The organism is Streptomyces sp. NPDC001933 (genome assembly GCF_042890955.1).
In the GTDB taxonomy this organism is placed as follows: domain Bacteria; phylum Actinomycetota; class Actinomycetes; order Streptomycetales; family Streptomycetaceae; genus Streptomyces.
Genome location: NZ_JBIASS010000003.1, coordinates 1 through 115,110 on the forward strand (window position 1 = coordinate 1; position 115,110 = coordinate 115,110).

Consider the following 115,110-nt stretch of genomic DNA (forward strand, 5'->3'; position numbering starts at 1 on the left):
GCGTGGGCGTGGCCCTGGCTGCCGTAGCCGATGACCGCGACCTTACGGCCCTGGATGATGGACAGGTCGGCATCGTCGTCGTAGAACAGCTCGGCCACTGGGTTTCTCCTTGGTGTGCAGGTGTTGCGTCCCACCGTACGGCGGGGTGCGTCTAATACGTTTTCGGGTCTCGCCATACGAGCGGCGAGGCGGCGGGTTCAGGGCCTGTCCGGCGGACAGGCGCTACGCCGTACGGTCGAGGGCGCGCAGCGAACGGTCGGTGATCGAGCGCGCGCCGCGCCCTATGGCGATGGTGCCGGACTGGACCAGCTCCTTGATGCCGTACTGCTCCAGCATCTTGAGCATGGCCTCCAGCTTGTCGGCGCCGCCGGTCGCCTCGATCGTGACGGCCTCCGGGGAGACGTCAACGGTCTTGGCGCGGAACAGCTTGACGATCTCGACGATCTGGGAGCGGGTCTCGTTGTCGGCGCGGACCTTCACCAGGACGAGCTCGCGCTGGATCGCAGCGGCCGGCTCGAGTTCGACGATCTTCAGGACGTTGACCAGCTTGTTGAGCTGCTTGGTCACCTGCTCCAGGGGCAGGTCCTCGACACTCACGACGATGGTGATGCGGGAGATGTCGGGGTGTTCGGTGGTGCCGACCGCGAGCGAGTCGATGTTGAAGCCGCGGCGGGAGAACAGGGCGGTGATCCGGGCGAGGACACCGGGCTTGTTCTCGACCAGGACGGAGAGCGTGTGCTTGGTGGACATGGAGTCGGTCTCTCTCTGTCTCTCAGTCGTCTTCGTTGTCGCCGAAGTCGGGACGGACCCCGCGGGCGGCCATGACCTCGTCGTTGGAGGTGCCGGCGGCGACCATCGGCCACACCATGGCGTCCTCGTGGACGATGAAGTCGATCACGACGGGGCGGTCGTTGATGGAGTTGGCCTCTTCGATGACCTTGTCCAGGTCGGCCGGGTCCTCGCAGCGGATCGCATAGCAGCCCATGGCCTCGGACAGCTTGACGAAGTCCGGGACGCGGGTGCCCTTCGCCGGGACTCCCTCGGTGTCCGCGCCGGAGTGCAGCACGGTGTTGGAGTACCGCTGGTTGTAGAACAGGGTCTGCCACTGGCGGACCATCCCGAGCGCGCCGTTGTTGATGATCGCGACCTTGATCGGGATGTTGTTGAGCGCGCAGGTGGTGAGTTCCTGGTTGGTCATCTGGAAGCAGCCGTCGCCGTCGATCGCCCAGACGGTGCGGTCGGGCATGCCGGCCTTGGCGCCCATCGCGGCCGGGACCGCGTACCCCATCGTTCCGGCGCCGCCGGAGTTCAGCCAGGTGGCGGGCTGCTCGTACTGGATGAAGTGCGAGGCCCACATCTGGTGCTGGCCGACGCCCGCCGCGAAGATCGTGCCCTCGGGGGCGAGCTGTCCGATGCGCTGGATGACCTGCTGCGGCGAGAGGCTGCCGTCCTCGGGCAGGTCGTAGCCGAGCGGGTAGGTGTCGCGCCAGCGGTTGAGGTCCTTCCACCAGGCGGCGTAGTCACCGACATGGCCCTCGGTGTGCTCGGCCTGGACGGCCTGGACCAGGTCGGCCAGGACCTCGCGGGCGTCCCCGACGATCGGGACGTCGGCGACCCGGTTCTTGCCGATCTCCGCGGGGTCGATGTCGGCGTGGACGATCTTGGCGTACGGGGCGAAGCTGTCCAGCTTGCCGGTGACGCGGTCGTCGAAGCGGGCTCCGAGGGCGACGATCAGGTCGGCCTTCTGCAGCGCGGTGACGGCGGTGACCGCACCGTGCATGCCCGGCATTCCGACGTGCAGCGGGTGGCTGTCGGGGAATGCGCCGAGCGCCATCAGTGTGGTGGTGACGGGCGCTCCGGTGAGCTCTGCGAGGACCTTCAGTTCGGCGGTGGCCCCCGCCTTGATGACGCCGCCGCCGACGTACAGCACCGGCCGGCCGGCCTGGGTGATCAGCTTGGCGGCTTCGCGGATCTGCTTGGCGTGCGGCTTGGTGACCGGGCGGTAGCCGGGCAGGTCCTGGGTCGGCGGCCAGCTGAACGTGGTCTGCGCCTGCAGCGCGTCCTTGGCGATGTCGACGAGGACGGGGCCCGGACGGCCGGTGGAGGCGATGTGGAAGGCCTCGGCGATCGTGTGCGGGATGTCCTCGGCCCTGGTGACCAGGAAGTTGTGCTTGGTGACCGGCATGGTGATGCCGCAGATGTCGGCTTCCTGGAAGGCGTCGGTCCCGATCGCCTTGGAGGCCACCTGGCCGGTGATCGCGACCAGCGGGACGGAGTCCATGTGGGCGTCGGCGATCGGGGTGACCAGGTTGGTGGCGCCGGGGCCGGAGGTCGCCATGCAGACGCCGACCTTGCCGGTGGCCTGCGCGTAGCCGGTGGCCGCGTGTCCGGCGCCCTGCTCGTGGCGGACCAGGACGTGACGGACCCGGGTGGAGTCCATCATCGGGTCGTACGCCGGAAGGATGGCGCCGCCGGGAATGCCGAATACCGTGTCGGCCCCCACCTCCTCGAGGGAGCGGATGAGGGACTGCGCGCCCGTGACGTGCTCAACGGTGGCGGAGGACGATCCGCCGTTACGGGCCCGCGGCTGGGGATGGTGGGCCCCGGTGGCCTGCTCGGTCATCGGCATTCTCTTCTCGAAGCTGAGGGTTTCTGCGGGTGTTTTGCAACAATTTGCGTCGTGCCGGTGCAACAAAAAACCCCTCGTGCCGTGAGGCAAGCGAGGGGAGCGCGTCGGTGCGGTCTGCAGAGTGCCATGAGTGGGCTCTGCTTCAGCCGACGCGCTTTCCAAGTACGAGAATTCGGGTGCGCATGGCAATGACCCTCTCTCCGACGCACTCGACGTGTCAAGTGGGTGGGATGGGCGTCTCAGAATGTGAGCCGCTGAGGAGCGGGATCGAGCCACCGGTCAGGACCGGCTGGGCCATGGTGCTGCCGGGCACCGGGAACTCGCCGCGGGCCAGGGCGCGGCGCAGCCGGTACTCGTCGAGCGGCCCGGAGAAGGCCATTCCCTGGCCGTGCGTACAGCCCATGGCGCGCAGCGCGAGGACCTGCTCCGGCACGTCGACCCCGTCGGCCACGGACTGCATGCCGAGGTCGCAGGCGATGCGCAGCAGGCCGCTGGTGATCTTGTGGAGCCGGGCGGACTCCACCACTCCCTCGACGAGGCCGCGGTCCAGTTTCAGTACGTCGATGGGGAGGCGGCGCAGGGCGTTGATCGCGGCGTAGCCGCTGCCGAAGCCGTCGAGCGCGATGCGGACACCGCTGCGGCGCAGGGCCACGAGACGCTGCTCCAGGTCGTCGAAGGAGATCCGGGGGTCGCTGTCGGCGACCTCGATCATCAGGGCGCCGGAGGGCAGGCCGTGCCGGGTCAGCAGCGCCTCGACGGAGCCGAACGGTGTGCCCTTGTCGAGGAGGCGTCGGGCGGAGAGCCGCACGGCGACGGAGACCGGGTGTCCGGCCCTGGCCCGCTCGGCGGCCTGCTCGACGGCCTCTTCGAGGAGCCAGCGGCCGAGCTCGGCGGTGCGCTCGCCGTCCTCGGTGACGCGGAGGAACTCGGCCGGGGTGAACAGGATGCCCTGGGCGGAGCGCCAGCGGGCCTGGGCGGCGACGGCGGCGACCCGGCCGGTGGCGAGGTGCACGACGGGCTGGTGGAGCAGGGCGAACTCACCTTCGCGCAGGGCGGTGCGCAGCCGGGCCGCCAGCTCGGAGCGGCGCACCACGTCGGCCTGCATCTGCGGGGCGTACAGCTCGACCCGGTCCTTGCCGCCCGCCTTGGCGCGGTACATGGCGAGGTCGGCGTTGCGCATGAGATCGCTGGGGGTGATGCCGGGCTCGGCGAAGGCGACCCCGATGGACGCGGCAACCCGGACCTCGCCGGCACCGATGCGGTACGGCTGGGAAAGGGTGAGGCGCAGCCGGTCGGCGATCTCGTGGACCTGGCACTCCCGGGCGGGCTGGTCGCGGGTGCCGTCGCCGAGGATGATCGTCGCGAATTCGTCGCCGCCGAGGCGGGCGGCGGTGTCACCGGCCCGGACGGACTCGTGGAGGCGGCGGGCGGCCTGGATGAGGAGCTCGTCGCCCGCCTGGTGGCCGAGGCGGTCGTTGACCGCCTTGAAGCCGTCGAGGTCGATGAAGAGGACTGCGGTGCCGGAGTCGCCGGAGCGACGGCCGCCGAGGGCCTGGCGGACCCGTTTGGTGAACAGGGCCCGGTTGGGCAGGTCGGTGAGCGGGTCGTGCTCGGCGTTGTGCTGCAACTGGGCCTGGAGCCGGACCCGTTCGGTCACGTCGCGGCTGTTGAGGATCAGCCCGCCCTGGTGGCGGTTGGCCGTGGATTCGACGTTGAGCCAGTCCCCCGTGCCGGATCTGAAGCGGCACTCGATCCGGGTGGTGGGTTCCTCGTACGGCGGGGCGGCGAGGAACCGGCGCACCTCGTGGACCACCCGCCCCAGGTCGTCGGGGTGGATGATCGAGGACAGCTCGGCGCCGACCAGCTCGTCGGCCTCGCGCCCGTACACCCCGGCGGCGGCGGGGCTGACGTAGCGCAGCACTCCGTTCGGCGCGACGATCATGATGACGTCACTGGAGCCCTGCACCAGGGAGCGGAAGTGGTTCTCCTTCTGCGCCAGTTCCTGGGTGAGTGCGATGTTGTCGACGAGCATGATGCCCTGCCGTACGACCAGGGCGAGGACCACCGTGCAGCCGGTGAGGATCACCACGCGATCCACCCGGCGGCCCTCGACGGCGCTGTACAGGATGCCGAGGGTGCAGACGGCGGCGGCGAGATAGGGCGTCAGCGCGGCCAGCGACCCCGCGATGGGGCGGCTGGTGGGCTGCGCGCTCCGGGGCGGGAGGGCGTTGTCCGCGGCCTTGTTGGCGCCCCAGGGCGCGTACGCGAGGAGCAGGGAGCCGGCGAACCAGCCCGCGTCCAGCATCTGGCCGGAGTGGTAGGTCTGGCGCAGCAGCGGCGAGGTGAACAGGGCGTCGGACAGGACCGTCAGGGCGAGTGCGGCGACGGCGGTGTTCACCGCGGAGCGGTTGACGTTGGAGCGCCGGAAGTGCAGCGCCAGCACCATGGAGACCAGCACGATGTCGAGCAGCGGATAGGCCAGCGCCAGCGCCGCCCGTGCCACGCTCGCACCCTCGGCGTCCACCAGATGCGCGGTGTGGGCGAGGGCGAGGCTCCAGGAGAGCGTGAGCAGCGATCCGCCGATCAGCCAGGCGTCCAGCGCGAGACAGACCCAGCCGGCCCTGGTGACGGGGCGCTTCGCGAGGACCAGCAGCCCGACGATGGCGGGCGGCGCGAAGCAGAGGAAGAAGACGTCGGCCAGGGAGGGCGTGGGCACCTGGAGCCCGAGCACCACCTCGTACCAGCCCCAGACCGCGTTGCCCGCGGAGGCCATGAACGAGGAGAGCGCGAACAGCAGCCAGGCGGGCCGGAACCGGCTGGCGCCGGCCCGCGCGTAGCGGAAGCAGGAGACGGCGGCGATCAGCGCCGCCGCACTGAGCCCGAAATCCCCCATGATGAGCGCCAGTTGCCGCGAGCCCCAGCCGAGGGCCGCTCCCACGGCGTATCCGGCCCAGACGGCGCCGAGGAGGATCTGCCAGACCAGCGCGGATGCGCTGCCCACGGCCGGCCTCCGGGTCAGGAGCGCCCCGAGGGCGTCGGCCGGCGCGCTCACCGGGGCGCCCCCGGTGTCGTCGGGTGCGCGCGCACCCGGCGTCCCGCCGGTCCCCGTCGGCTGTCCGGCGGTGTCGGATCATGCACCCATCGGCCGTACATCGCCCGTCGCCCCCTCGCGTGTCGCGTCCTCCCCGGCGCCGTCCCTTCCACGGCGCAGCGCCCCTTTCGGGACGATACACCAGACTCGTCACGCAGGGACATAGTCCCTCTACTCTCCGTGACGACCGGGGGTTCGTCCGGAACGGTGTGCGACGGGAAGCCTCCGCAGCGTGGTCAGCCGATGGTGCGTACCACGTTCTCCACCGGCTCGCCCGCGGCGAACCGATTCAGCTGCCCGGCCAGCAGGCGCTTGGCGCGCGGCAGGAAGGCCGAAGTGCTGCCGCCCACGTGAGGGGTGATCAGAACGTTCGGAGCATGCCAGAGAGGGTGGCCGGCGGGCAGCGGTTCCGGGTCGGTCACGTCGAGGGCGGCACGCAGCCGGCCGGACTGGAGTTCGGCCAGCAGCGAATCGGTGTCGACGACGCCGCCCCGGGCGACGTTCACGAGCAGCGCCCCGTCCCGCATCGCGGCGAGGAACTCCGCGCCGACCAGCCCCTGTGTGGAAGGGTTCAGCGGGGTGGACAGCACGACGACATCGGCCTCGGGCAGCAGCGCGGGCAGGTCGTCGAGCGCGTGTACGGGGCCGCGTGCGGTTGTCCGCGCGGAGCGCGCGACGCGCGTCACCCGCGCACACTCGAAGGGTGCGAGCCGGTCCTCGATGGCGGCGCCGATCGATCCGTACCCCACGATCAGCACGGACTTGTCGGCGAGCGCGGGGTAGAAGCCGGACCGCCACTCCTCCTTGTCCTGGCCGTGGACGAATCCGGGAACACCGCGCAGGGAGGAGAGGATCAGGGCGAGGGTGAGCTCCGCGGTGGACGCCTCGTGGACCCCCTTGGCGTTGCACAGCATCGCCCCCGTCGGCAGCAGGCCGAGCCCCGGCTCGACGTGGTCGATGCCCGCGGAGAGCGTCTGCACGACCCGGACGCCCGCCATGCCGCCGAGCGGCCGGACCGCGACCTCGGAGCCCTTCATGTACGGCACCACGTAGAAGGCGCAGTCGGCGGGGTCGGCGGGGTAGTCCGGCCCGCCGTCCCAGAAGCGGTAGTTGAGCCCCTCGGGGAGCCCTTCGATCTCGTCGGCCGGGAACGGCATCCATACGTCGGGCGTCTTCGTCACGTCGGGAGCATTCGTGGAAGTCATGGTCAGGAGGCTAATTGGCGGAGGCCGTGCGAGGGGCGGCGGGCGGCAGAGGTTACTTTGGGGTGCGGTGCGGTCCCGTGGACGGCGGGGCGTGGGCCCGGTTCGACGGCGGGGCCTGGGGAGGATCGGGGAGTTGGAGCGCAGGAGTCTCGGTGCGGCGGCGCTCGCCGTGGGGGCGGTCGGTCTCGGCTGCATGCCGATGAGCTGGGCGTACAGCGCCTCGCAGCAGCGCGGTGACCGTGCGTTGCGCACGGTGCACGCCGCGCTCGACGCGGGTGTCCAACTGCTCGACACGGCCGACATGTACGGCCCGTTCACCAATGAGCTGCTGGTGGGGCGGGCGCTGAAGGGCCGCAGGTCGGACGCGTTCGTCTCCACCAAGTGCGGGCTGCTGGTGGGCGACCAGCACATCGTGGCCAACGGCCGTCCCGGTTATGTGCGGCGGGCCTGCGACGCCTCGCTGCGCCGGCTCCAGACCGATGTGATCGATCTGTACCAGCTGCACCGGGCCGACCCCGAGGTGCCCGTCGAGGAGACCTGGGGTGCGATGGCGGAGCTGGTGACCGCCGGGAAGGTGCGGGCGCTCGGCCTCTGCGCGGTCGGGGCCCGGGCCTCACGCCGATCGGGGTCGCGGATGTACGACGAAACGATCCGTCAGCTGGACCGGGTGCAGCAGGTCTTCCCGGTGAGCGCGGTGCAGGCAGAGCTCTCGGTCTGGTCGCCTCAGGCGCTGGAGTCGCTGCTCCCGTGGTGTTCGGCGCGGGGTGTGGGGCTGCTGGCGGCGATGCCGCTGGGGAACGGTTATCTGACCGGCACGCTGACACCCGGGCAGGGTTTCGAGCCGGACGATCTGCGCGCCCGGCATCCCCGGTTCACGGCGGAGATGATGGCGGCGAACCAGCCGGTGGTCGCCGGGCTGCGGCGGATCGCCGAGCGGCACGGGGCGAGTGTCGCGCAGGTGGCGCTGGCCTGGGTGCTGCGGCAGGGGCCGCATGTGGTGCCGGTGCCGGGGACCAAGCGGGAGCGGTGGGCGGTGGAGAACGCGGGGGCCGCCGGACTGACCCTGACCGCGCGGGACCTGGCGGAGATCGCCGCCCTGCCCGGTGCTCAGGGGTCGTGGGACTGAGAACGACCGGCACTCGGGGGCTTCGGGAACCCCGGGGCGGGGCCGCGGTGTAAGAACAGTAGTCAGGTGGCCGTCGAAGGGATCGGTGCTGTGCGCGGTGTTCTGTTCGGATCTGTACGAGGGCCCGCCGGGCCGCGGGGGCGGGGCCTGCGCCGCGGGACGGTGGCCGTGCTGGCGGCCGGCTCGCTGGCGCTGAGCGCGGGGTGCTCCTCGGGCGGCGGCTCCGGCAGCATGGCGGGCGTCGACGGGACGCCACCGGTCGCCCGTTCCTCCTCCGCCGCCCCGAAGCCGTCGGCCCCGAAGCCGTCCGCCTCGCCGTCCCTGCCGCCCGTCAAGGGCTCGGTGAAGGTGGTGTCGACGCTCACCGGGGGCCTGGAGTCGCCCTGGGGACTGGCCGAGCTGCCCGGCGGCGATCTGCTGGTCTCCTCCCGCGACAAGGGCACGATCACCCGGATCGACGCGAAGACCGGCGAGAAGACCCTGCTGGGCGAGGTGCCCGGGGTGTCGCCCGGCGGTGAGGGCGGGCTGCTGGGGATCGCGGTCTCCCCCACGTACGGCTCGGACCACATGGTGTACGCGTATTTCACGACCGAGTCCGACAACCGCATCGCCCGCATGCAGTACGACGAGAAGGGCACGACGCCCGGCCGGCTGCTGGGTGCGCCGGACACGATCCTGCGCGGCATCCCCAAGGGGGCGATCCACAACGGCGGGCGGATCGCCTTCGGCCCGGACCACATGCTGTACGCGGGCACCGGGGAGACGGGCGACGACGGCCTCGCGCAGGACAAGAAGTCGCTGGCCGGCAAGATCCTGCGGATGACCCCGGACGGGCAACCGCTGCACGGCAACCCGGAGGCCGACTCCGTGGTGTATTCGTACGGGCACCGCAATGTGCAGGGGCTGGCCTGGGACGGGCAGGGACAGCTGTGGGCGTCCGAATTCGGCCAGGACACCTGGGACGAGCTGAACCGGATCGAGCCGGGTGGGAACTACGGCTGGCCGGAGGCCGAGGGCAAGGCGGGAAAGAGGGGTTTCATCGACCCCGTGGCACAGTGGAAGACGTCCGAGGCCTCCCCGAGCGGGATCGCCTTCGTCAACGGTTCGATCTGGATGGCCGGCCTGCGCGGCAAGCGGCTCTGGCGGATCCCGCTGTCCGGCAGCGATGGAAAGAAACCTCTGGCGGCCCCGCAGTCGTTCCTGGAGGGTAAGTACGGCCGTCTGCGTACCGTGCTCGCCGCGGGCGGCGACAAGCTCTGGCTCGTCACGAGCAATACGGACACCCGTGGCACCCCGAAGCCGGGAGACGACAGGATCCTGGTGCTGACGGTGCGGTAAGCGGCTACAGCAGGTGAAAGGGCGTGCGGCCGGTGTTCAACTTCTTCGAGGAACTTTTCGCGCCCGGCCGCAAGCACACCTCCGACGAGCAGAAGCGGCTGGAGCTGACCCGGGTGGATCTCGGCGTCGGCGACCCGGGGCGCGGTCCGATAGACCTGGCCTCCGGGAAGGTCGTCGTCAGGGCGCCCGGTGCGGATGCGGGTACGGGCGCGGATTCGGGTACGGGCGCGGACGCGGGTGCAGGCGCGGACGCGGGTACAGGCGCGGACGCGGACGGCCCGGACACGGACGGCTCGGACACGTAGTCATGAGCGGGGCCCGTCAGGTGTCGCTCCGGGCCGGGTACAGGCGGAGCCGGTGGGCGAGTGCGGCCGCCTCGCCTCGGCTGGAGACGCCGAGCTTGGCGAGAATGCTGGAGACATGCACGCTCGCGGTCTTGGGCGATATGTAGAGCTGCTCGGCGATCCTGCGGTTCGTGTGGCCCTCGGCGACCAGCCGGTGCACGTCCTGTTCGCGTCTTGTCAGCCCGAAGGACTCCACCGCGGCGGCGGCCGCCTCGCGCAGGCGGTCCTCGGCGCGCTCCGGATCCACCGCGTCGTCGCCGGTGCCGTCCGGGCCGGCAACGGTGCCGGGGACGGTGACAGCGGCCGGGATCTCGGGTGCGGTGCCGTGGTCCGGGGCGGTGAGGGCGATACGGGCGCGGCCGGCCAGCAGCTCGATGGTCGCGGTGAGCGGGCGGGCGCCGAGCCGCACGGCGGTGCGGTGGGCCTCGCGCAGCAGGGTGGTGACGGTGGACCGGTCGCCGGCCGCGATCAGGAGGGCCTCGGCCCAGCGGTGCTGGATCCGGGCCAGCTCGTACGGGCGGTGCAGCGGCGCGAAGGCGGCGGCCGCGCGGGACCAGTGGCCGGGGGTGTCGGTCCCCTCGGCCCTGGCCAGCTCGGCGTCGACGAGGAGGCCGTGGGCGGCCCAGACGGGGACGAGCATCGGCAGCTGCTTCAGGTGGGCACGGATGGCGGCCAGGATCGCCGGCCGGCCGGGGTCGGCGGCGGGCAGGCCCCTGGCGTCGGCCTCGGCCGCGGCGGCGACGTGGAGCAGCGGCAGGGCGTACCGCTGGGTGCCGGGCGGGAATCCCTGCTCCGAACGGGCCTCGAACTCGGCCCGCGCGTCGGCCAGTCGGCCCTGTTGCGCGGCGAGGGCCATGGCGTGGCGCGCGGGGGCGATGAGGTGCTGCGGCTGCGGGTCGCGGGAGCCGAAACAGCGTCGGGTCAGGGCCAGTTGCTCCTCGGCCTCGGCCAGGTCGCCCCGGGCCAGGGCGAGTTCGGTTCGGCACGAGGCCACCAGCCCCTGCGCCTTGCTGGACCGGGCGGCACGTGCCGCGGCGTCGGTGGTGGTCCGGCTCTCGTCCCAGTGCCCCAGGGAGAACAGCGAGGCCGCCCGGTTGCAGCGGACCCACGCCTCCATGTCGGCGATGCCGTGGCTGCGGCTGATCGCGATGCCGTGGTCCGCGGCGGTCACGGCCTCCAGGGAGCGGCCCATGGATTCGAGGGTGGAGGGGAGGTCGATGGCGGCCCGGCTCATGATGCCGACCAGGTGGAGTTCGTCGGCGCGGTCGCGGACGGCGTACATCTCGGCGATGCCCTCGTCGACGCCGCCCGCCTCGGCGGTGAGCCCGCCGCGGGTGAGCCGGGCGTGCAGCTCGGTGTACTCGTCGTCGACGAGCCGGGCGTACTCCACGGCCCGGTCGACGGCGAGCAGCGTCTCGGCGCCGGGGCGGTGCAGGGCGCCCCATCCCGCCACGCTCGTCAGGACGTCGGCGTGGACGACGGACGGGGGCAGTCCGCGGACGAGTTCCTGGGCGTTGGCCAGTTCCTGCCATCCGTCGCCCCGGGTGAGGTCCTGCATGAGCCGGGAGCGCTGGACCCAGAACCAGGCGGCGCGCAGCGGGTCGTGCTCGCCCTCCAGGACGCGCATGGCCTTCTTGGCGATGGCCAGGGCACGTTCGCGTTCCCCGCCGAACCGGGCGGCGACGGTGGCCTCGGCCATGAGGTCGAGATAGCACAGCGGGGTGGCGTCGGGGTCGCTGCTGCAGATGGGGTGGCTCTCGGCGTAGTCGATGGGGCGCAGGGTGTCGCGTACCTCTTCGGGGGCGTCGTCCCACAGCTCCATCGCCCGTTCCAGCAGCCGGAGTTGTTCGGCGAACGCGTAGCGGCGACGGGCTTCGACCGAGGCCTTCAGCACGGCGGGCAGGGCCTTGGCGGTTTCGTGTGCGCCGTACCAGTAGCTGGCGAGCCGGGTGGCGTGCTCCCCGGCGCGGACGAGGGCCGGGTCGGCCTCCAGGGCCTCGGCGTAGCGCCGGTTGAGCCGGGAGCGCTCGCCGGGGAGCAGGTCGTCGCTGACGGCCTCACGGACCAGGGAGTGCCGGAAGCGGTAGCCGTTGCCCTCCGGGGTGGTGAGCAGCAGGTTGGCGCCGACGGCCGCCCGCAGTGCCTCGATGAGGTCGTCCTCGGTGAGCCGGGCGACCGCGGCCAGCAGCTCGTACTCGACGGCTGAACCGCCCTCGGCGACGATCCGGGCGATGTTCCGGGCGTTCTCCGGGAGCGCTTCGACGCGTACGAGCAGGAGGTCGCGCAGTGAGTCGGAGAGCCGGGAGTGGTCACCGCTCTCCAGGCTGCGGGCGAGTTCCTCGACGAAGAAGGCGTTGCCGTCGGAGCGTTCGAAGATCTCGTCGACGAGGGCGTCCTCGGGGGTGGCGGCGAGGATGCCGGTGAGCTGGCGGCGCACCTCGGCGCGGTTGAAGCGGGCGAGTTCGATCCGGCGGACGGTGCGCAGCCGGTCCAGTTCGGCGAGGAGGGGGCGCAGCGGGTGGCGGCGGTGGATGTCGTCGGAGCGGTAGGTGCCGATCACGACGAGGCGGCCGTTGCGCACGGTGCGGAAGAGGTAGGCGAGGAGGTGGCGGGTGGAGGCGTCGGCCCAGTGCAGGTCTTCGAGTACGAGGACGACGGCTCGTTCGGCGGAGATGCGTTCCAGGAGCCGGGCGGTGAGCTCGAAGAGGCGGGCGGTGCTGTGTTCGTCGGTGGCGTCCCGGTCGGCCTCGCCGAGTTCGGGCAGCAGCCGGGCCAGTTCGCCCTCCTGCCCGGCGCAGGCGGCGGCGACCTCGGCGGGCAGGGTGCGGCGCAGGGCCCTCAGCGCGGTGGAGAACGGGGCGTAGGGCAGGCCGTCGGCACCGATCTCGACGCAGCCGCCGACGGCGACGACCGCGTCACGGCGCACCGCCGCCGCGAGGAACTCCTCGACCAGCCGGGTCTTGCCGACCCCCGCCTCGCCGCCGATGAGCAGCGCCTGCGGTCCGCCCGGACCGCCGGCCCCGTCCGGGCCCCCGGCGCCCTGCGCGCGGGCGAGCGCGTCGACGAGTGAGGCGAACTCGCCCTCACGGCCGACGAACACGGGACTGACGGACCTGGTCTCCACGCCGCCGAGCATCGCACACGGGTCCGGCCTCACGTGGCGTGGACGAGTCGATTCCGGTCGGTACTCACCGGCCTCCCGGCCTCCCCGCGCCCGGAGTGCCGGGCGGCCCTGCGGGCGTCCCGGCGGGCGCGAACGGCCTCCCGGACGAGCCGGTCCCGCTCGGCCCGGTGGCGCAGTTCGGCGGCGCGCAGCTCGTGGAGCCGGTACGTTTCCATGTGCTTCTCCCTGAGGACGACGGCCCGTCCGGGCCGGGGGCGGCAGTGGTTCTCTGCCGTCCCCCGACTGTCGTCTCCCAGAGGGTGTCGCCGCATCGGGCAGGATCCGCATCTTCGCGGGGCGCCGTGCCCTGTCCGGGTGCGGGCGCCGCCGTATGCGGGCCGGGGTCCCTCGGGCGGATGCCCTACGAGGTGGCCGTCGGGCCGGGTCCGTGGAGGTCACCCGCTCCCTGCGCGCCCGTGTCCGGCGGCCGTCGTGGTCACTGGGCGGCGGTCGCGGTCGGCAGCGCCACGATGAGGTCGAAGTACATGGCGGCGGAGAGCAGCAGGCCGAGGGCACCGAGCACGATGCCGGCGGTCGCCACGGCGCGGACCCAGCCGGGCTGCGGGTGCGCGGAGGGTGCGCCGAAGGCCGGGCGGACCAGGGCGAAGACTCCGACCAGCAGGGCGAGCAGGGCGAAGAGCCCGTTGACCAGGGCGGTGGTGTGCCAGGCGTCGCCGTAGATCTCGGAGATCTGCTGGGCGGCGGTGCCACCGTTGGCGGACTTGATCTGGCCGATCAGGGTCTCGCGCTCGGCAGCGACCTTGCCGGTCCAGGACCCGGTGAGTGCGACGACACCGAGACCGGCCGCGACCACGGAGGCGGCGGCCGAGCCGAGGCCGGAGGGCTCCTTGCCGGAGTCGTCGTCGAGCTCGTCGAGGTCCAGGTCGTCCGGGTCCAGGTCGTCCGAGGCGTCCTCGGACGCGGCCTTCTCGGTCGGGATCTCCTCGGCGTCGGATGCTTCTGCTGCTGCGGTTGCTTCAGGATCGGCGGGAACAGTGGGGCTCGTGGTGGTCCTGGGGTTCATGTCGCGCACGCTAGGCGGCCCGTATGAGAACCCCCTTAACGTCCGCCCGAAGCGCCGCCGCCACGGGAGGGCCCCGGCGGGCGCTCGCCCGCCGGGGCCGTTGCCGGGGCCGTCGCCGTCCAGATCAGCCCGCCGCGTCGAAGGAGTCCTGGAGGCGGGGTACGTAGTCGGCGAACGCGGCCGCCCAGCAGCCGTAGTTGTGGCCGCCGTCGCAGGTGGGAGCGAGCGCCGACCCGTTGCCGTAGTCGACCAGGCGGCTGGGCAGACCGAGCGTGTCCATGCGGGACTTGACGTTCCTGGCGGCGATCGCGGTGAAGTGGTCGATCACGTCGTTGTCACCGGTGTAGAGCGTGACGTCGGTGTCGGCGAGCTTGGCCAGGTTGACCGGGGCGGCGGGGTCGACCGCCTTCCAGATCCGGTCCGCGTTCAGGACCGGGTAAGGGGAGCCGAAGATCGCGTCGCTGTCGACCATGGGCCCGTAGCCGGTGCACTGGCCGGTCCCGGACGGGGTGGAGGTGCTCACGGCGCACCAGGCGCCCGTGATGTTGAGTTCCGTGGCCAGGACCGCCGCGCGGACCTCCGCCATGCCGAAGTCGATGCCGCCGGACAGGGAGGCGACGTGACCGAAGAGGTCGGGCCGGGCCTCGCCGTAGTGCATGGCGCCGAACCCGCCCATCGAGAGGCCGACGACGGCCCGATGTCCCCTGTCGGCGATGGTGCGCAGGTTGGCGTCGATGAAGGGGACGACCTGCTTCAGGTGGAAGGTCTCCCAGTTCGCCGCGCCCTCGGCGGTGTTCTGCATGAGCCAGTCGGCGTACCAGCCCTTGCGTCCGCCGTCCGGCACGACGGTGATCATCGAGTCCGAGCGCAGCGCCGGGACGGCCGCGGCGTCGTCCGGGCTTCCGGGCCCGCCGTGCAGGAAGTACGCCACCGGCCAGCGCTTGTCCGGGTCGGCCCGATAGCCGCTGGGCAGGAAGATGCGGATCTTGTGCTTCCCGGCCACCTGCGGGGTGGTCACGGTGATGGTGAAGTCGGTGGCCGAGTGCACCTCGGTGCCCCCGGCGACCTGGGTCAGGCCGAACCCGTCGGTCAGCACCGGCGGGGCGGCGCCGTCGGCGTGGGCGAGCGGGGCGGTGAGGGTCGCGGTCATGGTCAGCGCGGCGGCGGCCACGGCCGTTCGCGCCCGGGTCCGCCAGGTGGTCCGTGGTGTTCTCATCGGGTGTCCTCTCCGAGAGCGGGCGGCTCTCGCCGTGGGGGAAGGTCCCGGCCTGGGGGCCGGGACCTTCCGGTCGTGGTTCTCAGAGCGCGCAGAACGCGTCGGTCATGGCCTTGCCCGTATGGGCCTGTCCCGGCGTACCGCCGAGAAGATGGAACTCGTTGTTCGCGTGCGCCACCTGCTCGGTGCCGTCCTCGCTGCTCAGCCACTCGCTGAAGTAGCCGAGCACCGCGCCGTTGTGTCCCCAGGCCGACTTCCCGCAGGACAGCTGCATGCGCTCGATGCCCAGCCCGTAGCCGACATCGGCGGTCACGGGAACGGTGGTCTTGAGCTCGGCCATCTGCGCGGGCTCAAGGAGTTTTCCGGTCATCAGCGCCCGGGAGAACGTGGCCAGGTCGTCCATGGTCGACACCATGGCCCCGGCGCTCCCGAAGACCTGCACGTTGGAGGCCGTCGCGTCGCTGATGAAGATCGTCCGGATCGCGTAGCCGTGGAGGTGGTTGCCGTAGAGCGCGGGGTCGGATGTGGGGAAGCTGGTGTCGCGCAGGCCGAGCGGTTCGATGATGCGCCGCTGGATCTGCGTGGCCGCGTCCTCGCCGGTGACGGCCTTGATCACCATGCCCGCGAGCACGTAGTTGGTGTTGGAGTAGTCGAACTTCTCGCCCGGCTCGGTCGTCGGCGCGCGCATGGCGAGGGCGACGTTGACCAGGTTCTGCGGCGGGAAGACCTCCCTCGGGTTGGTGTTGAGGAAGTACGGCCCGTTGATCTGTATGGTTTTGAAGTAGTCGGGCAGGCCCGAGGTGTGGTTGAGCAGCTGACGGATCGTGATCTTCGAGCCGTCGTAGCCGTTGGCGGCGACCGCCCCCGGCAGCCACTTGGCGACGGTGTCGTCCAGCGAGAGCTTCTTCTCGCCCTCCAGCTGGAGCAGCACGGTGGAGGTGAACGCCTTGGTGTTGCTGCCGATCCGGAACTTCGCCTTCGGGTCTGCGGGCACCTTGGTCGCGCGGTCACCGACACCCGCGTGCACGTACTGGGTGGTGTCACCCTTCCGCACCATGCCGATCACGCCCGGGTATCCGTCGGCGATCCCCTGCTGGGCACCGGCCTGCAGGATGTCGGCCGGGGTCTGGGCGGCGGTCGAGGACTCGGCAGCCGTTGAGCCGGTGGCCGGGGCGGCGGCGGTCGCCGTGCCGGCACCGGTCATCAGCAGGCAGGCCGCGGTGGCCACCGGCAGCAGCCAGCGCCGATGCCCACGCACCCGCGAGGAGCGTCGGGCCCCGCCGTCGGTGGGCCGGTTCGCCGGGCCGGTCTCGATGCCTGCTCCGGAATCGTCGCGCATGCTCATTTTCTTTCCTGTCCCTTTCGGTCGGTCGGTCATTCCGGCTGTCTGGTGGGGTTCGGCCGCGCCTCAGCGCCGGCACGCGGCCGCGATGATCAGCAAAAGGACGAGAATTCCCGCCAATTGGAGGCAGGCGAGGCCGCCGAGGCGGTTGCCCTGCGGATTTCTCCGATTGGTCTCCACATGGCCACCGGCGAGAATTCCCGGGTGCTGCTTGGTGTAGTGCTCCAGTTGGCGTTGTGCGCCCTCGGACTCGGCGAGCCACGGCGTCTTGAATCCGCATTCGCCGCACCAGAATCGGTAGACCATGTCAACTCCTCATGAGTCGTTGCAGGAGAAAGTCATGAGAGGCGATCAGGTCCGATGCCGGTGCCGGTCCGGCCCCATGGACGCCATCTGCTTCCCGGATGCCCGGCGAGGTGCGCCGCCCCGTGTCGGCGCACCGGCCGGACACCACTGATCGTGCTGTTCACGCCATTCCGCGAACAGGACAGGCGACCGGCCATATATGACCGGTCGTCACCGGTAGGGTCGTCGCGACCGCGCCCGGTGGTGGAGGGATGTCGAAGTGGCGGATCAGCTCGGCACTTTGCTGCGTCGGCTGCGTAACCGGTCGGGGCTGACGCAGGAGCAGCTGGAGGCACGGTCCGGAGTGAGCGTGCGTACGATCCGCAGACTGGAGAACGGCAGATCCAGCGATCACCGGCTGGGTACGGTGAACCTGCTGGCGGACGCGCTGGAGGCCGGGCCCGAGGACCGTCAGCGGCTCGCCGCCACGCTCGCGAGGTCGAAGGCCGAGCCGGCCGGCGAAGCCTCGCCGGTACCCGTACCGGATTCCGCACCCGTACCCGCATCCCTGCCTGCACAGAATTCCGTGCAGAATCCCGGACAGAATTCAGGGCGGATCCCCGGACAGAATCCCGGACACAACCCCGTACCAAAAGTCCGCCCCAGCCCCACCGCTTCACCCGTTCACGGCGAACTCGTCACCGCCGCCGCCGAATTGGCCCGGGAAATCCGGCGCCGCTGGCAGCGCGAGGAGGAACACCGCCGGGTGCACGACCCCTTTCCGCTTCCGGTGCGCTGGCAGGACGCCCCCGAATCACTGACCGACCATTCGGAGAACATCCAGCGTCTGCCGCCGGGAGCGACGCCGGACCGAATGGACCTGAGCGGCGATCTGGGCAGCGTGGCCGAGGTCTACCGGCGGATCGGGTCCGGGCGGCTCGTGGTGCTCGGCCGGGCCGGATCCGGCAAGTCGGTCCTGACGATCAGGTTCGTCCTGGACCAGCTGGAGGCCCGGGAGCCGCACGACAGGGTGCCGGTGGTCTTCAGCATCGGCTCCTGGGACCCCACGGCCGTCGCGCTGCGGGACTGGCTGATCGACCGGCTGGTGCGCGACCACCCGCATCTCACCCGCCGGGCCCCCGACGGGTCGACGCTGGCGGCCGCCCTGGTCGACGCGGATCTCGTACTGCCGGTCCTGGACGGGTTCGACGAGATCGCGGAGGGTCTGCGGAGTACGGCCCTGGAGGTGCTCAACGCCACCTCGCTCCCGCTCGTCCTGACCAGTCGACGCGGCGAGTTCGCCGAGGCCGTCCAGGAGGCCGGTGCCCCGCTGGTCTGGGCCGCCGGTCTCGAACTGACCGATCTCACCCTCGAGGACCTCTCCGACTACCTGCCCCGGACGGCCCGGCCGGTCCCCCGCGACGACGGCGGGACCACGCCGGTCTGGACCCCCGTACTGGACCGGCTGCGCGCCCGGGAGGGCGGGGCGGTCGGCCCCCTGGCCAGGGTCCTGAGCACCCCGCTCATGGTCATCCTGGCGCGGACGATGTACAGCGAGGCGCCCGACAGGAATCCGGCGGAGCTGCTGGACACCGAGCGTTTCCCCGACGAGAACTCCCTCGAAGAACATCTGCTGGCGGGCTTCGTGCCGACGGTCTACCGGCGCCGGGTCGCCGAGCGCAGCGCCTCCGGCCACCGGGAGCGGCAGCGCGATCCGGAGCGCGCCGAGCGCTGGCTCGGCTTTCTCGCCCACCATCTGGCCCGGCTCGACGGCGACCAGCAGGACCTCGCGTGGTGGCGGATCGGTGATTCGCTGCGGCTGTCCACGCGGCTGCTGTCGGTGGTGGTGTCCTCGGCACTCTGCGTCACGCTCGCCGTGTGGTTCGTCAACCTGATCAACGTACCGTTCCCGGTCGGCGAGGCCCTCATGTCGAGCTGTTCGATGGGGGCGGCCGCCGGTCTCGCCTACGGGTGTGTCCACGCGATCCTGGTCCGGTTCGGCACCACGGCCTTCGAACCCGCCCATGTGCGGCTGCGGCTGCCCGGCGGGGGCACCGGCGTCGGCCGCAGACCGGTGCGCACGTTCGTCGCCCGGTTCGGCGCCGTACTGCCGGGCGGATTCGTGATGGGCGTCGGATGCGCCTCCGCCCTCGCCCTCCAGCGCTGGCTGTACTACGGGATCCCGCTCGCGAACGAGCTGGTGATCAAGGGCACCCTCATCAATATGCTGGTGCTCGGCCTGATCTTCGGCGCGGGCGCCGGGCTCGTCTTCGGGATCGTGGCCATGCTCGAAGCGCCGCTGGACGTCGCCTCCGCGGCCACCCCGGCCGGCCTGCTGGCCTCGAACCGCGCGACGGTGCTCCGGCAGGTTCTCGTACTGGTACCGATGCTCACCCTGGCCATCTCGGTCGGCGGGCACCTGATCACCGGCCTGCTCGACGGAATCCTCGGACCGCTGGTCTGGGACGTGACGGGCGGGCTCGTCATCGGTGCCATCGGCGGCATCGGCGGCACGTGCTCGTACGCGCTCTCGTTCACCGCCTGGGGGCGGTGGCTGGTCCTGTCGCGGGTCTGGCTGCCCCTGACCGGCAAGCTGCCCCGGGACACGGTGGCCTTCCTGGACGACGCCTACCGCCGGGGCGTCCTGCGCCAGACCGGCGCGGTGTACCAGTTCCGCCACATCCGGCTCCAGCACCACCTCGCCCGTTCGTACCGCGAGCACCAGAGCAAGTACGCACCGGCCCGGTTCGGTCCCGGGGCATGAGTGCCGGCACGGCCGGCGCTCAGTCCTTCCGCGCCCGCCACTCCGGGGCCAGTACCGACCAGACCTCCGAGTCGTGCCGCACCCCGCGGTACAGGTAGTTCTCGCGCAGCACCCCGTCGCGCGTCATGCCGAGCCGCTTCGCCACGGCGATGCTGGCGGTGTTCGCGGCGGAGGCGTCCCACTCCACGCGGTGCATGCCGCGCTCGTACACCGCCCAGTCGATCAGCTTCCGGCACGCCCGGGTGATCAGGCCGCGTCCCTGGCCCGCCGGCTCCAGCCAGCAGCCGATCTCGCAGTTCCCCGACTCCGCGTCGAAGATCCGGAACAGGACGCCGCCGACGAGCGTGCCCTCCAGCCAGATGCCGTAGATCCGCCCCGTGTCCGCCGCCAGCTTCTCCGCGTACCGCCGCAGCAGCTCCCGCGCCGAGTCCAGATCGGTGGCGAAGGAGGCGAAGGGGATCCACGGATCGATGAGCTCGCGGGCCCGGTCCATGTGGTCCAGGAACTCCTGGGCCTGCCAGATCTCCAGCGGACGCAGTTCCGCTCCGTCGTCACCCAGGGATACCGCGAACATCATGCTCCTTCTCGAACCGCTTCCACCGCTTGCGCGGGCTGCGCCACCTCGGACAGTTGCGCCGCCTGCGGGATCTTCGCATGCGGGAGGCCGTGCTCGGGAGGCTCGATGCTGATCCGGGGCAGCAGCCGGTCCAGTCGGCGCGGCAGCCACCAGTTCGCCCCGCCCAGCATGTGCATCAGCGCGGGGACCAGCAGTGTGCGCAGGACGAAGGCGTCCAGCAGGACGGCGGCGGCGAGCGCGATCCCGAACATGGCGATGACCCGGTCCCCGCTGAGGACGAACGCCAGGAAGACCGAAATCATGATCACGGCCGCGGAGTTGATCACCCGGCCGGTCTCGGCGAGGCCCACCCGGACGGCCCGCCGGTTGTCCCGCGTCTCCAGCCACTCCTCGTACATCCGCCCCACCAGGAACACCTGGTAGTCCATGGACAGCCCGAAGAGCACGGACACCATGATCACCGGCAGGAACGGTTCGATGGGCCCCGAGCTGCCGAGCCCCAGCAGCTCGCTCCCCCAGCCCCACTGGAAGATCGCCACGACGACCCCGAACGAGGAGGCGACTGCGGCCACGTTCATCACGGCGGCCTTCAGCGGAATGCCGATCGACCGGAAGGCCAGCAGCAGGAGCAGGCAGCCGAACCCTATGACCACGCCGACGAAGAGCGGGAGTTTGCCGATGATGATCCGGGCGAAGTCGTCGTAGCTGGCGGTCACTCCCCCGACATGGGCCTGGAGCGAGGTGTTCGACTCGGCCTTCGGCAGGACGTCCGTACGCAGCCGGTCGACGAGCGCGCTGGTCTCCTCGGACTGCGGCGACGACTTCGGTACGACGGTGACGAAGGCCGTGTCGCCGCTGTTGTTGTACGTGACCGGGCCGACCGAGGCCACGCCCTCGGTGGACCGCAGCGTGGCGGGCAGCCCGTCCATCGCGAGCCGGTCGTCCGCGCCGTCCAACTGCGCGGCGATGGTCAGCGGCCCGTTGACGCCGGGGCCGAATCCGTCGGCCAGCAGGTCGTACGCCTGACGGGTGGTCGACGAGGCGGGGTTGTTGCCCTGGTCGGAGGTGCCCAGATGGAGGGAGAAGGTGGGCAGCGCGAGGACCAGCATCACCACGGCGGCGCACGCCCCGAGCAGCTTGGGGTGGCGTTCGACGAAGGCGGACCAGCGGGCGGCGAAGCCCGTGGGCAGTTCGGGTTGCGGGCCGTGCTCGGCGAGCCGTGCGCGCTCGCGCCGGCTCAGGGCCCGCATCCCGATGAAGGACAGCAGGGCGGGGAGCAGGGTGACGGAGGCGGCCACGGTCAGCACGACGGTGAGCGAGGCGGCGATCGCCACACCGTTGAGGAAGCCGAGCCGCAGGATCAGCATGCCGAGCAGTGCGATGCAGACGGTCGCCCCGGCGAAGACGACGGCGCGGCCGGTCGTCGCGACGGCGGTCTGCGCGGCCTCGGTGACCGACAGGCCACTGCGCAGTCCTCTGCGGTGTCTGGTGACGATGAACAGCGCGTAGTCGATGCCCACGCCGAGCCCGATCAGCATGCCCAGCATGGGTGCGAAGTCGGCGACGGTCATCAGATGGCCCAGCAGTACGGTGCCCGCGTAGGCGGTGCCGACGGATACCAGTGCGGTGGCGATGGGCAGCATGCTGGCGGCGAGCGAGCCGAAGGCGAGGAAGAGGACGACCGCCGCGACGACGACCCCGATGGCCTCGCTGAGATGGACGGAGGGCGCTTCGGTGAGGGCGACGGCGGGGCCGCCCAGCTCCACCTGGAGGTGGGCGGTGGCGGCCGCCTTCGCGGTGTCGACGACGGCCCTGGCCTGCGGCACCGGGATGTCCTCGACCTGCTGGTCGAAGGTGACCGTGGCGTAGGCGGTGTGTCCGTCGGCGCTGATCTGCGCGGTGCCGGAGCCTCCGTACGGGCCGGTGACCGCGCCGACCCCGGGCAGTTCCTCTACCGCGTGCAGGGTCCGGGTCATCGTCTGCCGGACGTCGTCGGCCCGCACGGTGGAGTCGGAGGTGTGCCAGACGATGGTGTCGGTGTCACCGCCGAGGTCCGTGAAGCCGTTCCTGAGGAGCTCGGTGGCCCGGCCGGACTCCGTGCCGGGCACCTCGTAGTCGTTGGAGTACGCGGAGCCCGCGAAGCCCGCCGCGGTGGCGGCCCCGCCGAGGGCGAGCAGCCAGATGAGGACGGCGACGAGACGGTGCCTGATGCACCAGCGGGCGATGGCAGCCAACGGACGTGCTCCCTGCTGGTTCGTGGTTCTTCGGCAGCACAAAACATGCATGAGCCGCAAAGAACGCATGACCTGAGAACCGTCACTCTGGCAGCCGAAAGTGATCCTTTGTCCCTTTCGTGGCCTTACTCACAATGGCCGCAGAGCTTGCCGTATCCCCCGGTCGCAGCGGCCTCCGGCCACCTCACTCGGCCAGTCGTTCCTCCTCCGCCTCCAGTTCTTCCTCGAACTGCTCCTCGATCTCCGCGATGCCCTTCGTCACGACCTCCGCCATATGGACGGGGCAGGTCAGCACCTCGTTCCTGAAGCCCTGGCCGGAGTCCGGGCCAGGGGCGGGGCCAGGGGCGGGGCCTGCGTCGGGGGCGTAGAGGTGCGCGATGCGTGCCAAGCGGTCGGACGTGCGCTCATGGCCGGGCGCATGACCGTCCGCGTGGTCGCATGCACCGCCGGGCAGGGTGGCGGCAGTGGTACGGAGGATGCCGAGGATCTCGCGGGCGATTCCGTACGACAGCTCCAGGGAATCGGCCGCCGTGCCCATCAGGAGCAGCAGGACGGTCCGGTCGAGCGCGGGTCCGTCCGGGCCGAGCCGCTCGTACCGCCGGGCCGCCCAGAGCGCCGCCTCCTCGGAGGCCGTCTCGTCCTTGAACGGGACATGCCGCTCGCTCAGCAGGTCGATGTCGAGCCGGCCGTCGGGGCGCAGATACACCGGGTCCAGATGTGCCGTCTCCCGGGTGCCGAAGAGTCTGTCGACCGCTTCGCGCAGATGGTCGCGGGCCTCGACGGCGAGGGCGCGCAGGAAGGTGGTGCAGGTCCATGCCTCCAGCGAGGCCCCGTATCCGTCCTCGTGTTCCTCGCGCAGGACGCTCCGGCCGCCGGGGCTCTGCAGATGGATGCCCTCGGAGGCCTGCTCGTCGCTGCCGGAGCGCAGTGCCGGGTGCTCGCCGTCCTCGTGCGCGCAGGCCTCGTCCGGCAGCAGCGGCAGTACGGACTCCAGGCCCTCGATCATGTCGTCGAGCAGCGACCGCTGTCTGATCCGGCCCGACCCCGCGTACCAGCAGTTCGCATGGGCGACGACGACATAGCCGGCGAGAGCGGCCCGGGAGAGGTCGCCGGGCGGTCCGGCGTGGATGTCCAGGTCCCAGAACGGATCACCGTTCGGATAGTCGTTGAGCACACTGCCCAGGCTGCGGATGTATCTCTGGTGGCTTTCGGGGACGATCTCGGGGATGCCGTCCGTGCTTCCCGGCAGGATCACATCGGCGGCCGTCCGCGCCCATCCGGCGGCATTGCGGGGGCAGGCCTCGGCCTCGTCCCACTCATCGAGCGGAATCTCGACGTCCGGCGCGTCGAGCAGCCCGTCCGCGTCCGTGTCCCACTCCTCCAGGCTGTCGGTGTACGGATGGGCCGCGTGCCCGCACCCGCCGGCCTGAAGACACTGCTCGTCCATGGCTTCGGCGGCGGCGCCGAGCGCGTCCACCACGGCCCGCTCGACGTCGGCGCCGCGTCGCCCGAGGACGTACGGCGCCATGTTCACCAGACCGAAGGTCAGCAGGACCGCCTGCTCGCCGTCCGGCTCGGCGGCGAGCAGGCGGGCACACTCCAGGACGACGGGGTCCGCCTCCTCGGGAGCGGCGCCCGCCGTGACTCCGGCCCATTTCTCGATCAGTTCAGTCATGATCAAGGAAACGCGGGCCGCGCCGCGGTGGTTCCGGTGGGCGCCGAACTCCCGTGCGAAGGACCTCCCGTGCGGGTCAGCCCGAGACGCTCGCCCGGCCGTTCTCGATGTGCCCCATCAGCCGGCGGCGGAACGCGTCGTCCCCGTCGACGGTGACGTCCAGGTCGTACCAGCCGTGCGCGTCGGCCGCCGAGTGGACCACCTTGCGGCTGCGCCCCGGCTTGACCTTGATGGTCCGGGTCCAGTCCCGCAGGTCCGCCTCGTCGACATAGCCCAGCGGCCGCACCGTGAAGGTGAGCGTCGTCCGGCCCGTGTTGCGCAGGGTGAGATGCAGGTCGCGCTCATGGGCGTCGACCCGCGACGCCACCTCGGCCCCGGCCGCGGCACCGTCCTTCGCCGGCCCTGCGAACTCCCGGCGGAAGCCGTTCGGCCCCGTCACCGTGAACCGGTAGGCCGCACCGGTGACCGGCACCGTCCACTGCGCCGTGCCCTTCACGTCCCGGTGCTGCGGCACGGGGAACTCACCGGCGTACGGATACAGCGCGAAGTGCGCCGAGGAGCGCCCCGTGTTGCTGAGGGCCACCCGCACCGCGCCGTCCGCCACCGTCGCCTGCGCGTCCGGCTGGTACGGCAGCGCGCGGGCCGGGCGGGCGCCCGGCTCCTGCACGGGCATGTGCTGCACGGCCGGCGGCTTCGGCGACCAGCGGCCGCTGAACGGCGGGATGGCGCCCGGCTGCTCCACCTCGGGACGGCGGCGGGCGCGGGAGAAGTCGAAGGCCGAGGTCAGGTCGCCGGTGACGGTGCGCCGCCAGTCGCTGATGTTCGGCTCCGCCACCCCGGTCCAGCGCTCCAGGAAGCGGACGACGGAGGTGTGGTCGAAGACCTCGGAGCAGACGTAGCCGCCGATGGTCCACGGCGAGACGACGAGCATCGGCACGCGCATGCCGAGACCGGTGGGCTTGCCCTCCCACTGCTCCTCGGTCACCTCGGGCGGGGCGACCGGCGGCGGCACGTGGTCGAAGAAGCCGTCGTTCTCGTCGTAGTTGATGAAGACCGCGGTGTGCCGCCACACGTCGGGGTGCTTGCCCAGCGCGTCCAGGACCTTGTAGACGATCGTCGCGCTGTGGATCGGCGAGGAGACGCTCGGGTGCTCGGAGTCGACGGCCGAGGGCACCAGGTAGGAGACCTCGGGCAGGGTGCCCGCCGCCACGTCCTTGGCGAACTCGTCGGCCAGCGTTCCGGTCTCCACCCGGCGCAGCGCCCGCTCGAAGAGGCTGCGTTCGGTCTTGTCGAGGGTGGCGACGCCCTCCTCCAGCAGGCCGAACAGCCGCTCGCGCTCCGTGGCGTCGGCGCCCCGCACCGCGGCGTAGAACGACTCCATGAAGGTGTGCCCGCCGGTCTTCGCGAGCGCCTTGCGGGCCACCGCCTTGAAGGTGGCGAAGAACTCGATCTGGTTGTCGGTGAAGTTCTCCCACTCGGTGTACGTGCGCCAGCTGCGTCCGGCCTTCTCCAGCCGCTCCGCGTACGTGCCCCAGTCGTAGCCGGGGTGGGTGCCCTCGTTGTACGCGTCGTTGCCGACGGCCCGCTTGCCGTTCGGCTCGTTGCCCGTCTTCCCGCTCCACAGGTGGTTGCGGTTGGGGCTGGTCGAGGAGTGGATGGAGGAGTGGTAGGCGTCGCAGACCGTGAAGGTGTCGGCCAGTTCGTAGTGCAGCGGGATGTCGCGGCGGTCGTAGTACGCCATGGTGGCGGCCGTCTTCGCGCTCACCCAGCCGTTCATCCACCCGCCGGCCCACGCCTTGCCGCCGCCGCTCCAGGAGTGGTCGAGCGCGCCGATGTACTGGAGGTCCTTCTTCTGCGTCTCGGCGGCGTCGCGCACCGGGAACGGCAGCACGGAGGTGCCGAGCGCCGCGGGCTGCTCGAAGACCGGCTTGCCCGAGGGGAGCTCGACGGCGTTGCGGTCACCGAAGCCGCGTACGCCCCGGAGCGTCCCGAAGTAGTGGTCGAAGGAACGGTTCTCCTGCATCAGGATCACCACGTGCTTGATGGCTCCGAGCCCGTCCCGGCCACCGGACCCCGCCGAGTGTGCCGGCTGCGCGGCGATCGCGGCCTGCAGCGAAGGCGGCAGCAGCGACCCCGCCGCCGCGGCGCCGAGCGCGCCACCGCCGAGCGCGAAGAGCCGTCGCCGTGAAATGTCCGTGGTCAAGTTGAGCCTCCCGAGTCAGGTCGTACAGCCGGGAAGCTAATCAAGCCGGATGGCGCGCGGAAGGACTCCGGACGGCTCCGTGGTGAACGTCCAAGAGGTCGCGCGGGAAAGTCCAACCACGACCGGCCTCGCCCTCGCCGATGCTCAAGAAGTGAGCCCGAAGGGGGCGGCGCACCCATGAATGGTGTGCGCCGCCCCCTTCGGGGCGTACTGCGAAACCGCCCGGCCTAACACAACGGCCGGGCCCTACGGGGTCAGCCCTCGACGCCGAGCTTCTCCAGGATCAGCTCGCGGACCCGGGCCGCGTCAGCCTGGCCACGGGTGGCCTTCATGACCGCGCCGACGAGCGCGCCCGCCGCCGCGACCTTGCCGCCGCGGATCTTGTCCGCGATCGCCGCGTTGGCCGCGATGGCCTCGTCCACGGCCGTGGACAGCGCGCCCTCGTCGGAGACGACCTTCAGGCCGCGCTTCTCGACGACGGCGTCCGGGTCGCCCTCGCCCGCGAGGACGCCCTCGATGACCTGGCGGGCCAGCTTGTCGTTGAGGTCGCCCGAGGTGACGAGCTCGGCCACCCTGGCGACCTGCACCGGGGTGATCGGCAGCTCGTCGAGGCCGCGGCCGGTCTCGTTGGCGTTACGGGCCAGCTCGCCCATCCACCACTTGCGGGCCTGGTCCGAGGGGGCGCCCGCGTCGGTCGTGGCGACGATCAGGTCGACCGCGCCCGCATTGAGGATGGACTGCATGTCGTGCTCGGAGACACCCCACTCCTCCTTGAGCCGCGCCCGGCGCAGCCGGGGCAGCTCGGGGAGACCCTTGCGCAGCTCCTCGACCCACTCGCGGGCCGGGGCGACCGGCACCAGGTCCGGCTCGGGGAAGTAGCGGTAGTCCTCGGCGTTGTCCTTGATGCGGCCGGCCGTGGTGGAGCCGTCCTCCTCGTGGAAGTGCCGGGTCTCCTGCACGATCGTGCCGCCGGAGGACAGCACGGCCGCGTGGCGCTGGATCTCGAAACGGGCGGCACGCTCGACGGAACGCAGCGAGTTCACGTTCTTCGTCTCGGAACGCGTACCGAAGGTCTCGGTGCCGTTCGGGCGCAGCGACAGGTTGACGTCGCAGCGCATCTGGCCCATCTCCATGCGGGCCTCCGAGACGCCGAGCGCCTTGATGAGCTCGCGGAGCTCGGCGACGTACGCCTTGGCGACCTCGGGGGCACGGGCGCCCGCGCCCTCGATCGGCTTGGTGACGATCTCGATGAGCGGGATGCCGGCCCGGTTGTAGTCGAGCAGGGAGTGGGACGCGCCTTGGATACGGCCGGTGGCACCGCCGACGTGGGTCGACTTGCCGGTGTCCTCCTCCATGTGGGCGCGCTCGATCTGCACCCGGAAGATCTCCCCGTCCTCCAGCTGGACGTCCAGATAGCCGTTGTAGGCGATCGGCTCGTCGTACTGGGAGGTCTGGAAGTTCTTCGGCATGTCCGGATAGAAGTAGTTCTTCCGGGCGAAGCGGCACCACTCGGCGATCTCGCAGTTCAGCGCGAGGCCGATCTTGATGGCGGACTCGACGCCGATCTCGTTGACGACCGGCAGGGCGCCGGGCAGGCCGAGGCAGACCGGGCAGGTCTGGGAGTTGGCGTCCTGCTTGAGCTCGGTGGAGCAGCCGCAGAACATCTTGGTCTTGGTGCCGAGCTCGACATGGACCTCCAGGCCCATGACGGGGTCGTAGGACGCGAGCGCGTCCTCGTACGACACCAGGTCGGTGACAGTCACGGTGAAACTTCCCTCTCAGCCCAGCAGTACGTCGTCATCGCCGAGGCGCTTGAGCTCGCGCAGCAGCAGGGCGACACCCGTGGCGATGGCGGCGGCGGAGACAACGGCGTCGATCAGTCGGAGCGTGTCGTGCTCGTGGCGTGCCTTCTTGGCCTGCTTGAGCACGCTGACGGCCCCGAAGGCGGTGGTGCCGATGGACAGGTACGTACCGGTCTTGGACTTCTTGAAGCCCTTGGCCTTGGTCAGTGCGCTCACAACGACGGAGCCTCCTCCAGCAGCGGGTGTCCCCACTTTTCCACGAAGGCGGCCTCGACGGCGGCGCCGACCTTGTAGAGACGGTCGTCCTTCATGGCGGGGGCGATGATCTGCAGCCCGACCGGCAGGCCGTCCTCGGGTGCCAGGCCGCAGGGCAGCGACATGGCGGAGTTGCCCGCGAGGTTGGTCGGGATGGTGCACAGGTCCGCGAGGTACATCGCCATCGGGTCGTCGGCACGCTCGCCGATCGGGAAGGCGGTGGTGGGCGTCGTCGGGGAGACGATGACGTCCACCTGCTCGAAGGCCTTCTCGAAGTCCTGCGTGATGAGGGTGCGGACCTTCTGCGCCGAGCCGTAGTACGCGTCGTAGTAGCCCGAGCTGAGGGCGTACGTGCCGAGGATGACGCGGCGCTTGACCTCGTCGCCGAAGCCGGCCTCGCGGGTGAGCGCGGTGACGTCCTCGGCGGACCTCGTGCCGTCGTCGCCGACGCGCAGCCCGTAACGCATGGCGTCGAAGCGGGCCAGGTTGGAGGAGCACTCGGACGGCGCGATCAGGTAGTACGCCGACAGGGCCAGGTCGAAGGACGGGCAGTCCAGCTCGACGATCGTGGCGCCGAGCGACTTGAGCAGCTCGACCGACTCGTTGAAGCGCTGGACGACACCGGCCTGGTAGCCCTCACCGGCGAACTGCTTCACGACACCGACGCGCATGCCCTGTACGGAGCCGTTGCGCGCGGCCTCGACGACCGGCGGGACCGGGGCGTCGATGGACGTGGAGTCCATCGGGTCGTGCCCGCCGATGACCTCGTGCAGCAGGGCCGCGTCCAGGACGGTACGGGCGCAGGGCCCGCCCTGGTCCAGGGAGCTGGAGAAGGCCACCATGCCGTAGCGGGAGACGCCGCCGTAGGTGGGCTTGACGCCGACGGTGCCGGTGACGGCGGCGGGCTGGCGGATGGAGCCGCCGGTGTCCGTGCCGATGGCGAGCGGGGCCTCGTACGAGGCGAGCGCGGCGGACGAGCCGCCGCCGGAGCCGCCCGGGATGCGGGTGAGGTCCCACGGGTTGCCGGTCGGGCCGTAGGCGCTGTTCTCGGTGGAGGACCCCATGGCGAACTCGTCCATGTTGGTCTTGCCGAGGATGACGACGTCGGCGGCCTTCAGCTTCCGCGTGAGGGTCGCGTCGTACGGCGGGATCCAGCCTTCGAGGATCTTGGAGCCGACGGTGGTCGGCATGTCCTGCGTGGTGAAGATGTCCTTCAGCGCGAGCGGGACACCGGCCAGCGGGCCGAGCTTCTCGCCGGCCGCCTTCTTGGCGTCGACGGCGCGGGCCTGCGCGAGCGCGCCCTCGCGGTCGATGTGCAGGAAGGCGTGGACCTTCTCGTCGACCGCGTCGATCCGGGCCAGGTGGGCCTCGGTGACCTCGACGGCCGTGAGCTCGCCGGAGGCGATCTTCGCGGCGATCTCGGCGGCGGTGAGCTTGATGATGGTGCTGTGGTCCGTCATGGCTGTTAGTCCTCCCCCAGGATCTGCGGCACCTTGAAACGCTGCTGCTCCTGGGCCGGGGCGCCGGAGAGCGCCTGCTCGGGGGTGAGCGACGGACGGACCTCGTCCGCGCGCATGACGTTGGTCAGCGGCAGCGGGTGGGAGGTCGGCGGTACGTCTTGGTCGGCGACCTCGGAGACGCGGGCGACCGCGCCGATGATGTCGTCGAGCTGACCGGCGAAGTGATCGAGCTCTTCGCCCTTCAGCTCCAGACGCGCCAGCCGGGCGAGGTGGGCGACCTCCTCGCGCGTGATGCCAGGCATGCAGCGATCCTCAGGGGTTGGTGTGTGGTTTTGGCCCAATCCTATGGGGTCGCCCGCCACCACTCCCGCCACCCGGGCGAACATCCTGGTCGGGCGAGGATTTCCGGTCCGCGCACCGCCTCCGGCCCTGCTTGGTGCCCGAGGAGGGAGGGGCCGCCGCAGGCCCGGGCCACCCCGGGCTCAGGTCGTCGCGGGCCGGGGATTGACCGCCCGGCCCGGTGGCCGCTGCTCCAGCTCCGGGGGTGTGCCGGCGGCGGCCGCTGCTGCCGCCGCCGCTGCCGCCAGCTCGGCGGGCCGCCGCCAGCCGTGCTCGCCGCGCGCCCGCAGCCAGGCCGTGGTCTCCTGCGGCGGCATCGCCGCGGCGACCAGCCAGCCCTGCACCGCGTCGCAGCGCAGATCCCGCAGCCGCTCCCAGGTCTCGTCGTCCTCGACCCCCTCCGCGACGACCAGCAGGCCCAGCGAGTGGGCCAGGTCGATCGTGCAGCGGACGATCTCCGCGTCCTCGTTGTCCACGGCCAGCCGGGCGACGAACGAGCGGTCGATCTTCAGCTCGCTGACCGGCAGCCGGCGCAGATGGACGAGCGAGGAGTACCCCGTACCAAAGTCGTCGAGGGACATCTTCACGCCGTGCCCGGTCAGCCCGGCGAGCGTGTCGGCGGCGCGCTGCGGGTCCTCCAGCAGCACGTGTTCCGTTATCTCCAGTTGCAGCGCCCCGGCCGGGACGCCGTGCCGGGCGAGCCGGGCCGCGACGCCGCCCGCGAACCCGGGGGTGTGGACGTCGCGCGGGGAGACGTTGACCGCGACGGGAACGAACAGGCCCTGCGCCCGCCACCGGGCGACCTGGGCCAGCGCCGTCTCCAGGACGTACTCCGTGAGGTGCGGCATGAGGCCGGACGACTCGGCGATGGCGATGAACTCGTCCGGGGGGACCCTGCCCCGTTCCGGGTGCACCCAGCGCACCAGGGCTTCTAGGCCGGCCACCTGGCCGTCGAAGCGGACCTTCGGCTGGTAGTGGAGCTCGACCTCGCCGGCGTCCAGTGCGCGGCGCAGATCGCCCAGGAGTCCGAGCCGGTCCGGGGTGTTGCTGTCCCGCTTCGACTCGTAGACCTCGACGCCCGTACGGTCCCGCTTCGCCTGGTACATCGCCACGTCCGCGCGCCTGAGCAGCCCTTCGGCGTCCAGCGCGTGGTCCGGGTAGACGGCGACCCCGGCGCTGGCCTCCAGCACCAGGGTCAGCCCGTCGAGGTCCAGCGGGGAGGACAGCTCGGCGACCAGGTGACGGGCGACCCGCTGGGCGCTGGTGGTGGAGTCGGCGGTCGGCAGGAGCACCGCGAACTCGTCGCCGCCCAGCCGCGCGGCCTCCGCGCCCCGGGGCAGCGCGAGCCTGAGACGTTCCGCTATCTGCAACAGCAGCCGGTCCCCCGCCAGATGACCGAGCGTGTCGTTGACCGCGCGGAAGCGGTCGAGGTCTATCAGGACCAGAGCCGATCTCGCGCCGACGGATTCGGCGTCCTCCAGGGCCGTCCAGGTGCGCTCCAGCAGCCACTGCCGGTTGGGCAGTCCGGTCAGCGGGTCGCGCAGCTGCTCCTCGGCCCGCGCGCGGGCGATCCAGAGGGCGGAGTCGAGGGCGATCAGCGGGACGGCGAAGAGCGGCAGGAGCAGAGGGGTGACCATCGCGACGACGCAGATCAGCGGCGCGATGGCGAGCAGGGCGAGGGCTACGAGGCCCTGGCGCAGCAGGGCGGTGCGGGCGATGGTCGGCAGCCCACCGCCCTGGGGTGTCCGGGCGTACCACAGCAGGACCCGGGTGACCAGAAGGTAGGTGGAGGCGGCGAGGAGGACCTCCGGGACGGCGTCGATGCCCCAGTCGAGTGGCTGCCAGGGGGATTCGACGGTATGCACGTCGCCGAAGGCGGCGAGCACCAGGGCGGCCGCGCCGATCCCCAGGATGTCCACCGCGCCGTGCAGCAGCCCCTGCCACCAGCGGTGCCGACGGGCGACGCCGACGAGGACGACGACGACCAGGGAGACCAACCCGGCGGGCACCCAGCCGTAGAGCAGCAGCACGGCCAGGGTGAGGGAGGCCCCGGACCCGGTCCCTCCCCACCATCGGTCGCGGCCGAGCGCGACGAGATGGCCGACGATGACTCCGGTGAGGACGGCGAGGGACCAGCCGGCCTCGCCGTCGGGAAAGAGCGCGTGTCCTTCGCTCACGGTCCGGTAGAAACCGGTCGCGATCTGAACAACGGCGATCATGATGGCAACGGCACCCACTTTTGGCGTGAGGCCGACGAAACCTTGCAGCCGCGACACCGGTGCGGCGCTCTCGGTCGGTTTCATTCCGTCCCTCTCACAGCCGGCGGTGCCGATGTCACCTGATGGTTCCGCTCCACGCCGCCACGACCCGGTTTCCCACCCCGCGGCCGGACACGGCAGGTGCACATCTCAACAGTAGGCCGCGGAAGGCTTCTACGGGCAGCGCTCTGACGCTCTTGCCCGAATGCGGACCGACCGTCCGTCAGCATCTGCTATGCGCCGATCGGGTGAACCGGCCGACGCGGCGAAACCCTTGCCCCGGCCTGCCCCGCTACACCCTTTATCGCCCTCTTGCTCACCGTTCGCCCGCCCCCTTTTCGTACTCCCGTCGCTCCGCCCGGATATCCGCCCCGGCCCCGCCCGATCCCCGCCCCGGACAGGGAACCAGGCAGGGAACCAGGCAGGAATCCCCTACTCCGCCGGTACCTCGGCCGGCACCGCCGCCTCGCGCGCCGCATCCGGACCCTGTTCGAGGAGCACGGCGAAGCCGTCCTCGTCCAGCACCGGCACCTTCAGCTGCATGGCCTTTTCGTACTTCGAACCGGGGTTGTCACCGACGACCACGAAGGAGGTCTTCTTCGAAACGGAACCCGTCACCTTCGCCCCGCGGCTCTGGAGCGCCTCTTTCGCGCCATCCCTGGTGTGGCCGGCCAGCGTGCCGGTGACGACGACGGTGAGCCCTTCGAGCGGGCGCGGCCCCGTGTCCTCCCCCGCCTCCTCGTCGGCCATCCGGACCCCGGCCTCCCGCCACTTGCGCAGGATCTCCCGGTGCCAGTCCTCGGCGAACCACTGCTTCACCGATGCGGCGATGATGGGACCGACCCCGTCGGCGTCGGACAGCTCCTTCTCTGTGGCCTCGTCGATCCGGTCGATGGAACGGAACTGACGGGCCAGCTCCGCGGCGGCGACCGGGCCGACATGGCGGATGGAGAGCCCGGTGAGGATCCGGGCCAGCGGTGCTTCCTTGGCCGCGGCGATGGCGTCGAGCATGGCGAGGGCGTTCTTCTTCGGCTCGCCCTGCTGGTTGGCGAAGACCCAGGCGGTCTTCTCCTCGCCGGTCTTCGGGTCGCGCTTGGGCAGCCCGCTGTCCTGGTCCCGGACATAGGCCCGGATCGGCAGCAGCTGCTCGACGGTCAGCCCGAAGAGATCGCCCTCGTCGCGCAGCGGCGGCTCGGCGGGCTCCAGCGGCTTGGTCAGGGCCGCGGCTGCGACATAGCCGAAGTGGTCGATGTCGAGGCACTTGCGGCCCGCGAGATAGGCGAGGCGCTCGCGCAACTGGGCGGGGCAGGAAAGGGCGTTGGGACAGCGGACGTCGATATCGGCCTCCTTCATGGGCCGCAGCTCCGTACCGCACTCCGGGCACTCGGTGGGCATGACGAACGCCCGCTCGGTGCCGTCACGGAGGTCGACGACCGGGCCGAGGATCTCCGGGATCACGTCGCCCGCCTTGCGGAGCACCACCGTGTCCCCGATGAGGACACCCTTCGCCTTCACCACGTTCTGGTTGTGCAGGGTGGCGAACTCGACCTCGGAGCCCGCCACTTCGACCGGCTCGACCTGGGCGTACGGCGTGACCCGGCCGGTCCGGCCGACCCCGACCCGGATGTTGACCAGCTTGGTGTTGACCTCCTCCGGGGCGTACTTCCAGGCGATCGCCCAGCGCGGGGCGCGCGAGGTGGAGCCGAGCCGGCCCTGGAGCGGGATCTCGTCGAGCTTGACGACGACCCCGTCGATCTCGTGCTCCACGGAGTGCCGGTTCTCACCGAAGTACCTGATGAACTCCCGTACCCCGTCGAGGGAATCCACCACCTTGTTGTACTTGGCGGTGGGCAGGCCCCATTCGCGCAGCAGCTCGTAGGCGTGCGAGAGGCAGTCGATGTCGAAGCCCTCGCGGGCGCCGATGCCGTGCACCACCATGTGCAGCGGGCGGGTGGCGGTGACCTTCGGGTCCTTCTGGCGCAGCGAACCCGCCGCCGCGTTGCGCGGATTGGCGAACGGCTTGTCCTCCGCCTCGACGAGCCGGGCGTTGAGCTCCTCGAAGGCCTCCATCGGGAAGAAGACCTCACCCCGGATCTCGACCAGCGCCGGGATCCGGTCGCCCTTCAGCCGGTGCGGGATCTCGGCGATCGTACGGACGTTGGGGGTGATGTCCTCGCCGGTGCGGCCGTCGCCACGGGTGGCGGCCCGGGTCAGCCGCCCGTGCTCGTAGGTGAGGTTGACCGCCAGGCCGTCGACCTTCGGCTCGCACAGGAAGTGGTGGTCGGTGGTGCCGACCTCCTTGGCGATCCGCTCGCCCCAGGCGGCCAGCTCCAGGTCGTCGAAGGCGTTGTCCAGCGAGAGCATCCGCTCGCGGTGCTCGACGGAGGTGAACTCCGTCCGGTACGGGCCCGCGACCTTCTGCGTCGGCGAATCCGGCGTACGCAGCTGGGGGTACGTCTCCTCCAGCGCCTCCAGCTCGCGCATCAGCCGGTCGAACTCGGCATCGCTGACGACCGGCTGATCGCTCACGTAGTACCGGAAGCGGTGCTCCTCGACTTGCTCGGCGAGGAGCGCGTGCTGCTCCTGGGCCTGTGCGGGCACCGTCGTCTGCTGTTCGCCGGCCATCGTCTCGTCCTCCCGTTACCCGTTGCCCCGTTACTCAGGGTTGTCTGCGAGCGATCTCGCGGCCCGGACGCAGTGGGCGAGCGCGGCGCGCGCGTACGCGGGCGAGGCACCCGCGAGCCCGCACGACGGGGTGACCACCACGGACTCCGCCAGAGTCCCCGGATTCAGCCCCAGCCTGCGCCACAACGTCCTGACACCCATGACGCTACCGCCCGGGTCCGACAATCCGCCCGAGGCCGGGTCGGTGCCCGGCACCACTCCGAGGAAGAGCCGGGTACCGCCCTCCACGGCTTCCCCGATCGCCTCCTCCTCACGCTCGGTGAGCAGTGAGAAATCGAACGAGATGGCGTCGGCCCCGGCCCGGCGCAGCAGCGCGAACGGCACCTCGGGCGCGCAGGTGTGCACGACCGTCGCCGATTCCCCGGCCGCCGCCAGGACATCGCGCAGGGTGCCCTCGACGACCTGGCGGTCCACGGCCCGGTAGGTGCGGTAGCCACTGGCCGTCCGGACCCGCCCGCGCAGCACGGCGGTCAGCGACGGCTCGTCGAGCTGGAGGATCACTTCGGCGCCGGGCACCCTGCGCCGCACCTCGGCGAGGTGGGCGCGCAGCCCCTCCGCCAGCGAGCCCGCCAGGTCACGGCAGGCCCCCGGGTCGCCGAGCGCGGCCTCGCCGCCCCGGCGTTCCAGCGCGGCGGCCAGCGTCCAGGGCCCGACGGCCTGGACCTTGAGCGGCCCCTCGTACCCCTGGGTGAACTCCTCCAGGGCGTCCAGGTCCTCACCGAGCCAGGACCTGGCCCGGCGGGTGTCCCGTCCGGGCCGGTCGCTGATCCGCCAGCCGCTGGGCTCGACGTGCCCGTAAAGGTCGACGAGCAGGCCGATGGTCCGCCCGATCATGTCCGCGCCGGGCCCGCGGGCGGGCAGTTCCGCCAGATACGGCAGACCCTCGCCGCCCGCGAAGGAACCGGTGACGGTCTTCGCCGCCTCCCGTGCGTCTCCCCCGGGCATGGACCCGATCCCGGTGGCCGGGCAACCCCTGAACTCGCTCTTCTCGCTCACACGGGAAGCCTAGGGCGTTGTTGCGGGAGCGGCGCCGCCCGGTCTGCGGGGGTCATCGTCCGGGGCGCACCGTGAGGTCGTTGACCTCGGCGTCGCGCGGCAGGTCGATGGCCATCAGGATCGTGGTGGCCACCGACTCCGGGTCGATCCACCGGGAGGGGTCGTACTCCTTGCCCTCCTGCTGGTGGACCTTGGCCTGCATGGGGCTGGCGGTGCGCCCCGGGTAGACGGAGGTGACCCGGACGCCGTTGGCGTGCTCCTCGTGGCGCAGCGAGTCGGCGAGGGCCTTCAGGCCGTGCTTGCTCGCGGCGTACGCGCTCCACTCGGCGTGCGCGGCGAGGCCGGCGCCCGAGTTCACGAAGAGGACGTGGCCCTGGGCGACGCGCAGCAGGGGCAGGAAGAGCCGGGTCAGCTCGGCGGGCGCGACCAGATTGGCGTTGAGCTGGAAGTGCCACGCCTTGGGCGTGAGGTCCCCGACACCGCCGAGCTCGACCACGCCCGCGATGTGCAGCAGAGAGTCGACCTGCTCCGGCATCGACTGCTGGGCGAGCGCCCACGACAGCCGGTCCGGATTGGAGAGATCGCCGACGAGCGTACGGGCGCCGGGGTGCATCCCGGCCAGCTCCTTGGCACGGCCCGCGTCGCGGGCCAGCAGCACGGCCTCGTCACCGCGCTCCAGCAGACGGCGGGTGACGGCGGCTCCGATGCCGGAGCCGGCACCGGTGATGACATGAGTGGGCATGCGCCCCATGATCGCACCCCGCCGCCCCGTCACCGCAGGCCGGACCACTCCTCCAGGTAGGCCAGCGCGCCCACGCCGTCCTTGGCGAAGAACACCAGGTCGGCCAGCGGGAGGGGCAGGAAGCCCTCGTCCTCCATGCGCTGGAACTGCTGGCGCAGCCCGTCGTAGAAGCCCGCCGTGTTGAGCAGGACGACCGGCTTGTCGTGCTTGCCGTGCTTCTTCAGCTCCAGGATCTCGGTCGCCTCGTCGAGCGTCCCGGTCCCGCCCACCATGATCACGACCGCGTCGGCCTTCTCCAGGAGCAGCGCCTTGCGCTCGGCGAGATCGCGCGCGATCACCATCTCGTCCGCATTGGCCCGCGCCCTGGCCGCCAGGAAGTCCACCGACACCCCCACCAGCCGCCCGCCCGACTCCTGGACCCCGTCGGCGACGACCTTCATCAGCCCGCTCTCCGAGCCTCCCCAGACCAGGGTGTGCCCGCCCTTGCCGAGCAGCTCGGCGAATTCGCGGGCGGGCCGGGTGTAGCGCTCGTCGAGGTCGGCGGCGGAGAGAAATACGCAGATCTTCATGGACCAACCGTAAAGGCCCCCACCGACAGACCCCGGCACCCGGCCGAAAGTCCGGCCGGGGGAAGAATCCCGCCCACGAAACAGCTGACCTATGTATGACTACGTCACCAGGACACCGCATCACGGTCGAGCCCGGGACCGAGCACGTACGTGTGGTCCGCGACGGACAGGTGCTGGCCGAGAGCCGACGCCCGATCGTCCTGCGCGAGACCGGCTGTCCGGTCCGCTACTACCTGCCTCCCGAGGACGTCCGTACGGACCTCCTGACGCCCTCGGACACCCGAACCCACTGCCCGTTCAAGGGAGATGCCTCCTACTGGTCGTTGCCGGACGCCGCGGACCTCGTCTGGGCCTACCCGGACCCGAAGCCCGAAGTCGCCGCGATCAAGGACCACTTCTGCTTCTACGAGGCAGAGACAGTCTCCGACTGATCGTCAAGTACGCCCCTGACCTCGGAGTTGGAAGAACTTCAAAAAACTTCGGCCGGAGCGATGAGTTTCTCCGGGCCCGGCGGTCCACCCTCGCATGGACAAGATTCTCTCCCGCGACGGCACCATGATCGCGTACCGGCACCGGGGTGAAGGGCCGCCGGTGATCCTGGTGGGCGGTTCGCTGGGCACGGCGGCGACAGAGGCGCCGCTGGCGCGGCTGCTCGCGCCGCACTTCCATGTCGTCACGTACGACAGGCGCGGTCGCGGCTCCAGCGGCGACAGCGGCCCGTACGCGGTGGAGCGCGAGATCGAGGACCTGGCCGCGCTCGTCTCCGCGACGGGCGGCCGGGCCTCCGTCTTCGGCATGGGCGCCGGCGGGGCCCTGGCCCTGGAGGCGCAGGCCGCCGGCCTCCCCGTCGACCTGCTGGCCGTCTACGAACCGCCCTACACGCCGGGCGCCTCGGGCCTCCGGTACAAGGCGTGCTGCACCTCGCGCCTGCGCCGGCTGCTGTCCACCGGGGACCGTGCGGGGGCCGTCGAGCTGTTCCTGTCCGTGACGGGCGTGCCGGCCGACATGATCGCCCGCATGCGCCGCGCCCCGCTGTGGAGCGACCTGCTGGCGATGGCCCACACCCTCGCGTACGACGACGCGATCCTCGGCACCGGCGCGATCCCGGCCGCCCGCTTCGCCTCCGTCACGGCCCGCACCCTGGTGATCTGCGGCGGCTCCAGCCCCACCCCCGCCCGCCAGTCCACCCGCACCCTCGCGGAGACCCTCCCCCGCGCCCGCCACCGCACCCTCACCGGCCAGACCCGCGACCTGGCCCCGCAGGCGGTGGCCCCGGTACTGGCGGAGTTCTTCACCAGGTCCGCCCCACTGCGCCAGGCGTCCTGAGCCCACGACCCGCTCCGCGCGGTCCCGCCCGTACGGGGGTCGGACGCGACCGCGCTGGGCGTCCCACGGCATCCGCGGTCAGGCGTTCTTCAGGAGCATGGCGTTGCATACCGTTCCGGTTGCGTGGGTGAGACGCTCGCGATCGTCAGCGGGGCCTGCCGCGGAAGTCGTCGGGCGAAACGATCAAGCAATCAGTTCGGGGCGGGCGCTCACTCCGTGTGGCGGCACCTGGTCCTTCGATGCCCTGAGTGGCATGCCCGTCCAGCCGGTCAGCCGGACGTTGCCGCCGTCGTCGTCTCCCGCCGCACCGTAGTAGCGATGGTCGCCGAGCCGACGACACGGGTGCCGTCGTAGAGGACGACCGCCTGGCCGGGGGCCACGCCGCGTACCGGCTCGGTGAAGGTGACGTTCAGGGTGCCGTCGACGAGTTCGGCGGTGACCTCGGTCTCGCCGCCGTGGGCGCGGAGCTGGGCGGTGTAGGTGCCGGGGGCGGACGGGGCGGTGCCGCACCAGCGGGGCTTGATGGCGGTGAGGGCGGTGACGTCGAGGGACTCCGCCGGGCCGACCGTCACCGTGTTGTTGACCGGGGAGATGTCCAGGACGTAGCGCGGCTTGCCGTCGGGGGCGGGGTGGCCGATGCGCAGGCCCTTGCGCTGGCCGATGGTGAAGCCGAAGGCGCCCTCGTGGGTGCCGACCTTCGTGCCCGACTCGTCGACGATGTCGCCCTCGGCGGTGCCGAGCCGGCTCGCCAGGAAGCCCTGGGTGTCGCCGTCGGCGATGAAGCAGATGTCGTGGCTGTCGGGCTTCTTGGCGACGGCCAGGCCCCGGCGCTCGGCCTCGGCGCGGATCTCGTCCTTGGTGGTGAGGGTGTCGCCGAGCGGGAACATCGCGTGGGCGAGCTGCTTCTCGTCCAGGACGCCGAGGACGTACGACTGGTCCTTGGCCATGTCGGAGGCGCGGTGCAGTTCCCGGCTGCCGTCCTCGTTGAGGACGACGGTGGCGTAGTGGCCCGTGCAGACCGCGTCGAAGCCGAGAGCGAGGGCCTTGTCGAGCAGCGCGGCGAACTTGATCTTCTCGTTGCAGCGCAGACACGGGTTGGGGGTGCGCCCGGCCTCGTACTCGGCAATGAAGTCGTCCACGACATCCTCGCGGAACCGTTCCGCCAGGTCCCAGACGTAGAACGGGATGCCGATCACATCCGCCGCCCGGCGGGCGTCGCGGGAGTCCTCGATCGTGCAACAGCCGCGCGCCCCGGTACGGAAGGACTGCGGGTTCGCGGAGAGGGCGAGGTGCACACCGGTCACGTCGTGGCCCGCCTCGGCGGCGCGGGCCGCTGCGACGGCGGAATCGACACCGCCCGACATGGCGGCGAGAACTCGGAGGGGGCGCTGGGAAGTCTCAGTCATAGCTCCACCAGGGTACGGGGCGCCGGGAACCGAATGCTCGCGGATAAGCGTTGTGGATCACATGGGGACCAAGGGGACACCAGGTGGCGAGAGCTCCGGGGGTGCGAAGTCCGGGCGCGGCATCAGCCGGCGCGGGCTGCTGATCGGCGCCGCGGTCACGGCCGTGGGCACCGCCGCGCTGGCGCGGGAGCAGTTGCAGCACGCCTGGTGGCGGCTGCCGGGCGTGGAGAAGCCCAGGAAGCCCGGCGAGGTGGACTTCGCGCGGGCCCGGTGGATAGCGGCCTCCTCGGCGAACTGGCGGCGGGCCGACCGCCCCGACGACTACACGATCGACCGGGTCGTCATCCATGTCACCCAGGGCAGCTACCAAAGCGCGGTGAAGGTCTTCCAGGACCCGGGACACGGGGCGGCGGCGCACTACGTGGTGCGCAAGGACGGCCATGTGACGCAGATGATCCGTGAGCTGGACGTGGCGTTCCACGCGGGGAACAGGTCGTACAACGAGCGCAGCGTCGGCATAGAGCACGAGGGCTTCGTGGAGCGGCCGCAGGACTTCACGGCGGCGATGTACGGGGCCTCGGCGCGGCTCACGGCCGCGATCTGCGGGCGGTACGGGATACCGGTGGACCGGGAGCACATCATCGGGCACGTGGAAGTGCCGGGCACGGACCACACCGATCCGGGCAAGCACTGGGACTGGGACCGGTATCTGAAGCTGGTCCGGGCGGCGGGCAAACAGTGAGCGCGGGTCCCGTCCGGTCGCCGCCGGACGGGGCAGGTTCCGTAGGACTCAGCTGAGTCCGGCCGTGCGCGCCCGCTCCACCGCCGGGCCGATCGCGCGGGCCACCTCGTCGATGTCCTGTTTGGTGGATGTGTGGCCGAGCGAGAAGCGCAGGGTGCCGCGGGCCAGGTCGGGATCGGTGCCGGTGGCCAGCAGTACGTGGCTGGGCTGGGCGATCCCGGCGGTGCACGCGGAGCCGGTGGAGCATTCGATGCCCTGGGCGTCCAGCAGCAGGAGCAGGGAGTCGCCCTCGCAGCCGGGGAAGGTGAAGTGGGCGTTGGCGGGGAGCCGGCCACCGGGGGCCGGGTCGCCGCCGAGGACGGCGTCGGGCACGGCCGCCAGCACGGCCGCGACCAGTTCGTCGCGGAGCCCGCCGATCTCGCGGGCGAACTCCTCCCGCCCGTCGGCGGCCAGCCGCCCCGCGAGGGCGAAGGAGGCGACGGCCGGCACATCGAGGGTGCCCGAGCGGACGTGCCGCTCCTGGCCGCCGCCGTGGAGCACGGGTACGGGGGTGTATTCGCGGCCGAGCAGCAGCGCGCCGATGCCGAACGGGCCGCCGATCTTGTGCCCGCTGACCGTCATCGCGGCCAGTCCGGACCGGGCGAAGTCGACTTCCAGCTGCCCGAACGCCTGTACCGCGTCCGCGTGCATCGGCACGTCGAACTCGCGGGCCACGGCGGCCAGTTCACGTACCGGCATGATGGTGCCGATCTCGTTGTTGGCCCACATCACGGTGGCCAGCGCGACATCGTCGGGATCACGGAGGACCGCCTCGCGCAGCGCGTCCGGGTGGACGCGTCCGTGCCGGTCGACGGGGAGGTATTCGACGTTCGCGCCCTCGTGTTCGGCGAGCCAGTCGACGGCGTCCAGCACCGCGTGGTGCTCGACGGGGCTGGCCAGCACCCGGGTGCGGCGGGGGTCGGCGTCGCGGCGGGCCCAGTACAGGCCCTTCACGGCGAGGTTGTCGGCCTCGGTGCCGCCGGAGGTGAAGACCACCTCGCTGGGGCGTGCGCCGAGGGCATCGGCGAGGGTCTCTCTCGACTCCTCGACGGTACGGCGGGCCCGGCGCCCGGCGGCGTGCAGTGAGGACGCGTTGCCGGTGACGGCGAGCTGGGCGGTCATCGCCTCGATCGCTTCCGGAAGCATCGGCGTGGTCGCGGCGTGGTCGAGGTAAGCCATGGTGGGCTCGATTCTACGAGCCCGGGGCGGGGCGTACGGCGGGCGCATGGTGCCCCGGCACCCGCGCACGGCCGGGTGCGGTCTTCCTCGGCCCGTTCCCCGGCCCGTCCGGGCAGGGAGGGGGTCGGGCTCCGCGCCCGGTTCAGCCGGCGAAGTTCCGGGCGACGAGGCCGTTGCCAGTGACGAGGAGGGGCCGCTCGGCCCCGGTGATTCCGCCGGTACGCGCGGTGGAGCACACCGTGTCGTTCTGGCGACATGTCGCAAGCACGGCACCGAAAGGGTCTGGTGCGGCGATCAATGGGGGCCCCAGTCTTGAGCCGCACCGCGTGTCCGTTTCCTTGCCTCCTGGAAAGGTTCCGATGCACATACGGCATCGCTCTGCCGCCGTTCTGGCAGCAGGCGTCCTCATCGCCACCCTGTCTCCCACCTCCTCCGGCGCGATCGCCGCCCCGGCACCCGCCTCCGTCGGCGCGAACTCCGCCGGCCGCCCCCAGGCCAGCTCCGTCACGCTCGTGACCGGTGACCGGGTGCGGCTGGAGACCTTTCCCGGCGGCCGGAAGGCCGTCTCCGTCGAGCCGGCCCCGGGCGCTTCGCAGGCCGACTTCAGCCAGCTGGAGATCGACAAGCAGCTGTACGTGCTGCCCCGCGCCGCGCTCCCGTACATCTCCTCCGGCAAGCTGGACCGGCAACTGTTCAACATCACCGCGCTGGTCAAGCAGGGGTACGACGACGCCCACACCTCCGCCATCCCGCTGATCGCCCGCTACACCGGCGGTACGGACCCCAAGTCCAAGGCAGCGCCCACCGGTTCACGCAAGGGTCTGGTCATCAAGAGCCTGCGCGGCGCGGCACTGAAGGCGGACAAGAAGCAGGCAGGGCGTTTCTGGAAGGCCATCGACGACGACGCACTCGCCAGGAGCGGCGCCGAGGGCGGCACGAAGAACGCCCCCAAGAGCTCCTCCTTCAAGAACGCGGCCTTCGAGGGCGGCGTCGAGAAGCTGTGGCTGGACGGGAAGGTCCAGGCGTCCCTCGAACGCAGCACCGCGCAGATCGGTGCGCCCGAGGCGTGGCAGGCCGGTTACGACGGCAAGGGCGCTACCGTCGCCGTCCTGGACACCGGCGTCGACGCCACCCACCCCGACCTGGCCGGGAAACTCGGCGAAGTACGCAACTTCACCGACGGACCCACCGCGAACGACGGCCACGGCCACGGCACCCACGTCGCCTCCACCATCGCCGGCAGCGGCGCCGCCTCGGGCGGCTCGCGCAAGGGCGTGGCACCGGGGGCGAAGCTGCTGATCGGCAAGGTGCTCGACGACAAGGGCACCGGCTCGTACTCCGCCATGATCGGCGGCATGGACTGGGCAGCCCGCTCGGGCGCCGACATCGTCAACATGAGCCTGGGCGGCAGTCCCACCGACGGCACGGACGTACTCAGCCAGGTCCTCAACGGCCTCAGCGAGGAGACCGGCACGCTCTTCGTCGTCGCGGCGGGCAACACGGGTGCCGACTACACGGTGGGCTCCCCGGGCGCCGCGGAGAAGGCACTGACCGTGGGCGCCGTCGACCGCAACGACAAGCTGGCCCCCTTCTCCAGCCGAGGCCCGCGCGTCGGCGACAACGGCGCCAAGCCCGACCTCACCGCCCCCGGCGTCGGCATCGCCGCCGCCCGCGCCGCCGGTACGTCCATGGGCAGCCCGGTGGACGCGGCCTACACCGCCGCTTCGGGTACGTCCATGGCGACGCCGCACGTGGCGGGCGCGGCGGCGATCCTGGCCGGGCGCCACCCCGACTGGAGCGCCCAGCAGCTCAAGGACGCGTTGATGAGCACGACGCGTACCGCCCCCGACCAGACCGCCTACGAGCAGGGCACCGGCCGGGTGGACGTGGCCCGCTCGGTGCGCCAGCAGGTGCGCGCCACCGGCACCACCACCTTCGGCATCCTGGGACCGGACGCGGGCCCGCAGAAGGTGAGCGTCACCTACACCAACGACGGCGACGCGCCCGTAACGCTCACCCTGGACACCACCTTCGACAAGCTCTACGGATCCCCGGCCCCGGCAGACGCCATAGGCGCCCCCCAGCAGGTCACCGTGGACGCCCACGGCACTGCCGACGTGGCCGTGACCCTCGACACGCCCGCGCTGCCGGAGGGCGTCTTCGGCGGACGCCTCACCGCCACCTCGGCCGACGGACAGGCCGTCGCACACACCGTTCTCTCCGCGACGAAGGACCCGGTCACGCACAAGGTCACCGTGCGCGGCATCGACCGCGCCGGGCAGCCGGCGACTGTCTCCCCGCTGATCATGCTGGGTCCCACAGGCCGCTTCGACGTCATTCAGGAGGTACCGGCGGGGCAGAGCCTGACACTGAACCTGCCCGAGGGCATGTACTACCTGCACGGCGTCATCACGCAGCACTCGGAGGACAACGTCACCAACAGCCTGGTGGTCGACCCCCACCTGCGGGTGGGCGGCGCCACGGACCTGGTGCTCGACGCACGCAAGGCGGTCCCCGTGGAGATCCGGACCCCCCAGCGGGCCGAGCAGCGGGGTCCGCTGGTCTTCTCCACCCGCTGGACGAAGGGCGACCGGGAGTTCGTCAGCTACTTCACGAGCGCGCACAGCGGCGGACAGCTCCTCTACGTCACGCCCACCAAGGAGTTCACCGAGGGAACCTTCGAGTTCTCCTCCCGCTGGCAGCTGGCCGCACCGATGCTCGGTGCACGTGCCCTCTCCGCTGCCGCCGCGACCGGTGTCCCCGTCCGCCTGCTCCACAACTCTCCCGCCGTGGAAGGCGTGCGACGCCTGCGGGTGGTGGACGCCGGTCACGGACGCCCCGAGGACTACGAGGCGCTGCGCGCAAGGGGCGTGGACGTCCGAGGAGCGGCGGTGCTCGTGGAACTGGAGGGGGTGGAGTACGACGAGGCGGTGACCTCGGCCGCCCGCGCCGGAGCCGCGGCCGCCGTCACCACCGCCGGCGGCAACAGGTACGCGGCCACGCCCTGGCAGCCGGTGAGCGAGCGGCTTCCGGCGATCGGGCTGTACGCCTCCCACGCCACCGCGCAGCGGCTGCGCGCGCCGCGCACCACGCTGGAGTTGAAGGGGACCCCGGAAAGCCCCTACCTCTACGAGGTCGTACAGCTCTCCGAGAAGCGCGTTCCCGAACACGTGGTCCACAAGGTCGGGCCGGGGAACACGGCCACCGTGGTCTCGCGCTACCCGGACACGGGCGGGGCACGCTACGTCACGGAGAACCGCGAGTCCTGGCGTCCGTGGGAGGAAGCGGCCCTCTCCCTGCGGTCCCGGTACGTCCGTACCGGGCAGGCGCGGACGGAGTACCTGAGCGGTCCCGCCGACACCCGGTGGCTGCACTGGGCCAACCCCCGCAACACCTGGGCGATTCACGCACTGGGGACCGGCATGTTCGGCCCCCTGCGCACCTACCGGCCCGGTGAGCACGCCACGGAGAGCTGGTACGCCCCCGTGGTGCGCCCGGCGATCCCCCGAGGTGCCGAAGGGCTCGCCCACCGCAAGGGCGACCAGCTGACCATAGGGATCCCCGAGTTCACCGACACCGCCTCCGGCCACTACGGCTACGCCCTGCCCCGCAAGGGCGCCGACACCCCCTACCCCGACGAGACCCGCGCCGTACTGCGTCGCGACGGCGAGATCCTCGCCGAAGGCCCCCGGGCGTGGGGCACCTTCCCCGCGGGCGGGGACGACGGCCGCTACCAGTTGGACCTGGACGTGAAGCGCACCAGCCCCGAGGGCACCCTCTCGCGGGCCACCAGCACCCGCTGGTCGTTCACGGCCCCTCGCCCGGCCGAGGGCAAGGAGTCCCTGATTCCCCTCCTCCAGCTCGACTACGACGTGGCCACCGACCTCCAGGGCTCCGCCCCTGACTCCGGGTCCTTCGCCTTCGGAGTGAGCGCCCGCCACCAGGACGGTCTGACGGGCCGTTCCGTGAAGGGCATGGAGGTGTCCGTCTCGTACGACGACGGCGGGCACTGGCGGGCGGCGACGACTTCCGCCCGGGGCGACGGCGCCTACCGTGTCCGGGTCACCCACCCCTCGACTGCCCGCACCAGCGGGTACGTCACGCTGCGGGTCCGCGCCTGGGACGACGCGGGCAACGAGGTGACGCAGGAGATCGAGCGGGCGTACGCGCTGAGGTAGTACGCGGGATCCGGAAGCCGCGACCGCCCCCCGGTCGCGGCTTCCGCACGTCCTGCGACAGCCAGTCCGCACGTCCTACGACAGCCAGTCGCGCCGCGCCGCCTGCCACACCAGCTGTGTACGCGTCTTCGCGCCCGCCCGCTGCATCAGCGCGGTGATCCGGCGCTGCACCGTGCGGTGGCTGACACGCAGTTGGGTGGCGATCGCCTTGTCCGCCACGCCCGCGACGACCAGGGAGAGCAGGTAGCGCTCGTCGTCGGCGAGACTGCCGCCCGGTCCCATGCCGCCGGCGAAGTCGGCCAGCTCGCCCGCCTCCGTGACGTGCAGCGGGGTCCCCGCAGCCCACTGGATGTCGAACAGGGCGACAAGGGCGTCCAGGAGAGTGCTGCTGCGGATGATCGCGGCGGTCGGCTCGCCGCGGGCGCCGGTCGTGCTGCTCGGCATCAGGGGGCAGACGGCGACAGAGCTGTCGACGATGACCATGCGCACGGGGAGTGTGCTGGTGGCGCGGGCCGTTTCACCGGCGCGGATGCCCTGGGCGACGTTGTCGACCATGCCGGGCTGTTCCAGGCAGGCCCGTTCGTAGATCGCCTCGTAGCGGATGCCCTGGGCGAGCAGTTCGAACTCCTCGTCGTTGTCCTGGGCGCGCAGCGCCACGGGATCGGCCTTGCAGAACCACCGCAGGTCGCTGCGGGCCCCGTAGGCGAGTTGGCGCAGCTGCTGACGGATGGCGCCGGCCCCGGTGATCACCTCGACCAGTTGCCCGGCGTCATGGCGTCGGCCGCCCGCCCGGTACTCCTCGGCCAACTGTTCCACTCCACGCCGCGCCCACTCCAGCGCTTCCTGGCCACGCGCCAGCAGGGGCTGCAGCGCCACGTCCGGCGGGACGGGTACGTACCGCATGCCGCCGTCGCCCGGCAGCCGCCCGACCAGGCCTTTGTCATGCAGGGAGGACAGAAGCGACGCCGCCTCGTGTTCCCGGATGTGGAGCCGTTGGACGATCTCGTCCGCGCCCGCGCCTCGTACCTCCACCAAGTGGCGGTAGACCCGCTCCTCCGCCGCCCCGATCCCTGCTATCTCCAGCACGCGCCCTCTCCCTCCCCGCAGCCCGCCCCGAACGCACGCCCACTGTGCCATCCATGATCGAAATCGAACAGGATGCGGGCGGCCCTGCCGGGCGATCAGAGGACGGCACGGTTTCCGCGAGCCCGAGGCGGGGCGTACGGCGGGCGCATGGTGCCCCGGGGCCCGCGCACCGCGGCGGCGGTGTCCGCTCCGCCCGGTTCAGCCGCCGAAGTTCCAGGCGACGACGCCGTTTCCGGTGACGAGGAGGGCGAGGACCACGAGGTCGGCGACGCCGAGCGCAAGCCCGAGCAGGGCGCGGCCGCGGCGGGCGGTGGACCGGACGAGTGCGAGGACCGCCATCACGATGGCGGCCGGGCCGAGCAGGATGTTCATCACCAGCAGACCGACGAGCCCGAGCACGAACGAGGCGACGGCCAGTCCGTCGGCGTCCCGGGTGGGGTGCCGGGCGGGGGCGGCCGGGCCGGGGGTGCCGGCCGGGTCGCAGGAGGCGAGGGGCCGTGCGGCGGTTTCGGAGCGGCGGGCGATCGCGGTGAGGGTCATGGGGGCGGGCTCCTTCGGGTCGGGGTGCGGCGCGGAGGGCGCCGCGGCGGCGGTGCGGCCGGTCACGAGGAGCGGCGACGCGCGCCCGCCCGCTCGCGTACGGCGAAGACCAGCAGCCAGCAGCCGATCAGGGCACCGAGCACGAGGGAGAGCGCGGGCGGGATCTGGGCCACCGCGCCCAGCACGATCCCCAGCAGGAGCAGGGCGACGACGAGGACGATCATGTTCAGCCTTTCCGCAGGCTCTTCACGAGCATTTGAGAGTACGACTGTTCACTGACTTACCAGTCTAGACCCGTCCTCCACTTCCCCACCCCGGAGAACAGTTGTTTACTGAATGGCATGAGTCACACCGTCGGCGTCCGCCAGACCCAGAAGCTGAGAACCCGTCAGGCACTGCTGGATGCCGCACTCGGACTCCTTGAGCACCAGAGCCTCAGCAGCCTCGGGCTGCGCGAGGTGACCCGGGCCGCGGGCGTCACGCCCACCGCCTTCTACCGGCACTTCGACGACACCGCAGCGCTCGGTGTGGCGCTCGTCGAGGAGGCGCTGGGCAGCCTGCACGGGATGATCGGGGCGACGCTCGCCGAGACCGGTGACAGCGAGGAGCGCCTGGACCGCAGCATCGAGCTGATCATGCGCCATGTCGGCGAACAGCCCGCCCACTTCCGTTTCATCGCCCGTGAACAGCACGGCGGCGTCGGCCCGGTCCGCAGGGCCATAGCGGCCCAACTGCGGCAGTTCGCCGAGGAGGTGGCGGCGGCGCTCGCCGAGGAGCCGGAGTCCCGGGGCTGGAGCGAGGAGGACCTGCTGATGCTCGGCGGCCTCTATGTCGACCACATGGTGATCACCGCGTCGGCGCTGCTGGACGCGGGGCCGGAGGGCGAGCGGGAGGTGGCCGGGGTGGCCCGCCGCCGGCTGAGACTGGTCACCCTCGGCAGGCGGCACTGGCTGGACGACGCGGGCGGGGCCGATACCCCTTAGGGCCCCTCGTACGGATCAGGGCGTGCCCGACTGCCCGTACAGCGCCACGACCGCCGCCGCGTGGCGGGCGAGGACGTCCCGCGCCTCGGGCGGCGAGAGCACTTCCACGTTCGGGCCGAAGGAGAGCAGGGAGCGGGCCCACTCGACCGAGTCGACGGCCAGCTCGGCCCGCAGCCACTCCCCGCTCTCCTCGGCGCACGGCTCCCCCGTCAGCGCCCCGGCGTGCAGGCGTACGAACAGGTCGAGCCGGGAACGGTGCACGCGCACCCTCAGCCGTACCCGCCCCGGCCGCTCCTCGACCTGCCTGCGCAGCTCGTCCCACAGGTCCGCCAGCTCCACCCCGGGCCGGCGCACGACCGGTTCGTCCGCGAGGCCGGCCCGCCGCACCCGGTCGGCCCGGAAGAGCCGGGGCACCCCGTCCCGGTCCGCCACCAGGTACCAGACGCCCGCCTTCACGACGAGGCCGTACGGATCGACGGTGTAGGTGCGCGGGGTGCTCGTACCGCTGTGGCGGTAGTCCAGCCGCAGCCGCCGGTCGGCGAAGACGGCCTCGTGCAGTTCGGCCACATCGACGGCCGGCTGCGGGCCGCTCATCCAGCGCACCGGGTCGACCAGGATCCGCCTGCTGGTCAGTTCGGCGGCGGGCCGGTGCGGTGCGGGCAGGGCGGCCATCACCTTGCGCAGCGCGGAGCCGAGCGCCTCGTCGAGGCCGAGCGCGGCATGGGCGCCCTCGGCGGCGAGGACGAAGAGGGCGCGCGCCTCGTCGGCGGTGAGCCCGGTGACATCGGTACGGAACCCGGGCAGCAGCGCGATGCCGCCGTGCCGCCCGCGTTCGGCGTAGACCGGGACGCCGGAGGCGGAGAGCGCCTCGATGTCCCGGTAGATGGTGCGTACGGAGACTTCGAGGCGCTCGGCGAGCTCGGTGGCGGGCACCAGGCCGCGGGTCTGGAGCAGCAGGAGGATCGAGAGCAGCCGGTCGGATTTCACCTCACCAGCTTCTCCCGGCCACTGCCCCTTCCCCGCCGCCGGCCGTCAGGAGCGCGGTGCGCGTGCCAGCTGGCGGGACTGGGCCACCAGTCGGTCCGCGCTGTCCCAGACGTCCGCGTCCTCCTCCAGGAAGCCGCCCGCGAGGTTGCGGGTGGTGATGGAGACGCGCAGCGGGCCGGGGGCGGGGCGGCAGCGGATGTGGGTGGTGAGCTCGATGGTCGGCGTCCAGCCCTTGAGGCCCAGCTCGAACGAGGTGGGCGGCAGCGCGTCGACGGTGAGCAGCAGCGAGAGCGGGTCGGCGTCGCGGCCGTCCGCGAGGCCGAACCAGCCGCGCATCTCGCCCTTGCCGGAGGGTGCGCCGATGGCCCAGCCGACCGTCGCCGGGTCGAGCTTGATGTCGAGCCGCTCGGTGATGGCCGAGCTGCCGGGGATCGGGGCCGGGTTGTCGCTCGGGCCGAAGCAGTGCTCCATCGGCGGGATGGCCGGCGGCTTCGCCGACGTACGGATCTCGTCGGACAGGCCGTCCAGGTCGCCGTAGGTGGCGATGACCCGGATGCGCTCGACCTCGGTGCCGTCCTCCGCGAACTGGAAGAGGGATGCCTGGCCGGTGGAGAGGGTGCGGCCGGTGCGGACGGTCTGGGTCCGGATCACCGCCGGGCCGGGCACGGACGCGGTGAGGTAGTGCGCCGAGACGGAGAAGGGGTCCGGGTGCGGCAGGGCCTGGCCGAGCGCGCGGCCCAGCATGGCCAGCAGGTATCCGCCGTTGACGGCATGGATGATCGTCCATCCGGCGGAGAGTTCGGCGTCGTAGACGCCCTCTTCGCGAAGGGTGACGGCGGTGTCACGGTCGAACTCGCTGTCCCCGATGGTCGCCGGTCCGGTCTGTGCCGACTGTGCCGCCGACTGCTCTGCTGCCTGTGCCATGCGATGCACCGTACACCGATTGTATTACTGAGCGGTAGCTTTTTTTGCCGGAATCGCAGCGCCGCCCCGGGCGGTCGCTCAGCTCTCCTCGGCCGTCGCGGACTTCCGGTTGTAGGCGCGCGGGGCCCGCCAGTGGTAGCGCATCGACAGCAGCCGCAGCACGAAGGCGACGATCACGGCGGTGCCGCTGGTGAACGCGTCGAGCACCCCGAAGCGGATGCACAGGACGGTCGTCGCGGCGCCGACGATGGCTGGGACCGCGTACAGGTCGCGGTCCCAGCGCAGCAGCGAGGGCACCTCGTTGGCCAGTACGTCACGCAGCACACCGCCCCCGACCGCGGTGGCCAGCCCCAGGGCCGCCGACGCGGTGAGGCCGAGGCCGTAGTCGTACGCCTTGACCGTGCCCGTGACGCAGAACAGCCCGAGCCCCGCCGCGTCGAAGACGTTGACGCCCACCTGGATCCGCTCGACGTGCGGGTGCAGGAAGAACACCAGGACGGCGGCGAGGAGCGGGGTGGTGAAGTAGCCGAGATCCGTGAACGCCGCGGGCGGGACCGCCCCGATGACGATGTCACGGAACAGCCCTCCGCCCAGCGCGGTCACCTCGGCGAGCACCGCGATGCCGAAGACATCGAAGTTCTTGCGTACGGCGAGCAGAGCGCCGGAGATCGCGAAGACGAAGATTCCGACGATGTCTAGCGCATGCTGGACGGAGGGCGTGAACAGTTCGTTGAGCACCGGGCAATTGTGCCGGTACTGCTCCCCGGTACTAATCCTTCGTGCTGTCCTCCGGCGTATCGGGCGAGGCGGCGTCGCCGTCCCCCGCCGCCGGCTCGTCCGCCGAGGGCTCGTCCCCCGCCGACTTGCTCACGTCGACGATCTCGATCGCTTCGCGCGCCGCCGCCGTCACCGTCTCGCCGGGCACCTGGTCGGGCGCGTTCTCCGGGTGGTGGCAGGCCACCTGGTGCCCGGTCTTCAGCGCGGCCAGCGGCGGCTCCTGCGTCTTGCAGACCTCCGTCGCCTTCCAGCACCGGGTGTGGAAGCGGCAGCCGCTGGGCGGCGAGATCGGCGAGGGCACGTCGCCCTTGAGCAGGATCCGCTCGCTCTTGGCCGAACGGCGCTTCGGGTCCGGGATCGGGACCGCCGAGAGCAGCGCCTTGGTGTACGGGTGCATCGGCGCCTTGTAGAGCGACTCGCGGTCGGCCAGCTCCACGATCTTGCCGAGGTACATCACCGCGATCCGGTCCGAGACGTGCCGGACCACCGAGAGGTCATGGGCGATGATCACGTACGTGAGGCCCAGCTCGCTCTGGAGGTCGTCGAGCAGGTTCACCACCTGCGCCTGGATCGACACGTCCAGCGCCGACACCGGCTCGTCCGCCACGACCAGCTTGGGGTTGAGCGCCAGGGCGCGGGCGATCCCGATGCGCTGGCGCTGGCCGCCGGAGAACTCGTGCGGATAGCGGTTGTAGTGCTCGGGGTTCAGGCCCACGACCTCCAGCAGCCGCTGCACCTCCTTCTTGACGCCGCCGTCGGGCGTGACGCCCTGCAGCTTGAAGGGGGCGCCCACGATCGTGCCGATCGTGTGCCGCGGGTTCAGCGAGGAGTACGGGTCCTGGAAGATCATCTGCATGTCCCGGCGCATCGGGCGCATGCCGCCCACGCCGAGGTGCGTGATGTCCCTCCCCTCGAACTCGATCTTCCCCGCGGTGGGTTCGAGCAGCCGGGTGATCAGCCGGCCCATCGTCGACTTGCCGCAGCCGGACTCGCCGACGACGCCCAGGGTCTCGCCCGAGCGCACCTCGAAGTCGATCCCGTCGACGGCCTTCACGGCTCCGGCGTTGCGCTGCAGCATCCCCTTCTTGATGGGGAAGTGCTTCTGCAGCCCGGTCACCTTGAGCAGCACCTCGCGGGAGGCCGTGTCACCGGCCGCCGCGCCGCCCCCGGCCGACCTCTGCGCCGGAACGTCCACGCCCTTGTCCTCGCTCGTCACGGCCTTGTCCTCGCTCACAGCTTGGGCGCAATCTCTTCGGTCCAGATACGCTCCCGCTGCTCCGGCGACATGTGGCAGGCTGCCCAGTGCCGGCTGCCGACCTCCTGGAGCTCGGGCCGTACGGTACGGGTGACGTCGTCCTTGGGCACGTCCGCGTACGGGCAGCGCGGGTTGAAGGCACAGCCCGACGGGATGTTGATGAGCGAGGGCGGGGAGCCCTTGACCGGGATGAGCCGGTCGGTCTGGTCACGGTCGAGACGCGGCATCGAACCCAGCAGGCCCCAGGTGTAGGGGTGCCGGGGCTCGTAGAACACCTTCTCGGCCGGTCCGCGCTCCACGCAGCGCCCGCCGTACATCACGAGGATGTCGTCGGCGAGCTCGGCCACCACGCCCAGGTCGTGGGTGATGATGATGACCGCGGAGCCGAACTCCTTCTGCAGGTCCCGGATCAGGTCGAGGATCTGCGCCTGGACGGTGACGTCCAGCGCGGTCGTCGGCTCGTCGGCGATCAGCAGCTCGGGGTTGTTGACCAGCGACATGGCGATCATCGCGCGCTGGCGCATACCGCCGGAGAACTCGTGCGGGTAGCTGTCGACGCGCTTGTCGGGCTGCGGGATGCCGACCCGGTCGAGCATCTCGACGGCACGCTTGCGCGCGGTCTTCTTGTCGACGCTGTGGTGGACCCGGTAGGCCTCCACGATCTGCTTGCCGATCGTGTAGTACGGGTGCAGCGCGGACAGCGGGTCCTGGAAGATCATGGCCATGTCGCGGCCGCGCAGCTTGCGGACCTCGTCGGGGTCGGCGGACAGCAGTTCCTTGCCGTCCAGCCAGATCTCGCCGGAGACCTGGGCCTTGCGCTTGCCGTACTGGCCGGCGGTGTGCAGGCCCATGATGCCGAGCGAGGTGACCGACTTGCCGGAGCCGGACTCGCCGACGATGCCGAGGGTCTTGCCCTTCTCCAGCTGGAAGTTGAGCCCGTCGACGGACTTGACCAGGCCGTCGTCGGTCGGGAAGTGCACCTTGAGGTCGCGCACTTCGAGGAAGGCGGTGGGAGCGGGCGAGCCGGCCGGGGAGGGTTCGCCCAGCGCGGCACCGCTCTTGTGCAGTTCGGTCATCCCAGCCTCACTCGCGGGTCGATGACGGCGTACATGATGTCGACGACGAGGTTGGCGACGGCGATCGCGAGAGCCGCGAACAGGGTGACGCCGAGAATCACCGGCAGGTCCTTGTTGCTGATCGCCTGGACCGCCGCGAGCCCGAGACCGGGCAGGTTGAACGTGGACTCGGTGAGGACGGCGCCACCGAGGAGCACGCCGATGTCGAGGCCGAAGACGGTGAGGATCGGTGTCATCGCGGACCGCAGGGCGTGCCGGGTGATGACGGTGCCCTCGCCCAGGCCCTTGGCGCGGGCGGTGCGGATGTAGTCCTCGCCGAGCACTTCGAGCATGGTGGCTCTGGTGAGGCGGGCGTACATCGCGGCGTTCAGGAAGGCGAGCACGATCCACGGCAGGATCAGCGTCTGGAACCAGGTGCCGATGCCGTCGTCCGTGGAGAGGTTGTCGGCGATCTTCACCCAGCCGAAGTTGTGCACGAACAGGCCCATGGCGACCATGCCGGTGAAGAAGATCGGCAGCGAGACACCGGCGAGCGCGGTGGTCATCGCGGCGCGGTCCCAGATGCTGCCGCGCCGGAGCGCGGACACCACACCGGTGGCAACGCCGCCGAGGAGCCACAGCACGCAGGCACCGGCGGCGAGCGCGCCGGTCACGGGCAGCGCGTCCTTGAGGGTGGTCCAGACGGGGACCTCCGTGCGGAAGGAGTAGCCGAAGCAGGGCGCCGCGCAGTGGGTGACATCGGCACCGTTCGCGTAGTCGCGCCCCATCGGGATGCCCTTGACGAAGTCCCAGAACTGGACGAGAAGGGGGTCGTCGAGACCCAGTTTGATCCGGATGCCCTGGAGCTGCTCGACACCCGTGGCCTTGCCGGCGAAGAGGACTGCGACGTCCTGACCCGCCCACTTGGGCAGCATGAAGAAGATGGTGAACGTCGCGAGCAGTACGACGAGCACCATGATGACTACGGCGAACAGGCGCCGGATGAGATAAGCAAGCACTGTGTGCGGCCCGGCGGTGGCCGGGAACCCCTTGTGGGGGCTCCCGGCCACCGCCCCGGCCCTCACCTGCCCTTCGGACTGGCGGGTTTCGGCGGCGGTGGAACAGTCAACAGGGTTGACTGCGAATGCTGTTGACTACAGCGACTACTTGACGACGCCGAGCGAGACGTAGTCGTAACGGCCGTTGTAGGCGTCGGACATGTAGGCGTTCGTCAGACGGCTGCCGCGCCAGGTGATGTTCTTCTCGTAGATGAAGGGCATCCAGTCGGCCTGGTCGAGGATCCGCTTGTCGAGCTCCTTGTAGATCTCGCCGGCCTTGACCGGGTCGGTCTCCGCGATCGCCCGGTCGAAGATCTTGTCGATCGCCGGGTCGTTCAGCTGCGACTCGTTGTAGTTACCGGTGTCCGCGAGGAACCGGCTGTCCCACAGCGGCTGGCCGAAGCCCTGGCCGGACGGGAAGTCCGGGCCCCAGCCGCTCATCGTCATGCCGTAGCCGCGCTTCTTCACGACGGAAGGCGAGCCGGTGATGCTGGACGCCTCGGCGCCGTCGATCGGGTCGACCTCGATCTTGATGCCGACCTTGCCGAGCTGCTCCTGGAGCGCCTCGGCGGTGTCGACCTCGCCCGGGTTGTTGGTACGGGCGGTGAGCTTGGTGGAGAAGCCGGTCGGGTGACCGCACTGCTTCAGCTCGTCCTTGGCCTTGGCGACGTCCGGCTTGCCCTTGCGAGCGAGGACGCCGTACGGGTCGTAGTCGCTGTGGCCCTTGATGGAGACCGGCAGGGTGCTGTTGGCGATCGCACCACCGGCGATCTCGCCACCGCGGGTCTGCTGGAGACCGGCGAAGTCGGTGGCGTAGAAGACGGCCTTGCGGCAGTGGACGTCGTCCAGCGGCTTCGCGGTGTGGACGAGCGCGACGTAGCGGACGAAGGACGTCTGCATGTTGTCGACGCTGTCCTTGTGCTTCTGGACGGCGGTGACGCGGCCGGACTGGGTCATGCCGGTGCCGTTGAGGTCGACGTCGTAGTCGCCCTCCATCAGCTTCTTGTCGTTCTCCTCCAGGTTGGCGGAGATCGTCACGGTGACCTTGTCCGGGAGCGCGGCGCGCAGCGGGTCGGACGCCTTCTGCCACTTGTCGTTGCGGACGAGCACGATGCTCTTGCCCGGCTTGTACTCCTCGAACTTGTACGGGCCGGAGGAGAACGGGCGCTGGGTGTACTTCGCGCCGGTGTCCTTGTCCGCCTTCACGGGCGAGCCGGACGGCATGGCGAGGAACTGCTCGAAGTCACCGTTGGGCTTGGGCAGCTTGAAGACGATGGTGTTGTCGTCGGGCGTCTCGATCGACTTGAGGCCGAGCTTGTCCGCGGACTTGTCCTTGTAGGGGCCCTTGTACTCGCCCTTGGGGTCCAGCGTCTGCATCAGGTACTGCGGGCCACCGGTGATGGTGTCCGTCGCCCAGATGCGCTCGATGCCGTACTTGACGTCCTTCGAGGTCAGCTTGGAGCCGTCCTCCCAGGTCAGGCCATCACGCAGCTTGTACGTGTAGGTCTTGCCGCCGTCGGTGATCTCACCGGGGCCGGTGGCCAGGTCGCCGACCAGCTTGGTGGAGGCCGCGCCCGGCTTGGTGTCGTACGAGACCAGCTGGCGGGTGTAGAAGCGCATGAAGTCCCAGGCCATGCCGTAGTAGGCACGCTGGGGGTCGGCGGAGTCGAGGTCCTGCTTGCCGACCATCTTCAGCGTTCCACCCTTTTTGGTGGACGGGTTGGCGACCTTGTTGAACGCCGCGTTGAAGCCGGCGCCCTTCGAGCTGCCGCCGCCTTCGCTGTCGCTGTCGCCGCCGCCGCACGCCGTGGTGGTCATCAGCGCCGCGACCACGAGGGCCGCACCAGCGGTGAGCCGTCGTTTCGAGGTAACTGTGGACATTTTCTCGTAACCTCCGAGATCGCGGTCCCAGGCCGTTGCTTGCCGGAGAACCATGGGAAGAGCCACCTGACGATGCGGCAGGGGCAAGTCGTGGGCTATCGGGTCCCCTTGGGGTCCAGGGCGTCGCGCAGCCCGTCCCCGAAGAGGTTGAAGGCCAGCACGGTGATGAAGATCGTCACGCCGGGGAAGACCATGAACATCGGGTCGTGCTCGTACGTCTCCAGGGCGTCCCGCAGCATTCCGCCCCAGGAGGCCGTCGGCGGCCGGACACCGGCGCCGAGGAAGCTGAGGGCCGCCTCGGTGAGGATGTTGGTGGGGATCATCAGCGTCGCGTAGACGGTGATCGGCGCCACCAGGTTGGGCAGCAGCTCGCGGAAGAGGATGTGCGTCCGCCCGCCGCCGAGGCTGCGCGCCGCCTCCACGTACTCGCGCTCGCGCAGCGAGAGGGTCTGCCCGCGGACGATGCGTCCGACGTACGGCCAGCCGAAGAAGCCGATGACGGCGACCAGTACGGCGATGCGGACGCCGCTGCCGGTGAGGCCGAGAAGATCGTCGGGGAGGACCGAGACCAGGGAGATGATGAAGAGGAGCTGCGGGAAGGAGAGCAGCACGTCCATGACGCGGCTGATCACCGCGTCCACCCAGCCGCCGAAGTATCCGGCGATGATCCCGAAGAGGGTGCCGAGGGCGACGGCGACCAGGGCCGCCAGGAAGGCCACGAGCAGCGAGATCCGGGCGCCGTAGACGATCCGGCTGAAGACGTCGCGTCCCTTGTTCGGCTCGACGCCGAACAGGTAGTCGCCGCTCACGCCGCCGAGGCTGCCCATGGGGAGATTGGTCAGCGGGTCGAGCTTGTCCTGGTGGAACTCGTTCGGCGGGTGCCCGAGCAGGCTCACGATCAGCGGCGCGAAGACCGCCACCACGACCAGGACGAGGACAACGATGCCACCCGTCAGAGCGACCTTGTCCTGCTTCAGGCGGTTCCAGGCGATCTGCTTGAGAGACCGTCCCTCGACCTTCTTCACCCCGGAGTCGACTGCGGGACCGCCGGTCGCGACCGGATCCGCTTCCGTGGTCGGCTCGTGCAGTGGTGCCGTCATCGTGGCAAGGACCCCTCTCAACCGGCGGTGGCCGGGCCGAACTGGCCGCTGTGGCGGCGCGATCAGTCAGTCGTACGCAGAGGCGGCAAGACGCCCTTGCTGCGGGAGTCTTCATTGCCGTTACGACTGGTAGCCATACCGACAGACGAATGGATGCCTAACCGTGATGCGCCCTGGGGTGTTCCGTTATCCGGACGGATGTGAACGCCCGCCGAACACAGGTCAGTTGATACGGAAGGGGGCATGCGAGCGGATTAGCGTCGCATTCATCACCAGACATGCCGAGCACGGAAATCTCGGACATGGGCGGCCGGATGAGGCGTCGAGCGGGTGAACGCACGTGCACATTCGGGGAGTTGGTGCCTTACGTTCGCGTTACGGAAATCCGGACCGTACGCGGGCATTCCGGACGACGGGGACGGAGCGGCCCCGGACGGGTCAGTACGCGCCCTGCGGCGGGTAGCCGTAGCCCGCGACGGGGGCCGCCGGGGCGTGCGCCTCGCGGTCGTAGAACGGGCGGGCGTTGGCGCGCAGCCACATCGCCACCGGGTCGTACTCGTCGGACATCGCGACGGTGGAGACGGGCAGCCCCTCCGGGACGGCGGAGACCGACTGCTGCATCATCGCGCGCGCCGCGTCCACCGAGGGCGGGCTCGTGTCGTAGAGGTCGAGGCCGATGGTGAGGTACGGGACACCGAGCGCGGGCTGCACCCAGGCGCGGCGCAGCGAGCGGATCGCCGGGGTGTGGTGGGCGTTCTGCGTGAGCAGGGCGTAGAACTGCGGGATCTCGATGGCCGGCTCGGTGAGCCGGAGCGGGCCGGCGGGCATCCGGTCGAGGCCGGTGGCGATCCGGCGCAGGTCCAGCCAGGGGATGCCGACGCCGCCGCCCGGGGCGTGCGGATTGAGCCAGATGCCCCAGCGGTCGGGGAAGAGCGCGCGGGCGATGTCCCGTCCGCCGACCAGCTCGTGGGCGCGGTTCCAGCCGCTCACCGAGAGCTCCTGGGCGGAGGTCACACAGGGGGCGTAGCCGAGGCCGTCGACCTCCATGTTTCCGTACTGGGCGTCGGGCGAGCCCGCCTGGCCCTGCCAGAGGAGCATCCAGATCCGGCCGTTCGCGAGGGCCTGCAGCAGTGCCTCGTACGCGTCGTAGCGCCCGGGCGTCACTTGGCGCAGCATGTGCTCGACCTGCCCGGCCGCCGCGGTGCCTGACGCACTCACCTGGTCCCGCCCCTCTTCGATCCACTGTGTCGGCCCGCCGCCCCGGGCACACGGGTGCGGCATGATGCCGAGACACCAGCCATGAAACCAGCTTATGCGCCGGTCCTGACACCGACTTGACGCCATGGGTCGAAACGGTGTTCCCCGGACCGGCCCGGGACGCTCTTGTCCGGGACGCTCCTATGCGGCCGCTCGCTGATAGAACGGGCGGATCCGCTCCCGCATCCAGTCTCCGACCGGGTCCTGCGCCACATCGAGCAGTACGAGATTGACCGGCCAGGGAACCTCGACCCGGCCCAGAGCGCGGCCGAGGGCGTCCATCGGGGCATTGCGCCCGGCGCCCTCCCAGGTGGAGAACTCGACGCCGATGAAGAGGACCGGGTCGCCGCCCTCGATGCTGGCCAGCGTCCGGCGGGCGGAGAGCACGACGCCGCTCTCCTCGAACTCACCGGCCGCCGCGGCGAGGAAGTCGACCGGCTCCTCCTTCCAGTCCGGCTCGTACAGCCGGACCCTGCCGCCGCTGGCCGGACCGTCCAGCGGGGTGCGCCCGGCCCGGCAGAGCTCGGCCACGGCGGGCGGCGGCAGCGGCATCCCGACCGCGCCGCCCGGGTTCACGGCTATGCCGAGCTGCGGCGGCAGTCCGCGGGCGAAGTCGCGGGCGGGCGCGACGGTGAAGGACATATGGGTACCGACGCAGGCGAGGAACTGCTGCTCGGAGCTGAAGACGGGGACGTACGCGGCGCCCTCGATCTCCACCGTCGGAAGGTCCAGGGCCGCCGAGTCGGGTCCCCCGCCGTTGGGCAGCGGCACCCAGACCTGGCTGCGGCCGAGCACCTCGACGAGCCGCCCGCCCGCCTCCGGGCTGCCCACCGAGGCCATCAGCACTTCTTCGAGCTCATTGGCCGGCCATCCGCCCTGCGGATGGGACTGGACCTGTGCCGGAACGTCCACTGCTTCCCCTTCTCGCCCAAGCTTTCCGGCAGAAGGTTAACGCCCGGCCCCGCCGCCGCCCCGTCCCCGAGGCGCCGGCCACCGGCCTCAGAGGCTGTCGGGCCGCCCGTCCGTGAACGCGATCCGGCCGAGCCGCCCCGCCGCCTCCCGGTCCAGCAGCACCGCCGAGGCGCAGCCGGGCGGCAGCAGGCCCGCCTCGGTCGCCCGCAGCAGCCTGCCCACCGCTCTGCGGTGCCGGGCGAAGGCGTACCCCGATACACCGCGTCCGCGCTCGCGCTGACCCTCCCTGGCGGTCTGCGGCGTCACGTCGAGCAGGAAGAGGTGCAGGCCCCGGCCCCGGCGCCGGGCGTCACGGGCCAGCCAGCCGCGCACCCACGACTGGGTCCCGCAGTCGTGGACGACGGCGGACTCCCCGGAACGCAGCACCCGCCACAGCCCCCAGTAGTGGGCGACGCGGACGAGCGGGCGGTAGAGCGCGTACGGGACTAAACGGGGCATGACCCCGGCCCAGCGGTCACGGGTGTCCTGGGAGTCGATGGCGTGCGCCGTCGTCACCGCCCGCCGGATGAGCGTCGACTTGCCGCTGCCGGGCAGCCCGGAGACCACCACCACGTCCCCCGCCGCGAAACGCAGGCTGCGCGGACTGCGCCCGGACCGCTCCCGCAGATCGCGCACCACGGGCGCGTGCGCGTCCGTGGCGGCCCTCGCCGGGGCCCCTGCCTGTGCGGGCATCGCGCCGTGCGCGACCCCGGCGGTCGTCGCGTACCGCTGCAATGTCATCACCCTCCCCCTGTCGGCTCACCCCACGTATGCCCCTGAAGTGTAAAGAAAAGGTAATGCGACACAACCGCCCGCGCCGCTGATTTCCCACAGGGGACCGGGGCCCCACTCCGGCCCGATGCGTGCGATGATGACCCGGCCAACTGCATAAAGGCCGCTTGAATCCGCGCGGGAGAGCTCCGGTCACTTCCAGTGCCGGGCGCCGAAGGAGCAAGTTCCTCCCTTGAATCTCTCAGGCCCCGTACCGCGTGGATGAGGCAGATCTGAAAAGCGGGCCGCTTCGCGGCTCCACCCAAGGTGCAAGCCGAACCCCTCCAGGGCTCTCGGCGAACCTCTCAGGTTCCGATGACAGATGGGGAGGGATCGTCCTCGTCGTCATGCCCTGGGAGTCATATCCATGAGCACCGCCCCCCGTCTCACCGCCCTCGATGCCCTGCACCGTTCGCTGGGCGCGACCATGACCGACTTCGCGGGCTGGGACATGCCGCTGCGGTACGCCAGCGAGCGCGACGAGCACAACGCGGTGCGTACGAAGGCCGGCCTCTTCGACCTGTCGCACATGGGCGAGATCACCGTCACCGGCCCCGCGGCCGCGGCCTTCCTGAACTTCGCGCTGGTCGGCAACATCGGCACCGTCGCCGTGGGCCGGGCCCGCTACACGATGATCTGCGCCGAGAACGGCGGCATCCTGGACGACCTGATCGTCTACCGGCTCGGAGAGACCGAGTACATGGTCGTCGCCAACGCGGGCAACGCCCAGATCGTGCTGGACGCGCTGACGGCCCGCGCCGAGGGCTTCGACGCCGAGGTGCGCGACGACCGCGACGCGTACGCGCTGCTCGCCGTCCAGGGCCCGGAGTCCCCCGCCATCCTGGCCTCCGTCACCGACGCCGACCTGGACGGTCTGAAGTACTACGCCGGTCTGCCCGGCACGGTCGCCGGTGTTCCCGCGCTGATCGCCCGCACCGGCTACACCGGCGAGGACGGCTTCGAGCTGTTCGTCGCCCCCGCCCACGCCGAGCAGCTGTGGAAGGCGCTGACCGAGGCGGGCGCCTCCCGCGGCCTGATCCCGTGCGGGCTCTCCTGCCGCGACACGCTGCGCCTGGAGGCGGGCATGCCGCTGTACGGGCACGAGCTGACCACTGAGCTCACCCCGTTCGACGCCGGTCTCGGCCGGGTCGTGAAGTTCGAGAAGGAGGGCGACTTCGTCGGCCGCAAGGCCCTCGAAGCCGCCGCCGAGCGCGCCGAGACCGCCCCGCCGCGCAAGCTGGTCGGGCTGGTCGCCGAGGGCCGCCGGGTGCCGCGCGCCGGTTTTTCCGTGGTCGCCGGCGGCCAGGTCATCGGCGAGGTCACCTCGGGCGCCCCCTCGCCCACCCTGGGCAAGCCGATCGCCATGGCGTACGTCGACGCCGCGTACGCCACGCCCGGCGCCGAGGGCGTCGCCGTGGACATCCGGGGCAGCCACGAGCCGTACGAGGTCGTGGCGCTGCCGTTCTACAAGCGCCAGAAGTGAGTCGGCGCTCCCGCAGAAGTGACGCAGTCGCGTCTCACACCGTAAGACCACCGTTCATCAGCACTCCCCCGCGTACAGGAGAATTCAGGTCATGAGCAACCCCCAGCAGCTGCGTTACAGCAAGGAGCACGAGTGGCTGTCGGCCGTCGAGGACGGTGTGGCCACGATCGGTATCACCGAGTACGCGGCCAACGCGCTCGGCGATGTCGTCTACGCCCAGCTCCCCGCGGTCGGTGACACGGTGACCGCGGGCGAGACCTGCGGTGAGCTGGAGTCGACCAAGTCGGTCAGCGACCTGTACTCCCCGGTGACCGGCGAGGTCACCGAGGCGAACCAGGACGTCGTGGACGACCCGTCGCTGGTGAACTCCGCTCCCTTCGAGGGCGGCTGGCTGTTCAAGGTACGTATGGCGGAGGAGCCGAAGGACCTGCTCTCCGCCGACGAGTACACCGAGTTCTCCGGCAACTGAGACCCAAAGGGACCACCTGATGTCGCTTCTCAACTCCTCCCTCCACGAGCTGGACCCGGACGTCGCCGCCGCTGTCGACGCCGAGCTCCACCGTCAGCAGTCCACCCTCGAAATGATCGCCTCGGAGAACTTCGCTCCGGTCGCGGTCATGGAGGCCCAGGGCTCCGTCCTCACCAACAAGTACGCCGAGGGCTACCCCGGCCGCCGCTACTACGGCGGCTGCGAGCACGTCGACGTCGTCGAGCAGATCGCCATCGACCGCATCAAGGCGCTGTTCGGCGCCGAGGCCGCGAACGTCCAGCCGCACTCCGGTGCGCAGGCCAACGCCGCCGCGATGTTCGCGCTGCTCAAGCCGGGCGACACGATCATGGGCCTGAGCCTGGCCCACGGCGGTCACCTGACCCACGGCATGAAGATCAACTTCTCCGGCAAGCTCTACAACGTGGTCCCGTACCACGTCGACGAGACCGGCGTCGTGGACATGGCCGAGGTCGAGCGTCTGGCCAAGGAGTCCAAGCCGAAGCTGATCGTCGCCGGCTGGTCCGCGTACCCGCGTCAGCTGGACTTCGCCGCCTTCCGCCGCATCGCGGACGAGGTCGGCGCGTACCTGATGGTCGACATGGCGCACTTCGCCGGCCTGGTGGCCGCGGGGCTGCACCCCAACCCGGTGCCGCACGCCCACGTCGTCACGACCACCACGCACAAGACCCTCGGCGGTCCGCGCGGTGGCGTCATCCTGTCGACGCAGGAGCTCGCCAAGAAGATCAACTCTGCGGTCTTCCCCGGCCAGCAGGGCGGCCCGCTGGAGCACGTGATCGCGGCCAAGGCGGTCTCCTTCAAGGTCGCGGCGACCGAGGAGTTCAAGGAGCGCCAGCAGCGCACCCTGGACGGCGCCCGCATCCTCGCCGAGCGCCTGGTCCAGCCGGACGTCACCGAGGTCGGTGTCTCCGTGCTGTCCGGCGGTACGGACGTCCACCTGGTCCTCGTCGACCTGCGCAACTCCGAGCTGGACGGCCAGCAGGCCGAGGACCGGCTCCACGAGCTGGGCATCACGGTCAACCGGAACGCCATCCCGAACGACCCGCGGCCGCCGATGGTCACCTCGGGTCTGCGGATCGGTACGCCGGCCCTGGCGACCCGTGGTTTCCAGGCCGAGGACTTCACCGAGGTCGCGGAGATCATCGCCGCCGCCCTCAAGCCGTCCTACGACGCGGACGCCCTGAAGGCCCGCGTCATCGCGCTGGCCGAGAAGTTCCCGCTGTACCCCGGCCTGAAGTAGTCCGGACAAGTTCTCGTAACACGTTGGGGCGGGGCACCGCGCACACTGAACTGTGAGCGCGGTGCCCCGTCCCATGCCCCGCCCCCGGGCCGCCCGGCCCGCACCGCACCACCCGGCAGACGACGATGTCTACCAACCCCTGAGGAGTCACCGTGGCCATCTCGGTCTTCGACCTGTTCTCGATCGGCATCGGTCCGTCCAGCTCCCATACGGTCGGCCCGATGCGCGCCGCCCGGATGTTCGCGCGCCGGCTGAAGAACGAGGGCCTGATCGCCCACACCGCCTCGATACGCGCCGAGCTGTACGGATCGCTCGGCGCGACGGGTCACGGCCACGGCACCCCCAAGGCCGTCCTGCTCGGCCTGGAGGGCGAGTCGCCGCGCACCGTCGACGTGGAGTCCGCCGACGACCGGGTCGAGCAGATCCGTACCACCGGCCGGATCAACCTCCTCGGCATGCACGAGATCGACTTCGACTTCGACGAGCAGCTGATCCTGCACCGCCGCAAGGCCCTCCCGTACCACGCGAACGGCATGACGGTCTTCGCCTTCGACCGCGAGGGCGAGCTGCTGCTGGAGAAGACGTACTACTCGGTCGGCGGCGGCTTCGTCGTGGACACGGACGCCCTCGGCGGGGATGGGGCGGGCGAGGACCGGATCGTGCTCGACGACACCGTCCTCAAGCACCCCTTCCGCACCGGCGACGAGCTGCTGCGCCTCGCCCACGACACCGGGCTGTCCATCTCCTCGCTGATGCTGGAGAACGAGCGGGCCTGGCGCACCGAGGACGAGATCCGCTCGGGCCTGCTGGACATCTGGCGCGTCATGCAGGCCTGTGTCTCACGCGGCATGTCCCGCGAGGGCATCCTGCCCGGCGGCCTCAAGGTCCGCCGCCGCGCCGCGAACACCGCCCGCCAGCTGCGGGCCGAGGGCGACCCGCAGGCCCACGCGATGGAGTGGATCACCCTCTACGCGATGGCGGTCAACGAGGAGAACGCGGCGGGCGGCCGGGTCGTCACCGCCCCCACCAACGGCGCCGCGGGCATCATCCCGGCCGTCCTGCACTACTACATGAACTTCGCGGCCGGCGGCGCCACCGAGGCCGAGAAGGAGGACAGCGTCGTCCGCTTCCTCCTCGCGGCCGGGGCCATCGGCATGCTCTTCAAGGAGAACGCCTCCATCTCCGGCGCCGAGGTCGGCTGCCAGGGCGAGGTCGGCTCCGCCTGCTCCATGGCCGCGGGCGCCCTCGCCGAGGTCCTGGGCGGCACCCCCGAACAGGTCGAGAACGCCGCCGAGATCGGCATGGAACACAACCTGGGCCTGACCTGCGACCCGGTCGGCGGTCTCGTCCAGATCCCGTGCATCGAGCGCAACGGCATGGCGGCGGTCAAGGCGGTCACGGCGGCGAAGATGGCGCTGCGCGGCGACGGCAGCCACAAGGTCTCCCTCGACAAGGTCATCAAGACCATGAAGGAGACGGGCGCGGACATGAGCGTGAAGTACAAGGAGACGGCGCGGGGCGGGCTCGCGGTGAACATCATCGAGTGCTGAGCGCGTGGACCCACTGCTCGTCCGGGGTGGAGCCGAGCCGTCCGGGGCGGAGCTGAGCGGTCCGCGGCGGAGCTGAGCGGTCCGCGGCGGAGCTGAGCGGTCCGCGGCGGAGCTGAGCCGTCCGGGGCGGAGTCGGGCGGCTTCACCCGCCGGACGGCTCCGGGCGTGCGGGTAGAGTTGCCCGCCGCTCGCTCGCGGGCGTCGCAGGTGACGCCCCGGCCTCCTGTGCCTCGCCGCACGCCCCGCACGACAGGTTTCCCGCTCTTGTCCTCCTCCGTACCGTCCCCGGCCGCGCGGCTGCGCGGCTTCCGCCCTTCCTGGCTGTCCCCGAAGGTGTTCCGCACCGAGCTGCTGGCCGGCCTCGTGGTCGGGCTGGCGCTGATCCCCGAGGCGATCTCCTTCTCGGTGATCGTCGGGGTGGATCCGGCGATCGGGCTGTTCACCTCGTTCACCATGGCGGTGGTCATCTCCGTCGTCGGCGGACGCCCCGCGATGATCTCCGCCGCCACCGGCGCGGTCGCCCTGGTGCTCGCGCCCCTCAACCGTCAGCACGGGTTCGGTTACCTGGTCGCCGCGGTCATCCTGGGCGGTGTGTTCCAGATGGCCCTGGGAGCGCTGGGCGTCGCGAAGCTGCTGCGGTTCGTGCCGCGCAGTGTGATGGTCGGCTTCGTCAACTCCCTCGCCATCCTGGTCTTCATGGCCCAGATCCCCGAGCTGCACGACGTGCCCTGGGCGGTCTACCCGCTGATCGCCGGCGGCCTCCTGCTGCTGGTGTTCTTCCCCAGGGTGACCAGGGCGGTCCCGGCGCCGCTGGTCACCGTCGTCGTCCTCACGGTCATCACGGTCGCCGCCGGGATCGCCGTCCCGACCGTGGGCGACCGGGGTGAGCTGCCCTCCGCGCTGCCGGTGCCCGGCCTGCCCGATGTGCCGTTCACGGTGGACACGCTGACGACCGTGGCGCCCTACGCGCTCGCCATGGCGCTGGTGGGGCTGATGGAGTCCCTGATGACCGCCAAGCTGGTCGACGACATCACCGACACCCGCTCCAGCAAGACCCGCGAGTCCATCGGCCAGGGCATCGCCAACATCGTCACCGGCTTCTTCGGCGGCATGGGCGGCTGCGCCGTGATCGGCCAGACGATGATCAACGTGAAGGTGTCCGGCGCCCGCACCCGGCTGTCGACCTTCCTCGCGGGCACCTTCCTGATGGTCCTGTGCATCGCCCTCGGGCCCGTTGTCTCCCGCATTCCCATGGCCGCGCTCGTCGCCGTCATGGTGATGGTGTCCGTCGCGGCCTTCGACTGGCATTCCGTCGCGCCGAAGACGCTGAGGCGGATGCCGGCCGGGGAGACCCTCGTCATGGTCGTGACCGTGGCCTGCGTGGTCGTCACCCACAACCTGGCCGTCGGCGTCGTGGCCGGCACGGTCATCGCCATGGTGATCTTCGCCAGGCGGGTCGCCCGCCTGGCCGACGTCACGAAGTCCGTCGACCCCGGGGGCGACCGGATCGTCTACTCCGTGACCGGCGAACTCTTCTTCGCCTCCGCCAACGACCTGGTCACCCGGTTCGATTACGTCGCCGACCCCGGCCGGGTCGTCATCGACCTGTCCGCCGCCCACATCTGGGACGCCTCCTCGGTCGCCGCGCTGGACGCCATCACCGCGAAGTACGAGCAGCGCGGCAAGACCGTCGAGATCATCGGCCTGAACGAGCCGAGTGCCGAGATGCACAGGACCCTCAGCGGCGAACTCACCGGCAGCCACTGACCCCGGGTGCCACGGCGCCGGACCGGCCCCGCGGCACAACCCCGTACGAGCGCCTCAGCGCAGGTGCACCGGCAGCGATTCGATGCCATACACGATGGAGAGCTTGCGGAAGGCCAGGTCCTGGGGCGGGACGGCGAGCCGCATCCGGGGAAACCGCCGGGCCAGGGCCGGGTAGGCCGTGCGCAGTTCCATGCGGGCCAGTTCGGCGCCGATGCAGCGGTGGATGCCGTGGCCGAAGGCGAGGTGGCCGCCGCCCGCGGGAGTACGGTGCGGGTCGAAGCGCCCGTCGTCGCCGACGTACCCGGCGTCGCGGTTGGCGGCGCTGAGCGAGCAGAGCACCATGTCGCCCTGCGGAATGACCACCCCGCCTATCTCTGTGTCCCGGCGGGCGAACCGGGGAAAGGCGATCTGCACCGCCGAGAGATAACGCAGCACCTCCTCGACGAAGGGGGCGGTCATGGCGTCGTCGTGACGTATTCGCTCCAGGACGTCCGGGTTCTGCAGCAGCACCAGGGAGCCCAGGGCGATGGTGCTGGCGGTCGTCTCGAACCCGCCGGTGAGCACGCCGTCGGCCAGACCCGCGAGTTCCTCGTCGTCGACGTTGTCGCCGTGCTCACGCACGATCATGCCGAGCAGCCCGTCGCCCGGCTTCTCGCGCTGCGCCTTGACGACGTCCCTGAAGTACGCCAGCGACTCCGACATCGCGCCGAAGGGCGCGGTCGTGCCGGCGAAGAGGTCGAAGCGGTCCATGGCGAGCTGCTGGAAGTCGTCGCGGTCCTCGTACGGCACGCCGAGCAGTTCGCAGATGGTGAGGGAGGGGATCGGCAGCGCGAACTCCTGCACCAGGTCGACGGGGCCCGTGGCGGCCTCCATCGCGTCGAGGCGCTCCTCGACGATGGCGTCGATCCTGGGACCCAGCCGCCGCAGCCGGCGCATCGTGAACTCCGGGGTCAGGATGCGGCGCAGGCGGGTGTGGACCGGCGGATCGTTGAACCCGAGCCCGCCGGGGCTCTGTTCGGCGGCCACTCCGGCGTTCGTCGCGAGGTGGGCGAAGTCGGTGCTGAATCCGTCGGCCGAGCCGAGGACGGCCTTCGACTCCTCGTAACCGCTCACCACCCAGGCGTCCATGCCGAACGGCAACGAGACCTTGTGCACCGGCCGCTTCGCCCGGGTCCTGGCCAGTTTGTCCACCGGGTCGAGGCCGTCCCTGCGCATCATCATCAGCAGGTCGTCGGGCAACAGCCTGACCGTGGATGCCCCGATCCCGTACTTCTGGATCCTGGACAGGTAGCTGCGCCCGATCCGGGCGGTGATACGAGAGCGGAACGTCGTAGTCAATCTGCACTCCATGAGTCGTCGCGCGGTCCGCACACACGGTGCGGACGTGAAACAGCTGTGCAGCAGGCGCGGATGTGGATCGTGGCCGGCGGCGACACGGCTTGTGCCAAACGGCATTCTGTCTCAGAGCGTGAGCAAGCGGCGCCCCCGCGGCGTCGGATCCAGTCCGCGGAGGCCGAAGAGCTGCGGCCTGTGATCATGCGCACGCCGCGCCGGGGCCAGTGTTCCGTGTGCGGCTCTCCTGGCCCGCGCCGGGCCACCGGTGGTTCTGTCACAGCCTCTCAACAGCACCACAGGCCCCAATTGCCTCCGCGCCGGGAGAGTTGATAGGCATGGTCGGTAGATTTGTTTGCTCGGGCTCGACAGGGGGATTGAATGAAGTTCGACATGGGGGCGCAGGTTCTGACGAGCCTGTCGTCGAAGTCGCGTGGGTCGAGTGATGATCTGGGCACGTTGATCCGTCAGCTGGTTCAGGCGGCGGCGCCGTTGGAGGGGAAGTTCCACGGTGCGGGGCGTGTGGCGTTCGATTCGTTCAAGAATCGTTCGGACGAGATCACGGCGGCGTTGAACGGTTCGCTTTCGGCTCTTCTCGGTGGTCAGTCGGGGATGGAGCAGGCGTTCGGTTCGGGTGATCAGGAGCAGGGTGACAACGCGCGGCAGCAGATGTCCGCGGCGAATTTCGATGCGGCGCGCTTCGGCGGCCGGTGACTTACGGGGGTTGGGTTTCTGATGGCTGGTGACAGTGACCGTCGTGCTTATGACACGGGTGCGTCCTCGGACGCGCAGGGCAACATCCAGGTGGTGATCGCGCGGCTGGAGGAAGTGATCGCGGCGCGGGACGGCCAGGTCAAGGCGGCGATGGCGGACTTCGCGGCCGATGGTGTGGCGGACGAGTACCACGGCAAGGAACTGCGGTGGAACCGTTCGTCGCAGGAGGTCAAGAACATCATCCAGCTGCTGAAGACGACGCTGGAGCAGAACGACGGCACCGCGCAGCACACGATCACGCGCGCGAAGGCAGCGGTCGACAACATCGGCTGACTCGGCCGGGATACCTGCCTGGGGGCGGGTTCGGGGTCGGTTCGGTAACGGGGAGCACGAGGTAGGGCATGACCGGCTGGGATCTGAAGCCGCAGGGTATTCAGGGTGTGCTGAAGACGACGGGTGAGGTCGCGTCGAAGATTCAGACGCACGCGACGTCGTACGGGGATCACCTGACGTCGGCGGCTTCGAGCGCGGGCACGATCACTGCCGAGGGCGGTGGTGGTGGTGAGGGCGGGGAGCAGGCCGTGGGTGGTCTGGTCGCGCTGGCGTTGTCGCAGTTCGCCGAGCACACGACCCCTGATCTGAAGTTCATCGCGGCGCGGGCTGGGAAGTCCCTGACCGGTGCGGTGGATGCCACGACCGCGTATCTGAACGGTGATTTGGACATGGCTGCCGAGGCGCAGCGCAAGGCGCTCGGTGCGGTGGACATGGATCCGGAGAAGCCGGGGGTGCAGTCGCGGTGATCAAGCCCGAGGCGATTCCGCAGTACACGGGTGATCTGGGTCAGCTGGAGAAGGATCACGCGAGTCTGACGAAGGACGCGGGTCATATCCGGGACACGGGTTCGTCCGTCCATACCCATTTCCAGGCGTTGTCCGCTTATTACAAGGCTCCGGAGGCGGAGCAGTTGTTCGCGTCGACGAAGCCGGTGCAGGACCGGGCGGACGGTTTCGCGGACGATCTGGAGAAGGTCGCCTCCTCGTTGTCGGACTACGCGACGGAGATCCGTCCGCTGGTCACGAAACTCGCGCAGCTCAAGACGGACGCGACGGCGTTCGTGAACGAGAACAAGGACGACGACGAGTGGGAGTACGACGGGGACAAGGTCGAGGAGCACAACAAGCTCCGCGATGACATCACCGCGACGGTCGCCGCGTTCTGGGCCGCCGAGCGGACCTGTCACAACAAGATCACCGCCCTGTTCGGCGGGACGCAGATGGTCGCGGGGGACGGGTCCGAGCGCAAGGACCAGTACGGGTTCAACGCGGACGACCTGAAGAACGCGAAGCTTCCCTGGGGCGACCCGGTCGAGGAGAAGCACCACTGGTACGAAGTCGGGCACTGGGTCAAGTCGTTCGTGTGGGACGGGCTGATCGTCGACGGGATCTGGGGCACCATCAAGGGCCTTGGCACCCTCGTCGGGTTCGGTGGCTGGGACGCGATGGGACAGGCATGGAAGGGCCTGGCCCAGCTCGCGACCGGCCTCGTCATCAGCGCCGTCCCCGGCGCCGGAACACTGTTCTGGACCCTGCCCGACGACAAGCTCCCCTCCTGGCTGCGTGACTCACGGACCGCGATGAAGGAGACCGGCAAGGCCCTCGTCGCATGGGACGAATGGGGCAAGAACCCCGGCCGGGCGGCCGGCGCGGTCACGTTCAACGTCCTGACGACCGTGTTCACCGGAGGCGCCGGCGGCGCCGCCGCGGGAGCCGGCAAGGCCGGAGCCGTCGCGAAGGCACTGTCCGTCGCGGGCAAGGCCGGCAAGGTCATCGACCCCATGACCTACATCGCCAAGGGCGCCGGCACCGGCCTCTCCAAGATCGGCGACATCACCAAGGGCCTCAAGGGCATCGGCAACATCGAGATCCCCAAACTGCCCGACGGCACCGTGCAGTTGCCCGACGGTCGCTTCCTGGAGCCCAACGGCAACCTGGTCGCCCCGAACGGCGTGGTCGAGACGACCCCGATCCCGCACGAAACGGTCCCCCACACGTCGGGCCTGCCGTCGTCCTGGCAGATTCAGCAGCCGGTCCCGGCGGGAGTCCACGCGGGAAGCGGCTTCCCCGACATGGCGCCGCACACCCCCGGCGGCGGCTTCGACAATGTGCCGTACGGTCCGGGCAGCCATGTGCCGGGCGGGGTACCCGACCACGTACCGAGCGGATCGTTCGGCCCCGCCCCGGCACACTTCGACCCGGCGAGCCACGTCCCGGGCGGAGCCCCCGGCCACGTCCCGGGCAACGTCGGCGGTCACGTTCCCACCGACCACTTCCCCACGGGCGCGGGACACGACATCCCCGGCGGCAATCCGCACACCCCTGACGCCCCGCACACCCCGGGCCACGACGGACCGGGCACGCACGGGCACGACGGTTCGCACGGTGGCGGCCACGACAACTCGCACAGCGGGCACGCCGACGACGCGTCCGCGCACGCCGACGACGCGGCGCACGCCGGTGACCACGGCGGCAACGGCAGCCATGTCGACCCGCACGGCGCCACCGACGACCTCACGCATGGCGCCGACGACGCGACGACGGCCGGCCATCACGGTGGGGACGGGGTGGGGAACGGCGGTCCGGGTGACGGTTTCAAGTACACCCCGCACATCTCCGCCGACGACTTCGACGACCTCACGACGGCCGAGAAGCACCGGGTCGCCGCGGCCGAACTCACCGAGGGCACGGTCCCGTTCGCCGACGACACGGCGGCGATCAAGTACGGCCGGGACTACTGGAACGACTACGTGGACGATCTGGACCCGTCCGCGAAGCAGGCTCTCTGGGACTACACCGGTGAGACGTTCCCGTCGTACCACGACATGAACGGTCATCTGCGCGGCACTCCGGGATTCGGTCCGGAGCCGGCGGTGCTGCACGACATCGCCGAGATGGACAGGGTCATGTCGACGCGTCCCGTGCCCGACGACATCATGGTCGTCCGGGGTACGGGGCTGGGCCACCTCAAGCTGGACTCCCCGCTCGACATGCTGGGCAAGACGTACCCGGACAAGGGGTACACCTCGACCTCCCTCGGCAACCACCCGGTGCCCGGCTTCGCCGGCAAGGAGGCGATCCTGCACCTCCGTGTGCCGAAGGGGACGCCTGCTCTGTGGCTGGAGAAGGTCTCCAAGTTCGATGTGACGGAGCGTGAGCTGCTCCTGGCCCGCGGTTCCGAATTCAAGGTGACCCGCGTCTTTATGGAGAATGGCCAGGTACAGGTCTACGGCGAAGTCCTGCCGTCGAACAAGGGAGTGGTGCACGAATGAGCAACGAGCAGCGGTCCAATCCGCGACTGAACGAGGACCTGTTGTTCAACGAGGCGCCCGGAGGGCCGCCGCGCTACAGCTCCCGGTCCAACAAGCCCGTCCAGTACCTGACGGTGGCGGACAGGGACGGCGAGGCGATCGGCTACGTATGGGCGAACGACGAGGACGACGCCGCCGGGTGGCTGGTCCGTGAGGCGGGCGGCGACGAGGCGTTCAACAAGGGTGCGAGGTGGGCCCGTAGGCTCCATGACGCGAAGGCCCGGGGTATCGCCCCGACGGCCGCCCTGACGGAGATGATCAAGGAATCGGACCCTTCGAAGAGCAGCCATGTCGTACCCGGCTCCCTGGCCGAGGCGCCGAACGCCGATGCCGTCAGGAGCCTCGCCGCCGCGAGCTGACCATGACCTACGCCCCCGACGCACCGCGCTACCGCGCCGAGACCGACAGGCCGGTCCACCACCTCACCGTCGCCGACTCCCGCGGCGAGGCCATGGGCTACCTGTGGGCCAACGACGAGGACGACGCGGCCGGATGGTGCCTGCGGCCGGCCGGGGACCGGGCCGGGTTCGACGAAGGGCTCGAATGGTCCGCGAGGCTCAGCACCGCCAAGGCGCGCGGGCTCGCGCCCACGGCGGCGCTCGCCGAGCTGGCCCGCGGTTCGGACCCGAGGTGCGTCAGCCATGTGGTCCCGGGCTCCCTGGCCGCGGCCCCGTCCCTGGCCGCGCTCACGGAGCTGGCCCGGGTCGTCACCGAGGCCGACGACCGGCGTCTGCTGGCTCAGCTCGACCGCCGGAACGCCGACGCGTGGCGTGAGCTGAGCCAGGCGCTCGCCGCGCTCACGGACGAGGACCGCGACGTGCGGTGGACCGAGGGCGGGAAGCAGCCCGACGGCACCTGGCGGATGAGGTATCCGATCCACGGCGAGCGGCTCGAACGTCTGGTGCGCGCGCTGCCCGCCGTCGGCGCGGTGACGCCCGCGTACCTGTGGCGGGACAACCCGCCGCCGGCCGTGCCCGCCGACGGGCGGATGGGCCCGGCCGACGCGGTGCGCGCGGCCACGGCCGTGGTGCGCGGGGAACGATTCTGCGACGGGACGATCGCCGAGGCGGCGAGGAACGGCCTTCTCGACGCCGTGGCCGAGTCGTTGTGCGTCTGGTACGAGGCCGAAGCCGGCGGCCCGCACGGCGTTCCCTGACGAATACGGAACACTGGTTCGCCGTGCTCGCTCGTGGTGCGACCTGGGCTGTACTGCCCGCTCGCCCATGCCTTATGTTGCACGGGTGAATTGGGGGATTCCCGTACGGTGCCCGCCGGCCGGTTCGGAATATGCCGCTCCCCCGGAGCGCGCGGGAGTGACCCGGTCCCGGCCGCCGGTCCGCGCGATGACGGGCGATGACACGGCGACCATGACCTACGCAACGTACGACTGAGGCAACGGACGACAAGACGAATGGCACGGGATTACGACAGCCAGCTTCTGGAGTCGGTGGCGGTACGCCGGCGCAGGATGCGTGACGCACTGCTGTTCGGTGCGCAGCGGGCGCGGCGCACGGCGGACGAGCGGCTCGGAAAGGTGTTCGCGGGGATCGCCATTGCCGCCGTGCTGTGCGCGGGATGCGTGGGGTGGTCCTTTGTCCAGAACATGCTGGAGAAGCAGAAGGCCGAACAGCAGAAGCAGCAGCGCCAGGAACAGCAGTACCAGCAGCCGGCGAAGACGGCGCAACCGGAGAAATCCGGGGATTCCGGGGATTCGGCGAAGAATCCCCAATAGCTCGGCAACTCCGGCGAATTCAGAAAGAGTTCCCCGCAAAGGGGACCGAGAAGGCGCCAGTAGCATGGGCACGCCAAGCTGCCCGATTCCTCAAAACGTCGCGATGATAGGTTCCCGTAAAGTGGTGAGCACAGCAACGACTTCCCGAGCGCAGCTCAGCCGGGTGACTCTGGTCGGTGAGCGACGCCGGGCCGATATCGTCCTGCCGTCCGACACACCGATCGGGCAGCTGCTGCCGGACATTCTGCAGTTGCTGGACGACCGGGCGGCGGCACGCCCGATGACACGGCAGTTGATCACCTCGGACGGCTCCGCGCTCCCGCACGACAGCACGCTGTCCTCGGCGGGGATCGCGGACGGTGCGGTGCTCCGGCTGGTCCGGGCCCATTCCGCGCCCCCTGCCCCGGTCGTGCACGACGTCACCGATCTGGTGGCCGACGATCTCGATCTGCAGACCTGGCGCTGGCGTCCCGCCGCCCGTCGTACGAGTGCGGGCGTGGCCTCGGTGGCCTTCGCGGTGGTCGCCGCACTGATGGCCCGTCGTGAGTTCGCCCTGGACGCGCTGACCGCCGCCCTGGCGGCCACCACGCTCGTCCTGCTGGCGGCCGGTGCGATCGTCGCGAAGATCGGGCAGGGCAACCGGGGTCTGGCGACCGCGCTCCTGCTCGCCTCCGGCAGCCTCGGCATCCTCACCGCCTGGACCGGTGCGGACGCCTACGACTGGTCGGGGACCGCGCGGCTCGCCGCCGTCGCCGCAGCGCTGGTCCTGACGCTGGTGCTCCTCGGCTACTTCTCCCCGCTCGGCCGCGGCGGGCTCATCGGCGCCGTCGCCACCACCGTGATCGCCGCGGTGTGGGAGGCCGTCGCCGCCGTCCAGGACGACCTGGCCCGGCTCGGCGCGGTGATGGCCGTCTTCTCCGTCGTACTGCTCGGACTGCTCCCCCGGCTCGCGCTGGCGGCCTCCGGCCTCACCGCGCTCGACGACCGCCGCTCCGGCGGCACCTCCGTCAGCCGCCACCAGGTGGGCAACGCGCTGGCGGCCACCCATCGCGGCCTCGCCCTGGCGACGGTGGTCACCGCGGTCTCCGCGGCGGCCGGTGGCTGGCTGCTCACCATGGCCGACGAGCCGTCCGTGTGGACCGTGACGCTGCCCTCGCTGGTGGCCCTCGTGCTGCTCTCCCGGGCGCGGGCCTTCCCGCTGGTCGCCGAGGTAGTCGCGCTCTTCGCCGCCGCCGCGGTCCTGGTCGTGCGCCTGGTCATGCTGTGGATGCAGCACGCCGGGGGCGCCGGACCGCTCGCCCTGCTGGTCGTGGCCGCGGTGCTGCCGCTGCTCGTCCTGGCGGTGCAACCGCCCGAGCACGTGCAGGTCCGGCTGCGGCGCACGGCCGATCTGGTCGAATCCATCGGTGTGGTGGGGCTCTTCCCGCTGGCCGTCGGTGTGTTCGGCGTGTACGGACAGCTGCTCAACAAGTTCTGAGTCGACGCGCAGGTGCTCCGGGCGGGGCAGCAGGGCGAAAGAGAAGGGCAGACATGCCGAACGAAGACAACTGGCAGGGCGATGTGCTGCGCGCCATGAGGGGCGGCGCCGCCCAGGAGGGCGTGCAGGGCCCCGGCGGTCAGGGGCACGGTGCGCCCGCGCAGGGTCAGGGCGGTCAGCCGCACGGTGCCGCCGCGCCGGGCCCCGGCGTTCCCGCGCAGAACGCCCACGCCCACGGGACGCCCCCGCAGCAGCAGTACGTCGGCCACCAGCAAGGGCAGCCGGCACCGGCCCACCAGCCTCAGCACCAGCAACTCCAGCAGCACCCCGGTCACCAGGGACACCAGGCGGTGGCCGCCCACCCCGTCGCGCAGCCGCAGCAACAGCAACAGCAGGCTCAGCCCCAGGCCCAGCCCGCGTACACCCCGGGCACCCGGCCCCAGCACACCCCCGACTCCCGGCCCGTGGTGGACCGGGAGCTGGCCGCCGTCGGGCGCAAGGCGCGGCGCGGTGAGCCGTTCGCCGCGCGGGCCGCGCGCGCCCTGCGGGTGAGCGTGTCCTCGTCGGCGGCGCGCGAGGTCGCCCGTACCACCGCCACCGCCGAGACGCTCCAGCAGCCCGTGACGACCGGCCGGCAGATCGCCGTCACCTCCATCCGGGGCGGCGCGGGCAAGTCGACCGTCGCCGCGCTGCTCGGCACCACGTACGCGCACTACCGCCAGGACCCGGTACTCCTCGTCGAGGCCGACCCGGCGCTCGGCTCGCTGCCGCTGCGGCTCGGCGCCGATTCGCTGCGCTGGACCACCGGTGACCTGGCGGGCATCATCGAGCCGCAGATGTCGCTGCTGGACATCACCGGCTATCTCGTCCAGCTCCCCGGCAACGCCTGGCTGCTGCCCGGCAGTCAGGGCCAGATCGGCGCGATGCTGGACACCAGGGCGTACGAGCGGGTCATGGTGTCGCTGCGCCGTTACTTCGGCGTCACCGTCGTCGACTGCGAGACGCTGCCCGCCGAGGTCGCCCGGGTCGCGCTCTCCGCCGCCCAGGCCCGGGTGCTGGCCGCCCCCGCCACGCTGGAGGGCATCACCAGCACGTACGCGGTCCTGCAGTGGATGCAGTCGCTGCCCCGGCAGGTGATCGCCGGCACCGTCGTCGTGCTCAGCGAACTGGTGCCGCACTCCGGGCTCGATCTCGACGAGGCGGCACAGAAGCTGAAGGCCACCGGCGCGAGTGTCCAGGTGCTGCCGTACGACCGTCATCTGGCGGCCGGCGGCGCGATCCGTACCGAACTCCTGGCGCACGCGACCCGGGAGGCCGCCACCCGGCTCGCCGCGGACGTGTTCCAGCTGTCCCAGCAGCAGCACTGAACACCGATCGGCAGCACCACCGGTCCCGATGCCGACCTGACCCGACCCCGAGTGACGGACGACGATGAGTACCCGACTGATCCACCGCCCGGCCAGGACCACCCGGCCGCCGGCCGCCTCCGAGGCGCGCACCATCGAGGCCCCGCCGAACCTGCCCGAGGGCAAGTCGGGCAACATCGCGATGTCGCTGTTGCCCGTCGCCGGTGTGATGTCCTCCGTCGTGATGATGACGGTCGTACGCAACAGTCAGTTCGCCGGGCTCGGCGCGATCATCCTCGTCGTCACCGTCATCGGCTCCGTGGCGCTGGTCTTCTCGCAGCGCGGCAAGGCCCAGCGCACCCGCCGTACCCAGCGCGAGGCCTACCTCGCCTATCTGGAGGACCTGCGCGAGGAGCTCTCCGTCGAGGAGCGCCGGCGGGCCGAGCGGGCCGACGTCCTCAATCCGCCGCCGCACGCCCTGTACGACATAGTGCGCGACCCGGCCCGGGTCTGGGAGCGGCGCCGGCTCGACGGCGACTTCCTGCGGGTGCGCGTCGGCACGGGTGAGATGCCGGTACGCGATCTGACGGTCGCCCAGCAGGGTTCGTCCGTCCTCTCGCCGCCCGACACCTTCATGCTCAACGAGGCGTCCGCGCTGATGGACCGCTTCCGTACCGGCACCGAACTCCCGCTCACCGTCCCGCTCGACCGGGTCGGCAACATCAGCGTCATCGGTCCCCGCGAGGACTGTCTGCGCGTCGCGCGCGCCCTGCTCGTCCAGACCGCCGCCACGCACGCCCCCGACGACGTCGCGATGGCGCTCGCCGTGCCCGGTGAGCGGCTGGCCGACTGGGAGTGGGCCAAGTGGATGCCGCACCTGCTCGACACCGAGCAGTTCGACGGACCGGTCGCCGCCCGCCGGATCGCCCCGTCCGCGCCCCAGCTGGCCCGCCAGATCGGCCCGGAGCTGCGCCGCCGCGCCTCGTACGCGGCCGAGGTGCGGCGCGGTCTGTCCGGTAAGGACGCGCTGTCCATGACGTCCCGGCTGCTGGTCGTCACCGACGGGCACGGCGAGGACGCCGTCGACCTGCCGCGCCCGGACGACGCGGTCGGCCTGCGCGAGATGGGCGTCAGCGTGCTGCACCTGCTGGAGCACCGGGTCCAGGAGCCGGGGCACGTCAGCGTACGGATCACCGTCGACGGCGACTCGGTGGTCATCGAGGACCTGCGCGAGCAGGAACCGGTCAGCGCCCACGGCACCGTGGACGAGGTCGGCATCCCGTTCGCCGAGGGCCTGGCCCGGATGCTGGCGCCGATGCGGCTGTCCGCCGAGTCGATGGTGGACGCCCCGCTCTCCGGCCCCGTGGACTTCGCCGAACTGCTCGGCATCGACGACGTGGCACGCCTCGACCTGTCGCGGATGTGGGCGCCGCGCGGCGAACGCGCCTTCCTGCGGGTGCCGATCGGTATCAGCGACTCCCACCAGCCGGTGCTCCTGGACCTCAAGGAGTCCTCCGAGCTGGGCATGGGTCCGCACGGGCTGTGTGTCGGGGCGACCGGTTCCGGCAAGTCGGAGCTGCTGCGCACCCTGGTCCTCGCCCTGGTGGCCACGCATCCGCCGGAGGACCTCGCGCTGGTCCTGGTCGACTACAAGGGCGGTGCGACCTTCGCCCCGTTCGCGGAGCTGCCGCACGTGGCCGGGGTCATCACCAACCTGGAGAACCAGGCGGGCCTCGTCGAGCGGGTGCACGCCTCGCTCGCCGGTGAGGTCAAGCGCCGTCAGCAGGTGCTCAAGGACGCGGGCAATGTCGCCGACATCGGTGACTACGCGGCGCTGCGCGCGGACCGGCGGCCCGATCTGGACCCGCTGCCGCATCTGTTCGTCGTGATCGACGAGTTCGGTGAACTCCTCACCGCGAAGCCGGACTTCATCGACCTGTTCCTGTCCATCGGCCGGATCGGCCGCTCCATCGGTGTGCATCTGCTGCTGTCCAGCCAGCGCATCGAGGGCGGCAAGCTCAAGGGCCTGGACACCTATCTCTCGTACCGGCTCGGTCTGCGTACGTTCTCCGCCGACGAGTCGCGCACGGTCCTGGACACCACCGACGCCTTCCATCTGCCGCCGCTGCCCGGTTTCGGCTATCTCAAGGTCGACACCAGCCATTACGAGCGCTTCAAGGCGAGCTATGTCTCGGGCGCGTACCGGGGGCCGGTGCAGCGTGACGAGGAGCAGGACAGCGGTCCGCTGGCCCTGGAGTACGAGGCGTTCAACACCCTGGCCGAGCCGGAGATTACGGGCGAGGAGCCGAAGGTGCGGCGCCGGGAGACCGGCCCGACCGAGATGGGCGTGATCGTCGACCAGCTGCGGGAGGCGGCCGGTACGGTGCGCCGGATCTGGCTGCCGCCGCTGCCCGGTGCCATCTCCCTGGACAAGGTCGCGGGGCCGCTGGACGTGGGCCCGCGCGGGATGCAGCTGGCCAAGCGGCGCGGCCCGCTCCAGGTGCCGCTCGGGCTGCTCGACGACCCGACCAAGCAGTGGCAGGGCCAGTGGTACCTGGACCTCACGGTGGCGGGCGGTCATGTCGCGGTCATCGGCGGTCCGCAGGCTGGCAAGACGACGCTGCTGCGCACCCTCGCGCTGGCGGTCTCGCTGACCCACACCCCGCAGGAGGTCGGCGTCTACGGCCTCGACCTGGTCGGCGGCGGCCTCCAGGCCGTGTCGGGGCTGCCGCACGTCGGCGGGGTCGCCGGCCGTGCGGACCGGGAGCGCGCGGGGCGCACCGTAGAGGAGGTCCGGGGCATGCTCGCGGTCCGCGAGGAGCTGTTCCGCGAGCACAGCATCGACTCCGTGGAGCAGTTGCGTTCGCTGCACGCGGCGGGCCGGCTGCCGCAGCTGGCCTCGGCCGAGATCGTGCTGATCATCGATGGATTCGGTGCGCTGCGCGACGACTTCGACGAGCTGGACGACGCCGTCGTGGACATCCTCAAGCGCGGTGGCGGATACGGCATCCATGTCGTCGCGGGCATGCTCCGCTGGAACGACGTACGCATCGCCACCCAGTCGAACTTCGGCACCCGGGTCGAGCTGCGGCTCAACGACCCCAGCGAGTCCAGCATCGACCGGAAGCTGGCGCAGACCCTGTCGCCCGACGAGCCGGGCCGCGTCCTCACCGACGGCAAGCTCTTCGCGCAGGTCGCGCTTCCCCGCACGGACGGTGTCGCGGACGTGTCGGACCTGGGCGCGGTCCTGGAGCACACCGCCCGTACGGTCCGGGCCACCTGGAGCGGCGAGGTCGCCCAGCCGGTCCGGATCCTGCCGCACGTCCTGGAGCCGCATCTGCTGCCGGGCCCGGTCGCCGAGCCCAAGCGGGTGCCGATCGGCCTGGACCAGACGGCGCTGGCGCCGGCCGTGCTCGACCTGTTCCACCACGACCAGCACCTGCTGGTCCTGGGCGACAGCGAGTGCGGCAAGACGAACCTGCTGAAGACGGTGGCCGCCGGGCTGATCGAGCGCTACGGCGAGGAGGAACTGGTCTTCGCCGTCATGGACCCGCGGCGCGGTCTGCGCGGCGCGATCCCCGAGGAGTTCCGCGGCGGGTACGCGTACAACGCCAAGATGTGCGCGGGTCTGGCAGCCGGTATCGCCACCGAGCTGGAGAAGCGGCTGCCGGACGACCGGGCGGACACCGAGGACCTGGAGCCCGGCAGCTGGGGCAGCGGTCCGCGGATCGTGATCCTGGTCGACGACTACGACGTGCTGACCACCGCCGGTCAGGCGCCGCTCGACCCGTTCCTGCCGTACATCCCGTCCGCCGTCGACATCGGGCTCCACTTCGTGCTGACCCGACGGGTCGCGGGCGCCTCGCGCGGAATGTACGACCCGCTGATGCTGGGGCTGCGCGAGTCGGGGGCCTCGGCGCTCCTGATGGCGGGCGACCGCAGCGAGGGACAGCTGTTCCCCGGTGTGTACGCGACCCAGCAGCCGCCGGGGCGCGGGGTGTTCATCCGCAGGGGCCGGCAGAACCGTCTGATCCAGACCGTGTACACCGCGGAGTGACCCGCCGGGGCGGTCCCGTTTCCGCGGGCCGCGCCGCCACCGCACATCCGCACCCGGACGAAGAAGGAACGGCCGACCACATGACCAAGGACGTCATCGCCCTCACCCCGCGCATGCCCGACCCGTTGACCGTGCTCGCGGGTCTGCTCGCGGGCGGCCCGGACAAGCTGGTGGGGACGACGGGCGAGGGCGCCGTCGTGCAGCTCTGCGACGACCAGGGCCGGCCGCTCGTCTCCATCGAGGCGCCGCTGCTGGTGCAGGTCGCGGGCGAGGCCGAGCGGCTGCTCGGGGCGACCGCGCCGCCGGTCCCGTTCTGGTGGACGGAGGCCCGCGCCACCACCGGGGTCGAGGAGGCCGAGCTGCTCGCGGGCACCTTCGCGGCCCGGATCGCCACCCTGGCCGGGGGCTCCGCCTGGCCGCCTGAGGCCGCGCGCTCCCTCGCGGTGGTGAAGACCGACGGGGTGAGCGTCGCGCCGACACCCGCCGCCGCGCAGCCCGCCGTGGACGCGCTCACCGACAAGGTGGCCGTCATCATCCAGGACCGTCCGGTGATCGCCATGACGGCCTGGCTCTCGGACGCGTTCCGGGCCGCGGCCAACGCCGAGCTGGGGCTCCAGATCGTCACCTCGCCGGGTGCCACGCTCTCCCCCGCGGTGCGCAACAGCCTCAGCGGCTGGCCCTCGCGCTGGGTGGTGCAGGACGAGAAGGACGGCTACTACGACGGTCTGTCCGGTGCCGTACTGCGCTGGCAGCACGGCATGTTCGCCACCGTCGAGTCGCCCGACGCCACGCCCGAGGACCCGCGCACCCCGGTGGCCGCCGCCTACCAGGAGGTCACCGACACCGGTGACCGCCAGCTGGCGATCTCGTTCCGCACGGTCCACCCGGCGGACGACCGGCTGGTGCTGGGCGGGGCGCTGGAGTCGGTGTGGCAGGAGCTGACGGGACGGCCGCCGGCCGGGTGGGGCACCGCCGAGCCCGCCAACCTGCCGTGGTCGCTGCGCCGGCTGACCGATGTCGCCTTCGAGCGGGCGCCCGAGCCGACCTGGCTCGTGGTGGTCGGCAGCCCGGACCGGCCGGGCCTGGCCACGGTCCGCATCAGCCGTACGAAGGCGGGGGTGGAGGAGGACGTCACGCTGGCGTTCGGTTACGGCCCCGGCGAGGAACCCCCGCTGGACGCGCTGCCCCGGGTGGCGGAGGTGCTCGCCACCCGTCATCACCTCCAGTCGATGCTGGTCCAGCTCCGCAAGGCGCGGCGCGACCTGGCCGTGCCGCCGCGCTTCGAGGGGCCGGGGGTCCCGCTGGCCTTCGTGCTCGGCGCGGAGGAGGTGCGCGAGATGCCCGGCGACCGCGCCCGGCGCACCCCGCTCTCCGAGCCGCCCGTCCAGCTCGGCCCGAGGTCCCGTCCGGCGCTGTACTACCCGCTGCCGGGCGACCCGTCGGACCTGTCCGGCTGGCAGGACTTCGAGCGGCTGATGCGGCATCTGAAGGGCGCCTGAGCGGGTCGGGACAGCGGGCAGAACTGCTCAGCGGGGCGGCGCGGCGGCTCGGCAGGAGGAGCGGCGTGAAATCGCCTGCGCGGATGCCTGCGCGGACGTCCCTGCCGCCGACCGGAGATCACCACAACAAGTCACCGGCTGCTCAGAGATGTTCAATCGTTTCTGACGATCAAGCAGTTTCGGTCACAAATGGCTTCCCTCTTTCGCCCACAGGCGGTTGACTGGGGGTTACACATGGTGATGCCGCCGTCCTGCACCACGGGCGATTGCCACTGCGGGCCCACGGGCCCGGCCCCGATGCCCCGACCCCCGGCGGAGGAGAGTGAGCAGGAATGACTGCCTCGTCTCGCACGGTGAGCCTCTGGCCAGAGTCGGTGGGCGCGGGCGGCCCGTACCCCGATGCGTACCCGGCGCCGACACGTGAGTCCGGCCGGTTACCCGTTCGTATCGCTCATCCGAACCGCTTCGCCGAGGGGCACAAATGAGCCAGATTGCGCTGCCAGCGTTTCATATGCCGTTCCAGAGCACCGGATGCAATCCAGGCATCGAGGAGACCAGGAAGGCAGCGTGGGAATGGGCCGAATCCAATGACCTGGCGCTCTCCCCGGTGGCCCGGAAGAAGATGATCCGGACCAGGCCCGAGCTCTGGATCTCCCTCATCTTCCCGGCCGCGTCGCAGCAGCATCTCGACCTCTTCTGCCAGTGGCTCTTCTGGGCCTTCCTCGTCGACGACGAGTTCGACGACGGGCCCGCCGGACGTGACCCGCGCATGTGCGAGGCGGCGATCGACCGGTTGGTCACCGTGCTCGACGGCGGCCCGCCGCGCGGCGCCATGGAGAGCGCGCTCGTGGGGCTGCGGACGCGGACGTACCGGGACCGGTCGGCGCGCTGGATCCGGCAGTTCCGGCGGGACACGGTCGCCTGGCTGTGGACCTACTACGCCGAGGCCGTGGAGCGGGCCGCCGGGCAGGCGCCGTCCCGGTCCGAATTCGTGAAGCACCGCCGGGATTCGGTGGCCATGCAGCCCTTCCTGGACCTCCATGAGATCACCGCCGGGATCGACCTTCCGGAATCGGCCCGGAGCCTGCCCGCGTACATCGCGCTGCGCAATGCGGTCACCGATCACTCGGGGCTCTGCAACGACATCTGCTCCTTCGAGAAGGAGGCGCTGCTCGGGTACGAACACAACGCGGTGCGCCTCATCCAGCGCGATCGCGGCTGCACGCTCCAGGAGGCCGTCGACGAGGCCGGGGCGCAGCTCGCACAGATCGCGCAGCGGGTGCAGCGGGCCGAGAAGGAGCTGGTCGAGGAGATCGAGGCGGCCGGCATCCAGGGCCCCACCCGGCTCGCGCTGGAGCGATGCGTACGGGACTACCGGGGGCTGGTCCGGGGCGACTTCGACTACCACGCCCGTGCGGAGCGCTACACCCGTCCCGATCTCGTCGAGGTCGACGAACGGGATTCCCTGTCCGAGCACTTCGCGGCCTGACCCACCGCCGATACATGCGGGAGCCGCCGACCGGGGGCCGATATCGGCCTCCGGTCCCGCGCGGCGCCGCTCACGCCCCGGACTGCCCCAAGTCGCTTTCCCCCAGCATCTGTTCGCCGTCTCCGGCCAGCAGCGGAAGCGCCCGCAGGGCCAGCGCCCATCCCAGCCTCACCTCGCCCGACTCCGCCGAGGCGCCGGTGAGTTCGGCGATCCGGCCGATCCGGTTGAGGACCGTGTTGCGGTGGCAGTAGAGCAGCTCGGCCGCCCGCGCCGCCGAGCAGCCGTGGTCGAGCCAGACCCGGAGCGTGCCGAGCAGCACGTCGCGTTCGGCCGCCATGTCCAGTACGCCGCCCAGCCGCGTGGTCACGATGCGTTCGGCGATCTCCGGCCGGCCGACCAGGAGCACCTCCGCGAGCCGGTCGTCGAAGGCCGCCGCCGCACCGCTTCCGGCGGGCAGCGTGCGCAGCGCCTGCTCGGCCAGCCGCAGCGCCCGCCCCGCCCTGGCCAGCCGGCCGAACTCCGGTGACACCCCCGCGGTGGCACCGGTGCGGTGGCGCAGCAGGTCGAGCAGGACACCGCAATCCCCCGAGGCCGCCAGCCGCACGATTCCCGCGTACCGGCCCGACCGGGGCCGCCAGAAGGACCAGATGCCGTGCTCGTCGAGGACGGGTGCCGGGTTGGGCGGCGCGGCCGGGTCCTGGGCGGCGACGACGACGACGTACCGGTCGTGGACCGGCACGCCCAGCGCGGCGGCGGCCGCCGCCGCGACCGCCGGATCCTCGCCGCGCCCGTCGAGCAGGGCCTCGAAGAGGGCGACGCGGCGGGTGTCCTGCCTGCCCTGCATCTCCAGCTGGGTGAGCCGGTACGAGTCGGCCATGACCAGCGAGTAGCGGTCGATGGTCTCCCACACGGCGCCCGCCATGTCCAGCTCGGTGTCCCGGTCGCCCGCGGCCGGCCCCGCGGCGTCCGGGGTCCCGCGCGTCGCCCGCAGATGCTCGGCCATCATCTGCCACATCACCCGGCCACCGCGCCGGTAGGCCTGGAGCACCGTGTCCAGCGGTACGCCCTGCTCCGCGCGCCGCCGCCCCGTCTCGCGCGCCGCGTGCTCGCCGTCGCCCCCGCTGGACGGCAGCCCGCCGAAGTCCTCCAGCGCGCGCAGCAGGTTGTCGCGGCAGATCCCCCACAGGTCGTCCCGGCTGACGGGCGAGCCGGAGGCGTACGTACCGCTGTGCGCGTGGATGTCGTCGACGACCCGCCGGGTCAGTTCGTCGATCCCCGGCAGGAGGGCGGCGGCCAGGGCACGGCGCAGCTCACCGTCGTCGCCGGTACGAGAGGCTGGGGCACGCGGGTTCTGCGCCATGCCCCGAAGATTAACGCCCTCGTTATGCGGATGCCTCGCCAGGTGTCTCTCCGTGTGGCCGCTGCCCAGGTGGGCGGTATGCATGGTGGGCAACTGCACATTGTGCGGAGCCGGGGCCACGGCCGATTCTGAGCGGGAAGAGCCGTGTGAACGCCATGTTTCCTGGAGCGTGTCATGTTTCTCAGCGTCGCCATCGTCCTGCGCGAGTCGGCCCGCAAGCATCCCGACCGCGTGGCCGTGGTCGATTCGGGCACCCGGATCACCTACCGCGAGCTGTGGGACGGCACGCTGCGCTGCGCGGGCGCACTGCGGGCCTCGGGGGTCCGGCCGGGCGACCGGGTCGCGGTGCTGCTGCCCAACTCGGCGGACTTCCTGTACGCGTACTTCGGCGCGCTGGCCGCCGGGGCGACGGTGGTGCCGGTGCACGGGCTGCTGGTAGCCGAGGAGGTGGCGTACGTGCTGCGGCACAGCGGCTCCGTCGTGCTGATCGGCGGCGGTCCGATGTGGCCGGTCGCCGAGGAGGGGGCACGCGCCGCAGGGGTCAGGGCCGTGCAGGGCGTGCCGGTGGGCAGCGAGCCGCTGACCGCAGCGGAGCCGGCGGCCCCGGAGGACACCGCGGTGATTCTCTACACCAGCGGCACGACCGGGCGGCCCAAGGGGGCGCTGCTCACCCACCTCAACATCGTGCTGAACGCCTCCGTGGTCGCCCACGACCTGCTGCGGCTGGACGTCGACGACGTGGTCCTCGGCTGTCTGCCGCTGTTCCACACCTACGGGCAGACCTGTGCGATGAACGCGACGCTGCGGGCCGGGGCGACACTCGTGCTCATGCCGCGCTTCAGCGGCGCGAGTGCGCTGGAGCTGCTGACCGCCGAAGGCGTGAGCATCTTCATGGGCGTACCGACGATGTACCACGCCCTCGTGGAGGCGGCGGCGCTGGACGACGCGACGCACCGTCCCACCCTGCGCGCGGCCGTCTCGGGCGGCGCGGCCCTCCCCGTCGCCGTGCTCGAACGCTTCGAGGAGACCTTCGCGACGCAGGTCCTGGAGGGCTACGGGCTGACCGAGACCTCCCCGGTCGCCACCTTCAACCAGCCGGAGATCGGCCGCCGCCCCGGCACGGTCGGCCACCCGGTGTGGGGCGTGGAGATCGGAGTGGCGGACGCGGCGGTGGAGGAGGCCGTGGTGCTGCTCGCGGACGGCGAGGTCGGCGAGGTCGTGGTGCGCGGCCACAACGTGTTCGCCGGGTATCTCGACGATCCGGCGGCGACGGCCAGGGCGGTGGTCGACGGCTGGTTCCGCACCGGGGATCTCGGGGTCCGGGACGAGGACGGCTTCCTGAGCATCGTCGACCGGAAGAAGGACCTGGTCATCCGGGGCGGCTTCAACATCTATCCGCGTGAGGTCGAGGAGGTGCTGGTCCGCCATCCGGCGGTCTCCGAGGTCGCGGTGATCGGTGTGCCCGACGAGGCGCGCGGCGAGGAGATCTGCGCGGTCGTCGTACTGCGGGCCGGGGCGGAGGCGGTGACGGAGCAGGAGCTGATCGCCTGGTCCAGGGAGCGGCTCGGGCGGCACAAGTACCCGCGCGTCGTGCGGTTCACCGAGGCGCTGCCTCTGGGCCCCACCGGCAAGGTGCTCAAGCGGGCCCTGACGGCGGCCCTTCCCTCCTCCTGACCCCGCCCGCCACGGCGGCGGAGCCGGTCCGGGTCGACGCGGCCCCGGACTGGGTACACATCGGTCACCGGTCCGCGATCGCACCTCAGAAGGGCTGAACCACATGTCTGCCGTACCCACTCCGATACCCGGGACGTCGCCCAGGGTCAGCACGGTCCACGGGGCGGTGCGCGGCACGCTGGAGCAGGGTGTCGCCGTCTTCCGCGGCATCCCGTACGCCGCCGCGCCGGTCGGCGCCCTGCGCTTCGGGGCACCCGTGCCGCCGGAGCCGTGGGAAGGGGTGCGGGACGCGGTGGCGTTCGGGCCGACCGCGCCCAAGCGGCCGTACAACCCGCCGCTGGACCGGCTGCTGCCCGACCCCGACGTACCGGGCGACAACTGCCTCAACCTCAATGTGTGGACGCCGTCCCCGGCCGCCGCCGGGCTGCCCGTCATCGTCTGGATCCACGGCGGTTCGCTGCTGCACGGCTCGTCGGCGGTTCCGCTGTACGACGGGACCGCGTTCGCCCGGGACGGGGTGGTCCTGGTGTCGGTCAACTACCGGCTCGGCGTGGAGGGGTTCGGGGTGTTCCCGGACGCGCCCGCCAACCGGGGGCTGCTCGACCAGATCGCGGCCCTGACCTGGGTTCGGGAGAACATCGCGGCGTTCGGCGGCGATCCGGAGCTGGTCACGGTGTGCGGCGAGTCGGCGGGGGCGATCAGCATCGGCGCCCTGCTGGCCGCCCCTCGGGCCAAGGGCCTGTTCCGGCGGGCCGTGCTGCAGAGCGGCGCGCCGACCGCGCTGCCGCTCGGCGCGGGCGCCCGGCGCACCACGGAGCTGATCGCCAAGCGGCTCGGGGTGGCGGCGACGGCCGGGGCGCTGGCCGCGGTGGATCCGGCCGCGCTGCTGGCCGCGCAGACCGAGGTGACGGCCGGCGGCTCGCCGCTGACCGGCGGGAATTCCTTCCAGATCGTGGTGGACGGCGATCTGTTGCCCCGCGATCCGCTCGAAGCGCTGCTGGACGGCGCCGCGTCCGGTGTCGATCTGCTGCTGGGCTCGAACAGCGAGGAGTACCGGCTCTGGTTCGTCCCCAGCGGTCTGACGGAGCGGCTGTCCGCATTCAAGCTCAGGCTGGCCCTGCTGAAGTTCAAGGTGCCGGGCGCCACGACGCGTACGTACCGGGCGAACCGGCCGGATGCCACGCCGGGTGAGCTGCTCGGGGCGCTCGCCACCGATCTGCTGCTGCGGGTCCCGCTGAACCGGGTGGCCGACGCCTGTGCGGACGGGCCGGGAAGCACCCATGTCTACGAGTTCGGCTGGCCGTCCCCGGTGCTGCGGCTGGGCGCCTGTCATGCGCTGGAGATCGGCTTCGTCTTCGACACGCTGGACAAGCCGGACGCGGTGGCGCTGGCAGGTCCGGACGCCCCGCAGGAGCTGGCCGACGCGATGCACGCGGCCTGGGTGGCGTTCGCCGCGTCCGGCGACCCCGGCTGGCCGGCCTGGGACGCCTCGCGCCCGGTGATGGGCTTCGGCCCCGGCAGGCCCGCCGTGGTGCGGGCCCCGCGCGACGAGGAGCTGCGCGGCTGGGCTCCGTACCGCGAGGGCGCCTGAACGGCGGCCCCCGGCCCGGGAGGCCGGGGGGCCTTCAGGACTCAGTCCTTGTTCTGGGCCGCCCAGAACTCGTCGAACGTGAGCAGCCCGTCGCCGTTGCCGTCGTGCGAGTTGATGACGGCCTGGGCCACCGTCTCGGTGACGTAGGGGTCGCCGAGCTGCGCCATCACGCTCTTGTACTCGACGGCCGAGATCAGCCCGTCGCCGTTCAGATCGAACCGCTCGAATGCCTTGCGCGCCGCGTCTATGTCCGCCACGGTTCCGCCCCTTCGTAATCCCTGATCAATGCCTGGCCAATGCCTGACCGACGGTGTCAGATTAACGGTCGTGACCGATGGCGTTCGCGGCGGCCGGTAGTCGATCATGAGTGGGGGGAGTCCGCCGCCCGGCGGACCACGGACCGGACGGGGAAGCGGGACACCGATGGATGACGCGCTGGCACGGATCCTGGCGGCCTCGGCGCACGGGCGGTTTCCGCCGCCGGACGGTTCGACGACCGTGGTGCGGCAGCCCTCGGCCCGGGACGCCGGGGTGCTGGCGTTCACCGCGCACTCGGTGGTCTTCACCGACGAGGACCCCGACTGGGTGCGGGCCGTGCTGGCCGAAACGCCCGGCGACGAGCTCGCCGCGACGATGAACCCGCACTTCCTGAACGCGCTGCTGGCCCGGACCGGCCGGCACATGAACACCGTCGACCTGCTGACGGTCGCCCCCGCGCTGCCCGGCGAACCGGAGATCGAGCTGCGGGAGATCGAGGACCCGGAACATCCACGGGTGGCGCGGGCGATGCGGTACCGCGACGAGGTGCGGGTCTGGTCCGCCGACGGCGGTGTGGTGATCCTCGGCCGGGGCGTCGCGGGCCGCTGGGAGACCGCGATCGAGGTGGCCGAGGAGGCGCGCGGCCGGCGGCTGGGCAAGCGGCTCGCGCGGGCGGCCCGGCAGCTGGTGCCGGACGCGGTGGTGTGGGCCCAGCAGTCGCCGGGGAACGCCCGCAGTGTGCGGACGTTCCAGGCGGCGGGCTACCGGCCGGTGGGCTCGGAGGCCCTGTTCGTCATGGGGTGACTGTTCGCCGGATCAGCTGCGCCACGGCTTGTAGTGCGGGTTGTCGACGCACTCGTTCATGATCTCGGTCTTGGTCGCCCGGTCGATCGGGCACGCCCCGACGATGTACTCCCGGTCGACGCCGCCGGGGAAGGCGACCTCCACCTGGTCGGCGTACTTGTGGGTGTCGCCGATCGTCCTGTTCACGTCGATGCCGCCGGGAGCGTCGATGTAGTAGTTGAACTCGCTCTTCCACTTCTTGTACAGGTCGTGGTCGTACGTGGTGGAGACGAACGGCGACGGCTGGTTGACCAGGACGTACTTCTCCAGGTCGTACTGGCCGTAGTCGATGTCCCTGGCGTGGAAGCCCTCGTCGAAGATGGTCGCCGGGCCCCGGCCGTCCGCCCGGTAGAGCTGGCGGCAGTCGACCCGCCACGAGGGCTGCGGGGTGATCCGGTCGAGGTCCACCGGGTCGGCGGCGGCGAAGAGGTGGTCGGCGACGGCCGGGCAGCCGCCGGGCTTGAACGCGGCGGCGGGGGCGGCGGCCGGAGCGACCGCGGGGGCGGCCTCCGTGGCGGCGGCCGGGACGAGCACGGCGGAGAGGGAGAGAACGGCGAGTGCGGCCCGGCGCCGCAGACGAGAAGTGATCATCATGATGGTCACTGTCGCGGCGGCATTGCGCCGGGCCATGGAGCGTCACCCGAAGGCGAGCGTGTCAGGCGCGGTGTTGACGCCGGGCCGTCAGCGGAAGACGCCGGTGTGGCCGAGCGAGTAGCGGCCCGGCTGCGGGTAGACGGCGAGTCCGTGCGGGCCGCTGCCCACCGGGATACGGGCCAGCTGCTTGCCGGTGGCGGTGTCGATCGCGTACACCTCGGCGTCGTAACGTCCGCTCAGCCAGAGGACCTTGCCGTCCGCCGAGACCCCGCCCATGTCGGGGCTGCCGCCGCCGGGCAGCCGCCACTTCGTCGCCAGCTTGCGCTTGGCGAAGTCGAAGACGGAGATGGTGCCCTCGCCGCGGTTGGAGATGTACATCTGCTTGGAGTCGCGGCTGACGTAGAGGCCGTGGGTGCCCTTGCCGGTGTGCAGCAGCTTCGGGGTGGTGAACTTCTTCCCGTCCAGCACCCAGATCCCGTCGGCGACCATGTCCGCGATGTAGAACGTCCCGCCGTCCGGCGACAGCTTCACGTCCTGCGGCATCGCGCCGTTCAGCGGCAGCCTCTGCTGCCCGACGACCTTCATCTTCGCGGTGTCGACCTTGAGGAGTTCGCCGGAGAACTCGCAGGAGACGATGAAGTACCGGCCGTCGGCGGTGAAGTCGGCGTGGTTGACGCCCTCGCAGCCCACCGGGACGGCCTTGGCCGTCTTCATGGTGTGGGCGTCGCGGAAGACCAGCTGACGGTCCATCGAGGCCATCACCACGGCGTACTTGCCGTCCGGGGTGAAGTAGAGGTTGTACGGGTCGGAGACCGGCACCGTGGGGCCGGTCTTCCCGGTGGCCGGGTCGATGGCGGTGAGGCTGTCGCCGATGTCGTTGTTGACCCAGAGGGTCTTCAGGTCCCAGGAGGGGACGACGTGCTGCGGCTGGCGGCCGACCTTGATGGTCTTGATGACCTTGTACGTGGCGGGGTCGATCACGGACACGGTGTCGGAGTTGGTGTTGGGGACGTACACCCGCGACGGGAAGTCCTTGACGACCGGGGACAGCTTTCCCCGGTCGGCCGAGTAGACGTCCTTGGCGTCGAGCACCGGGGGCATCCCGGGGAGCCCCGGTGGTGCGGGCGGCGCGACGCGGTCGGCCTCGGTGGGCCGGGCGGCCTCGCTGCCGACGGCCCGGACGTTCGTCTTCTCGGCGGAGGTGCCGCAGCCGGTGAGTACGGCCAGCAGGACGCCCCCGAGCAGGGCCGCGGTGTGCTTGGTGGAGGGAGACATCAGGTCAGCAGCTCCGTGGTCGTCACCGCGCGCAGTCGGCGGCGGTCGATTTCGGTGAGGAGGAGGGGCAGCGCGGCAACCGTGTCCGCGTAGCCGAAGTGCAGGCTCACCACCGATCCGTTGCGGATCTCCCCGGCCACCTTGCGGGTGACGGCCTCGGCGCCGGGAGAGGTGAAGTCGAGGGAGTCCACGTCGTACGAGAGGACGTGCGGGTAGCCCGCCCTGGCGGCCAGCCGCTGGACGAGCAAGGTGGCGTTCCGGGCGCGCGAGGGGCGGAACCAGGTGCCGATGGAGCCGGTGAGCCTGCGCAGCCGCTGGGCGCAGTCGTTGATCTCCGCGTACGCCTCGGCCTCGCCCATCGAGGAGATGTCGGTGTGGTGCTGGGTGTGGTTGCCGAGTTCGTGGCCGCCGTCGAGGATGCGCCGGGCCATGTCGGGGTGTTCGTCGAGCCAGCTGCCGACGGCGAGGACGGTGACCCGGGCGTGGGCCCGTTCGGCCTCGGCGAGCACGGTGCGGGCGATCGCGGGGTCGCCCTGGCCGTGGAAGGTGAGGGCGACGCGGGCGCGGTCGCGGGGGCCGTGGTCGATCTGGACCGGCTGTCCGGGGAAGCGGTGCGGTCCGGGGGCGGGGTTCGGGGACGGGGGCCGGGTGGTCGCGTCGGCCAGGTTCTTCGGGCTCACCGTGTCCGTGACGGTCCCGGCCGGTGTGCCGACGGCATCGCGGTCCGCGCATCCGGCGGCGAGGACACCCACGAGGGCGGCCCCTGCTCCCGCGCGCAGGGCGCCGCGGCGGTGCACCGGAGTGTCGGAGACGTTCATGTGCAGACACAGTAGGGGCGAAATGAGATGGAAATAACACTTAAGACATATGGGCGAACCGAATGAATCACTCACCCAATCCCATAAATATTCACACTTTTACAGGCAAGTGACCCATCACACCTGTGATTCATTCGGAGAATGTCCCTCTATGGGCGGAGATGTATCAATTGCACCTTTGGCGGAGAGGTCGCCCGTCTGCCATAGTCGGTCACACGACCGCATGACCCGAGCCAGGTCGTCACAAGCGGCCGCGAACACACCCCCCATTTCGCGGCCCCCACACAGCAGCCCCCGAAGCGCCTCACCACGGCGGACGGGGGCTGCTGTGGTTTCCGGGCACGGGCGGGCACGGGTACGGACCCGCCGGCCGGGATCAGCGGTCGGAGATCCGCATCTCGAACCAGGTGGTCTTGCCGCGCGGCAGCAGATCCACACCCCAGCGGTCGGAGAGCTTGTCGACGAGGAAGAGGCCCCGCCCGCTGACATCCATCGGCTGAACGGGCATCAGGCAGGGCAGGCCGCGCGAGGGGTCGCGCACCTCGATCCTGATCCAGCCGCGGCGGCGCATCATCCGCAGTCCGAAGACCCGGGCGCCGGTGTGCCGCACCGCGTTGCCGACCAGCTCCGAGACGAGCAGCACGGCATACTCGGCGGTCTGCGGGGAGAGCGCCCACTGACGCAGCACCACGCACGAGGTGAGCCGCCGGGCAGTGGCCGCGGACTCCGGACGGGAAGGTAAGCGGACTTCACCCTCCGCCGGATTCCCGAACAACTCCAGTGCCTTGAACGCCTGTTCGTCCTCCGTGGTCGGCATCCACCGCGCCGCTGTCGCACCGCCGTGCGGTCGCGGCTGTTCCACACCCTCCAGGCCCGCCATGGACACCATCATGGCCGCAAGACGGGCGCGCCGGGGCCGTTCCGAAGGAATCAGCGCCCCGGAACAGGCCGTTCCATGGAGGCGGGTAGGCATATGCCAGTGGCAGAATGCGAGCCGCTACAACCCCTCTGACCTGCACGAACATGCCCTCCGAGCGCGATCCGAGGGCTCATCGCGGTGCTGGGCCTCAAGGTTGTCTTAAGGCCCAGCTAATCCGCCCGCACGGATGAACGCGCGTCAGTCTGTGCCCAACTGGCGTTCGGTCAGAGGAATTTGGCCTTGCCCGGACCCTCTTCGACGAAGCTGCGCATTCCGCGCTCCCGGTCCTCGGTGGCGAACAGTCCGGCGAACCAGTTCCGTTCGATCGTGAGCCCGGTGTCGATGTCCGTCTCCAGGCCGGCGTCGATGGATTCCTTGGCGGCGCGCAGCGCCAGAGCCGGCCCCTTGGCCAGCGCGGCGGCCCAGGCGTGCGCCTGCTCGTACACCTCGGCGGCGGGCACCACCCGGTCCACCAGACCGATCGCCAGGGCCTCTTCGGCCCGCACGTGGCGGCCGGTGAAGATCAGGTCCTTGGCCCGGGAGGGGCCGATCAGCCGGGCCAGACGCTGGGTGCCGCCCGCGCCCGGGATCAGCCCGAGCAGGATCTCGGGCTGGCCGAGCTTGGCATTGTCGCCGGCGATGCGGAAGTCGGCGCAGAGCGCCAGTTCGCAGCCGCCGCCCAGCGCGTAGCCGGTGACGGCGGCGACGACGGGCTTGGGGATCCGGGCCACCGCGGTGAACGAGTCCTGCAGCGCCTTGGACCGTACGACCATCGCCGTATGGTCCATCGCCTGCATCTCCTTGATGTCCGCGCCCGCCGCGAACACCTTCTCGCCGCCGTAGAGGACCACGGCGCGCACGTCGTCGCGGCGGGTCGCCTCCTCGGCGAGTTCACGCAGCCGGTCCTGGGTGGCGACGTCCAGGGCGTTCATGGGCGGGCGGTCCAGCAGGATCGTGCCGACGCCGTCGCGTACTTCGAGGTTTGCGGTCATGGGGGCAGGTTAACCGTCGCTAACGACGGCGGGCCCGGTGCTGTTGGTCACAGCACCGGGCCCGCTCCGTACGGCTTGCGCGGAGAACCACGCGTCGCTTGCGCGGAGGACTACTTGGTCCACTCCGACCAGGACATGTTCCAGCCGTTGAGGCCGTTGTCCGGCTGGATCGTCTTGTCGTGCGAGTTCTTCACGACCACGACGTCACCGATGAGGGAGTTGTCGAAGAACCAGGCCGCCGAGGTCTTCTTGGACCAGGCGCCGCGCACGTCCTGCAGACCGACACAGCCGTGGCTGGTGTTGGTCGAGCCGAAGATGCTGGAGGCGCCCCAGTAGTTGCCGTGGATGAAGGTGCCCGAGGTGGACAGACGCATCGCGTGCGGCACGTCCTTGATGTCGTACTCGCCGCCGAAGCCGACGGTGTCACCGTTCATCCGGGTCACCTTGAGCTTCTCGCTGATGACCATCTGACCGTTGTACGTGGTGGTCGCCGGGGCGCCCGCCGAGATCGGGATGTCCTTGATCTGCTGGTCGTCGCGGACGACCTTCATCCGGTGGGTGTTCGCGTCGACCGTGCTGACCTGCTTGCGGCCGATGGTGAAGGAGATCGTCTTGGCCTGCTTGCCGTAGACACCGGGGCGGCCCTCGACGCCGTCGAGGTTGAGCTTCACGGTCACCTTGGTGCCCGCGGCCCAGTAGTCCTCGGGGCGGAAGTCGAGCCGGTCGTTGCCGAACCAGTGGCCCTCGACCGGGACGGACGGCTCGGCCGTCACCTTGATCGCCTTCTCGACCGCCTCCGGGTCGGTGATGCCGCGGGTGAAGTGGATCGAGACGGGCATCCCGACGCCGACCGTGGAACCGTCCTCCGGGGTGTACTGCCCGATGAAGGTGTTCTGCGGGACCAGCGTGGTGAAGCTGGTGTCCTTCGCCGACTCACGGCCCTTGGAGTCCTTGGCGACCGCGTGGACCTTGTACTTGGTCGCGGCGGCCAGGTGCTGGTCCGGGGCCCAGCTGGCGCCGTCGGCCGCGATCTTCCCCTCGACCTCGGTGCCCTTGGGGTCGGAGACCTTGACCGTGGTCAGCTTCCCCTGGTCTGCCGAGACCTTCAGCACGCCGCTCGTCGCGACGGAGTCCGCGCCGTCCTTCGGCGCGACGGTCACCACGGCCTGCGAGGCCGAGGTGTCCTCGGCCTTCCCCGCGCCGCCGCCCTTGCCGCCGGCGTCGTCTCCCCCGCCGCACGCCGTCACCAGCAACAACAGCGCACCCAGAACCAGAGCCAGCGGTCCGGTGGATCCTCGCCCGCCCCGTACGCCGTTCGCCCCGGCCGATGTCCCCGATATCGGCTGCCCGTTCAATGTGGTCGTCTCCCCTCACACGGCCTGGCCCCGCCAAGGCCCCCGGGAGCCCGAAGGCTCCCTCCCCCGCGCGCTGCACATGCACGCTCAGCGAAAGATAATCACACCGAGCGTGGGGAAATGACCCCCCGGATGTCACCGTTCAGTCCCAAGTTGTCCCGGGGCTCTGCCGGGTGGCGCGGGTGACGGCCGGGCGGGGCGGGCCGACGGGGGTCAGCGGAGGGCGGAACCGGCCTTCCACCCGGCCCAGTCCAGGTTCCAGCCACTGAGCCCGTTGTCCGGCGCGACCTGTTTGTCCTTGGAGTTGACGACCTCGACCACGTCGCCGACGAGCGTCCGGTCGTAGAACCAGCCAGCCGGGGTGTCGCTGCCGCCGCCCTGTACGTCGAGCAGCCCGACACAGCCGTGGCTGACGTTCTGAGAGCCGAAGACGTTCTCGGCCGACCAGTAGTTGCCGTGCAGGAAGGTGCCGGAATCGGTGAGCCGGATGGCGTGCGGGACGTCCTTGATGTCGTACTCGCCGCCGAAGCCGACCGTGCGGCCGTTCATCCGGGTCACTTCGTGCATCTCGCTGACCACCATCTTCCCGTTGTACGTGGTCGTCTTCCCCGCGGCGCCCGCCGTGATCGGAATGGTGGTGACGGCCTCGCCCTCGCGGCGCACCTCCATGGTGTGCGCGGCCGCGTCGACCAGGGACGTCTGGGAGCGGCCGATCTCGAAGACGACCTTCTTGTCCTGGGTGCCGTACACGTGCGGTGCGCCCTCCACGTCGCGCAGCGCCATCTCGACGGTCACCTCGGTGCCCGGCTTCCAGTAGGCGGCGGGGCGGAAGTCGAGCCGGCTCTCGCCGAACCAGTGCCCCGCCACCTCGACCGGCGGAACGGCCGTCACCTTGATGGCCCTCTGGACGGCCGCGCGATTGGTGACCGGCCGGTTGAAGTCGAAGGAGACGATCATCCCGGTGCCGACCGTGGAGCGGTTCTCCGGCTTGAAGTAGCCGATGAATCGGTGCTCGGGCACGGCCGTGGTGAAGGTGGTGTGGCGGGCCGAGCGGTGCCCCGAGCCGTCCACGGCCACCGCGTCCACGCTGTACTTGGCGGCGAGCCTCAGCCGGCCCGCCCCGCTCGCGGGCGCCCAGGACCGGCCGTCGTCCGCGATCCGGCCCGGCACCTTCTGGCGCTGCGCGTCCTCGATCCGGGTCACCGCCACGCTCTTCAGCCGGCCGTCGGAGACCTTCACCCCGACCCGGTCGTCCGGGCCGATGTTCTTCGCCCCGTCCCGCGGGGTGACCTGGATCACGTCCGGTGGCGGGCCCGCCTTCCCGCTGAAGATCGATCCGACGCCGGTGCAGCCGGTCAGTACCGCCAGCACGACGAGCAGCCCTGCCCATGTCGCCGCGGTGGCCGGGTTCGCCACCGCCCTCTTCGCTACGTGGTTCACGCCCGCCCAACGACAGGGGCCGGTCGGGGGAAACGTGAGTGCGGGCGTCCGGGTGGGCAGAAACAGGGGGAGGACCACATTCGGGGAGCCGCGGCCGGGACGCCGTGCGCTCCCTTTCGGTGCCGGTCCCCACGAGCCGCGGGAGGCGAGCAGGTGTCGAGCGCAGCCGAGCAGGAGGCAGTACGGGAGCCGGGTACGGCGGCCGCCCCGGGGCGGCCGCCCGCCGTGTGGCCCGGCGCCCCGACGCCGCTCGGGGCCCGGTTCCGGGTGGGCCCCGACGGGGTCGCGGGCACCAACTTCGCGCTCTGGGCGGGCGGTTCGGAGGGGGTCGAGCTCTGCCTCTTCGACGAGGACGGGGCCGAGCGGCGGCTCGCGCTCACCGAGCTGACCCATGAGATCCGGCACGGCTTCGTACCGGGGGTGCGGCCGGGGCAGCGCTACGGCTACCGGGTGCACGGCCGCTGGGACCCCTGGACCGGGGCCCGCTGGAACCCGGCCAAGCTGCTCCTCGACCCGTACGCACGGGCGGTGGACGGCGCGTTCACCCTTCCGGCCGAGGTGTACGGCCATGTGAGGGACTGGCCGCAGCAGCAGGTCGCCGACACCGTCCGCGACGAACGGGACTCCGCCCCGCACGTCCCCAAGGGCGTCGTGGTCCATGACCATGACGACTGGGCCGAGGACCGCAGGCCCAAGACCCCGTGGGCGGACTCGGTCATCTACGAACTGCACGTACGCGGCTTCACCAAGCTGCACCCCGGGATCCCCGAGGAGCTGCGGGGCACGTACGCCGGCCTCGCCCATCCGGCGGCCGTCGGGCACCTCCAGCGGCTCGGCGTGACGGCGGTGGAGCTGCTGCCGGTGCATCAGTTCGCCCACGAGGACCATCTGCTGAGGCGCGGGCTGCACAACTACTGGGGCTACAACTCCATCGGCTACTTCGCCCCGCACGCCGGCTACTCGGCGAGCGGCACCGCGGGCCAGCAGGTCGGCGAGTTCAAGCGGATGGTGCGGGCGCTGCACGACGCGGGGATCGAGGTGATCCTCGACGTGGTCTACAACCACACGGCGGAGGCGGGCGAGCTCGGTCCGATGCTGTCGCTGCGCGGCATCGACAACCGGGCCTACTACCGCCTCCAGCCCGACGCCCGCAGGTACGCGGACTACACCGGCTGCGGCAACACCCTGCACGTGGTCCAGCCGCAGGTGCTGCGGCTGATCACGGACTCGCTGCGCTACTGGGTGACGGAGATGGGCGTCGACGGCTTCCGCTTCGACCTCGCGGCCGCGCTGGCCCGCTCCATGCACGACGTCGACATGCTCTCGCCGTTCCTCGCGGTGATCGCCCAGGACCCGGTGCTGCGCCGGGTGAAGCTGATCGCCGAGCCGTGGGACGTCGGCAACGGCGGCTACCAGGTGGGCGCCTTCCCGCCGCTGTGGACCGAGTGGAACGACCGCTACCGGGACGCCGTGCGGGACTTCTGGCGCGGCGCCCTGCCCGACGTGCGCGACCTCGGCTACCGGCTGACCGGGTCCAGCGACCTCTACGCGTGGGGCGGCCGGCGCCCGTACGCCTCGGTCAACTTCGTCACCGCGCACGACGGCTTCACCCTGCGCGACCTGGTGAGCTACGAGCAGAAGCACAACGAGGCCAACGGCGAGGGCAACCGGGACGGCACCGACGACAACCGGGCCTGGAACTGCGGCGCCGAGGGCGAGAGCGAGGATGCCGGGATCAACGCGCTGCGCCGCCGCCAGCTGCGCAATCTGCTGACCACGCTGCTGCTGTCGACGGGCGTGCCGATGCTGGTCGCGGGCGACGAGATGGGCCGTACGCAGGGCGGCAACAACAACGCCTACTGCCAGGACAACGAGATCGGCTGGCTGGACTGGTCGCTGCTCGAACAGCCCGGCTGGCGGGCGCTGACCGAGCTGACGGCCCGGGTGCTGCGGCTGCGCCGCACCCATCCGGTGCTGCGCCGCCGGGCCTTCTTCTCCGGGCTGCCGCAGGCGGCGGACGGGCTGCGGGACCTGGCGTGGTTCACGGCGGGGGGTACGGAGATGACGGAGGCGGACTGGTACGCGCCGGCCGCCACGGTCGGCCTCTACCTCTCCGGGCGCGACATCCCCGGCCGGGACGCGCGGGGCGAGCAGATCACGGACGACAGCTTCCTGGCGGTCCTGCACGCCGACCACCGCCCGTGCGGCTTCCGGCTCCCCGGGCCGCCGTGGGCGCGGAGCTACGAGCTGGTCCTGGACACCTCGCGGGAGGACCAGGCCACGGCTCCCGGCACCGTCCACCCGGGCGACGGGACGCTGACCGTGCCGGCCAGGTCGGTGCAGCTGCTGCGCGTCACGGAATGAGCGGAGTGAGCGGGCGCCGGGGTCAGGGTCAGGGTCAGGGGCCGGGTCAGCCGAGGATGCCCCGGTCGTAGCCGATCGCGACGGCGGCGGCCCGGTCCTTGGCGCCCAGCTTGGCGAAGACATGGGTGAGATGGGTCTTCACGGTGGCCTCGCTGATGAACAGCTCGGCGGCGATCTCCCGGTTCGAGGTGCCCTTCGCGACGAGTTCGAGCACCTCGCGCTCGCGGCCCGACAGCGCCTCGCTGCCCGCCGCCGGGGTGCGCACCCGTGAGATGAGCCGGGAGGCGACGGCGGGCGAGAGCACGGTGCGGCCGTCGGCGGCGGCGCGGACGGCGGTGAACAGCTCGTCGCGGGGCGCGTCCTTGAGCAGATAGCCGGTCGCGCCGGCCTCGATCGCGGGCAGGGTGTCGGAGTCGGTGTCGTACGTGGTGAGGACCAGCACCTTGGACCGGGCGCCGCGCCGGGCCAGTTCGGCGATGGCGGCGACTCCGCCGCCGCCCGGCATCCGCAGGTCCATCAGGACGACATCGGGGTCCAGCCGGACCGTCAGCTCGACCCCCTCGACCCCGTTCGACGCCTCCCCGAGGACGTCGAAGTCCGGGGCCGAGTCGAACATGCCGCGCAGACCGTCCCGTACGACGGGGTGGTCGTCGACGACGACGAGGGTGATGACACGTGCGGATTCCTGAGCCATGGCAGGACAACCGTACTGGTCATCGGCCGTGCCGGACCAGGGGCACCCGGGCACTGACCGCCGTGCCCCGGCCCGGCTCCGTCTCCACCTCGACGGTGCCCGCGATGCGTTCGGCGCGGGCCCGCATGCCGCCGAGCCCGAAGCCGCCCGCACCGCCGGCCGGCGGCAGGGCGGCCGGGTCGAAGCCACAGCCGTCGTCCCGTACGTCCAGGGTGAGTTCGTCCCCCATGAACGACAACGTGACTCCGGCCCGGGAGGCCCCGGCGTGGCGGCCGACATTGGCGAGGGCCTCCCCGGCGATCCGCAGGAGGGTGGCGGCTATCTCGTCGTGGACCGGCTCGACGGTGCCGGTGACGGTGAAGTCGGCCCGGATCCCGTGGCGTTCGGACCACTCGGTGACCGTGCGCTTCAACGCGCCCGGCAGGTCGTCGTGTTCCAGCGCGGCAGGGAGCAGGTCGTGGACCGAGCGGCGGGCCTCGCCGAGGCTGTGCCGGGCGAGGGCGGCGGCACGGTCCAGGTGCACCCGGGCCTGCGCCGGGTCGGCGTCGCCGATCGAGGTCACCACCTGGAGCTGGGCGATGATGCCGGCCAGGCCCTGGGCCAGGGTGTCGTGGATCTCGGCGGCGAGCCGGCGGCGCTCGTCCGCGACGCCCGCCTCGCGGGCCTGGACCAGGAGCTGGGCGTGCAGCCCGGCGTTCTCCGCCATGGCCTGTTCGAGCCGGGCGTTGGCCGACTCCAGTTCGGTGATGGTGTCGACCTGGGTGCGGGCGTGGTCGGCCTCCCGGTCGCCGATCCTGGCGAACACCATGGTGAGGGTTCCGTGCAGGCCGAACAGGGCGGCGAAGGCGAACCAGTTCATCAGGGAGGCCGGCGGCAGACCGCTGCCGCACTGCGCGCCCGCCATGATGGCGGCGGTGACCAGCAGCGCGGGGCGGACGGCCCGGCTCGGGAGCAGCCGGCCGGTGTCGAAGTATCCGAGGATCGCGAACACCGAGTAGAAGGGGTTGCACCAGGTCAGCACGAAGGCGAGCGCGGTGCGGGCGACGAAGTAGCACTGAGCCGCCCGCGACCTGGGCGGCCTGGTCGGCCCGACCCGCCCCCACCAGAGCTGGAGGACCAGGGCCACCGGCACCAGCACCGCGGTGGCGTACACGTCCGCGCGGTCCATGATGAGTGGGGCGCTCACGGCCGCGACAACGGTGCTCAGGCCGAGGAACCCGTAGGGCCCGTACCGGAAGAACCGCTCCCACCCCAGCTCGGCACTGGTCACATCGTTCCGGTGTGCCGTCGCCGTGTCCCGCGCCTTCATGGGTGCAGTCTCCCCGTATCCGGCGCGACGGTCACTCCCACCGGAACAGACGGGTCGCGAGGAAGGTCACCAGCGCGGTCCACAGCACCATCACACCGAGCTGGGTCAGACCGGGCCAGCTGCCGGACACCGCCCGGTCCAGCGCCTCGGACGCCGCTCCGAACGGGGTGAACCGGACGATGTTCCGGAGGTTGTCGGGCATGCTCTGCACCGGGATCCAGACGCCGGCGGTGAACATCATCAGGACGTTCACGGCCGAACCGATGCCAGCGGACGCCTTGGTCGTACGGGAGAGGGCGCAGAGCAGTGCGCCGAGGGTCAGCACGCTCGCCGTCGACAGCAGCAGCGCCAGGACGTAGCCGACGGGCTGTCCGGGCAGCGCGACGCCGAAGGCGACCCGGCCGACGGCCATCGCCAGTGCGGCGGAGCCGAGGGCGGCGGCGCCGTGCAGGGCGATCTGCGCCGTGAGCAGCGCGGAGGGGCGTACCGGAGTGGTGGACATCCGGCGCAGGATGCCGCGTTCGCGATAGCCGGTGAGGACGGGCGGCATGGCCTGCAGCCCGGACATGATCATGGCGAGCAGCACCGCCACGGGTACGTACAGATCGATGACGCGCCGGCCTCCGAGCGCGTCGTCGTGGGCCCTGAAGGAGGGGATCAGGCCGAGGATCGTCATGAGCCCGGTCGGGAAGACGAGGATCCAGAACAGGGCGGCGGGTTCGCGGAGGAAGAGCCGGGTCTCGGACCTGAGCACCGCCTTGCGCGCGGATGCCGGTGCGGGTGTCCTGGTGGCCGTGGCCGGGTCCGCCGTGGCTGAGTTCGGCGTGGTCATCTCAGGCCGCCTGTTCTGTGAGGTCGAGGAAGGCGTCGTCGAGCGTCGCCTCCGAGACGCGGAGCCGGTGTGCGGTGATGCTGTGCCGGGCCAGCAGGGAGATCACGGCGTTGACCGTCTCGTCGGTGCCGCTGATGACGATCCGGTCGTCCTCGCGCTCCACGGAGACCGCGCCGGGCAGTTGCTCCAGCTCGGTGTCGGTGAGCGGCCTGGACGGGGTGAAGGAGATGACCGTGGAGCTGGCGGAGCCGCTGATCAGGCCGGAGGGGGTGTCGAGGGCGACGACCTTTCCCTTGTCGATGACGGCGATCCGGTCGCAGAGCAGCCTGGCCTCCTCCATGAAGTGGGTGACCAGCAGGACGGTGACGCCGCTGTCGCGTACGTCCTCGATGAGCTTCCAGGTGTCCCGGCGGGCCCGTGGGTCCAGGCCGGTGGTCAGCTCGTCGAGCACCACCACGCGCGGGTTGCCGACCAGGGCGAGCGCGATGGACAGCCGCTGCTTCTGACCGCCGGACAGCTTGGCGAAGCGGGTGCCGTACACGGTGTGCAGGCCCAGCCGTTCGGCGAGCTCCCGCCAGTCGGCGGGGTCCGGGTAGAAGGCGCTGTACAGCTCCAGCGCCTCTGCCACGGTGAGTTTGGGCTGGAGCTCGCTCTCCTGGAGCTGGGCGCCGAGCAGCCGGGTGAGCCGGTCGTGGTCGGCGACGGGGTCGAGTCCGGCGACGCGGACCGAGCCGGCGTCGGGAACCCGCAGCCCCTCGACGCACTCGACGGTGGTGGTCTTGCCCGCGCCGTTGGGGCCGAGGATCCCGAAGATCTCCCCCTCGTCGACGGCGAAGCTCACTCCGTCGACCACGGTGCGCCCGGCGTACGCCTTCCGCACCCCGTTCACTTCGATGATTGCCATGCCCACGAGCATCGGGCGCGGGGGCCCGGCGCACCATCGTCCATCGCGCTCGAAGGGGCATCAGCCGATCGGTTGATACGGACTACGACCTGCGCTCCCGCAGCCCATGGGCCGTATGTCGGCCGGAAAAGCACATGAGCGATGTCAGGGGTGAAACGTAGTCTCGACTGTGATGCCCGAAGAACATGCAGAGCCCAAGGACCGGTCCACCGTTCAGTCCCTGTTGCGGTTGTGGCCTTATGTGAAGCCGGTACGCAAGCGGCTGTTCGGCGCCGCCCTGGTCGCGATCGTCGCGTCCAGCGTCGGCCTGGTGATCCCCCTCGTCCTGAAGTGGATGGTCGACGGCCCGGTGGCGGACCGCGACCCCGGCGGGGTCTGGCTCGGTGCGCTGTACCTGCTGCTGCTGGGCATCGCCGAGGCCGCGCTGTTCGGGGTGCGGCGATGGATGGTGGCGCGACCGCTGGCAGGGGTCGAGGCGGCGATGCGGGCCGATCTGTACCGGCATCTGCAACGGCTGCCGGTGGCGTTCCACGACCGCTGGCCGTCCGGGCAGTTGCTCTCGCGCGCGACCACGGACCTGATGCTGCTGCGTCAGTTCCTGGCCTTCCCGCTGACCTTCCTGCTGGTCAACGGTGCGACGATCCTGATCGGCATCGTCATTCTGCTGATGCAGCACTGGACGCTGGGGCTGGTGCTGCTCGCTCCGGCGGTGCCCCTGATGGTCATCTGCCTGCTCTTCGAGACGAAGTTCTCACTGGTGGCGCGCCGGGCCCAGGACCAGGTCGGCGATCTGACGACGGTCGTCGAGGAGAGCGTGCTCGGCATCCGCATCATCAAGGGCTTCGGCCGGCACCGCAGCCAGGCCCTCGCCTTCCGTTCGCTCTCGGAGCGGCTGCGCACCACGGAGCTGGGCAAGGCCCGTCTGCTGGCGGGCATCTGGTCCGCCAACACCCTGCTCCCGGAGCTGTCCATCGGTGCGGCGCTGGTGCTCGGCACGGTCCAGGTCGCGGACGGGAACCTCTCGGCGGGCACCCTGGTCGCCTTCCTCTCCACGGCGCTCGCGCTGCGCTGGCCGGTGGAGTCGATCGGCTTCCTGCTGGCGATGAGCCAGGAGTCGGCGACGGCGACCGAGCGGTTCTTCGAGGCGATGGACGTGGCCGAGGAGGCGGACGCGCCGGACGTGGCCGGGCAGGCCGACGCGGACGGAGGGGCGGCGCGGGCCTGCGAATCGTCCCGGGGCGAAATGGTCTTCGAGGGCGTGGAGTTCCGCTACCCCGACGCGGAGCCCGGCTCCGTGCCCGTGCTGTCCCGGATCGATCTGCGGATCCGGCCCGGCGAGACAATGGCCCTGGTCGGGGCCACGGGCTCCGGCAAGACGACGCTCACCGCCCTTGTGCCGCGGCTGCACGAGGCCACCGCGGGGCGGATCACACTGGACGGCACGGACATCGCCACCATGCCCCGGGAGCGGCTGCGCAAGCTGGTGTCGGTGGCGTTCGAGGAGCCGACGCTCTTCTCGGCGAGCGTCGGGGAGAACGTACTGATGGGTGCCGAGGGCGCCGGGGACGAAGAGTTGCGCAGGGCACTGGCCATCGCCCAGGCCGGCTTCGCCCACGAACTGCCCGAAAGCGTCGACACCCAGGTCGGCGAGCAGGGCCTCAGCCTCTCCGGCGGCCAGCGGCAACGGCTCGCGCTGGCCCGCGCGGTGGTCGGCCGGCCGCGCTTCCTGGTCCTGGACGATCCGCTCTCCGCGCTGGACGTGCACACGGAGGCGCTGGTGGAGGCCGCGCTGCGAGAGGTCCTGGCGGAGACGACGGCGATCGTGGTCGCGCACCGGCCGTCCACGGTGATGCTCGCGGACCGGGTGGCGCTGCTCTCGGAAGGCCGGATCGCCGCCGTCGGCACCCATCAGGAACTGCTGCGCAGCAGCGCCGAGTACGCCTGGCTGATGTCGGGCGCCGAGGGCGCCGAGGGCGCCGGTGATACCGAGGGCGCCGGTGGTGCCGAGGGCGCCTTCCCCGACCAGTCCGCCGAGGACGTCCTCGCCGAGAAGGGCACCCGATGACCAGCACGACGCCGGACACAGCCCCCGCCAACAACACAGCGGCCGCGACGGCCACGACGGATGCCCCCGGCCCCCGAGCCGGGTCCCGTGACCGCTTCGACCGCGACGACCTGCCAACCCCGCCCGGCGCGACCGGGACACTGCTGCGGTCGCTGCTGCGGCCGATGAAGGCCCGGGTGGCGCTGATCGCCCTCCTGCTGCTGGTCCAGCAGGCCGCGCTCCAGGCCGGTCCGCTGCTCGTCGCCTACGCCATCGACAGCGGGGTGCCCGCGTTCCGGGACGCGGACTACGGGCCGCTGATCGCGGTGGCCGTCGCCTACGCGCTGTGCTCGGCGGCGGGCGGGGCCACGCAGTACGCGTTCGTGCGGGTCTCCTCCCTGGTCAACCAGGACGCGCTGCTCGATCTGCGCGGCCGGATCTTCCGTCATGCGCAGGCGCTGAGCGTGGACTTCCACGAGCGCTACACGTCGGGCCGGCTCATCTCCCGTTCCACCACGGACGTGGAGTCGCTGCGGGAGCTGCTCAGCGAGGGCCTCCAGGAGCTGATCGCGGTCGTACTGTCCTTCGTCTCCATCTCGCTGATGCTGCTCTGGCTGGACTTCGGCCTGGGATCACTGGCCGTACTCTCCTTCGTCCCGCTGTATCTGCTGGTGCGGCGCTTCCGGCGGCGGGCCGGACTGCTGTACGCCGAGCGGTCCTCGGCGATCGCCGCGGTCATCGTGAAGTTCGCGGAGACGATGAACGGCATCCGTCCCGTCCAGGCGTTCCGCCGCGAGCCGGTCAACGACGGCCACTTCGAGGACCTCAACAACGCGCACCGGTGGACCAACGGCAGCGCGATGCTGGAGATGGGCCGCTATGTCGTCGGCTCCCGGCTGGTCGCCAACACGGCGATCGCCGGAATCGTGCTGTGGGGGGCGTACCGAGTGGCCTCGGGCACCCTGGCGCTCGGGGTGCTGGCCGCGGCCGTGCTCTATCTGCGCCGGCTGTACGACCCGATCGACCGGCTCGGCATGTTCCTCAACTCCTACCAGTCGGCCGCGGCCTCCCTGGAGAAGATCGCGGGCCTGCTGGCCCAGGCCCCGTCCGTCCCCGAGCCGTCGGACCCGCGCGAGCTGCCGGCCCTCACCGGCGAACACCCCGGCCGCGAGGTCGTCTTCGACCAGGTGCGCTTCGCCTACCGCACGGGCGGCGAGGTGCTGCCCCGCTTCGATCTGACGGTCCCGGCCGGGCAGACCGTCGCCGTGGTCGGGTCGACGGGCGCGGGCAAGTCGACGCTGGCCAAGCTGCTGGCCCGGTTCTACGACCCGACGGACGGCCGGGTGCTGCTCGACGGCACGGATCTGCGCGACCTGGCCGTGTCGGAGCTGCGGCGCGGCGTGGTGATGGTGACCCAGGAGGCGTTCCTGTTCTCCGGGACGGTCGCCGAGAACATCGCGATCGGCAGCCCGGACGCGACCCGCGCGGAGATCGAGCAGGCCGCGAAGGCGATCGGCGCGCATGATTTCATCACCGGTCTGCCCGACGGGTACGACACGGACGTACGCAAGCGGGGCGGCCGGATCTCGGCCGGTCAGCGCCAGCTGGTCGGCTTCGCCCGCGCCCTGCTCGCCGACCCGGCGGTGCTGATCCTCGACGAGGCGACCAGCTCCCTCGACATCCCCGGCGAACGGGCGGTGCAGCGGGCCATGGACACGGTGCTGCACGGCCGCACCGCGGTGGTGATCGCCCACCGCCTGTCCACGGTGGAGATCGCGGACCGGGTCCTGGTGATGGAGCACGGCCGCATCGTGGAGGACGGCGCCCCGGCCGAACTCATCGCAGGCGCGGGCCGCTTCGCGGGGCTGCACCGGGCGTGGCGGGAGAGCCTGACGTGACCTGACGCGAGCGGCCTCCGGCCCGGGGTGGGTGGCGGCCGTCCGGAGTCGACCGCTTACGAATCCGGGGTACCGGAGGCCGACAGGGCAATCGCCGCGGCAGGGCACAGGTCGACGGCCCGGCGAACCGAGTCCCGCGTCCCGGCGGGCGGCTCGGGTCGCAGCACGATCGCCTTGCCGTCGTCCTCGCCCTGGTCGAACACCTCGCCGGCGGTGTACACGCACATTCCGGAGCCGACGCAGCGCCCGGTGTCCACGGTGACCCTCATCGCTCAGGCCTCCCAGGTGACCGGGAGGCTCTTCACCCCGTAGATGTCCGCGGTCTCCGGACGCAGGGCCACCTCTTCGGGCGGTACGGCCAGACGCAGCGTGGGAAAGCGGTTGAACAGCGCGGGGAACGCGACCTTCATCTCGACCCGGGCCAGCTGCTGCCCCAGGCACTGGTGGATGCCGTGGCCGAAGGCCAGGTGCCCGCCCTCCTGCCTGCGGAGGTCGAGCACATGGGGATCGGTGAAACGCTCGGGGTCGCGGTTGGCGGTGTTGTACGACAGGATCACCCGCGAGCCGGCCTCGATGGTCCGGCCGCCCACCTCGACGTCCTCCAGCGCCGTCCTCATGAACGTCTTGGCGACACTGAGGTACCGCAACAGTTCCTCCACGGCCCGGTCGGCGAGCGCGGGATCGGCGCGCAGCGCGGCCAGTTGCTCCGGGTTGCGCAGCAGCGCGAAGGTGCCGAGAGCCAGCATGTTCGCGGTGGTGTCGAGCCCGGCCGCCAGCAGGAGCAGGGCCATCCCCTTCAGTTCCTCGTCGGTCAGATCGCTGTCGGTGAGGTCGCTGAGCACGTCGTCGGTGGGGTTCGCGCGCTTGGCGGCCACCAGCTCCGCGAGGTAGGTCTGGGTCCCGGTATATGCCGCGATCATGTCCTCGTCGCTCGTCTCCCCGTCCATGAACGAGTAGACCTGCTCCTGGAACGACCCGCGGTCCTGATAGGGCACCCCCAGCAGTTCACAGATCACGACGGCTGGGATGGGCTTGGCGAACGCCGTCACCAGGTCCGCCGACGGCCCCGCCCCCTCCATGGCATCCAGGTGTTCGGTGGTGATCTGCTCGATGCGCTCGGCAAGCAGTCGCATCCGTCGCACGGTGAACTTGCCCATCAGCGGCTTCCGATAGCGGCTGTGCTGCGGATCGTCCATGAGAAGGAACTCGCCGGGCGGGGCCGGGGGCGCCTCCATGTCTCCGTAGTCGATGGTCGGATGGAGCATGAGCTCCTTGCGTGAGCTGAACCGCTGGTCGGCCAGGACCGCCCTGACCAGGTCGTATCCGGTGATCAGCCAGCCGGGCCTGCCGCCGGGGAAGGTGTAGCGGCTGATGGGGCCGTGCCGGTGGGCATCGACCAGCTCCGCCGGCGGGTCGAAGGGGCAGCCGGGCCGGCGCGCCGCCGACATCGTCGGGACGGTGTGCAGGAATTCACCCATGATCATTCCTCGGCTCGCGATAGTGCGCGTTTGACGATGCTTGAAAGCTACGTTGCATTCAAAATTTCTGTCAATCGATGAAAACCCATTCCCGCAGGTCAACGCAGCTGAATTGATGCAATGACGATGCAGCTTAATGCAATAGCGCGTTGCAATGAATGACGGCGAAAGCAATACTGACGGCATGCCAGGAGAACGGTTGACCCAGCGGGACCGCCAGCGCATCGCGGCCGGAATCGCCGACGGACTCTCCTACGCCGAGATCGCGAGGCGGCTCGACCGGCCGACCTCGACGATCAGCCGGGAGATCGGACGCAACGGCGGCTCCCGCGGCTACCAGCCCCAGCGAGCGCAGCAGGCGACCGGCCGCCGGGCGCGGCGCGGCATACCGACGCCACCGCGCGCGGCCGGACCGTCGGAGAACAGGGCTGGATCGGAGGCCATCGAGATGGCGGTCCGGGCGGGGCTGCCGAGGATGACGGCACGCGTGCACGTCGACCTGCTGCTGTCCGAGGACGGCAGGCGCACCGCGGCCGAACTGACCCGCAGACTGAAGGTCAGCCCCGCCGCCGTCTCCGTGGCCGTCAACTACCTGGTCCAGCACGGCTACGTCCGGCGCGAGCGCGATCCGCAGCGGCGACGTGACGTCTATGCGATCGACGACGAGACCTGGTACCGGTCCATCGTTCTCAATACGCGGCAGACGCTCGAAGCAGCGCAGTCCGCGATGGCCGTGGCGGAGGCCTCCGGGCCCGACAGCGCCGTGGGGCGGCGGATGACCAAGGCGGGGCTGTTCCTGGAGCGGGTGAGCCTGGACATCATGGAGTCGGCCGACCGCTGGCGAAGCCTCCTGACGTGAGGGGGCCCCGGACGGCAGGCCGGGAGGCCGGCACAGCACCCTCGACCTGTCACAGCAGAATCCCGACCGGCTCCCCCGCGCCGGGCGGAAGATGTGGATAGGTTGACGGGTGTGGACACCGAATGGACCTGGGCTCACTACAGCGACGAAAACCCGTTCTCCGCACCGCTGAGCACCGGCGAGGACTACCCCACCGAGGCTGAGGCCAGACAGGCGCTCGCCCGCTACATAGCCGCGCTCGGCTCACCGCACACCGAAGCGGCACTCCAGCAGCTGCGCTCCGCACCGACGGATCAAAATGCCGTCCTGGTCGTCCCGGACGCCGTGTTCACCACACGGTTCGCCGGAATCCCCTACGACGAGGCCCCGAGGCAGAGCCCTGGCGGGCATCCCGCCGGGCCCGAGGGCTCACCGAAGGCAGGCCTCGGCGAGGCCGAAGTGCTCCGCCTGATCAACTCCGGCAAGGCGCGTATCAGGCCCAGGGACGTGCCCGTACCGATGCGGGTCGAGGGCTACCTGATCGGCCTGTGCGGCGCCGCGGGTTTCCTGATGACCGGAACCGGCATCAGGGCATGGGCCCAGCCGGAGAGCAACGTTGCCAGTCCCGTCCTCCTGCTCCCCGGTCTTGTCCTGTTCCTCGGCGCCTTCTGGTGGACGTCGAACTGGCGCCGCCGCGCCGTCGCCCACTTCGCTCGTGCGGGTCGCGCGGAACGGCCATGAGTAAGCCCCACCGTGCTCGGCACGATGGGGCAACCCTGCAGCGGTGCGCGTCGTCCGGGCGGTCAGACGGCGCCGAACTCGTCGGCCTTGACGCCCGCCACGAACGAGGCGAACGAAGCGGCGGAGGCGTTCAGCACCGGGCCGCTCGGGTTCTTCGAGTCGCGGACGGGGACCACGCCGAGCGAGCCGACGAGGTTCGCGGCGACCTCGATGCACTGGCCGCCGTTGCCGCTGTAGGAAGACTTGAACCAGCAGGGGGAATCGGTCGTCACGGAGAACCCCTTCGCAACTGCCCCAACGTGGAAACGGAGTTCGTATCGCGTCCCAGATGCCCCCGAACCAACGCGGCAAACCGGCAACAAGCCTGCAACGACCGACGAAGGCCCCGTCACGTTCCCGCCCCGGGAAGTGGCGGGGCTTTTCGTGTCCGGGATCGGTACGCGCGAAACCGGGCGGTCAGGCGGTGCCGAGCTCGCCTGCCTTGACACCCGCTACGAACGACGCGAACGAAGCGGCGGAGGCGTTCAGCACCGGGCCTCTCGGGTTCTTCGAGTCCCGGACGGGAACCAGGCCGTGGAAGGCAGCCAGGTTTACCGCGACCTCGATGCAATCGCCTCCGTTGGAACTGTACGAGGACTTGCGCCAGCGGGGCTCGTTCGTCACGGATCTTCCCTTTCATGCCTGCTCGATCATCGCCACGGATGCCGCTTGGGACAACGCTTCAGCCTGTAGTTGATGGTAGGCCGTCAGCAGAGGCAGAACAGAAGTGCTCTCGCGATCCACGTGCCCCTGCGCGTGAGACTCCGCGTACGCGACCATGGACCTGTCTGGAAGCGTAAGCAAGTTGACGGGCAGGTTGAACGGTCGGCGTTCCCCTATGCCGAAGGGCGCCACCTGGAGGACGGTGTTGGGGAGCGCTGCGAACTCGACCAGTTTTTGAATCTGGGAGTCCATGACCTCGCGGCCGCCGATCGGGCGGCGGATGCAACTCTCGTCCATCACCACGAGCATCATGGGCGGCCGGGTCCTCGCGAGTGCTACCTGCCGCTGTGCGAGGAACGAGACTCGCTCATCCGCCTGTTCGGACGTGATGGAGCCGCGCCACACGTCCCCGTCCGCTAACGCCCGGGCATACTCCGGAGTTTGCAACAGCCCAGGGATGATCCCGATCTGAAACAACCTGATCTCCACAGCCCGGCCCTCGTACCCGACGTACTCCGGGAAGCCTTCCAGCAGTACGCCAAACCGCATGCCGCGCCACTCGCGCTCGAACGAATCGGCAGTACCGGAAGTGCCGAAAGCAAGGTCGATCTTGCATGAGAAGGGAAGGGTTGGCGGCTTCCGACCAGTTTCCACAGCCGAGATGTGTTGACTGGAATACGCCAGCATTCCGGCCAGATCTTCCTGGCTCCAGCCGCGACTCTCCCGCAACCTGCGCATATGAGCTCCGTAGGCAGCTTCGGGGCTGCTCCCAGGGTCTAACTCCTTGCGGTTGACCATGCCACCACCTAACCCTTCCTTCGATTCTGATTACTTGAAGGGTTCCCCACTCTAGGTCACGCTGATCCCCCTCGGTAGCGGAACCGTTACGGAGAGGAGTGGCCCATGTCCGTGGAGACCGGCCCCCCCGAGCGAGCAGAAGCCCCCGCAAGTCCCCGACACCGGAACCCTGTTGGTCGACACCAACCGTCGTGACCAGGTCGGGGAGTTTCGAGGGCCGGCCGGCCCCTACTGGTCGTTGCGGCCTGTCTGCGGCGGTACGGAGTGGGAGGCGGAACCCGCGAACGTGCGGGCACCGAGCCCCATGGAGCGGTTACGGGCCGAGATCGCGCGGTGCAACGCCCGGAGCGAAGGGCGGATCCTGTGACCGGCGAGGTGAACACCGCCCCCGAACAGGCGAGTTACCGGTGCGAGGCAGTCGCCGAAGGGCTCGTGTGCGGGGCGGACGAAACGGCGCGGTACGTCCTGGGCACCTTCTGGACGATCTCCCCCGTCCTCGCACTGCGCTGGCTCGGCGGACAGGCCCTGTGGATCGTGGGCCGGCTCGATCTCGTCGACCACCTCGCCGAACTCCGCGCCTGGTACGAGGACCGCGAGAGCCAACGCGCCGCCCACGCACACATCAAGGGCGGAGCCCCGCTGCTCGTCGTCGTCCCGGACGAGGACTGCACATACACGGTGTCCGTACGATCCGTGGAACAGGCACACGCAACCACGCTCTGCTGCCGCCCCGGGGAGGGATCACGATCAGAAATCGCCCGCCGCACCCCGTACGACCCCCCGACCGCCGCAGCGCCCTGCGCTACCTGTGGTGGCTGATCGTCTGCCAGCGCCGCCGGATCGCCGCCGGCGCGCTGCTCGGCAGCGCCTGGATGGTGTGTCTGACGCTGCCGCCGTACCTGCTGTCCCGCGCCATCGACGACGGGCTGCAACCGGGGCGTTGGCCCGCCTTGGCAGGCTGGGTCGCGGCCCTGCTGGGCGTGGGAGTGCTGAACGCCTGGCTGGCCATCATGCGGCACCGCACGATGACCAGGGTGCGGCTGGACGCCGCCTTCCGTTCCGTGCGGGCCGTGGTCTCGCAGGCGACCCGGCTGGGCGGGGCGCTGCCGCGCCGGGCCACGGCCGGGGAGGTCGTCACGATCGGGTTCGGCGATGTCGGGGTGATCGCCAGCACCCTGACCATCACCGGCCCCGGTGTCGGCGCGGTCCTCGCCTTCCTCGTCGTGGCCGCGCTGCTGCTTGCCGTGTCACCGCTGCTCGCCGCGGTGGTGCTGCTCGGGGTGCCGCTGCTCGCGGTGCTGGTCGGCCCGCTGCTGGGGCGGTTGCAGGGTGTCGAGGCGACGTACCGGGAACGGCAGGGCGGGCTCGCCGGCCGTTTCGCGGACATGGTCGGGGGCCTGCGCGTCCTCAACGGCATCGGCGGCAAGGAGGTGTACGCCGAGCGCTACCGGCGCGGCTCGCGGGAGCTTCGGGCGGAGGGGTACCGCGTCGGCGCGGTGACCAGCTGGATCCAGGCCCTCGGCGTCGGTCTGCCCACCCTGTTCCTCGCGACCGTGACCTGGCTCGCGGCCCGGATGGCCGCCGAAGGGACCATCACTGTCGGCGAGTTGGTCGCGGTCTACGGGTACGCCGCGGTGCTCGCGGTGCCGGTCGAGTTCTTCGTCGAGGGCGGCTACGACCTCAGCCGCGGACTGGTCGCCGCCCGCCGGGTCATCCGTTTCCTGGACCTGGAGCCCGATTCCACGGGCAGCGGGACGGCAGACGAAGCGGCGGCGGACGGGCCCGGCTCGCCGGCCACGCTCCATGATCCGGCGTCCGGCGTGGAGGTGGCACCCGGGAGGCTGACCGTGCTGGCCGGTGCCCGGCCGTCGGAGTCCGCGGCGGTGGTCGAGCGGCTCGGCCGGTTCACCGGTTCGGCCGCGACCTGGGGCGCGATACGACTCGACGAGATCGACCTGACGCAGGTACGCCGACGGATCCTGGTCGCGGACAACGAGGCCGATCTGTTCGCCGGCCCGCTGCGCGAGGTGATCGGCGGTGCCCGGGACCGGGACGAGGAGTCCATCGGCCGGGCCCTGTACGCGGCCGTGGCGCAGGACATCGTGCGCGGGCTGCCGGACGGACTCGACTCGCCGGTCGACGCGCAGGGCCGCAACCTCTCCGGAGGCCAGCGCCAGCGCGTCCGGCTGGTCCGGGCCCTGCTGGCCGATCCCGAGGTGCTGCTGGCGGTGGAGCCCACCTCGGCGGTCGACGCGCACACCGAGGCGGCCATGGCGACCCGGCTGCGCGCCGCACGCGCCGGCCGCACCACTGTCGTCACCAGCACCTCACCGCTCGTACTGGACCGGGCGGACACCGTGTACTACCTGGTCGACGGTCGCGTCGCGGCCGTCGGCAGCCACCGGGAACTCCTGGACCTGGAGCCCGGCTACCGCCTCCTGGTGTCCCGCGGAACGGACGACGCCCCCGCCGACGAAGGGGACCGAGGAACCGTCCCGCCGACCAGGGAGGCCGTGCGATGACCACCGGATCCGAACCGATGTCCCCGGCCCTGCCCATCGCCGAACCCTCCCGGACACGCCGCGCGGCGCTCCGGCTGATCCGGCTGGACGGCCGTGTCTTCGCCGCCATGATCGGCCTCAACGCACTGGCCGCCGGTGCCGGACTCGTCGGCCCGTGGCTGCTCGGCCGCATCGTCGACGAGGTCGGGGCGGGCGCCGGGGTGGCCGCGGTGGACCGTCTGGCACTCACCATCCTCGTCTTCGCCGTGGCGCAGCTCCTCCTGGTCCGCTGGGCCGGCTACGTAGGACACCGCTTCGGCGAGCGGACACTGGCGCGCATCCGCGAGAAGTTCGCCGACCGGACGCTCGCGCTGCCTGCCCGGGTGGTCGAACGGGCCGGGACGGGCGATCTGCTGACCCGCGGCACCACCGATGTCGCCATGGTCGGCGCCACCCTCCGGGACGCCGGGCCCGAGGTCCTCATCGCCGCGGTCCAGGCGCTGTTCATCCTCG

96 protein-coding genes and 1 riboswitch (1 of these 97 only partly in view) are annotated in these 115,110 nt (G+C 71.1%); of the genes, 37 read left to right on the forward strand and 59 right to left on the reverse strand.

What is annotated here, in order from left to right; translation table 11 throughout:
* The 5 genes from ACFYY7_RS07845 to ACFYY7_RS07865 all read right to left on the reverse strand — a co-directional run.
* A partial coding sequence (locus ACFYY7_RS07845) for a hypothetical protein (RefSeq protein ID WP_318273256.1) occupies positions 1-98 on the reverse strand: 98 nt, incomplete at its 3' end.
* A gap of 124 nt (positions 99-222) precedes the next feature.
* On the reverse strand, positions 223-750 hold the full coding sequence (gene ilvN / locus ACFYY7_RS07850; protein WP_266729519.1) for an acetolactate synthase small subunit: 528 nt from the start codon (positions 748-750) through the stop codon (positions 223-225).
* 22 nt (positions 751-772) lie between these two features.
* Complete coding sequence (locus tag ACFYY7_RS07855) at positions 773-2,629, reverse strand: acetolactate synthase large subunit (protein WP_388658445.1); 1,857 nt, start codon at positions 2,627-2,629, stop codon at positions 773-775.
* A gap of 217 nt (positions 2,630-2,846) precedes the next feature.
* Positions 2,847-5,681, reverse strand: a complete 2,835-nt coding sequence (locus tag ACFYY7_RS07860; protein ID WP_388658448.1) for a putative bifunctional diguanylate cyclase/phosphodiesterase — start codon at positions 5,679-5,681, stop codon at positions 2,847-2,849.
* A gap of 275 nt (positions 5,682-5,956) precedes the next feature.
* Complete coding sequence (locus ACFYY7_RS07865; protein WP_388658451.1) at positions 5,957-6,925, reverse strand: 2-hydroxyacid dehydrogenase; 969 nt, start codon at positions 6,923-6,925, stop codon at positions 5,957-5,959.
* Positions 6,926-7,058: 133 nt separating this feature from the next.
* On the opposite strand from ACFYY7_RS07865, the gene ACFYY7_RS07870 reads away from it, so the two are divergent.
* From ACFYY7_RS07870 to ACFYY7_RS07880, 3 genes are all read left to right on the forward strand, one after another.
* A complete protein-coding gene (locus tag ACFYY7_RS07870; RefSeq protein WP_388658453.1) occupies positions 7,059-8,051 on the forward strand; it encodes an aldo/keto reductase in 993 nt (330 codons plus the stop codon).
* 162 nt (positions 8,052-8,213) lie between these two features.
* Positions 8,214-9,389, forward strand: a complete 1,176-nt coding sequence (locus ACFYY7_RS07875) for a PQQ-dependent sugar dehydrogenase (protein WP_388659739.1) — start codon at positions 8,214-8,216, stop codon at positions 9,387-9,389.
* A 32-nt stretch (positions 9,390-9,421) separates the two neighbouring features.
* Entirely contained in the window at positions 9,422-9,694 is a 273-nt protein-coding gene (locus ACFYY7_RS07880; RefSeq protein ID WP_388659740.1) for a DUF6191 domain-containing protein, read from the forward strand.
* Positions 9,695-9,710: 16 nt separating this feature from the next.
* On the opposite strand, the gene ACFYY7_RS07885 is transcribed toward ACFYY7_RS07880, so the two are convergent.
* The 6 genes from ACFYY7_RS07885 to ACFYY7_RS07910 all read right to left on the reverse strand — a co-directional run bounded on the left by ACFYY7_RS07885 (position 9,711) and on the right by ACFYY7_RS07910 (position 16,784).
* On the reverse strand, positions 9,711-12,869 hold the full coding sequence (locus tag ACFYY7_RS07885; protein WP_388658456.1) for an AAA family ATPase: 3,159 nt from the start codon (positions 12,867-12,869) through the stop codon (positions 9,711-9,713).
* Between the two features lie 17 nt (positions 12,870-12,886).
* Complete coding sequence (locus ACFYY7_RS07890; RefSeq protein WP_388658458.1) at positions 12,887-13,072, reverse strand: hypothetical protein; 186 nt, start codon at positions 13,070-13,072, stop codon at positions 12,887-12,889.
* A gap of 260 nt (positions 13,073-13,332) precedes the next feature.
* The gene (locus tag ACFYY7_RS07895) at positions 13,333-13,920 is read right to left on the reverse strand and encodes a hypothetical protein (RefSeq protein WP_388658460.1); all 588 of its coding nucleotides are present in this window, start codon (positions 13,918-13,920) and stop codon (positions 13,333-13,335) included.
* A gap of 124 nt (positions 13,921-14,044) precedes the next feature.
* On the reverse strand, positions 14,045-15,136 hold the full coding sequence (locus ACFYY7_RS07900) for an alpha/beta hydrolase (protein ID WP_388658462.1): 1,092 nt from the start codon (positions 15,134-15,136) through the stop codon (positions 14,045-14,047).
* Positions 15,137-15,218: 82 nt separating this feature from the next.
* Positions 15,219-16,475: a serine hydrolase domain-containing protein gene (locus ACFYY7_RS07905; protein WP_388658465.1), complete on the reverse strand. Its 1,257-nt coding sequence runs from the start codon at positions 16,473-16,475 to the stop codon at positions 15,219-15,221.
* A 69-nt stretch (positions 16,476-16,544) separates the two neighbouring features.
* Positions 16,545-16,784, reverse strand: a complete 240-nt coding sequence (locus ACFYY7_RS07910; RefSeq protein ID WP_388658467.1) for a hypothetical protein — start codon at positions 16,782-16,784, stop codon at positions 16,545-16,547.
* A gap of 259 nt (positions 16,785-17,043) precedes the next feature.
* On the opposite strand from ACFYY7_RS07910, the gene ACFYY7_RS07915 reads away from it, so the two are divergent.
* Positions 17,044-19,527 (forward strand): helix-turn-helix domain-containing protein, encoded by a 2,484-nt coding sequence (locus tag ACFYY7_RS07915; protein ID WP_388658470.1) that lies wholly within the window; start codon positions 17,044-17,046, stop codon positions 19,525-19,527.
* Between the two features lie 19 nt (positions 19,528-19,546).
* Here the strand turns inward: ACFYY7_RS07915 and ACFYY7_RS07920 are convergent, their stop codons facing one another.
* The 13 genes from ACFYY7_RS07920 to ACFYY7_RS07980 form a co-directional block, all read right to left on the reverse strand.
* Positions 19,547-20,101: a GNAT family N-acetyltransferase gene (locus ACFYY7_RS07920; RefSeq protein ID WP_388658472.1), complete on the reverse strand. Its 555-nt coding sequence runs from the start codon at positions 20,099-20,101 to the stop codon at positions 19,547-19,549.
* Positions 20,101-22,338: an MMPL family transporter gene (locus tag ACFYY7_RS07925; protein ID WP_388658473.1), complete on the reverse strand. Its 2,238-nt coding sequence runs from the start codon at positions 22,336-22,338 to the stop codon at positions 20,101-20,103. Before ACFYY7_RS07925 ends, ACFYY7_RS07920 begins: the two co-directional genes overlap by 1 nt.
* A gap of 184 nt (positions 22,339-22,522) precedes the next feature.
* Positions 22,523-24,013 (reverse strand): hypothetical protein, encoded by a 1,491-nt coding sequence (locus ACFYY7_RS07930; protein ID WP_388658476.1) that lies wholly within the window; start codon positions 24,011-24,013, stop codon positions 22,523-22,525.
* A gap of 76 nt (positions 24,014-24,089) precedes the next feature.
* Positions 24,090-26,216 carry a phosphocholine-specific phospholipase C gene (locus tag ACFYY7_RS07935; RefSeq protein WP_388658479.1) on the reverse strand — a complete coding sequence of 709 codons (2,127 nt, stop codon included), beginning with the start codon at positions 26,214-26,216 and terminating at the stop codon, positions 24,090-24,092.
* A 254-nt stretch (positions 26,217-26,470) separates the two neighbouring features.
* Positions 26,471-27,979, reverse strand: a complete 1,509-nt coding sequence (gatB, locus tag ACFYY7_RS07940; RefSeq protein ID WP_388658482.1) for an Asp-tRNA(Asn)/Glu-tRNA(Gln) amidotransferase subunit GatB — start codon at positions 27,977-27,979, stop codon at positions 26,471-26,473.
* A gap of 15 nt (positions 27,980-27,994) precedes the next feature.
* Complete coding sequence (locus ACFYY7_RS07945) at positions 27,995-28,234, reverse strand: hypothetical protein (RefSeq protein WP_342286689.1); 240 nt, start codon at positions 28,232-28,234, stop codon at positions 27,995-27,997.
* Entirely contained in the window at positions 28,231-29,733 is a 1,503-nt protein-coding gene (gene gatA / locus ACFYY7_RS07950) for an Asp-tRNA(Asn)/Glu-tRNA(Gln) amidotransferase subunit GatA (protein ID WP_383715567.1), read from the reverse strand. Before gatA ends, ACFYY7_RS07945 begins: the two co-directional genes overlap by 4 nt.
* A 5-nt stretch (positions 29,734-29,738) precedes the next feature.
* Positions 29,739-30,035, reverse strand: coding sequence for an Asp-tRNA(Asn)/Glu-tRNA(Gln) amidotransferase subunit GatC (gene gatC / locus ACFYY7_RS07955; protein WP_015036350.1), 297 nt, complete (start codon positions 30,033-30,035; stop codon positions 29,739-29,741).
* Between the two features lie 180 nt (positions 30,036-30,215).
* A complete protein-coding gene (locus ACFYY7_RS07960; RefSeq protein WP_388658486.1) occupies positions 30,216-32,291 on the reverse strand; it encodes a putative bifunctional diguanylate cyclase/phosphodiesterase in 2,076 nt (691 codons plus the stop codon).
* Between the two features lie 471 nt (positions 32,292-32,762).
* Entirely contained in the window at positions 32,763-34,955 is a 2,193-nt protein-coding gene (ligA, locus tag ACFYY7_RS07965; protein WP_388658489.1) for an NAD-dependent DNA ligase LigA, read from the reverse strand.
* 30 nt (positions 34,956-34,985) lie between these two features.
* Positions 34,986-36,011: a methionine synthase gene (locus ACFYY7_RS07970; RefSeq protein WP_351259932.1), complete on the reverse strand. Its 1,026-nt coding sequence runs from the start codon at positions 36,009-36,011 to the stop codon at positions 34,986-34,988.
* A 52-nt stretch (positions 36,012-36,063) separates the two neighbouring features.
* A complete protein-coding gene (locus ACFYY7_RS07975) occupies positions 36,064-36,753 on the reverse strand; it encodes an SDR family oxidoreductase (protein WP_388658492.1) in 690 nt (229 codons plus the stop codon).
* Between the two features lie 29 nt (positions 36,754-36,782).
* Positions 36,783-37,322, reverse strand: a complete 540-nt coding sequence (locus ACFYY7_RS07980; protein ID WP_388658495.1) for a TIGR00730 family Rossman fold protein — start codon at positions 37,320-37,322, stop codon at positions 36,783-36,785.
* Positions 37,323-37,417: 95 nt separating this feature from the next.
* Between ACFYY7_RS07980 and ACFYY7_RS07985 the strand changes: the two genes are divergently transcribed.
* Entirely contained in the window at positions 37,418-37,753 is a 336-nt protein-coding gene (locus ACFYY7_RS07985; RefSeq protein ID WP_388658497.1) for a DUF427 domain-containing protein, read from the forward strand.
* A gap of 94 nt (positions 37,754-37,847) precedes the next feature.
* Positions 37,848-38,648, forward strand: coding sequence for an alpha/beta fold hydrolase (locus ACFYY7_RS07990; protein WP_388658500.1), 801 nt, complete (start codon positions 37,848-37,850; stop codon positions 38,646-38,648).
* 269 nt (positions 38,649-38,917) lie between these two features.
* Here the strand turns inward: ACFYY7_RS07990 and mnmA are convergent, their stop codons facing one another.
* On the reverse strand, positions 38,918-40,054 hold the full coding sequence (gene mnmA / locus ACFYY7_RS07995) for a tRNA 2-thiouridine(34) synthase MnmA (protein WP_388658503.1): 1,137 nt from the start codon (positions 40,052-40,054) through the stop codon (positions 38,918-38,920).
* A gap of 61 nt (positions 40,055-40,115) precedes the next feature.
* Here mnmA and ACFYY7_RS08000 point away from each other — a divergent pair, with 61 nt between their 5' ends.
* The gene (locus tag ACFYY7_RS08000) at positions 40,116-40,796 is read left to right on the forward strand and encodes an N-acetylmuramoyl-L-alanine amidase (RefSeq protein WP_388658506.1); all 681 of its coding nucleotides are present in this window, start codon (positions 40,116-40,118) and stop codon (positions 40,794-40,796) included.
* A gap of 48 nt (positions 40,797-40,844) precedes the next feature.
* Here ACFYY7_RS08000 and ACFYY7_RS08005 read toward each other — a convergent pair whose 3' ends face one another.
* A complete protein-coding gene (locus ACFYY7_RS08005; RefSeq protein ID WP_388658509.1) occupies positions 40,845-42,014 on the reverse strand; it encodes a cysteine desulfurase family protein in 1,170 nt (389 codons plus the stop codon).
* A 359-nt stretch (positions 42,015-42,373) separates the two neighbouring features.
* Between ACFYY7_RS08005 and ACFYY7_RS08010 the strand changes: the two genes are divergently transcribed.
* A complete protein-coding gene (locus tag ACFYY7_RS08010) occupies positions 42,374-46,192 on the forward strand; it encodes a S8 family serine peptidase (RefSeq protein WP_388658512.1) in 3,819 nt (1,272 codons plus the stop codon).
* 75 nt (positions 46,193-46,267) lie between these two features.
* Here the strand turns inward: ACFYY7_RS08010 and ACFYY7_RS08015 are convergent, their stop codons facing one another.
* From ACFYY7_RS08015 to ACFYY7_RS08025, 3 genes are all read right to left on the reverse strand, one after another.
* On the reverse strand, positions 46,268-47,278 hold the full coding sequence (locus tag ACFYY7_RS08015; RefSeq protein WP_388658515.1) for a helix-turn-helix domain-containing protein: 1,011 nt from the start codon (positions 47,276-47,278) through the stop codon (positions 46,268-46,270).
* A gap of 198 nt (positions 47,279-47,476) precedes the next feature.
* Entirely contained in the window at positions 47,477-47,818 is a 342-nt protein-coding gene (locus tag ACFYY7_RS08020) for a DUF4190 domain-containing protein (protein ID WP_388658517.1), read from the reverse strand.
* Between the two features lie 62 nt (positions 47,819-47,880).
* Positions 47,881-48,042, reverse strand: a complete 162-nt coding sequence (locus tag ACFYY7_RS08025; protein ID WP_358941699.1) for a hypothetical protein — start codon at positions 48,040-48,042, stop codon at positions 47,881-47,883.
* A gap of 117 nt (positions 48,043-48,159) precedes the next feature.
* Between ACFYY7_RS08025 and ACFYY7_RS08030 the strand changes: the two genes are divergently transcribed.
* Positions 48,160-48,801, forward strand: coding sequence for a TetR family transcriptional regulator (locus ACFYY7_RS08030; RefSeq protein WP_388658520.1), 642 nt, complete (start codon positions 48,160-48,162; stop codon positions 48,799-48,801).
* A gap of 15 nt (positions 48,802-48,816) precedes the next feature.
* Here ACFYY7_RS08030 and ACFYY7_RS08035 read toward each other — a convergent pair whose 3' ends face one another.
* The 11 genes from ACFYY7_RS08035 to ACFYY7_RS08085 all read right to left on the reverse strand — a co-directional run bounded on the left by ACFYY7_RS08035 (position 48,817) and on the right by ACFYY7_RS08085 (position 60,787).
* The gene (locus ACFYY7_RS08035) at positions 48,817-49,788 is read right to left on the reverse strand and encodes a helix-turn-helix transcriptional regulator (RefSeq protein WP_388658523.1); all 972 of its coding nucleotides are present in this window, start codon (positions 49,786-49,788) and stop codon (positions 48,817-48,819) included.
* 45 nt (positions 49,789-49,833) lie between these two features.
* The gene (locus ACFYY7_RS08040; RefSeq protein WP_388658526.1) at positions 49,834-50,712 is read right to left on the reverse strand and encodes a thioesterase family protein; all 879 of its coding nucleotides are present in this window, start codon (positions 50,710-50,712) and stop codon (positions 49,834-49,836) included.
* A 78-nt stretch (positions 50,713-50,790) separates the two neighbouring features.
* On the reverse strand, positions 50,791-51,450 hold the full coding sequence (locus tag ACFYY7_RS08045) for a trimeric intracellular cation channel family protein (protein WP_388658528.1): 660 nt from the start codon (positions 51,448-51,450) through the stop codon (positions 50,791-50,793).
* A gap of 31 nt (positions 51,451-51,481) precedes the next feature.
* A complete protein-coding gene (locus tag ACFYY7_RS08050; RefSeq protein ID WP_388659742.1) occupies positions 51,482-52,684 on the reverse strand; it encodes an ABC transporter ATP-binding protein in 1,203 nt (400 codons plus the stop codon).
* 35 nt (positions 52,685-52,719) lie between these two features.
* Complete coding sequence (locus tag ACFYY7_RS08055) at positions 52,720-53,820, reverse strand: ABC transporter ATP-binding protein (protein ID WP_376623140.1); 1,101 nt, start codon at positions 53,818-53,820, stop codon at positions 52,720-52,722.
* Positions 53,817-54,818: an ABC transporter permease gene (locus ACFYY7_RS08060; RefSeq protein ID WP_266733542.1), complete on the reverse strand. Its 1,002-nt coding sequence runs from the start codon at positions 54,816-54,818 to the stop codon at positions 53,817-53,819. The genes ACFYY7_RS08055 and ACFYY7_RS08060 overlap by 4 nt, the downstream gene beginning before the upstream one ends.
* 144 nt (positions 54,819-54,962) lie before the next feature.
* The gene (locus ACFYY7_RS08065; RefSeq protein WP_388658531.1) at positions 54,963-56,738 is read right to left on the reverse strand and encodes an ABC transporter substrate-binding protein; all 1,776 of its coding nucleotides are present in this window, start codon (positions 56,736-56,738) and stop codon (positions 54,963-54,965) included.
* A gap of 95 nt (positions 56,739-56,833) precedes the next feature.
* Positions 56,834-57,838 (reverse strand): ABC transporter permease, encoded by a 1,005-nt coding sequence (locus ACFYY7_RS08070; RefSeq protein WP_388658534.1) that lies wholly within the window; start codon positions 57,836-57,838, stop codon positions 56,834-56,836.
* A gap of 438 nt (positions 57,839-58,276) precedes the next feature.
* Positions 58,277-59,056, reverse strand: coding sequence for an enhanced serine sensitivity protein SseB C-terminal domain-containing protein (locus tag ACFYY7_RS08075; protein WP_356086336.1), 780 nt, complete (start codon positions 59,054-59,056; stop codon positions 58,277-58,279).
* Positions 59,057-59,236: 180 nt separating this feature from the next.
* A complete protein-coding gene (locus tag ACFYY7_RS08080; protein WP_388658537.1) occupies positions 59,237-60,007 on the reverse strand; it encodes an enhanced serine sensitivity protein SseB in 771 nt (256 codons plus the stop codon).
* Between the two features lie 87 nt (positions 60,008-60,094).
* Positions 60,095-60,787 carry an AAA family ATPase gene (locus tag ACFYY7_RS08085; RefSeq protein WP_388658540.1) on the reverse strand — a complete coding sequence of 231 codons (693 nt, stop codon included), beginning with the start codon at positions 60,785-60,787 and terminating at the stop codon, positions 60,095-60,097.
* A 159-nt stretch (positions 60,788-60,946) separates the two neighbouring features.
* Positions 60,947-61,044, forward strand: a riboswitch (glycine riboswitch).
* Positions 61,045-61,184: 140 nt separating this feature from the next.
* Here ACFYY7_RS08085 and gcvT point away from each other — a divergent pair.
* From gcvT to ACFYY7_RS08110, 5 genes are all read left to right on the forward strand, one after another.
* Positions 61,185-62,300: a glycine cleavage system aminomethyltransferase GcvT gene (gcvT, locus tag ACFYY7_RS08090; protein WP_388658543.1), complete on the forward strand. Its 1,116-nt coding sequence runs from the start codon at positions 61,185-61,187 to the stop codon at positions 62,298-62,300.
* A 91-nt stretch (positions 62,301-62,391) separates the two neighbouring features.
* Positions 62,392-62,769 (forward strand): glycine cleavage system protein GcvH, encoded by a 378-nt coding sequence (gene gcvH, locus ACFYY7_RS08095; protein WP_388658545.1) that lies wholly within the window; start codon positions 62,392-62,394, stop codon positions 62,767-62,769.
* Between the two features lie 19 nt (positions 62,770-62,788).
* The gene (gene glyA / locus ACFYY7_RS08100) at positions 62,789-64,048 is read left to right on the forward strand and encodes a serine hydroxymethyltransferase (RefSeq protein WP_266729573.1); all 1,260 of its coding nucleotides are present in this window, start codon (positions 62,789-62,791) and stop codon (positions 64,046-64,048) included.
* Between the two features lie 152 nt (positions 64,049-64,200).
* Entirely contained in the window at positions 64,201-65,598 is a 1,398-nt protein-coding gene (locus tag ACFYY7_RS08105; RefSeq protein ID WP_388658548.1) for an L-serine ammonia-lyase, read from the forward strand.
* A gap of 264 nt (positions 65,599-65,862) precedes the next feature.
* Entirely contained in the window at positions 65,863-67,365 is a 1,503-nt protein-coding gene (locus tag ACFYY7_RS08110; protein ID WP_388658551.1) for a SulP family inorganic anion transporter, read from the forward strand.
* 54 nt (positions 67,366-67,419) lie between these two features.
* On the opposite strand, the gene ACFYY7_RS08115 is transcribed toward ACFYY7_RS08110, so the two are convergent.
* On the reverse strand, positions 67,420-68,715 hold the full coding sequence (locus ACFYY7_RS08115; RefSeq protein ID WP_388658554.1) for a cytochrome P450: 1,296 nt from the start codon (positions 68,713-68,715) through the stop codon (positions 67,420-67,422).
* Between the two features lie 363 nt (positions 68,716-69,078).
* Between ACFYY7_RS08115 and ACFYY7_RS08120 the strand changes: the two genes are divergently transcribed.
* The 12 genes from ACFYY7_RS08120 to ACFYY7_RS08175 all read left to right on the forward strand — a co-directional run bounded on the left by ACFYY7_RS08120 (position 69,079) and on the right by ACFYY7_RS08175 (position 84,375).
* On the forward strand, positions 69,079-69,411 hold the full coding sequence (locus ACFYY7_RS08120; RefSeq protein WP_360931796.1) for a hypothetical protein: 333 nt from the start codon (positions 69,079-69,081) through the stop codon (positions 69,409-69,411).
* Between the two features lie 21 nt (positions 69,412-69,432).
* Entirely contained in the window at positions 69,433-69,744 is a 312-nt protein-coding gene (locus ACFYY7_RS08125) for a pore-forming ESAT-6 family protein (protein ID WP_266729579.1), read from the forward strand.
* Between the two features lie 68 nt (positions 69,745-69,812).
* Entirely contained in the window at positions 69,813-70,211 is a 399-nt protein-coding gene (locus tag ACFYY7_RS08130; RefSeq protein WP_388658556.1) for a DUF6507 family protein, read from the forward strand.
* The gene (locus ACFYY7_RS08135) at positions 70,208-72,736 is read left to right on the forward strand and encodes an ADP-ribosyltransferase (RefSeq protein WP_388658558.1); all 2,529 of its coding nucleotides are present in this window, start codon (positions 70,208-70,210) and stop codon (positions 72,734-72,736) included. The genes ACFYY7_RS08130 and ACFYY7_RS08135 overlap by 4 nt, the downstream gene beginning before the upstream one ends.
* Positions 72,733-73,134, forward strand: coding sequence for a hypothetical protein (locus ACFYY7_RS08140; RefSeq protein WP_388658561.1), 402 nt, complete (start codon positions 72,733-72,735; stop codon positions 73,132-73,134). Before ACFYY7_RS08135 ends, ACFYY7_RS08140 begins: the two co-directional genes overlap by 4 nt.
* Before the next feature lie 2 nt (positions 73,135-73,136).
* Positions 73,137-73,931, forward strand: coding sequence for a DUF6508 domain-containing protein (locus ACFYY7_RS08145; protein WP_388658563.1), 795 nt, complete (start codon positions 73,137-73,139; stop codon positions 73,929-73,931).
* Positions 73,932-74,243: 312 nt separating this feature from the next.
* Positions 74,244-74,507, forward strand: a complete 264-nt coding sequence (locus ACFYY7_RS08150; RefSeq protein WP_388658566.1) for a hypothetical protein — start codon at positions 74,244-74,246, stop codon at positions 74,505-74,507.
* Between the two features lie 103 nt (positions 74,508-74,610).
* Complete coding sequence (eccD, locus tag ACFYY7_RS08155; RefSeq protein ID WP_388658569.1) at positions 74,611-75,984, forward strand: type VII secretion integral membrane protein EccD; 1,374 nt, start codon at positions 74,611-74,613, stop codon at positions 75,982-75,984.
* Between the two features lie 53 nt (positions 75,985-76,037).
* Complete coding sequence (locus tag ACFYY7_RS08160) at positions 76,038-77,351, forward strand: MinD/ParA family protein (RefSeq protein WP_388658571.1); 1,314 nt, start codon at positions 76,038-76,040, stop codon at positions 77,349-77,351.
* Positions 77,352-77,415: 64 nt separating this feature from the next.
* Positions 77,416-81,387, forward strand: coding sequence for a type VII secretion protein EccCa (eccCa, locus tag ACFYY7_RS08165; protein WP_388658574.1), 3,972 nt, complete (start codon positions 77,416-77,418; stop codon positions 81,385-81,387).
* Positions 81,388-81,467: 80 nt separating this feature from the next.
* Positions 81,468-82,886, forward strand: coding sequence for a DUF6177 family protein (locus ACFYY7_RS08170; protein ID WP_388658576.1), 1,419 nt, complete (start codon positions 81,468-81,470; stop codon positions 82,884-82,886).
* A 511-nt stretch (positions 82,887-83,397) separates the two neighbouring features.
* On the forward strand, positions 83,398-84,375 hold the full coding sequence (locus ACFYY7_RS08175) for a terpene synthase family protein (protein WP_388659745.1): 978 nt from the start codon (positions 83,398-83,400) through the stop codon (positions 84,373-84,375).
* A gap of 70 nt (positions 84,376-84,445) precedes the next feature.
* Here ACFYY7_RS08175 and ACFYY7_RS08180 read toward each other — a convergent pair whose 3' ends face one another.
* Positions 84,446-85,735 (reverse strand): PucR family transcriptional regulator, encoded by a 1,290-nt coding sequence (locus ACFYY7_RS08180; RefSeq protein WP_388658579.1) that lies wholly within the window; start codon positions 85,733-85,735, stop codon positions 84,446-84,448.
* 174 nt (positions 85,736-85,909) lie between these two features.
* Between ACFYY7_RS08180 and ACFYY7_RS08185 the strand changes: the two genes are divergently transcribed.
* Together ACFYY7_RS08185 and ACFYY7_RS08190 are read left to right on the forward strand one after the other, a co-directional pair.
* Positions 85,910-87,409, forward strand: coding sequence for a long-chain fatty acid--CoA ligase (locus ACFYY7_RS08185; RefSeq protein WP_388658582.1), 1,500 nt, complete (start codon positions 85,910-85,912; stop codon positions 87,407-87,409).
* Positions 87,410-87,512: 103 nt separating this feature from the next.
* On the forward strand, positions 87,513-89,000 hold the full coding sequence (locus tag ACFYY7_RS08190; protein ID WP_388658585.1) for a carboxylesterase/lipase family protein: 1,488 nt from the start codon (positions 87,513-87,515) through the stop codon (positions 88,998-89,000).
* A gap of 41 nt (positions 89,001-89,041) precedes the next feature.
* Here the strand turns inward: ACFYY7_RS08190 and ACFYY7_RS08195 are convergent, their stop codons facing one another.
* Positions 89,042-89,257, reverse strand: coding sequence for an EF-hand domain-containing protein (locus ACFYY7_RS08195; protein WP_388658587.1), 216 nt, complete (start codon positions 89,255-89,257; stop codon positions 89,042-89,044).
* A 166-nt stretch (positions 89,258-89,423) separates the two neighbouring features.
* On the opposite strand from ACFYY7_RS08195, the gene ACFYY7_RS08200 reads away from it, so the two are divergent.
* Positions 89,424-90,062: a GNAT family N-acetyltransferase gene (locus ACFYY7_RS08200; RefSeq protein WP_388658589.1), complete on the forward strand. Its 639-nt coding sequence runs from the start codon at positions 89,424-89,426 to the stop codon at positions 90,060-90,062.
* 12 nt (positions 90,063-90,074) lie between these two features.
* Here the strand turns inward: ACFYY7_RS08200 and ACFYY7_RS08205 are convergent, their stop codons facing one another.
* The 7 genes from ACFYY7_RS08205 to ACFYY7_RS08235 form a co-directional block, all read right to left on the reverse strand.
* On the reverse strand, positions 90,075-90,692 hold the full coding sequence (locus ACFYY7_RS08205; RefSeq protein ID WP_388659748.1) for an ADP-ribosyltransferase: 618 nt from the start codon (positions 90,690-90,692) through the stop codon (positions 90,075-90,077).
* A 90-nt stretch (positions 90,693-90,782) separates the two neighbouring features.
* Positions 90,783-91,970, reverse strand: coding sequence for a hypothetical protein (locus tag ACFYY7_RS08210; protein ID WP_388658592.1), 1,188 nt, complete (start codon positions 91,968-91,970; stop codon positions 90,783-90,785).
* Positions 91,970-92,788, reverse strand: a complete 819-nt coding sequence (locus ACFYY7_RS08215; RefSeq protein WP_388658595.1) for a polysaccharide deacetylase family protein — start codon at positions 92,786-92,788, stop codon at positions 91,970-91,972. Before ACFYY7_RS08215 ends, ACFYY7_RS08210 begins: the two co-directional genes overlap by 1 nt.
* 376 nt (positions 92,789-93,164) lie before the next feature.
* Positions 93,165-93,680, reverse strand: coding sequence for an ATP-binding protein (locus tag ACFYY7_RS08220; protein WP_388658596.1), 516 nt, complete (start codon positions 93,678-93,680; stop codon positions 93,165-93,167).
* A gap of 251 nt (positions 93,681-93,931) precedes the next feature.
* A complete protein-coding gene (locus ACFYY7_RS08225; RefSeq protein ID WP_266729595.1) occupies positions 93,932-94,699 on the reverse strand; it encodes an enoyl-CoA hydratase/isomerase family protein in 768 nt (255 codons plus the stop codon).
* 110 nt (positions 94,700-94,809) lie between these two features.
* Positions 94,810-96,054 (reverse strand): Ig-like domain-containing protein, encoded by a 1,245-nt coding sequence (locus ACFYY7_RS08230; RefSeq protein WP_388658599.1) that lies wholly within the window; start codon positions 96,052-96,054, stop codon positions 94,810-94,812.
* A 213-nt stretch (positions 96,055-96,267) separates the two neighbouring features.
* Positions 96,268-97,494 carry an Ig-like domain-containing protein gene (locus tag ACFYY7_RS08235; protein ID WP_388658602.1) on the reverse strand — a complete coding sequence of 409 codons (1,227 nt, stop codon included), beginning with the start codon at positions 97,492-97,494 and terminating at the stop codon, positions 96,268-96,270.
* A gap of 153 nt (positions 97,495-97,647) precedes the next feature.
* Between ACFYY7_RS08235 and glgX the strand changes: the two genes are divergently transcribed.
* Positions 97,648-99,858 carry a glycogen debranching protein GlgX gene (gene glgX / locus ACFYY7_RS08240; protein ID WP_388658605.1) on the forward strand — a complete coding sequence of 737 codons (2,211 nt, stop codon included), beginning with the start codon at positions 97,648-97,650 and terminating at the stop codon, positions 99,856-99,858.
* A gap of 46 nt (positions 99,859-99,904) precedes the next feature.
* On the opposite strand, the gene ACFYY7_RS08245 is transcribed toward glgX, so the two are convergent.
* Genes ACFYY7_RS08245 through ACFYY7_RS08260 form a run of 4 tightly spaced genes read right to left on the reverse strand, consistent with a single transcriptional unit; the run spans position 99,905 to position 103,597 of the window.
* Positions 99,905-100,552, reverse strand: a complete 648-nt coding sequence (locus ACFYY7_RS08245; protein ID WP_358941471.1) for a response regulator transcription factor — start codon at positions 100,550-100,552, stop codon at positions 99,905-99,907.
* 19 nt (positions 100,553-100,571) lie between these two features.
* Positions 100,572-101,861 (reverse strand): sensor histidine kinase, encoded by a 1,290-nt coding sequence (locus ACFYY7_RS08250; RefSeq protein WP_388658607.1) that lies wholly within the window; start codon positions 101,859-101,861, stop codon positions 100,572-100,574.
* A gap of 31 nt (positions 101,862-101,892) precedes the next feature.
* Complete coding sequence (locus ACFYY7_RS08255; protein ID WP_388658609.1) at positions 101,893-102,693, reverse strand: ABC transporter permease; 801 nt, start codon at positions 102,691-102,693, stop codon at positions 101,893-101,895.
* Position 102,694: 1 nt separating this feature from the next.
* Positions 102,695-103,597: an ABC transporter ATP-binding protein gene (locus ACFYY7_RS08260; RefSeq protein ID WP_388658612.1), complete on the reverse strand. Its 903-nt coding sequence runs from the start codon at positions 103,595-103,597 to the stop codon at positions 102,695-102,697.
* 172 nt (positions 103,598-103,769) lie between these two features.
* Between ACFYY7_RS08260 and ACFYY7_RS08265 the strand changes: the two genes are divergently transcribed.
* Positions 103,770-105,662: an ABC transporter ATP-binding protein gene (locus tag ACFYY7_RS08265; protein ID WP_388658615.1), complete on the forward strand. Its 1,893-nt coding sequence runs from the start codon at positions 103,770-103,772 to the stop codon at positions 105,660-105,662.
* Complete coding sequence (locus tag ACFYY7_RS08270) at positions 105,659-107,539, forward strand: ABC transporter ATP-binding protein (protein ID WP_388658618.1); 1,881 nt, start codon at positions 105,659-105,661, stop codon at positions 107,537-107,539. The genes ACFYY7_RS08265 and ACFYY7_RS08270 overlap by 4 nt, the downstream gene beginning before the upstream one ends.
* Before the next feature lie 56 nt (positions 107,540-107,595).
* Here the strand turns inward: ACFYY7_RS08270 and ACFYY7_RS08275 are convergent, their stop codons facing one another.
* Both ACFYY7_RS08275 and ACFYY7_RS08280 read right to left on the reverse strand, forming a co-directional pair.
* A complete protein-coding gene (locus tag ACFYY7_RS08275) occupies positions 107,596-107,808 on the reverse strand; it encodes a ferredoxin (protein ID WP_388658620.1) in 213 nt (70 codons plus the stop codon).
* A gap of 3 nt (positions 107,809-107,811) precedes the next feature.
* On the reverse strand, positions 107,812-109,017 hold the full coding sequence (locus ACFYY7_RS08280; RefSeq protein ID WP_388658623.1) for a cytochrome P450: 1,206 nt from the start codon (positions 109,015-109,017) through the stop codon (positions 107,812-107,814).
* Between the two features lie 199 nt (positions 109,018-109,216).
* On the opposite strand from ACFYY7_RS08280, the gene ACFYY7_RS08285 reads away from it, so the two are divergent.
* Together ACFYY7_RS08285 and ACFYY7_RS08290 are read left to right on the forward strand one after the other, a co-directional pair.
* A complete protein-coding gene (locus ACFYY7_RS08285; RefSeq protein ID WP_388658627.1) occupies positions 109,217-109,876 on the forward strand; it encodes a MarR family transcriptional regulator in 660 nt (219 codons plus the stop codon).
* A 111-nt stretch (positions 109,877-109,987) separates the two neighbouring features.
* The gene (locus ACFYY7_RS08290; protein ID WP_388658630.1) at positions 109,988-110,596 is read left to right on the forward strand and encodes a hypothetical protein; all 609 of its coding nucleotides are present in this window, start codon (positions 109,988-109,990) and stop codon (positions 110,594-110,596) included.
* 62 nt (positions 110,597-110,658) lie between these two features.
* Here the strand turns inward: ACFYY7_RS08290 and ACFYY7_RS08295 are convergent, their stop codons facing one another.
* From ACFYY7_RS08295 to ACFYY7_RS08305, 3 genes are all read right to left on the reverse strand, one after another.
* Positions 110,659-110,868 (reverse strand): DUF397 domain-containing protein, encoded by a 210-nt coding sequence (locus tag ACFYY7_RS08295; protein WP_388658632.1) that lies wholly within the window; start codon positions 110,866-110,868, stop codon positions 110,659-110,661.
* A gap of 184 nt (positions 110,869-111,052) precedes the next feature.
* Entirely contained in the window at positions 111,053-111,259 is a 207-nt protein-coding gene (locus ACFYY7_RS08300) for a DUF397 domain-containing protein (RefSeq protein ID WP_388658635.1), read from the reverse strand.
* A gap of 12 nt (positions 111,260-111,271) precedes the next feature.
* The gene (locus tag ACFYY7_RS08305) at positions 111,272-112,096 is read right to left on the reverse strand and encodes a Scr1 family TA system antitoxin-like transcriptional regulator (RefSeq protein ID WP_388658638.1); all 825 of its coding nucleotides are present in this window, start codon (positions 112,094-112,096) and stop codon (positions 111,272-111,274) included.
* 363 nt (positions 112,097-112,459) lie between these two features.
* On the opposite strand from ACFYY7_RS08305, the gene ACFYY7_RS08310 reads away from it, so the two are divergent.
* The 3 genes in view from ACFYY7_RS08310 to ACFYY7_RS08320 are tightly spaced (at most 53 nt apart) and all read left to right on the forward strand, a layout consistent with a single transcriptional unit that may run on beyond the window.
* Positions 112,460-112,915 carry a hypothetical protein gene (locus ACFYY7_RS08310; protein ID WP_388658641.1) on the forward strand — a complete coding sequence of 152 codons (456 nt, stop codon included), beginning with the start codon at positions 112,460-112,462 and terminating at the stop codon, positions 112,913-112,915.
* A gap of 53 nt (positions 112,916-112,968) precedes the next feature.
* A complete protein-coding gene (locus tag ACFYY7_RS08315; protein ID WP_388658643.1) occupies positions 112,969-114,618 on the forward strand; it encodes an ABC transporter transmembrane domain-containing protein in 1,650 nt (549 codons plus the stop codon).
* Positions 114,615-115,110 carry the 5' end (the start) of an ABC transporter ATP-binding protein gene (locus ACFYY7_RS08320; RefSeq protein ID WP_388658646.1) on the forward strand. The gene runs 1,277 nt beyond the window's last position, so only the first 496 of its 1,773 coding nucleotides appear in the window; the start codon lies at positions 114,615-114,617; its stop codon lies off the right edge, out of view. Before ACFYY7_RS08315 ends, ACFYY7_RS08320 begins: the two co-directional genes overlap by 4 nt.

What these genes read in the sequence shown, in the direction of transcription:
- ilvN (WP_266729519.1), bottom strand. Translation starts at nt 750, where the DNA reads ATGTCCACCAAGCACACGCTCTCCGTCCTGGTCGAGAACAAGCCCGGT.
- ACFYY7_RS07855 (WP_388658445.1), bottom strand. Translation starts at nt 2,629, where the DNA reads ATGCCGATGACCGAGCAGGCCACCGGGGCCCACCATCCCCAGCCGCGG.
- ACFYY7_RS07865 (WP_388658451.1), bottom strand. Translation starts at nt 6,925, where the DNA reads ATGACTTCCACGAATGCTCCCGACGTGACGAAGACGCCCGACGTATGG.
- ACFYY7_RS07885 (WP_388658456.1), bottom strand. Translation starts at nt 12,869, where the DNA reads ATGCTCGGCGGCGTGGAGACCAGGTCCGTCAGTCCCGTGTTCGTCGGC.
- ACFYY7_RS07890 (WP_388658458.1), bottom strand. Translation starts at nt 13,072, where the DNA reads ATGGAAACGTACCGGCTCCACGAGCTGCGCGCCGCCGAACTGCGCCAC.
- ACFYY7_RS07895 (WP_388658460.1), bottom strand. Translation starts at nt 13,920, where the DNA reads ATGAACCCCAGGACCACCACGAGCCCCACTGTTCCCGCCGATCCTGAA.
- ACFYY7_RS07900 (WP_388658462.1), bottom strand. Translation starts at nt 15,136, where the DNA reads ATGAGAACACCACGGACCACCTGGCGGACCCGGGCGCGAACGGCCGTG.
- ACFYY7_RS07905 (WP_388658465.1), bottom strand. Translation starts at nt 16,475, where the DNA reads ATGCGCGACGATTCCGGAGCAGGCATCGAGACCGGCCCGGCGAACCGG.
- ACFYY7_RS07910 (WP_388658467.1), bottom strand. Translation starts at nt 16,784, where the DNA reads ATGGTCTACCGATTCTGGTGCGGCGAATGCGGATTCAAGACGCCGTGG.
- ACFYY7_RS07920 (WP_388658472.1), bottom strand. Translation starts at nt 20,101, where the DNA reads ATGTTCGCGGTATCCCTGGGTGACGACGGAGCGGAACTGCGTCCGCTG.
- ACFYY7_RS07930 (WP_388658476.1), bottom strand. Translation starts at nt 24,013, where the DNA reads ATGACTGAACTGATCGAGAAATGGGCCGGAGTCACGGCGGGCGCCGCT.
- gatA (WP_383715567.1), bottom strand. Translation starts at nt 29,733, where the DNA reads ATGACGGACCACAGCACCATCATCAAGCTCACCGCCGCCGAGATCGCC.
- gatC (WP_015036350.1), bottom strand. Translation starts at nt 30,035, where the DNA reads ATGCCTGGCATCACGCGCGAGGAGGTCGCCCACCTCGCCCGGCTGGCG.
- ACFYY7_RS07960 (WP_388658486.1), bottom strand. Translation starts at nt 32,291, where the DNA reads ATGATCGCCGTTGTTCAGATCGCGACCGGTTTCTACCGGACCGTGAGC.
- ligA (WP_388658489.1), bottom strand. Translation starts at nt 34,955, where the DNA reads ATGGCCGGCGAACAGCAGACGACGGTGCCCGCACAGGCCCAGGAGCAG.
- ACFYY7_RS07975 (WP_388658492.1), bottom strand. Translation starts at nt 36,753, where the DNA reads ATGCCCACTCATGTCATCACCGGTGCCGGCTCCGGCATCGGAGCCGCC.
- ACFYY7_RS07980 (WP_388658495.1), bottom strand. Translation starts at nt 37,322, where the DNA reads ATGAAGATCTGCGTATTTCTCTCCGCCGCCGACCTCGACGAGCGCTAC.
- ACFYY7_RS07985 (WP_388658497.1), top strand. Translation starts at nt 37,418, where the DNA reads ATGACTACGTCACCAGGACACCGCATCACGGTCGAGCCCGGGACCGAG.
- ACFYY7_RS07990 (WP_388658500.1), top strand. Translation starts at nt 37,848, where the DNA reads ATGGACAAGATTCTCTCCCGCGACGGCACCATGATCGCGTACCGGCAC.
- mnmA (WP_388658503.1), bottom strand. Translation starts at nt 40,054, where the DNA reads ATGACTGAGACTTCCCAGCGCCCCCTCCGAGTTCTCGCCGCCATGTCG.
- ACFYY7_RS08000 (WP_388658506.1), top strand. Translation starts at nt 40,116, where the DNA reads ATGGGGACCAAGGGGACACCAGGTGGCGAGAGCTCCGGGGGTGCGAAG.
- ACFYY7_RS08005 (WP_388658509.1), bottom strand. Translation starts at nt 42,014, where the DNA reads ATGGCTTACCTCGACCACGCCGCGACCACGCCGATGCTTCCGGAAGCG.
- ACFYY7_RS08010 (WP_388658512.1), top strand. Translation starts at nt 42,374, where the DNA reads ATGCACATACGGCATCGCTCTGCCGCCGTTCTGGCAGCAGGCGTCCTC.
- ACFYY7_RS08020 (WP_388658517.1), bottom strand. Translation starts at nt 47,818, where the DNA reads ATGACCCTCACCGCGATCGCCCGCCGCTCCGAAACCGCCGCACGGCCC.
- ACFYY7_RS08025 (WP_358941699.1), bottom strand. Translation starts at nt 48,042, where the DNA reads ATGATCGTCCTCGTCGTCGCCCTGCTCCTGCTGGGGATCGTGCTGGGC.
- ACFYY7_RS08030 (WP_388658520.1), top strand. Translation starts at nt 48,160, where the DNA reads ATGAGTCACACCGTCGGCGTCCGCCAGACCCAGAAGCTGAGAACCCGT.
- ACFYY7_RS08040 (WP_388658526.1), bottom strand. Translation starts at nt 50,712, where the DNA reads ATGGCACAGGCAGCAGAGCAGTCGGCGGCACAGTCGGCACAGACCGGA.
- ACFYY7_RS08055 (WP_376623140.1), bottom strand. Translation starts at nt 53,820, where the DNA reads ATGACCGAACTGCACAAGAGCGGTGCCGCGCTGGGCGAACCCTCCCCG.
- ACFYY7_RS08065 (WP_388658531.1), bottom strand. Translation starts at nt 56,738, where the DNA reads ATGTCCACAGTTACCTCGAAACGACGGCTCACCGCTGGTGCGGCCCTC.
- ACFYY7_RS08070 (WP_388658534.1), bottom strand. Translation starts at nt 57,838, where the DNA reads ATGACGGCACCACTGCACGAGCCGACCACGGAAGCGGATCCGGTCGCG.
- ACFYY7_RS08085 (WP_388658540.1), bottom strand. Translation starts at nt 60,787, where the DNA reads ATGACATTGCAGCGGTACGCGACGACCGCCGGGGTCGCGCACGGCGCG.
- gcvT (WP_388658543.1), top strand. Translation starts at nt 61,185, where the DNA reads ATGAGCACCGCCCCCCGTCTCACCGCCCTCGATGCCCTGCACCGTTCG.
- gcvH (WP_388658545.1), top strand. Translation starts at nt 62,392, where the DNA reads ATGAGCAACCCCCAGCAGCTGCGTTACAGCAAGGAGCACGAGTGGCTG.
- glyA (WP_266729573.1), top strand. Translation starts at nt 62,789, where the DNA reads ATGTCGCTTCTCAACTCCTCCCTCCACGAGCTGGACCCGGACGTCGCC.
- ACFYY7_RS08115 (WP_388658554.1), bottom strand. Translation starts at nt 68,715, where the DNA reads ATGGAGTGCAGATTGACTACGACGTTCCGCTCTCGTATCACCGCCCGG.
- ACFYY7_RS08120 (WP_360931796.1), top strand. Translation starts at nt 69,079, where the DNA reads ATGAAGTTCGACATGGGGGCGCAGGTTCTGACGAGCCTGTCGTCGAAG.
- ACFYY7_RS08125 (WP_266729579.1), top strand. Translation starts at nt 69,433, where the DNA reads ATGGCTGGTGACAGTGACCGTCGTGCTTATGACACGGGTGCGTCCTCG.
- ACFYY7_RS08130 (WP_388658556.1), top strand. Translation starts at nt 69,813, where the DNA reads ATGACCGGCTGGGATCTGAAGCCGCAGGGTATTCAGGGTGTGCTGAAG.
- ACFYY7_RS08140 (WP_388658561.1), top strand. Translation starts at nt 72,733, where the DNA reads ATGAGCAACGAGCAGCGGTCCAATCCGCGACTGAACGAGGACCTGTTG.
- ACFYY7_RS08145 (WP_388658563.1), top strand. Translation starts at nt 73,137, where the DNA reads ATGACCTACGCCCCCGACGCACCGCGCTACCGCGCCGAGACCGACAGG.
- ACFYY7_RS08150 (WP_388658566.1), top strand. Translation starts at nt 74,244, where the DNA reads ATGCGTGACGCACTGCTGTTCGGTGCGCAGCGGGCGCGGCGCACGGCG.
- eccD (WP_388658569.1), top strand. Translation starts at nt 74,611, where the DNA reads ATGATAGGTTCCCGTAAAGTGGTGAGCACAGCAACGACTTCCCGAGCG.
- ACFYY7_RS08160 (WP_388658571.1), top strand. Translation starts at nt 76,038, where the DNA reads ATGCCGAACGAAGACAACTGGCAGGGCGATGTGCTGCGCGCCATGAGG.
- eccCa (WP_388658574.1), top strand. Translation starts at nt 77,416, where the DNA reads ATGAGTACCCGACTGATCCACCGCCCGGCCAGGACCACCCGGCCGCCG.
- ACFYY7_RS08170 (WP_388658576.1), top strand. Translation starts at nt 81,468, where the DNA reads ATGACCAAGGACGTCATCGCCCTCACCCCGCGCATGCCCGACCCGTTG.
- ACFYY7_RS08175 (WP_388659745.1), top strand. Translation starts at nt 83,398, where the DNA reads ATGCCGTTCCAGAGCACCGGATGCAATCCAGGCATCGAGGAGACCAGG.
- ACFYY7_RS08180 (WP_388658579.1), bottom strand. Translation starts at nt 85,735, where the DNA reads ATGGCGCAGAACCCGCGTGCCCCAGCCTCTCGTACCGGCGACGACGGT.
- ACFYY7_RS08185 (WP_388658582.1), top strand. Translation starts at nt 85,910, where the DNA reads ATGTTTCTCAGCGTCGCCATCGTCCTGCGCGAGTCGGCCCGCAAGCAT.
- ACFYY7_RS08190 (WP_388658585.1), top strand. Translation starts at nt 87,513, where the DNA reads ATGTCTGCCGTACCCACTCCGATACCCGGGACGTCGCCCAGGGTCAGC.
- ACFYY7_RS08200 (WP_388658589.1), top strand. Translation starts at nt 89,424, where the DNA reads ATGGATGACGCGCTGGCACGGATCCTGGCGGCCTCGGCGCACGGGCGG.
- ACFYY7_RS08205 (WP_388659748.1), bottom strand. Translation starts at nt 90,692, where the DNA reads ATGATCACTTCTCGTCTGCGGCGCCGGGCCGCACTCGCCGTTCTCTCC.
- ACFYY7_RS08210 (WP_388658592.1), bottom strand. Translation starts at nt 91,970, where the DNA reads ATGTCTCCCTCCACCAAGCACACCGCGGCCCTGCTCGGGGGCGTCCTG.
- ACFYY7_RS08215 (WP_388658595.1), bottom strand. Translation starts at nt 92,788, where the DNA reads ATGAACGTCTCCGACACTCCGGTGCACCGCCGCGGCGCCCTGCGCGCG.
- ACFYY7_RS08220 (WP_388658596.1), bottom strand. Translation starts at nt 93,680, where the DNA reads ATGATGGTGTCCATGGCGGGCCTGGAGGGTGTGGAACAGCCGCGACCG.
- ACFYY7_RS08225 (WP_266729595.1), bottom strand. Translation starts at nt 94,699, where the DNA reads ATGACCGCAAACCTCGAAGTACGCGACGGCGTCGGCACGATCCTGCTG.
- ACFYY7_RS08245 (WP_358941471.1), bottom strand. Translation starts at nt 100,552, where the DNA reads ATGGCTCAGGAATCCGCACGTGTCATCACCCTCGTCGTCGTCGACGAC.
- ACFYY7_RS08250 (WP_388658607.1), bottom strand. Translation starts at nt 101,861, where the DNA reads ATGAAGGCGCGGGACACGGCGACGGCACACCGGAACGATGTGACCAGT.
- ACFYY7_RS08255 (WP_388658609.1), bottom strand. Translation starts at nt 102,693, where the DNA reads ATGACCACGCCGAACTCAGCCACGGCGGACCCGGCCACGGCCACCAGG.
- ACFYY7_RS08260 (WP_388658612.1), bottom strand. Translation starts at nt 103,597, where the DNA reads ATGGCAATCATCGAAGTGAACGGGGTGCGGAAGGCGTACGCCGGGCGC.
- ACFYY7_RS08265 (WP_388658615.1), top strand. Translation starts at nt 103,770, where the DNA reads ATGCCCGAAGAACATGCAGAGCCCAAGGACCGGTCCACCGTTCAGTCC.
- ACFYY7_RS08270 (WP_388658618.1), top strand. Translation starts at nt 105,659, where the DNA reads ATGACCAGCACGACGCCGGACACAGCCCCCGCCAACAACACAGCGGCC.
- ACFYY7_RS08275 (WP_388658620.1), bottom strand. Translation starts at nt 107,808, where the DNA reads ATGAGGGTCACCGTGGACACCGGGCGCTGCGTCGGCTCCGGAATGTGC.
- ACFYY7_RS08280 (WP_388658623.1), bottom strand. Translation starts at nt 109,017, where the DNA reads ATGGGTGAATTCCTGCACACCGTCCCGACGATGTCGGCGGCGCGCCGG.
- ACFYY7_RS08305 (WP_388658638.1), bottom strand. Translation starts at nt 112,096, where the DNA reads ATGGTCAACCGCAAGGAGTTAGACCCTGGGAGCAGCCCCGAAGCTGCC.
- ACFYY7_RS08315 (WP_388658643.1), top strand. Translation starts at nt 112,969, where the DNA reads ATGGTGTGTCTGACGCTGCCGCCGTACCTGCTGTCCCGCGCCATCGAC.